General features: G+C 72.8%; 81 protein-coding genes and 3 pseudogenes (1 of these 84 cut by a window edge). 43 read left to right on the top strand and 41 right to left on the bottom strand.

Going from position 1 to position 86,492, the window contains the following annotated elements; all coding sequences use genetic code 11:
- Positions 1-318: 318 nt before the first annotated feature.
- Together ACFPZJ_RS35775 and ACFPZJ_RS35770 are read right to left on the bottom strand one after the other, a co-directional pair.
- Positions 319-657 (bottom strand): DoxX family protein, encoded by a 339-nt coding sequence (locus ACFPZJ_RS35775; RefSeq protein ID WP_381030663.1) that lies wholly within the window; start codon positions 655-657, stop codon positions 319-321.
- Between the two features lie 23 nt (positions 658-680).
- Positions 681-1,646 carry a pirin family protein gene (locus ACFPZJ_RS35770; RefSeq protein WP_381030633.1) on the bottom strand — a complete coding sequence of 322 codons (966 nt, stop codon included), beginning with the start codon at positions 1,644-1,646 and terminating at the stop codon, positions 681-683.
- Positions 1,647-1,810: 164 nt separating this feature from the next.
- On the opposite strand from ACFPZJ_RS35770, the gene ACFPZJ_RS35765 reads away from it, so the two are divergent.
- The 3 genes and pseudogenes from ACFPZJ_RS35765 (at position 1,811) to ACFPZJ_RS35755 (ending at position 3,224) form a co-directional block, all read left to right on the top strand.
- Entirely contained in the window at positions 1,811-2,296 is a 486-nt protein-coding gene (locus ACFPZJ_RS35765) for a MarR family winged helix-turn-helix transcriptional regulator (protein ID WP_381030630.1), read from the top strand.
- A pseudogene (locus tag ACFPZJ_RS35760) lies at positions 2,293-2,733 on the top strand (MarR family transcriptional regulator); the annotation flags it as partial. The gene ACFPZJ_RS35765 and the pseudogene ACFPZJ_RS35760, both read left to right, overlap by 4 nt.
- 137 nt (positions 2,734-2,870) lie before the next feature.
- Positions 2,871-3,224 carry a tetratricopeptide repeat protein gene (locus tag ACFPZJ_RS35755; protein WP_381030627.1) on the top strand — a complete coding sequence of 118 codons (354 nt, stop codon included), beginning with the start codon at positions 2,871-2,873 and terminating at the stop codon, positions 3,222-3,224.
- 129 nt (positions 3,225-3,353) lie between these two features.
- On the opposite strand, the gene ACFPZJ_RS35750 is transcribed toward ACFPZJ_RS35755, so the two are convergent.
- Positions 3,354-4,763, bottom strand: coding sequence for a PepSY-associated TM helix domain-containing protein (locus ACFPZJ_RS35750; RefSeq protein WP_381030624.1), 1,410 nt, complete (start codon positions 4,761-4,763; stop codon positions 3,354-3,356).
- Between the two features lie 133 nt (positions 4,764-4,896).
- Between ACFPZJ_RS35750 and ACFPZJ_RS35745 the strand changes: the two genes are divergently transcribed.
- Positions 4,897-5,544, top strand: coding sequence for a peptide deformylase (locus ACFPZJ_RS35745; RefSeq protein ID WP_381030621.1), 648 nt, complete (start codon positions 4,897-4,899; stop codon positions 5,542-5,544).
- 126 nt (positions 5,545-5,670) lie between these two features.
- The gene (locus ACFPZJ_RS35740; protein ID WP_381030619.1) at positions 5,671-7,257 is read left to right on the top strand and encodes an ABC-F family ATP-binding cassette domain-containing protein; all 1,587 of its coding nucleotides are present in this window, start codon (positions 5,671-5,673) and stop codon (positions 7,255-7,257) included.
- Between the two features lie 15 nt (positions 7,258-7,272).
- Here ACFPZJ_RS35740 and ACFPZJ_RS35735 read toward each other — a convergent pair whose 3' ends face one another.
- A complete protein-coding gene (locus tag ACFPZJ_RS35735) occupies positions 7,273-8,703 on the bottom strand; it encodes a dihydrolipoyl dehydrogenase family protein (RefSeq protein WP_381030617.1) in 1,431 nt (476 codons plus the stop codon).
- A 118-nt stretch (positions 8,704-8,821) separates the two neighbouring features.
- On the opposite strand from ACFPZJ_RS35735, the gene trxA reads away from it, so the two are divergent.
- Positions 8,822-9,199 (top strand): thioredoxin, encoded by a 378-nt coding sequence (trxA, locus tag ACFPZJ_RS35730; protein ID WP_381030614.1) that lies wholly within the window; start codon positions 8,822-8,824, stop codon positions 9,197-9,199.
- Between the two features lie 15 nt (positions 9,200-9,214).
- Here trxA and ACFPZJ_RS35725 read toward each other — a convergent pair whose 3' ends face one another.
- The 4 genes from ACFPZJ_RS35725 to ACFPZJ_RS35710 form a co-directional block, all read right to left on the bottom strand.
- Positions 9,215-10,651, bottom strand: a complete 1,437-nt coding sequence (locus ACFPZJ_RS35725) for a benzaldehyde dehydrogenase (protein ID WP_381030612.1) — start codon at positions 10,649-10,651, stop codon at positions 9,215-9,217.
- Positions 10,652-10,683: 32 nt separating this feature from the next.
- Entirely contained in the window at positions 10,684-11,862 is a 1,179-nt protein-coding gene (locus tag ACFPZJ_RS35720) for a 4-hydroxybenzoate 3-monooxygenase (protein WP_381030609.1), read from the bottom strand.
- 17 nt (positions 11,863-11,879) lie between these two features.
- A complete protein-coding gene (locus ACFPZJ_RS35715; protein WP_381030606.1) occupies positions 11,880-12,917 on the bottom strand; it encodes a LacI family DNA-binding transcriptional regulator in 1,038 nt (345 codons plus the stop codon).
- Between the two features lie 81 nt (positions 12,918-12,998).
- Entirely contained in the window at positions 12,999-13,661 is a 663-nt protein-coding gene (locus tag ACFPZJ_RS35710) for a TetR/AcrR family transcriptional regulator (protein WP_381030605.1), read from the bottom strand.
- Between the two features lie 121 nt (positions 13,662-13,782).
- Between ACFPZJ_RS35710 and ACFPZJ_RS35705 the strand changes: the two genes are divergently transcribed.
- On the top strand, positions 13,783-14,346 hold the full coding sequence (locus tag ACFPZJ_RS35705) for an NAD(P)H-dependent oxidoreductase (RefSeq protein ID WP_381030603.1): 564 nt from the start codon (positions 13,783-13,785) through the stop codon (positions 14,344-14,346).
- 159 nt (positions 14,347-14,505) lie between these two features.
- On the opposite strand, the gene ACFPZJ_RS35700 is transcribed toward ACFPZJ_RS35705, so the two are convergent.
- Positions 14,506-15,411 (bottom strand): LysR family transcriptional regulator, encoded by a 906-nt coding sequence (locus tag ACFPZJ_RS35700; RefSeq protein ID WP_381030600.1) that lies wholly within the window; start codon positions 15,409-15,411, stop codon positions 14,506-14,508.
- 126 nt (positions 15,412-15,537) lie between these two features.
- Here ACFPZJ_RS35700 and ACFPZJ_RS35695 point away from each other — a divergent pair, with 126 nt between their 5' ends.
- The gene (locus ACFPZJ_RS35695; protein WP_381030598.1) at positions 15,538-15,732 is read left to right on the top strand and encodes a hypothetical protein; all 195 of its coding nucleotides are present in this window, start codon (positions 15,538-15,540) and stop codon (positions 15,730-15,732) included.
- Between the two features lie 390 nt (positions 15,733-16,122).
- Here ACFPZJ_RS35695 and ACFPZJ_RS35690 read toward each other — a convergent pair whose 3' ends face one another.
- Positions 16,123-16,815, bottom strand: a complete 693-nt coding sequence (locus ACFPZJ_RS35690; RefSeq protein WP_381030595.1) for a catalase family protein — start codon at positions 16,813-16,815, stop codon at positions 16,123-16,125.
- A gap of 117 nt (positions 16,816-16,932) precedes the next feature.
- Between ACFPZJ_RS35690 and ACFPZJ_RS35685 the strand changes: the two genes are divergently transcribed.
- Positions 16,933-17,388: a DUF4383 domain-containing protein gene (locus ACFPZJ_RS35685; RefSeq protein ID WP_381030592.1), complete on the top strand. Its 456-nt coding sequence runs from the start codon at positions 16,933-16,935 to the stop codon at positions 17,386-17,388.
- A 30-nt stretch (positions 17,389-17,418) separates the two neighbouring features.
- A complete protein-coding gene (locus tag ACFPZJ_RS35680; RefSeq protein WP_381030589.1) occupies positions 17,419-18,276 on the top strand; it encodes an MBL fold metallo-hydrolase in 858 nt (285 codons plus the stop codon).
- Between the two features lie 231 nt (positions 18,277-18,507).
- On the opposite strand, the gene ACFPZJ_RS35675 is transcribed toward ACFPZJ_RS35680, so the two are convergent.
- The 4 genes from ACFPZJ_RS35675 to ACFPZJ_RS35660 all read right to left on the bottom strand — a co-directional run bounded on the left by ACFPZJ_RS35675 (position 18,508) and on the right by ACFPZJ_RS35660 (position 23,142).
- Positions 18,508-19,221 (bottom strand): GAF and ANTAR domain-containing protein, encoded by a 714-nt coding sequence (locus ACFPZJ_RS35675; RefSeq protein ID WP_381030586.1) that lies wholly within the window; start codon positions 19,219-19,221, stop codon positions 18,508-18,510.
- A 275-nt stretch (positions 19,222-19,496) separates the two neighbouring features.
- Positions 19,497-20,810: a cation:proton antiporter gene (locus ACFPZJ_RS35670; protein WP_381030583.1), complete on the bottom strand. Its 1,314-nt coding sequence runs from the start codon at positions 20,808-20,810 to the stop codon at positions 19,497-19,499.
- Positions 20,811-21,405: 595 nt separating this feature from the next.
- Positions 21,406-22,377, bottom strand: a complete 972-nt coding sequence (locus tag ACFPZJ_RS35665) for a TerC family protein (RefSeq protein ID WP_381030581.1) — start codon at positions 22,375-22,377, stop codon at positions 21,406-21,408.
- Between the two features lie 105 nt (positions 22,378-22,482).
- Positions 22,483-23,142 (bottom strand): phosphoribosyltransferase, encoded by a 660-nt coding sequence (locus tag ACFPZJ_RS35660; protein ID WP_381030579.1) that lies wholly within the window; start codon positions 23,140-23,142, stop codon positions 22,483-22,485.
- Positions 23,143-23,381: 239 nt separating this feature from the next.
- Between ACFPZJ_RS35660 and ACFPZJ_RS35655 the strand changes: the two genes are divergently transcribed.
- Entirely contained in the window at positions 23,382-24,593 is a 1,212-nt protein-coding gene (locus ACFPZJ_RS35655; protein WP_381030575.1) for a polysaccharide pyruvyl transferase family protein, read from the top strand.
- A 54-nt stretch (positions 24,594-24,647) separates the two neighbouring features.
- On the top strand, positions 24,648-26,093 hold the full coding sequence (locus ACFPZJ_RS35650) for an FAD-dependent oxidoreductase (RefSeq protein ID WP_381030572.1): 1,446 nt from the start codon (positions 24,648-24,650) through the stop codon (positions 26,091-26,093).
- 36 nt (positions 26,094-26,129) lie between these two features.
- On the opposite strand, the gene ACFPZJ_RS35645 is transcribed toward ACFPZJ_RS35650, so the two are convergent.
- Positions 26,130-26,789, bottom strand: coding sequence for a dienelactone hydrolase family protein (locus ACFPZJ_RS35645; RefSeq protein WP_381030569.1), 660 nt, complete (start codon positions 26,787-26,789; stop codon positions 26,130-26,132).
- Positions 26,790-26,880: 91 nt separating this feature from the next.
- Positions 26,881-28,119 carry a tRNA uracil 4-sulfurtransferase ThiI gene (gene thiI, locus ACFPZJ_RS35640; RefSeq protein WP_381030567.1) on the bottom strand — a complete coding sequence of 413 codons (1,239 nt, stop codon included), beginning with the start codon at positions 28,117-28,119 and terminating at the stop codon, positions 26,881-26,883.
- A gap of 245 nt (positions 28,120-28,364) precedes the next feature.
- On the opposite strand from thiI, the gene ACFPZJ_RS35635 reads away from it, so the two are divergent.
- Positions 28,365-28,820, top strand: coding sequence for an archease (locus tag ACFPZJ_RS35635; RefSeq protein ID WP_381030564.1), 456 nt, complete (start codon positions 28,365-28,367; stop codon positions 28,818-28,820).
- A gap of 93 nt (positions 28,821-28,913) precedes the next feature.
- Here the strand turns inward: ACFPZJ_RS35635 and ACFPZJ_RS35630 are convergent, their stop codons facing one another.
- Positions 28,914-30,338, bottom strand: a complete 1,425-nt coding sequence (locus ACFPZJ_RS35630; RefSeq protein WP_381030561.1) for an RtcB family protein — start codon at positions 30,336-30,338, stop codon at positions 28,914-28,916.
- A 77-nt stretch (positions 30,339-30,415) separates the two neighbouring features.
- Here ACFPZJ_RS35630 and ACFPZJ_RS35625 point away from each other — a divergent pair, with 77 nt between their 5' ends.
- Positions 30,416-31,528 carry a CapA family protein gene (locus ACFPZJ_RS35625; RefSeq protein ID WP_381030558.1) on the top strand — a complete coding sequence of 371 codons (1,113 nt, stop codon included), beginning with the start codon at positions 30,416-30,418 and terminating at the stop codon, positions 31,526-31,528.
- 303 nt (positions 31,529-31,831) lie between these two features.
- The gene (locus ACFPZJ_RS35620; RefSeq protein ID WP_381030556.1) at positions 31,832-32,266 is read left to right on the top strand and encodes an MBL fold metallo-hydrolase; all 435 of its coding nucleotides are present in this window, start codon (positions 31,832-31,834) and stop codon (positions 32,264-32,266) included.
- On the opposite strand, the gene ACFPZJ_RS35615 is transcribed toward ACFPZJ_RS35620, so the two are convergent.
- Positions 32,172-33,206 carry a sigma-70 family RNA polymerase sigma factor gene (locus ACFPZJ_RS35615; RefSeq protein WP_381030553.1) on the bottom strand — a complete coding sequence of 345 codons (1,035 nt, stop codon included), beginning with the start codon at positions 33,204-33,206 and terminating at the stop codon, positions 32,172-32,174. The two genes, ACFPZJ_RS35620 and ACFPZJ_RS35615, sit on opposite strands and share 95 nt — an antisense overlap.
- A 116-nt stretch (positions 33,207-33,322) precedes the next feature.
- Here ACFPZJ_RS35615 and ACFPZJ_RS35610 point away from each other — a divergent pair, with 116 nt between their 5' ends.
- Positions 33,323-33,775 (top strand): YbhB/YbcL family Raf kinase inhibitor-like protein, encoded by a 453-nt coding sequence (locus ACFPZJ_RS35610; RefSeq protein WP_381030550.1) that lies wholly within the window; start codon positions 33,323-33,325, stop codon positions 33,773-33,775.
- Between the two features lie 80 nt (positions 33,776-33,855).
- On the opposite strand, the gene ACFPZJ_RS35605 is transcribed toward ACFPZJ_RS35610, so the two are convergent.
- Positions 33,856-34,281, bottom strand: coding sequence for a CBS domain-containing protein (locus tag ACFPZJ_RS35605; protein ID WP_381030548.1), 426 nt, complete (start codon positions 34,279-34,281; stop codon positions 33,856-33,858).
- A 252-nt stretch (positions 34,282-34,533) separates the two neighbouring features.
- Between ACFPZJ_RS35605 and ACFPZJ_RS35600 the strand changes: the two genes are divergently transcribed.
- Positions 34,534-35,796, top strand: coding sequence for an MFS transporter (locus ACFPZJ_RS35600; RefSeq protein WP_381030661.1), 1,263 nt, complete (start codon positions 34,534-34,536; stop codon positions 35,794-35,796).
- A gap of 66 nt (positions 35,797-35,862) precedes the next feature.
- Here ACFPZJ_RS35600 and ACFPZJ_RS35595 read toward each other — a convergent pair whose 3' ends face one another.
- The gene (locus tag ACFPZJ_RS35595; protein WP_381030546.1) at positions 35,863-36,291 is read right to left on the bottom strand and encodes a VOC family protein; all 429 of its coding nucleotides are present in this window, start codon (positions 36,289-36,291) and stop codon (positions 35,863-35,865) included.
- Positions 36,292-36,622: 331 nt separating this feature from the next.
- Between ACFPZJ_RS35595 and ACFPZJ_RS35590 the strand changes: the two genes are divergently transcribed.
- Positions 36,623-36,943 (top strand): STAS domain-containing protein, encoded by a 321-nt coding sequence (locus ACFPZJ_RS35590; RefSeq protein ID WP_381030543.1) that lies wholly within the window; start codon positions 36,623-36,625, stop codon positions 36,941-36,943.
- A 160-nt stretch (positions 36,944-37,103) separates the two neighbouring features.
- Positions 37,104-37,331, top strand: a pseudogene (locus tag ACFPZJ_RS35585) (thioredoxin domain-containing protein); the annotation flags it as partial.
- Positions 37,332-37,403: 72 nt separating this feature from the next.
- On the opposite strand, the gene ACFPZJ_RS35580 reads toward ACFPZJ_RS35585, so the two are convergent.
- Together ACFPZJ_RS35580 and ACFPZJ_RS35575 are read right to left on the bottom strand one after the other, a co-directional pair.
- Positions 37,404-37,979, bottom strand: coding sequence for a DM13 domain-containing protein (locus tag ACFPZJ_RS35580; RefSeq protein WP_381030541.1), 576 nt, complete (start codon positions 37,977-37,979; stop codon positions 37,404-37,406).
- A 354-nt stretch (positions 37,980-38,333) separates the two neighbouring features.
- Entirely contained in the window at positions 38,334-39,722 is a 1,389-nt protein-coding gene (locus tag ACFPZJ_RS35575) for a glycoside hydrolase family 43 protein (RefSeq protein WP_381030538.1), read from the bottom strand.
- A 292-nt stretch (positions 39,723-40,014) separates the two neighbouring features.
- Here ACFPZJ_RS35575 and ACFPZJ_RS35570 point away from each other — a divergent pair, with 292 nt between their 5' ends.
- Positions 40,015-41,439 (top strand): amidase, encoded by a 1,425-nt coding sequence (locus ACFPZJ_RS35570; protein ID WP_381030536.1) that lies wholly within the window; start codon positions 40,015-40,017, stop codon positions 41,437-41,439.
- Positions 41,440-41,469: 30 nt separating this feature from the next.
- Entirely contained in the window at positions 41,470-41,916 is a 447-nt protein-coding gene (locus ACFPZJ_RS35565) for a type II toxin-antitoxin system PemK/MazF family toxin (protein WP_381030534.1), read from the top strand.
- Between the two features lie 179 nt (positions 41,917-42,095).
- On the opposite strand, the gene ACFPZJ_RS35560 is transcribed toward ACFPZJ_RS35565, so the two are convergent.
- Positions 42,096-42,932 (bottom strand): TIGR02452 family protein, encoded by an 837-nt coding sequence (locus ACFPZJ_RS35560; RefSeq protein ID WP_381030532.1) that lies wholly within the window; start codon positions 42,930-42,932, stop codon positions 42,096-42,098.
- A gap of 313 nt (positions 42,933-43,245) precedes the next feature.
- On the opposite strand from ACFPZJ_RS35560, the gene egtA reads away from it, so the two are divergent.
- From egtA to ACFPZJ_RS35535, 5 genes are all read left to right on the top strand, one after another.
- Positions 43,246-44,568: an ergothioneine biosynthesis glutamate--cysteine ligase EgtA gene (gene egtA / locus ACFPZJ_RS35555; RefSeq protein WP_381030529.1), complete on the top strand. Its 1,323-nt coding sequence runs from the start codon at positions 43,246-43,248 to the stop codon at positions 44,566-44,568.
- Positions 44,565-45,938 (top strand): ergothioneine biosynthesis protein EgtB, encoded by a 1,374-nt coding sequence (egtB, locus tag ACFPZJ_RS35550; protein ID WP_381030527.1) that lies wholly within the window; start codon positions 44,565-44,567, stop codon positions 45,936-45,938. Before egtA ends, egtB begins: the two co-directional genes overlap by 4 nt.
- Positions 45,938-46,750 (top strand): ergothioneine biosynthesis protein EgtC, encoded by an 813-nt coding sequence (egtC, locus tag ACFPZJ_RS35545; RefSeq protein WP_381030525.1) that lies wholly within the window; start codon positions 45,938-45,940, stop codon positions 46,748-46,750. The genes egtB and egtC overlap by 1 nt, the downstream gene beginning before the upstream one ends.
- Positions 46,747-47,709 carry an L-histidine N(alpha)-methyltransferase gene (gene egtD, locus ACFPZJ_RS35540; RefSeq protein WP_381030522.1) on the top strand — a complete coding sequence of 321 codons (963 nt, stop codon included), beginning with the start codon at positions 46,747-46,749 and terminating at the stop codon, positions 47,707-47,709. Before egtC ends, egtD begins: the two co-directional genes overlap by 4 nt.
- 195 nt (positions 47,710-47,904) lie before the next feature.
- On the top strand, positions 47,905-48,120 hold the full coding sequence (locus tag ACFPZJ_RS35535; RefSeq protein WP_381030520.1) for a dodecin: 216 nt from the start codon (positions 47,905-47,907) through the stop codon (positions 48,118-48,120).
- A gap of 200 nt (positions 48,121-48,320) precedes the next feature.
- Here the strand turns inward: ACFPZJ_RS35535 and ACFPZJ_RS35530 are convergent, their stop codons facing one another.
- Positions 48,321-48,812, bottom strand: a complete 492-nt coding sequence (locus tag ACFPZJ_RS35530) for a phosphatase domain-containing protein (RefSeq protein ID WP_381030517.1) — start codon at positions 48,810-48,812, stop codon at positions 48,321-48,323.
- A 438-nt stretch (positions 48,813-49,250) separates the two neighbouring features.
- Here ACFPZJ_RS35530 and ACFPZJ_RS35525 point away from each other — a divergent pair, with 438 nt between their 5' ends.
- From ACFPZJ_RS35525 to ACFPZJ_RS35500, 6 genes are all read left to right on the top strand, one after another.
- Positions 49,251-49,703: a DUF485 domain-containing protein gene (locus tag ACFPZJ_RS35525; RefSeq protein WP_381030514.1), complete on the top strand. Its 453-nt coding sequence runs from the start codon at positions 49,251-49,253 to the stop codon at positions 49,701-49,703.
- Positions 49,697-51,301, top strand: a complete 1,605-nt coding sequence (locus ACFPZJ_RS35520; protein WP_381030511.1) for a sodium/solute symporter — start codon at positions 49,697-49,699, stop codon at positions 51,299-51,301. The genes ACFPZJ_RS35525 and ACFPZJ_RS35520 overlap by 7 nt, the downstream gene beginning before the upstream one ends.
- A gap of 59 nt (positions 51,302-51,360) precedes the next feature.
- Positions 51,361-51,768: a (2Fe-2S) ferredoxin domain-containing protein gene (locus ACFPZJ_RS35515; protein WP_381030509.1), complete on the top strand. Its 408-nt coding sequence runs from the start codon at positions 51,361-51,363 to the stop codon at positions 51,766-51,768.
- Between the two features lie 62 nt (positions 51,769-51,830).
- On the top strand, positions 51,831-52,001 hold the full coding sequence (gene rpmF, locus ACFPZJ_RS35510) for a 50S ribosomal protein L32 (RefSeq protein WP_095750490.1): 171 nt from the start codon (positions 51,831-51,833) through the stop codon (positions 51,999-52,001).
- Positions 52,002-52,007: 6 nt separating this feature from the next.
- Positions 52,008-53,186: a GTP-binding protein gene (locus ACFPZJ_RS35505; RefSeq protein WP_381030506.1), complete on the top strand. Its 1,179-nt coding sequence runs from the start codon at positions 52,008-52,010 to the stop codon at positions 53,184-53,186.
- A gap of 43 nt (positions 53,187-53,229) precedes the next feature.
- The gene (locus tag ACFPZJ_RS35500; protein ID WP_381030503.1) at positions 53,230-54,228 is read left to right on the top strand and encodes an LLM class flavin-dependent oxidoreductase; all 999 of its coding nucleotides are present in this window, start codon (positions 53,230-53,232) and stop codon (positions 54,226-54,228) included.
- A 428-nt stretch (positions 54,229-54,656) separates the two neighbouring features.
- On the opposite strand, the gene ACFPZJ_RS35495 is transcribed toward ACFPZJ_RS35500, so the two are convergent.
- From ACFPZJ_RS35495 to ACFPZJ_RS35475, 5 genes are all read right to left on the bottom strand, one after another.
- Positions 54,657-55,649 (bottom strand): lysophospholipid acyltransferase family protein, encoded by a 993-nt coding sequence (locus ACFPZJ_RS35495; RefSeq protein ID WP_381030501.1) that lies wholly within the window; start codon positions 55,647-55,649, stop codon positions 54,657-54,659.
- Positions 55,649-56,440, bottom strand: coding sequence for a GNAT family N-acetyltransferase (locus ACFPZJ_RS35490; RefSeq protein WP_381030498.1), 792 nt, complete (start codon positions 56,438-56,440; stop codon positions 55,649-55,651). Before ACFPZJ_RS35490 ends, ACFPZJ_RS35495 begins: the two co-directional genes overlap by 1 nt.
- 301 nt (positions 56,441-56,741) lie before the next feature.
- Positions 56,742-57,491 carry a succinate dehydrogenase/fumarate reductase iron-sulfur subunit gene (locus tag ACFPZJ_RS35485; RefSeq protein ID WP_381030495.1) on the bottom strand — a complete coding sequence of 250 codons (750 nt, stop codon included), beginning with the start codon at positions 57,489-57,491 and terminating at the stop codon, positions 56,742-56,744.
- Entirely contained in the window at positions 57,488-59,440 is a 1,953-nt protein-coding gene (locus tag ACFPZJ_RS35480) for a fumarate reductase/succinate dehydrogenase flavoprotein subunit (RefSeq protein ID WP_381030493.1), read from the bottom strand. The genes ACFPZJ_RS35485 and ACFPZJ_RS35480 overlap by 4 nt, the downstream gene beginning before the upstream one ends.
- Positions 59,441-59,442: 2 nt before the next feature.
- The gene (locus tag ACFPZJ_RS35475; protein ID WP_381030490.1) at positions 59,443-60,111 is read right to left on the bottom strand and encodes a succinate dehydrogenase; all 669 of its coding nucleotides are present in this window, start codon (positions 60,109-60,111) and stop codon (positions 59,443-59,445) included.
- Positions 60,112-60,231: 120 nt separating this feature from the next.
- Here ACFPZJ_RS35475 and ACFPZJ_RS35470 point away from each other — a divergent pair, with 120 nt between their 5' ends.
- A complete protein-coding gene (locus ACFPZJ_RS35470; protein ID WP_381030488.1) occupies positions 60,232-61,116 on the top strand; it encodes a LysR family transcriptional regulator in 885 nt (294 codons plus the stop codon).
- A gap of 450 nt (positions 61,117-61,566) precedes the next feature.
- Here ACFPZJ_RS35470 and ACFPZJ_RS35465 read toward each other — a convergent pair whose 3' ends face one another.
- The 3 genes from ACFPZJ_RS35465 to ACFPZJ_RS35455 form a co-directional block, all read right to left on the bottom strand.
- On the bottom strand, positions 61,567-63,711 hold the full coding sequence (locus tag ACFPZJ_RS35465; RefSeq protein WP_381030486.1) for a putative bifunctional diguanylate cyclase/phosphodiesterase: 2,145 nt from the start codon (positions 63,709-63,711) through the stop codon (positions 61,567-61,569).
- A complete protein-coding gene (locus tag ACFPZJ_RS35460) occupies positions 63,708-64,520 on the bottom strand; it encodes an SAM-dependent methyltransferase (RefSeq protein ID WP_381030484.1) in 813 nt (270 codons plus the stop codon). Before ACFPZJ_RS35460 ends, ACFPZJ_RS35465 begins: the two co-directional genes overlap by 4 nt.
- Before the next feature lie 370 nt (positions 64,521-64,890).
- On the bottom strand, positions 64,891-65,877 hold the full coding sequence (locus ACFPZJ_RS35455; RefSeq protein ID WP_381030659.1) for an SCO0930 family lipoprotein: 987 nt from the start codon (positions 65,875-65,877) through the stop codon (positions 64,891-64,893).
- Between the two features lie 776 nt (positions 65,878-66,653).
- Here ACFPZJ_RS35455 and ACFPZJ_RS35450 point away from each other — a divergent pair.
- Positions 66,654-66,782: a hypothetical protein gene (locus ACFPZJ_RS35450; protein ID WP_381030481.1), complete on the top strand. Its 129-nt coding sequence runs from the start codon at positions 66,654-66,656 to the stop codon at positions 66,780-66,782.
- A gap of 35 nt (positions 66,783-66,817) precedes the next feature.
- Positions 66,818-67,582: a bestrophin-like domain gene (locus ACFPZJ_RS35445; RefSeq protein ID WP_381030479.1), complete on the top strand. Its 765-nt coding sequence runs from the start codon at positions 66,818-66,820 to the stop codon at positions 67,580-67,582.
- A gap of 88 nt (positions 67,583-67,670) precedes the next feature.
- Here the strand turns inward: ACFPZJ_RS35445 and ACFPZJ_RS35440 are convergent.
- Positions 67,671-68,134, bottom strand: a pseudogene (locus ACFPZJ_RS35440) (hypothetical protein).
- A gap of 815 nt (positions 68,135-68,949) precedes the next feature.
- Between ACFPZJ_RS35440 and ACFPZJ_RS35435 the strand changes: the two are divergent.
- Complete coding sequence (locus ACFPZJ_RS35435; RefSeq protein ID WP_381030476.1) at positions 68,950-69,618, top strand: class F sortase; 669 nt, start codon at positions 68,950-68,952, stop codon at positions 69,616-69,618.
- A 30-nt stretch (positions 69,619-69,648) separates the two neighbouring features.
- Here ACFPZJ_RS35435 and ACFPZJ_RS35430 read toward each other — a convergent pair whose 3' ends face one another.
- Both ACFPZJ_RS35430 and lysX read right to left on the bottom strand, forming a co-directional pair.
- On the bottom strand, positions 69,649-70,488 hold the full coding sequence (locus ACFPZJ_RS35430) for a polysaccharide deacetylase family protein (RefSeq protein WP_381030473.1): 840 nt from the start codon (positions 70,486-70,488) through the stop codon (positions 69,649-69,651).
- Positions 70,489-70,577: 89 nt separating this feature from the next.
- A complete protein-coding gene (gene lysX, locus ACFPZJ_RS35425) occupies positions 70,578-73,856 on the bottom strand; it encodes a bifunctional lysylphosphatidylglycerol synthetase/lysine--tRNA ligase LysX (RefSeq protein WP_381030470.1) in 3,279 nt (1,092 codons plus the stop codon).
- A gap of 131 nt (positions 73,857-73,987) precedes the next feature.
- Between lysX and ACFPZJ_RS35420 the strand changes: the two genes are divergently transcribed.
- Positions 73,988-74,449, top strand: a complete 462-nt coding sequence (locus ACFPZJ_RS35420) for a universal stress protein (RefSeq protein WP_381030467.1) — start codon at positions 73,988-73,990, stop codon at positions 74,447-74,449.
- 175 nt (positions 74,450-74,624) lie between these two features.
- Positions 74,625-76,055: an amino acid permease gene (locus tag ACFPZJ_RS35415; protein WP_381030464.1), complete on the top strand. Its 1,431-nt coding sequence runs from the start codon at positions 74,625-74,627 to the stop codon at positions 76,053-76,055.
- Here the strand turns inward: ACFPZJ_RS35415 and ACFPZJ_RS35410 are convergent.
- A complete protein-coding gene (locus ACFPZJ_RS35410) occupies positions 76,052-76,867 on the bottom strand; it encodes an alpha/beta fold hydrolase (RefSeq protein ID WP_381030462.1) in 816 nt (271 codons plus the stop codon). The genes ACFPZJ_RS35415 and ACFPZJ_RS35410 overlap by 4 nt on opposite strands.
- Before the next feature lie 57 nt (positions 76,868-76,924).
- On the opposite strand from ACFPZJ_RS35410, the gene ACFPZJ_RS35405 reads away from it, so the two are divergent.
- Positions 76,925-77,398 (top strand): MarR family winged helix-turn-helix transcriptional regulator, encoded by a 474-nt coding sequence (locus ACFPZJ_RS35405; protein ID WP_381030459.1) that lies wholly within the window; start codon positions 76,925-76,927, stop codon positions 77,396-77,398.
- A 9-nt stretch (positions 77,399-77,407) separates the two neighbouring features.
- Here the strand turns inward: ACFPZJ_RS35405 and ACFPZJ_RS35400 are convergent, their stop codons facing one another.
- Positions 77,408-78,562, bottom strand: coding sequence for a CapA family protein (locus tag ACFPZJ_RS35400; protein ID WP_381030456.1), 1,155 nt, complete (start codon positions 78,560-78,562; stop codon positions 77,408-77,410).
- Positions 78,563-78,774: 212 nt separating this feature from the next.
- On the opposite strand from ACFPZJ_RS35400, the gene ACFPZJ_RS35395 reads away from it, so the two are divergent.
- The 3 genes from ACFPZJ_RS35395 to ACFPZJ_RS35385 all read left to right on the top strand — a co-directional run bounded on the left by ACFPZJ_RS35395 (position 78,775) and on the right by ACFPZJ_RS35385 (position 80,810).
- Positions 78,775-79,320, top strand: coding sequence for a sigma-70 family RNA polymerase sigma factor (locus ACFPZJ_RS35395; protein WP_381030453.1), 546 nt, complete (start codon positions 78,775-78,777; stop codon positions 79,318-79,320).
- Positions 79,321-79,467: 147 nt separating this feature from the next.
- A complete protein-coding gene (locus ACFPZJ_RS35390) occupies positions 79,468-79,983 on the top strand; it encodes a hypothetical protein (protein WP_381030451.1) in 516 nt (171 codons plus the stop codon).
- 167 nt (positions 79,984-80,150) lie between these two features.
- A complete protein-coding gene (locus ACFPZJ_RS35385) occupies positions 80,151-80,810 on the top strand; it encodes an anti-sigma factor family protein (RefSeq protein ID WP_381030448.1) in 660 nt (219 codons plus the stop codon).
- 105 nt (positions 80,811-80,915) lie between these two features.
- Here ACFPZJ_RS35385 and ACFPZJ_RS35380 read toward each other — a convergent pair whose 3' ends face one another.
- Together ACFPZJ_RS35380 and ACFPZJ_RS35375 are read right to left on the bottom strand one after the other, a co-directional pair.
- Entirely contained in the window at positions 80,916-81,779 is an 864-nt protein-coding gene (locus ACFPZJ_RS35380) for an Fpg/Nei family DNA glycosylase (protein ID WP_381030445.1), read from the bottom strand.
- Positions 81,780-81,827: 48 nt separating this feature from the next.
- Positions 81,828-83,918 carry a SpoIIE family protein phosphatase gene (locus ACFPZJ_RS35375; RefSeq protein WP_381030442.1) on the bottom strand — a complete coding sequence of 697 codons (2,091 nt, stop codon included), beginning with the start codon at positions 83,916-83,918 and terminating at the stop codon, positions 81,828-81,830.
- A 286-nt stretch (positions 83,919-84,204) separates the two neighbouring features.
- Between ACFPZJ_RS35375 and ACFPZJ_RS35370 the strand changes: the two genes are divergently transcribed.
- Positions 84,205-85,626, top strand: coding sequence for a lipase maturation factor family protein (locus tag ACFPZJ_RS35370; RefSeq protein ID WP_381030439.1), 1,422 nt, complete (start codon positions 84,205-84,207; stop codon positions 85,624-85,626).
- On the opposite strand, the gene ACFPZJ_RS35365 is transcribed toward ACFPZJ_RS35370, so the two are convergent.
- Positions 85,614-86,447 (bottom strand): amidohydrolase family protein, encoded by an 834-nt coding sequence (locus ACFPZJ_RS35365; RefSeq protein ID WP_381030657.1) that lies wholly within the window; start codon positions 86,445-86,447, stop codon positions 85,614-85,616. The genes ACFPZJ_RS35370 and ACFPZJ_RS35365 overlap by 13 nt on opposite strands.
- Before the next feature lie 34 nt (positions 86,448-86,481).
- Positions 86,482-86,492, bottom strand: the final stretch of a protein-coding gene (locus ACFPZJ_RS35360; protein WP_381030437.1) for an aldo/keto reductase. It continues 976 nt past the right edge of the window; the window shows 11 of its 987 coding nt (coding positions 977-987); its start codon lies off the right edge, out of view — the gene reads right to left on this strand; the stop codon is at positions 86,482-86,484.

Here is an 86,492-nt window from a genome sequence, read left to right as displayed (position 1 = left end):
GCAAGGCGCATTCGTCACGGCGTATTCGCGTCGAGCACGGCATCGCCCACCTGAAAAACTGGCGGGCTCTCGCCCGCCACCTTGGCCGCCGCGAGCACATCAGCGACATCGTTCAAGCCGTCGCCGGCCTGCTGTCCCATCAGCAGACAGCAGACCTGATTCCGACACGGCAGATGTGAGCACTGCGCCCCGCCGTCATCCTCGACGTCTCAACGCCTACCATGCACGAGCTCGTTAGTCGACTTCCGAGTCGGGAGCGAGAGCTATACGAGTAGTTCCGATGCGGCTTAACGCGGATCGCTCGGAGGCTGCGCCCGCTCAGACGACCTCGGCGGCGCTTTTAGGGCGGAACAGAACGGCCGTGCGATCACGGCGGCCCCACGCGACAACGGCAGCGAGCAGCAGCAGGGCGACCGCCTCAAGCATGGAGTTGTCGATGAAAACATTTGCGATCACCGCGCCGAGCATCACCCCGACCAGCCCCAGCGCGGCGAGACCGGCCAAGCGCGGCACGAGCAGACCAAGCGCACCGATGACCTCCACGACTCCGGTGACGTACCTGAACCACTGCCCAACCCCGATGTCTTCGAAGAGCTCGATCATCTGGTCAGCGCCCCCGAGCTTTGCAGCGCCGGCCATCACGAACACGATCGCCAGCAGTCCTTGGGCATTCCTGCAGGTCAGCGGACCCTGCCTCGCGGCTTCAGAGGCGTCGGCGGCAGTTCCGGTGCGGGCAGTGGAGCCCCGTCGTACCCCTTCACTTCTCCGAACCGGGAGCCTTCCATCCAGTCCCGGCGCGCTTGCTCGATCTCCTCCTGGGTCCGGCCGATCCAGTTCCAGAACATGATCAGCTCCTCCTCGAACGGCTCACCGCCCAGGAGCATCAGACCCGCGTCCGACTCCGCGCGCAGCGGGAGTTCGGTGCGGCCGCACCCGAGGTAGAGCATCGAGCCCGGCTGCACCGGCACGCCGTCCACGTGGGCCTCACCCGACATGGACAACACCGCGTACTCGAAGTCCGGCTCCAGCGGGAGGCGTACGTCCGTGCCGCGCGCGAGGGCCAGGTCGGCGCCGACGATCGGCGTGTACGTCGTGCCCGGCGAGGTCGCCCCGTCGAGGCCGCCGAGGATCAGCGTGGCCCTCAGGCCCGGGGCCGTGACCACCGGGAGGTCCGCGTGGTGCTCGAAGTGCGGGTCGGTGTGGCGGTGGGGGTCCGGGAGGGCGACCCACAGCTGCGCGCCGTGCAGGAGGCGGGCGTGCGGCCTGGGGCTCTCCTCGGAGTGGCTGACCGCCCGGCCGGAGGTCATCAGGCCCAGCTCACGGGGGCGGATCATCTGGAGGCTGCCGGTCGAGTCGCGGTGCAGCACCTCGCCCTCGTGCAGCCAGCTCACCGTCTGCAGCCCCATGTGCGGATGCGGCGGCACCTGCATCCCGGGCTCGTCGGCGATGTCGTCGGGGCCGTAATGGTCGACGAAGCACCAGGCGCCGACCATGCGGCGGCCCAGGTTGGGCAGCAGCCGTCGGACCTCGGTGGACTCGCCGAGTCGGACACGGCGCGGGCTGAGGAGTTCCCGCACGGGCTCCGCGACCACGAAGCCCCGGCCGCCGCATACGGTGGGCACCGCCTCGCGCTCAAGATTGCTCATGCCGCCAACCTAGCCCCGCCGCCGCACCCACGTCAGCCCGTGGCAGGCCATGACAGCCCCCAGCAGTCCATGACCTCTGCGGGCTGCCGCACGAACAGCGGTGCCCGGAAGACGACGACCCAGATATAGTAGCCATGTACATAGTAGCCATGTACTGTATTTGCATGAGTTCGAGTTCGTTCGAGGGCGCGACACCCGGGTTCCTGGTCTGGCGTCTGTCGATGAAGTGGCGTGTGGCGGTCGACCGGGCGGTCGCTCCGCTGGGACTGACCCACGCGCAGTACGCGCTGGTGGCCTCGCTGTACGCGATGCGGCGCTCCGGTGAGCGTCCGAGCCAGCGCCGCCTCGCCGACCACACCGGGCTCGAACCCCTCTACGTGTCGAAGCTGGCCCGGACCCTGGAGTCCGCCGGACTCCTGGAGCGCACCCGGGACCCGCGCGACCCGCGCGCCGTGCAACTGGCGCTCACGGACGAGGGCCGCGAGGTCACCCGGCGGGCGATCGGGGTCGTCCAGGGACTGCTCCAGCAACTGCTGGAGCCGCTCGGCGGCCTCGACAGCCCACGGGCACGGGAGTTCACCCGTGACCTGACGGTCCTGCTCGACACCTCTCTTGATCCGTTCAACGACCCCGAGACGGAGCAGCCATGACCACTACGCCCCTCGTCGACCCCCGCGTCATAGGCCTGGCCCACTACGCGAGCCGCGCGGTCCTCGAAACCGTGCTGGCTCGCCACGGCGCCACCTTCCAGCAGTCCGTCGCCCTCCGGCTCGCCGCCGTCGCGGACGGGGCGGCCGAGCGGGACCGTCTCGTCGACGGCATGGTCGGCACTTTGAAGATCGATGCGGCGGACGCGCACACTGTGATCGACGAGCTGATCGCCGGGCAACTGCTGGCACCGGAGGAAGCGCCGTCCCAGGTGCGGATCACGGACGCCGGACGGCGGCTGTACGAGCGGGTCTCGACCGAGACCCGCCCCATCACCGCGAGGATCTACGCCGGCCTCCCGGCCGAGGACCTGGCCGTCGCCGGCCGGGTACTCACCCACATCACCGAGCGCGCCAACGCGGAACTGACCGCCCTGACTGCCACCGCGACTGCCCACCACCACGACCGCGACGACCGCCACGACAGCCATGACCGCCTTGACGGACAGCGGAAGCAGGTAGTGGAATATTGAACTATCTCCGTCCGTTGTCGGCCTCGAAGGAGGTCACAGTGGACATGAGGTACGACTCGGCGTACTACGCCCACGGAACGCCCGCCGAGCGCTGGGAGCGCGCGCGGATGTTCTTCGACGCCAGGGACTACGCCGGTGCGGCGCGTGTCCTGGTCGGGCTGGTCGAGGAGGTTCCGGAGCAGACCGGACCGCGCCTGCTGCTGGCCCGGTCCTACTACCACTCGGCCCAACTGCGCCGTGCTGAGGCCGAGTTGCGTGTCATCGTCGAGCGCGACCCGGTGGAGCACTACGCCCGGCTGATGCTCGGCCGCACGCTGCAGCGGCAGGGACGGCACGAGGAGGCGGAGTCGCATCTGCGCATCGCCTCGGCCCTCGCGGGCGACTTCGAGCAGGCCTGAGCCCCCGGGGACCCGACCCGTAACCACGCCGGTGCCCGGCTCCGTCACGGAGCCGGGCACCGGCGTCGTACGCAGGCCGGATTCGGCGACGCACGCAGGCAGGAACCGGCTGCACACGAGGGCAGAGCCCTACTTCGCCGCCGCCTCTCCCCCGTACGACCGCCGCCCCTGCCGGTAGGCGATCTCGCCGAGGGCGATGTCGACGGCGAGGAAAGCGGCCAGCGGGATGCCCAGCAGCGGGACGAGGTAGCCGACGGCGGCGACCACCGCCAGCAGGGGCACGAGGACCTGCGGCGGCACTTGCTGCCAGGCGCCGCGCGGGATCGGACGGCCGAAGGCGGAGTCCCGGCCGCGCTGCCACCACATGCGGTAGCCCCACACGATGAGCAGGATCAGGCAGAACGCGAGCAGCATCAGGGCAATCTGGTTGGCGAGGCCGAACAGGACGCCGGTGTGCAGGTCGATGCCCCAGCGGGTGAGCTTGGCGAGGACCGGGAAGTCGGCGAACCGCAGCACGTCGGTGACCTCGCCGTCGGCCGGGTCGACGGCGACCGCGTCCTGCTTGGTGGGCCAGCCGCGCTGGACCTGCTTGACCACGTACGCGGAGTCGGCGTCGGCGGGCGGGACGATCTCCACGGGGTCGCCCAGGCCCTCGACGCGCGCCGCGGCCAGAACCTCGTCGAGGCCGACACCGTGCTCGCCTCCCCCGCCGGAACCGGCCGCGGAGCCGTGGCCGGCGTGCTCGCCGCCCGCCGCCGCCGAGATCGACGGGGTGGCCTGGCCGAGCGAGGTGCGCAGTTCGTCGATGTTCGCTCCGGCGTACGCCGACCAGGTCAGACCGGTCGCCGAGAGGAAGAAGAACCCGGCCGCGGCCCAGACGCCGAGGGTCCCGTGCAGACCGAGGGTGCGGCGGCGCCCGCCGGTGCCGCGCACCGTGCGCAGAGCACGGCGCCGGGAGAACCACAGCACCAGACCGCCGGCCGCGATCACCCAGAGCCAGCTGGCCGCCAACTCGCTGTACAGGCGGCCGGTTTCGCCGAGGTGCAGATCGCGGTGGAGTTCGTCGATCCAGGCACGCAGCGGCAGCGCGCCGGTCGAGCCGTACTGTTCGAGGGCGCCGCGCACCTTCCCCGTGTACGGGTCGACGAACACCGCGAGGGTGCGGTCGGCGTCGACGCCCGGGACGCCGGACAGCAGCACCCTCGTGGTCGCGTCGGGCTCGGGCGCGGGGCGCACGGCCGTCACCGTGCCCTGCGGGTGGGCCTCGCGGGCGGCGGCGACCTGCTGGGAGACCGGCAGGGCACGGTCACCGACGGGGACGGTCAGCTCATGGTCGTAGACGATCTTCTCCGCCTGGAACGAGGCGGCGTACAGCAGCCCGGTGACGGCGGCGACGAGCAGGAACGGTGCCACCAGCACGCCGGCGTAGAAGTGCAGGCGCAGGATCAGGGGGCGCAGTGGGGCCCAGCCGCTCTTCGGCGGTGCCGCGGCGGGGGGTTGGGGGGCCTCGTCCTTGGCGGTCGAGGGAGCGGTGGTCATCGGCGGGGTTCTCCCGGGGACGTCGTCGTGGCCGTGGTGATGCAGGAGTCGGGCCGAAGGCGTGCCGAGTTCCCGGGATGCGTATGTGGTGTGTGCCACACGGGGGTGCGGAGTGCCGTGGCATCCTGACGCGATGGGGAGTGCGAGTGGGCGGGTGCCGGTGGCCGAGCGGGTCGAGGAACTCCTCGCCGCCGACGGTGCGTTGCCGATCGTCGCGGCCGGTGACCCGGTGCTGCGGCGGGGCACCGAGCCGTACGACGGTCAGCTGGGCCCCGCGCTGCTGGCCCGGTTCGTCGAGGCGCTGCGCATCACCATGCGCGCCGCGCCGGGTGTCGGGCTGGCCGCGCCGCAGGTCGGTGTGGACCTGCGGATCGCGGTGATCGAGGACCCGGCGCCGGTGCCCGAGGAGGTGCGTGTGGCGCGCGGCCGGGTGCCGCAGCCGTTCCGGGTGCTGGTCAATCCGTCGTACGAGCCGGTGGGTGCCGCGCGGGCCGCGTTCTTCGAGGGCTGTCTGAGTGTGCCGGGCTGGCAGGCGGTGGTGGCGCGGCACGCGCAGGTGCGGTTGACCGGGCAGGACGAGCAGGGGCGTGCGGTGGACGAGGTGTTCACCGGGTGGCCCGCGCGGATCGTCCAGCACGAGACGGACCACCTCGACGGCACGCTGTACCTGGACCGGGCCGAACTGCGCTCGCTCTCGTCTCACCAGGCGGTCGCGGAGCGCTGGGCGCAGCCGACGCCGGAGGAGGCCGCGGCGGCCCTGGGTTTCCAGCTGCCGCGCTGAAAAACCGGAGGCGTCCAGCAGGGCGTCTCCGTTACGGTGCCCGTATGTCGACGCCCCGAATTTCCTAGCCGAGGACCCGCTTCCACGCCACCCGTGTGTCCTCTTGCCTGTTCGGAGCGTCTTCTCATGATCACCGTTCGTGATGTCGACGTGCGCGTCGGCGCGCGTCTGCTGCTGTCCGGCATCTCCTTCCACGTCTCCCCCGGCGACCGCATCGGCCTGGTGGGCCGCAACGGCGCCGGAAAGACGACCCTGTTGAACACACTGGCGGGCACGGTGCGGCCCGCCGCCGGCACCGTCGTCCGCACCGGCGATGTCGGCCACCTCCCCCAGGACTCCCGCGCCGCCGACCAGTCGGTGACCGTCGCCGACCGGGTCCTGTCCGCGCGCGGCCTGGACCGTGCGGTCCGCGCGCTGCGCCGCGCCGAGGCGGCGATGGCCGACGGGACGGAGCGGTCGATGAACGCGTACGTGCGGGCCGAGGCCGAGTTCCAGGCCCGCGGCGGCTACGCGGCGGAGGCGGAGGCCGCCCGGGTCGCCGCCGGCCTCGGCCTGCCGACGCAGGTCATGGACCGGCCGCTCGCCGCCCTGTCCGGCGGTCAGCGCCGGCGTGCGGAGCTGGCCCGGATCCTGTTCGCCGGCCATGACACGCTGCTGCTGGACGAGCCGACGAACCACCTGGACGCCGACTCGACCGCCTGGCTGCGGGGTTTCCTGACGGGCCATCAGGGCGGTCTGGTGATGATCAGCCACGACACCGCCCTGCTCGCCGCCACCGTGAACCGCGTCTTCCACCTGGACCCGGCACGCGCCGCCCTCGACCTTCACAACACCGGCTGGGACACCTACCTGGCCCGCCGGGAGGCGGACGAGCGGCGCCGGGAGCGGGAACGGGCGAACGCCGAGCGCAAGGCGGCGGCCCTGCACGCGCAGGCCGACAAGATGCGCGCCCGGGTGGCGACCGCGACCGCCGCGCGGAACATGGCCCGCCGCGCCGACCGCATGCTCGCCGGGCTCGAACCGGTCCGGCGCACCGAGAAGGTGGCCCGCATCCGGCTGCCCGAGCCGGCGCCCTGCGGCCGTGTCCCGCTCGGCGCGGTCAGCCTGACCCGGTCGTACGGCGGTCGGCGCGTCCTGCGCGGCGTCGACCTGGCCGTGGACCGGGGCAGCCGTCTGGTGGTGCTCGGGCCCAACGGTGCGGGAAAGACAACCCTGTTGCGCATCCTGGCGGGCCATGACACGCCCGACAGCGGCCGGGTGGTCCACGGCCACGGGCTGCGCCTCGGGTACTTCGCCCAGGAACACGACACCCTGGACCGTTGCCTGACCGTACGTCAGCAATTGACGCGAGTCGCTCCGCACCTCTCCGACGGTGAAGTGCGGCACGTCCTGGGGGCGTTCCTGTTCTCCGGCGACGACGCCGACAAGAGCGTCGGCGTCCTGTCGGGCGGCGAGAAGACCCGGCTCGCGCTGGCGGGCCTGGTCCACTCGGGGGCGAACGTCCTGCTCCTCGACGAGCCCACCAACAACCTGGACCCGGCCTCCCGGGCCGAGGTGCTGGCCGCGGTGGGCACCTACCCGGGCGCGATCGTCATGGTCACCCACGACCAGGGCGCCGTCGAGGCGCTGCGCCCGGACCGGGTGCTGTTGCTGCCGGAGGCGCACGAGGACCTCTGGAGCGAGGAGTACCGGCAGCTGGTGTCGTACGCGTGACCGGCGGGCGCCGGGTCAGTTGTCCCGGTACGCCTCCAGCAGCCGCAGCCACACCTCGCTGATCGTCGGGTAGGAGGGCACGGCGTGCCAGAGACGGCTGATCGGGACCTGCCCGGCGACCGCGACGGTCGCCGAGTGGATGAGTTCGCCGACGCCGGGGCCGACGAGGGTCACGCCGCGCAGGATCTCGTCCTCCAGGTCGACGACCATGCGGGCGCGGCCCTTGTAACCGTCGGCGTACAGGCCCGCGCCCGCGACGGAGGACAGGTCGACGTCGACGGCCCGCACCCGGTGCCCGGCCTGTTCCGCCTCGGCCAGCGACAGACCCACGGCAGCCGCCTCCGGGTCGGTGAACACCACCTGGGGGACGGCGGCGTGGTCGGCGGTCGCGGCGTGCGCGCCCCACGCCTCGGCGAGCAGGGTCTCGCCGGTGGCGCGGGCGGCGATGGCGGCGCCCGCGATGCGGGCCTGGTACTTGCCCTGGTGAGTGAGCAGGGCGCGCTGGTTGACGTCACCGACCGCGTACAGCCAGTCGTGGCCGGTGACGCGGAGGCTGTCGTCGACGTCGAGCCAGGAGCCGGGCTCCAGGCCGACCGTCTCCAGGCCGATGTCGTCGGTGCGCGGGGCGCGGCCGGTGGCGAAGAGGATCTCGTCGGCCTCGATGCGGTCGCCGGCGTCGGTGACGACCACCACGGTGCCGTTCTCCCGGGTCACCGACTCGACCGAGGTGCCGGTGCGGACGTCCGCGCCCGCCTCGCTGAGTGCCTCGGCGACCAGTTCACCGGCGAAGGGCTCCATGCGGGCCAGCAGGCCCTTGCCGCGGACCAGCATGGTGACCTTCGAGCCCAGCGCCTGCCAGACGGTGGCCATCTCGGTGGCGACCACGCCGCCGCCGACCACGACCAGCCGTCCGGGTACCGCCGGTGCGCTGGTGGCCTCGCGGCTGGTCCACGGCCTGACCTCGTCGATCCCCGGCAGCCCGGGCAGGGCGGCGCGGCTGCCGGTGCAGACGGCGACCGCGTGCCGCGCGGTCAGGACCCGTCGCGTTCCGTCCGGGCCGGTCACGGTCACCGTGCGCGGGCCGGTCAGACGCCCGTGTCCGCGGTGCAGGTCGGCGCCGATGCCGTCCAGCCACCGGGCCTGGCCGTCGTCCTTCCAGTGGGAGGTGTAGTAGTCGCGGTGGGCGAGGACCGCGGGCGCGTCGAGCGGGCCGTGCACCGACTGGCGCAGGCCCGGCACGCGGCGGGCGTCCGCCCGGGCGATGACCGGACGCAGCAGGGCCTTGCTGGGCATGCACGCCCAGTAGGAGCACTCGCCGCCGACCAGTTCGCTCTCCACGACCGCGGTGGAGAGGCCGGCCGCGCGGGTGCGGTCGGCGACGTTCTCCCCCACGGGTCCGGCCCCGAGGACCACGACGTCGTACGCGATCGAATCCGTTTCCGTCATGGGGTCAGTCTGGTGGGTGGTGTGCGCCGTGGCCACATGGGTAGGGGCGCGGAATACCTGACCGGTCGGCCGTGTTGTGCCGACGGCTGACCCGATACCAGGAAGAGGGATACACGCCATGAGCAGCACCGTGGAGCTCACCAAGGAGAACTTCGACCAGACGGTCATCGACAACGAGTTCGTCCTGATCGACTTCTGGGCGTCCTGGTGCGGGCCGTGCCGTCAGTTCGCGCCGGTGTACGAGAAGGCGGCGGAGGAGAACCCGGACCTGGTGTTCGGCAAGGTGGACACCGAGGCGCAGCCGGAGCTGGCCGCGGCCTTCGGCATCCAGTCGATCCCGACGCTGATGATCGTGCGTGACCAGGTCGCCGTGTTCGCGCAGCCGGGCGCGCTGCCCGAGGCCGCCCTGACGGACGTCATCGGGCAGGCCCGGAAGCTGGACATGGACGAGGTCCGCAGGCAGATCGCCGAGCAGCAGGCCCAGCCGGGCGAGTGACCCTCCCGGGGATTTCTAGAACGGGTACGTCGCCACGTCCCCGCGCACCGTCGTCCAGCGCAGCTCGGTGAAGGCCTCCAGGTTGGCCTCGCCGCCGAAGCGGGCGCCGGTGCCGGAGGCGGCGATGCCGCCGAAGGGGGCCACGGCCTCGTCGTTCACGGTCTGGTCGTTGATGTGGACGATGCCGGTCGGGATCCGCTCAGCGAGGTCCAGGCCGCGGGTGGGGTCGCGGGTGACGATGCCCAGGGAGAGGCCGTACGGGCTCTCGGCGGCCAGCGCGGCCGCCTCCTCGACGGTGCGGAAGGGCCGTACGGGCGCGACGGGGCCGAAGACCTCCTCCGTGTAGGCGGGGGTGCGGTCGTCGGCGTCGGCGAGGACCGTCGGCCGGTAGAAGAGCTTTTCGTGGGTGCCGCCGGCGGCCAGCTTGGCGCCGCTCGCGGCGCTGGACTCGACCAGGCCGTGGATCTTGGCGAGCTGTCCCTCGTCAATGACGGGACCGAGGTGGACCTGCTCGCGGTGCGGGTCGCCCACGGCGAGCGAGTCCGCCTTGGCGGCCAGCCGCTCCACGTACTCGTCGTAGACGGACGCGTGCACCAGATGGCGGCCGGTCGTCATGCAGATCTGGCCCTGGTGGAAGAACGAGCCCCAGGCCGCGGTGGAGATCACCGCGTCCAGGTCGGCGTCCTCCAGCACGATCAGGGCCGAGTTGCCGCCCAGCTCCAGGTGCGCCCGCTTCAGATGGCGGCCGGCGGCCTCGCCCACGGCCCGCCCGGCGGCGGTGGAGCCGGTGAAGGAGATGACGGGCACCCGCGGGTCGGCGACCAGGGCCTGTCCGGCGTCGGGGCCGCCCGGCAGGACGTGCAGCAGCCCCTCGGGCAGACCGGCCTCGGCGAAGACCGCCGCGAGGGACAGTCCGCCGCAGACGGCCGTGCGCGGGTCGGGCTTCAGGACGACCGCGTTGCCGAGCGCCAGGGCCGGGGCGACGGAGCGGATCGAGAGGATCAGCGGGGCGTTGAACGGGGAGATCACGCCCGCGACTCCGACGGGGACGCGCCGTGTGTAGGACAGGCGGGGCGCCTCGCTGGGCAGGACCTGGCCGGCCGAGCGGGAGGCCAGCGCCGCGGCCTCGTAGCACTCCTGGGCGGCGACGTGCAGTTCGAAGTCGGCCTTGCCGGGGATGGAGCCGGACTCGCGCACCAGCCATGCGCGCAGTTCGTCGGCGTGCGCGGCGAACAGGTCGCCGGCCTTGCGGAGCACTCCGGCGCGCACGAAGTGGGGGACGCGCGCCCACTCCGACTGGGCGGCGAGGGCGGCCTCGGCGGCCTTCTCCACGTCCTCGGCGGTGGCGAGGGTGACGGTGCCGAGGGTCTCGCCGGTGGCGGGCTCGGTCACGCCGTACTCACCTCCCGCCAGGGTGCGGGGCTGCCAGGTCCGGGGGTCGAGCAGGGGCATACGGCTCTCCGATCGGTCAGTCGGTCACCGGCTCACAGGGTGAGCGGAAGTCCCGTGTAGTGCGCGGCCAGTTCGGCGGCCGCATGGCGGGACGCGGCGATCCGGCGCAGACGGGAGAGCTGCAGCCGGTGCTCGAACGCATCCCCATTTGGTTGAGCATGCAACAGCTTAGTCATCTCGTGGGAGAAACGGGTGGCCTGCCACACCCGTGCGAGGCATATCTCCGAGTACCGGTCGAGGAGTTGGGTGTCACCGTTGCGGTGCCACGCGGCAAGGGCCCGCCCCAGGACACGGACGTCGGACACGGCGAGGTTGAGGCCCTTGGCGCCGGTCGGCGGCACGATGTGGGCGGCGTCCCCGGCGAGCAGGAGCCGGCCGTGCCGCATCGGCTCGTGCACGTGACTGCGCATGGGTGTCACGGACTTGGCGGTGATCGGGCCGCGCCGCAGGGTCCAGTCGGCGTCGATCGCGAACCGGGCGGCGAGTTCGTCCCAGACGCGCTCGTCGGGCCAGTCGGCGGGGTCGGTGCCGTTCGGCACCTGGAGGTACAGGCGGGACACGCGCCGCGAGCGCATGCTGTGCAGGGCGAAACCGTGCTCGCCGCGTGCGTAGATCAACTCGTCGCAGGACGGGGCCACGTCGGCGAGGACCCCCAGCCAGGAGTACGGGTAGTCGTGCGCGTACGTGCGGCACGCCCCGGCCGGGAAGGCGCCCCGGGAGATCCCGTGGGAGCCGTCGCAGCCCACCACCCACTCGCACGTCAGCGTCCGCTCTCCGCCCTCGTGCAGGAACCGTACGACGGGCGCGTCGCCCTCCGGTCCCTCCACCGTCACCGCCTCCGCCTCGAACAGCAGCGGCGGGCCTTCGGCGAGCTGCAGCGCGACGAGGTCCTCCACGATCTCGGTCTGGGCGTAGATGGTCACGGTGCGGCCGCCGGTGAGGGACGGGAAGTCGATACGGTGCCGTGCGCGGTCGAAGCGCAGCTCGATGCCCTGGTGCACCAGGCCCTCGGCCGTCAGCCGGTCGGCGGCGCCCGCCTCGCGCAGCGCGTCGACCGTGCCCTGCTCCAGCATCCCGGCACGCTGGCGCTGTTCGACGTAGGCCCGTGTCCTGCTCTCCAGGACGACACAGTCGACGCCCGCCCGGTGCAGCAGGCGGGCGAGGAGCAGTCCGGCGGGGCCGCCGCCGATGATGCCGACCTTCGTGCGCATGGCACGCCTCCCGTGCGTCAGCTGGAGTCGCGGTGGACCACCGTGGCCCTCAGCACCTTGTGCGTCTCGGGCGGGGCGCCGGGGGCGCGCACCGCGCGGTCGACCAGTTCGGCCAGTTCCCGGCCGGAGGGCAGCTCCAGGTGGACCGTGCTCAGCCGCGGGCGCAGCAGCCGGCCGAGCATCAGGTCGTCGGCACCGACCACGGCCGTCTCCTCCGGAATCCGCACACCCTCGTCTTGGAGGGCACGCATCAGCAGCATCGCGTACTCGTCGTTGTACGCGAACACCGCGTCGAGGTCGAGCTCCCGCCACCGTGCGGCGAGCCGCGCCGCGGACGCCTCGTCGTAGCCGAGCGGCAGCTCGGTCACCGTGGCGTCCGTGCCCCGCACGGCCTGCCGTACCCCGGCGAGGCGGGGCGCGGAGAACACCTCCAGGCCGGACTGCCGGGGGACGACGACGCCGATCCGGCGCCGGCCGCGGTCGTAGAGGTGGGCGCCGGCGCTGTGGCCGACGGCCTCGTGCTCCACGAGCAGGGCGTACGCCCCTTCCACCGTCTCCGGGCCGAGGGTGACCACCGCCCGTGCGCCGGAGCGCTTGAGCACCGCCACGCCCCGGGGCCCGAGTCCGGCGCCGGGCACCAGCACGGCCACGGGCCGCAGCTCGGCCCAGGCGCGGGCGGCCTCGTCGCCGTGCGGCTGGGCCGTGCCGTACTGCACGACCGTGTAGTCGAGGCGGCTGAGCGCGCTCTGGAGGTCGGTGATGAACCGGCTGTACAGCGGTCCGACGGGGAAGGCCGGCGCCGGCATCAGGACCATCCGGCTGTGCCCGGCGCGCAGGCTGCGGGCCGCCGCGTGCGGGACGTAGCCGAGTTCCCTGGCGGCCTCGTGGACTCGGCGGCGGGTGGGCTCGCTGATCCGTACGGCGCTGGTGTTGTTCAGGACGTAGGAGACGGTCGCGCGGGAGACTCCGGCCAGGCGGGCCACATCGGCGCTCGTGGGCACGGAGCGCGGGGGTGCGGGCGAGGCGGGCGCGGGCGTGTTGGGTATCTGCACCATGACGTACGGCATCTTTGCAGAAGCCCCAACACGCGCTTTCGGCGGGGGAGTTGTGAGGAAACCGTGCACTCCCGCCGGAGGTCAGCAGGGCCGGCCGGCGCCCGTCACCCGGTCGACCAGGTCGACCCACGCGGTCTCCAGCCGCTCCAGCGGCATGCCGCACTGCCGGGTGAGGTGGTGGATCAGTGCGGGGTCGAGCTGGCTCATCAGGGTGTGGGCGAGCAGCTCGCAGTCCGCCTCCGGCACCGCCTGCCGCAGCAGCATGGCCACATGGCCGCGCAGGAAGCGGCGCGGTGCGCTGGTGAAACGGCGCTGAGCGTTCGGTTCGGCCGCCAGCATCAACTCCAGCTCGTCCGGCGACCGGCGCAGCAGCGCACACCCGAACGCCCGCAGCCGCTCCACGGGGGGTGCGCCGGGCCCCAGCGGCGGCGGACCGCCGAGCAGGGCGGCCTGGAACTTCTTCTCGGTGTGGTCGAGCAGGGCCGTCAGCAGGCCGGTGCGGTCACCGAAACGGCGGAAGACCGTCCCCTTGCCGACCGCGGCAGCCACGGCCACCGCCTCCATGGTGAGACCGGCCGCGCCGTGCTCCGCCACCAGGCGCGCGGCGGCCTCCAGGAGCCGGGCCCGGTTGCGGGCGGCGTCGGCCCGCAGGCACGGTTCGTCGGCGTCGGAACCGAGCTGGAGCAGCTCGTGCCCGTCGACGGGCTCCTCAGGCGTCGGGGAGGGCGGCAGGGCAGCGGACATATAGCCAGGGTAAAGCACGGGAAGAAAACTGGACCACGGTCCGCTTAGGTGCTACAACATTAAACGGACCTCGGTCCGGATTGTTACGGCAGCATTTCAGCACACCACCTTGGAGTTCCGCATGTCTGTTCGCATCCTCGCGCTCGTCGGCAGCCTTCGCGCCGGTTCGCACAACCGCCAGCTCGCCGAGGCGGCCGTGAAGCTCGCCCCCGAGGGCGCGGAGGTCCAGCTCTTCGAGGGCCTGGCCGAGATCCCCTTCTACAACGAGGACATCGACGTGGAGGGCAGCGTGCCGGCCGCCGCCGCCAGGCTGCGTGAGGCCGCCTCCGCCGCCGACGCGCTGATCCTGTTCACGCCCGAGTACAACGGCACCATCCCCGCCGTGCTGAAGAACGCCATCGACTGGCTGTCCCGCCCGTACGGCGCCGGCGCGATCAGCGGCAAGCCGGTCGCCGTGGTCGGCACCGCCTTCGGCCAGTACGGCGGTGTCTGGGCGCATGACGAGACCCGCAAGTCCGTGGGTGTGGCCGGCGGCAAGGTGCTGGAGGACGTCAAGCTGTCCATCCCCGGCTCGGTGACGCGCTTCGCCGAGACCCACCCGGTCGACGACGCGGAGGTCGCCGCGCAGCTGACCGAGGTCATCGCCCGCCTGCACGGCACGGCCACGGAGCCGGCGGCGGCCTGACCGGCCGCGCCGGGAGCGACCCCAGGGGGCCGGAGCCTTGATGGCTCCGGCCCCCTTTTTCTGTGGCTGGGCGTGGCGGGGGTGGCGGGGGTCGTTCGCGGTCGGTGGCCTGACCTGCACGGGGACCGCGCCGCGCCCCGGCGCACTCACCCGGGCAGGTCAGGCCACCGCCGTCGGGGCCAGTTCGTGGAGTTCCCGTAGGGCCGCCGCGACGGCGGGGCGGGTGTGGCCGCCGCCTCGGGTGCAGGTGAGCAGTTTGCGGTGCGGGTTGCCCGTGCAGCGCAGCCGCGTGATCGGCAGGTGCGGGGTCAGCTGGGCCAGGCGCGGGATCAGGGCGACGCCGAGCCGGTGGGCGACGAGGTGGGCGGTGACGTTCCAGTCGAGGGCGTGGTGGACGATGTCGGGGCTGAAGCCGGCGGCGCCGCACGCCGACATCACGTGCGGGCGACAGGGGCTCTCCGGCACCGGAGCGATCCAGGACTCGTGGGCCGCGTCGGCGAGGTCGATCCGGCCCCGGCCCGCCAGCGGGTGATCCTCGGGGACGACCAGGTCGAACGGGTCGTCCAGCAGCGGCTGCTGGTCGAACCGCGTGTCGCCGAGGGGCGGGTTGTGCGGCGTGGCATCCACGATCGCCAGATCGCTCTCCCCCTCGAAGAGCCGGTCGAAGCTCTCCGGCACCCCCGCCTCCGTGATCCGCACGGACAACCGCGGATACCGCTGTCCCAGCCGCACCGCCATCGGGGCCAGCAGCACCGAGACCGCCACCGGGAAACCGGTCACGCGCAACGGCCCTGTCGGCGTGCCGTGTTCGGCGCGCAGGTCGAGTTCGGCCTGCTCCCAGCGCGCCTGGATGGCGTCCGCGTGGGCGAGCAGGCTCTCGGCGGCCGGGGTGAGCCGTACGCCGCGCCCCTGCGGCTCCAGCAGGTCGACGCCCAGGTCACGGGCGAGCTGCCGGATCTGCTGGGAGGCGGCGGACGGGGTGACGTGCACGGCGCGGGCGGCGGCGGTGACCGTGCCGTAGTGGGCGACCGCCCGCAGGACGTGCAGTCGGCGCAGGTCAATCATGAAGACCACGCTTCACGGTGACGTTTGGAAAGTCAACCTGGACGTGTACGGATAGGCGGCGCACCCTTGGCTGTGTCGCGACGGACGAATCAGCCACCACGGACCCACGAGGACCAAGGAGTTGCCATGACCAGCACGACCGGCGCAGTCTGCCCGCACTGCGGCTGGCCCGACGCCGAGCCGTTCCAGGTGGTGTCGCGGCACACCACGGCGGCGGGCCGCACGGTGTGGGCCCGCTGCGGATGCGGCTCGCTCCAGGTCCGCGTCGTCGACGGCTGCGGCACGCGTGTCGTCTCCCGCAGCAGGCCCGCTTCCCTGTGAACCGCGAACGGTGCACCGGCCGGACCCCGCCTACCGCAGGGCGTCGAACCACCGCACCACGGCGGCGGTCCGGCCTGCTGCAAGCCCAGGCGCCGGGAGCCGCCGTAGTCGGGGGGCCGAGGCCGACCGGCGGGGCGTGGACGCCGCGGGCGCGCAGGGCGGCGTGGCAGTGGGCGCAGTTCTCGGTGCCGGCCTGCTCGTCCCGGTCGGCGTAGGAGCCTGATCGGGGCGCGCGGCGTCCAGTCGGCGCCCACGCCGTCGGTGACGCGCAGGGCCGCCGCCAGCTCTCCGGTCGGGTGGGCCGGCATCGCCCGGCTCCGGGGGGTGAGGAGCGCGTCGAGGGAGAGAGCCGGCCGGCGGTGTCCGGAACGCCCCGGGTGGCGCGCCGGGTCACGGGCCCGTCGGGGTTCGCCCGTCGCGGGAACCGGCGTAGGCGGCCTGGCGCAGGCGGCGCAGCCAGCCGGTGGGCCGCAGTCCCGGCAGGCTGTGGGCGTACGGGTCGTAGGACAGCGTGCTGCGCTCGGGGACGGCGTGGGCGGCTCCGAGGGTCAGGGTCGCGAAGGAACGCCACGGCTCGCCGGCTCCGGCCGCACACAGGTCGAAGCGGACGGGCGCCCGGGAGAGCGCCTGCCTCAGGGCGGGCAGGGCGACGTCCACCGCGGGGTGGGTGCCGCGTACCGGGAAGGCCGCCAGCACGCGTTCGCGGGCGCCGGTCCGGTACGACGTGAGAGTGGAGTACGGGCCTGCCAGCGCCTCGCGCCGCAGCAGCGGCAGATGGCGGCCCAGGCGGCCGGCGCCGCTGGACGTCAGCAGCAGGTCCAGCGCAGTGCCGGGGCCGTCGGCGTCCGCGACCCGCAGCGCCAGGCCCAGCCCGTCGGGCAGCGCCCCGGGCAGGCCGAGCGCGCGTGACCACCGCACGGTCACCTCGTAGGAGCCCGGCCGGTCCAGCCAGTCCGCGCCCCACTGGCCGTCGGCGGTGCCGGGCACGTCCAGCGTGCCCGAGCACATCACCCCGCCGGGATGCAGGGCCGGCGCCGAGCGCAGTCCGGCCACCCGGCGGGCGACCGCGTAGGCCACCTTCATGTGAGCCTCCTTCTTTGCGCCCGGCCCCGCTGACGAGGCATGTGAGGGGTACCCGGCGTGACGAGTACCCGGAGCAGGCGCGCCCATCGGGCCGCATCCCCGAGAAAGGCTCCGCTCATGACCGGCACACACCGTCGGGCACCCGACGTCCGGACTCCCGTGCAGCAGGCGGCGCTCCTGGTGGGGGTGGTCTTCCTGCTGGTGGGCCTCCTGGGTTTCGTCCCCGGGATCACCACCGACTACGACGCGCTCGAGTTCGCCGAGCGTGACTCGCGGGCCAAGCTGCTCGGCGTCTTCCAGGTGTCCGTCCTGCACAACCTCGTCCACCTGCTGTTCGGCCTCGCCGGTGTCACCCTGGCCCGCGCCGCCTCCACCGCCCGCGCGTTCCTCATCGGCGGCGGCGTCGTGTACCTCGCGCTGTGGGTCTACGGCCTGGTCGTCGACCACGACAGCGCGGCCAACTTCGTACCGGTCAACACGGCCGACGACTGGCTCCACTTCGCCCTGGGCGTCGGCATGATCGCGTTGGGCGGGCTGCTCGGCCGCCGTGCCCGGGCCGGCACGGCTCGGTAGGCGACCCGGTACCGGAACGGAGGTCCGACCATGCCTCGTCCCACGGACGACCCCGCCGACGACGCGCTCGATCTGCACTTCATCGGCAACGCGACCGTTCTGCTGCGGTACGGGCGGCTCACGCTGCTCACCGACCCCAACTTCCTGCACCGGGGGCAGTACGCCTACCTGGGGTACGGTCTGCTGAGCCGCCGCCTGACCGAGCCGGCCGTGGACGTCGGGGAGTTGCCCCTCCTGGACGGCGTGGTGCTGTCGCATCTGCACGGTGACCACTGGGACCGCCGGGCCCGCCGGAACCTGGACCACACCGTACCGGTCCTGACCACACCGCACGCCGCACGCCGCCTGAGGGTGATCCACGGCTTCCGCCGCACCGCTGGGATGCGCACCTGGCAGGGGCTCACCCTTCAGCACGGCGACACGCAGGTCAAGGTCACGGCCCTGCCGGGCCGGCACGCCGGTCACCGGGTGCTGCGCGGTCTGCTGCCGCCGGTGATGGGCAGCATGCTGGAGTTCGGCCCCGTCGCGGGCCCCACCCGGCTGCGTCTGTACGTCTCCGGCGACACGCTGGTGTACGACGGCCTCGACGAGATCGCCAGGCTCTTCCCGGCCGCCGATCTGGCCGTCCTCCACCTGGGCGGCACCCTGCTGCCCGGCGGGTTCCTGGTCACGATGGACGGCGCGCAGGGAGCGGAACTCGCCCGGCGTCTCGATCCCCGGCTGCTGCTGCCGGTGCACTACGGCGACTACACGGTGATGCGCTCAGCGCTGTCCGAGTTCCTCGTCGAGGCGGACCGGATCGGTTTCGGCGAGCGGATCGTCCACTGCGGACACGGACAGCACGCCCGCCTCGCCGCCGAACCCGGGGCGGTCCCGACGGTCCTGTGACCGGGGCTCCCGACGGTCCTGTGACCGGCGGTGTCGCCGGCCCCGGTCAGGCGCGGCTCCTGTCTGATCCGACCGTGCGCAACTCCTGCCTGATCCGACCGAGCGCGGCTCCTGCCTAAATCCGACCAGGCGCGGTGCCTGGCTCGCCGTGGATGGTGCCCGGCTCGGCCGGCGAGACTCGCGCCGATCCGGTACCTCATGCCGTGTACCTCATTCCGCGCCGGCCGCGCTCTACGACGTGGGAGGCGGTTCCCGCAGGATGTCCGTGGCGATGTCCGCCAGTGACCTGCCGGTGCGGAACGCCTCGGCGCGCATCAGGGCCAGGGCGTTCTCGGGGCTCAGGCCCCGCCGGGCCACCAGCGCTCCGATGGCGCGTGCCGTGTCGAACCAGTGGGCGCGCACGACCTGTTCCGGTTCCCAGGCCGGCGCCTCGGCCCCGGTGAGCAGCATCTGCCGGGTCGGCAGGAGGGCCGCCGCGACCGCGTCGGCCACCTGGGACGTCTGCTCCAGAGCCTCCTTGGTGAGCGCGTGGGGCCGACACGCCAGCAGGTCCACCGAGCCGAGGACGTAGTCGCCGAAGAAGACGGGGAGCGCGTACACCGACTCCACCTGCGGCAGCCGCTCGCGCACGGTCGCCCCGAACAGCGGCCAGGGCGTCAGCTCATGACGCAGATCGTCCACCGCCACCGGCTCGCCGCTGTGCGCGGCGCTGATGCAGGGCCCCTCCAGCACGGTGAACTGGATCTCCTCCAGCAGCAGCGCGGCCTCGTTCGAGGCGGCGAGCAGCTGGCGGGAGGGGGTGTCGGTGAGCAGGGACAGGGTGGTGCCGTCCATGCCGAGCCCTTCGCACACCGCCGCGCAGACCCGCCGGGGCACCTCTTCGAGTGCCGCTCCGGCCGCGGCTTCCGCGACCAGCCGTGCCGTCTTCGTCGCCCCGGCCGTCATCCGGCGCTCCTCCCCCGTGCCCGCCGACTCGGGACAGGGCGCTGGGGACGGCCGGTCGCGCGCGGGTGACCGGCCGCGCGCTGCGGGCGCCGCGGGCGGGACGCCGCGACCGTGTGCTGAGCGGAAACCATGCGGGCGGAGTACCCGGAGTCGTCACGGCGACTCCGGGTACTCCGCCCGGCCGCCGTCCACAGGCGCTCGCAGGCGCTCACAGACCACTCACGGACGGGCTCGCCGGGGGTTCGCCCCCGCCGCGTCGCCCCCAGGATCCCGGCTCACAGGCGTTCGCCCGCCACCTCCTCCTCGCGGGGCTCCCGGTGCATCCGGCGGCGGAGCCGTACGCGGAGCGCTCGGAGCCGGTCGAGGCGGGAGATGACGGGCGAGGCGGTCACGCCGTGCAGGACGACCGAGACGAGCAGGGTGAAGCTCACCACCGCCCACAGCTCACCGGCCGGGACGTGGAAGCCCTCGATGCCGAGGGCGTGAGCGAGGTAGAACAGCGAGCCGATGCCGCGGATGCCGAAGAAGGCGATCACGATGCGCTCCCGGGGGCCGGCGGCGGTGCCGTACTGGGCGAGCCAGCCGGTCAGCGGCCGGATCACCAGCAGCAGGAGCAGACCGACGGCCGCGCCCGCCGGGGAGAGCGGGGCGAGGCCGCCCTGGGCGACGAACACGCCGAGCAGGAAGAGCAGTGCCGCGGTCAGCAGCCGCTCCACCTGCTCCACGAAGTCGTGCAGCACGGTGTGGTAGCCGTGGGCGCGTTCCGCGGCGCGGATCCGGCAGGCGGTGACGAACACGGCCAGGAATCCGTAGCCGTGCGCGAGTTCGGTGACGCCGTAGGCGAGGAACGTGGCGCCCACCGCGACGAAGCCCTCCCGGTGTTCGGACAGCCGCATCGCGCGCCGGCCGGCCCGGAAGAACAGCCAGCCGAGCAGCTTGCCGACAGCGAGGCCCGCGGCCACTCCGACCAGGCACTTGTAGCCGAGGTCGACCAGCACCCAGTGCCCGGTCCAGCCGCCGGACAGGCCCGCGCCGGCGGTGGCGGCCAGGGCGATCGCCGCCGCGACGACGGGGAAGGCCAGGCCGTCGTTGAGCCCGGCCTCGCTGGTCAGGGCGAAGCGCACCTCGTCCTCGTCGTGCTCGGAGTCGGTGGGTGCCCCGACGCGCACCTCGGAGGCGAGCACCGGGTCGGTGGGCGCGAGCACGGCCGCCAGCAGCAGGGCGGCGGCCGGCGGCCAGCCCAGCAAGGTCCAGGCGAGGACGCACACCGCAGCGACGGTCAGCGGCATGGTCAGGCCGAGCAGCCGCCAGGTGGCGCGCCAGTGGTTGCGGCCGAACGGACGGTTCAGCGCGAGTCCGGCGCCCATGAGGGAGATGATCACGCACACCTCGGTGAGGTGTTCCGTCCACGCCCGGTCGGCCACGGGATCGATGTCGGGCAGCGGAGCCCCCAGCAACTGGACCAGGACTCCGCAGACGAGGAAGACGAGCGGCAGGGACAGGGGTCTGCCGGCCACGAGCCGGGGCAGCACGGCCGCGCCGAGCGCACCGGCCCCGATCAGGGTGAAGAGAAAATCAACCGAGGTCACCGGTGACGTGTGCCCACGAGGGGCCGTCAGACGCCGGCGGGCTTCCCGACCAGGTGAGCTGCTCGCCGAGCGGGCCAACCAGGTCCGGATCCACGCCCTGCGCGCCGAGGCCCGCAGCCGCTTGACCACCGCGTACATGACGTGCGCGTACCTCGGGTGCCACGGGCTCGTGGCTGGGCACCCACGCCCAGACCCACGGCGGCTGGCCGGCCGTGTGCGGCCTGCTCGCCTGCCTCACCGCGACGGCCCTCACCGCCCCTGCACGGAGCCGGTGCGGGGGCGGCCGACGGGCCGCCGCCATGAGCGGCCAGGACACGGAGCCCTCGCCGAAGGCGCCGGACTCGCCGCACCCGTCGCACGAGCAGGACTCGCCGGACTCGCCGGACTCGCCGGACTCGCCGAAGGGGACATTCCCGCTCGGGTCGCCGCCGACCACGCGGGCGGCGACAGCGGCCCCGCACCGGCCTTCCTCGTACCCGCGTGCCGTTTCGGTACGTCCGCGTGCCTGTTTCGCCACGTCCGAGCGGGCAGTCCACCGACGGTGTCGATGGGCGCGGCGGTACGCACCCGCGCGGGACCGCGGGACCGATTCGCCCTACACTCCCTGCCGCTCCACGCCCTCCCGCTCCTGCCTCTTCGCGACGCGCAGGCTCGTGATCGTGGTGACGGTCAGGACGAGGACGATGAAGCCGAGGGAGAACGGGATGCTGATCTCGGGGACGTGGACGCCGGACTCGTGCAGCGCGTGCAGCACCAGCTTCACGCCGATGAAGCCCAGGATGATCGACAGGCCGTAGGAGAGGTGGACCAGCTTCTTCAGCAGGCCGCCGATGAGGAAGTACAGCTGCCGCAGGCCCATCAGTGCGAAGGCGTTGGCGGTGAAGACGATGTACGGGTCCTGGGTCAGGCCGTAGATCGCGGGGATCGAGTCGAGTGCGAAGAGGACGTCGGTGGAGCCGATCGCGAGCATCACCACCAGCATGGGCGTCATGACCCGCTTGCCGTTCTCCGTGATGAACAGCTTGGTGCCGTGGTAGCGGTCGGCCACGCCGAAACGCTTCTCCGCGGCCTTCAGCAGCTTGTTCTCCTGGTACTCCTCCTCGTGCTCCTCCTTGCGGGCGTCCTGGACCAGCTTCCACGCGGTCCAGATCAGGAAGGCGCCGAAGAGGTAGAACACCCACGAGAAGGCGGAGATGATCGCCGCGCCCGCCGCGATGAACACGGCCCGCAGCACCAGGGCCATGATGACGCCGATCATCAGCACCCGCTGCTGGTACTGCGACGGCACCGCGAACTTGGCCATGATCAGGACGAAGACGAAGAGGTTGTCGACGCTCAGCGACTTCTCGGTGATGTACCCGGCGAAGAACTCCCCGGTGGGCCCGCTCCCACCGAAGTACAGCAGACCCACGCCGAACAGGCAGGCCAGGACGATCCACACCAGCGTCCAGATGCCCGCTTCCCTGACGGACACCTCGTGAGGTTTGCGGCCGATGAAGAAGTCGACGGCGACGAGCAGGCACAGGGCTGCGACGGTCAGCAGCCAGACGGTGGATGAGACGTTCACTGTTACTCCTGGTGCAGGGGTGAAGATGCGACAGCGTCGCCGTTGTCAGCGCTTACTGCCACCGCACACAGGTGAACAACAGGTAATGGGAGGGTAAGAGCCGTTCTACTGGCTCACCGACCGGTGGTGGCCCCGCAGTGCCTGCAGGACGTCCTCGTCCGTCAGCTGGTCGAAGTCGTCGTACCACAGGCCGACGGCCAGGAACGCGGCCGGCTGGTAGAGGCAGATCACCTCGTCCGCCTCGCCGCGCAGCAGGTCGGCCGCCTCCGGGGAGCACACCGGCGCGGCCAGGACGAGCCGCGCGGGCTCCTGGCGCCGCAGGACGCGCAGCGCCGCGCGGGCCGTGGAGCCGGTCGCCAGGCCGTCGTCGACGACGATCACGGTCCGTCCCCGCAGCCCGGGCGCGGGACGGCCCTGCCGGTAGAGCCGCTCGCGGCGGCGCAGTTCCGCCCGTTCCCGCTCGACGATGGGGGCGAGTCTCTCCTTGCTCAGGCCCAGCCGGCCCAGGGTCTCCTCGTCGAAGAGCGGCTCCTCGTCGCCGGCCAGCGCGCCGACGCCGAGCTCCTCCTGGAACGGTGCGCCGATCTTCCGCACGACGAGCACGTCGAGCGGCGCGTCGAGCGCCGCGGCGACCTCCCGGGCGACGGCGACGCCGCCGCGGGGCAGGGCGAGGACGACGGGATCCGGCAGGTTTCCCTCGTTCTGCCGAACGCGCAGCTCTTCGGCCAGGTGCCGGCCGGCCTCCCGGCGATCACGGAACCGCATGGCGGATACGCCTCCTTCTCCCCTAGTGCCAGTTCCGGAGACGGTCCCCCTGGGCCCGGCACCCGCGTACCCCCTCCCCGCTGGACGATGCGCGCCGCCCGGACCTCGGCCACACTCGGAACGCGGGGTGTTTCCGGCCGGGCCGCGCAGGCAACCCGAGGGACCGTACGCACGACGCGGTACCCGCGCGCCACCGGCGCACCAGCCCCCGCTGACTCCGACGGAACGGGAGCACCCGGATGATCACTGACCCTCCGCATCCGCAGCTCGCCTGGTCGGCCCCGCGCATCGGCGTGCTGGGTTCGTACGGCGGCTTCAACATCGGCGACGAGTCGATCCTCACCTGCGTGCTGGGCTGTCTGCGCGCCCAGCGGCCGCAGGCCCGGCTGGTCGTCTTCAGCCGGAACGCCGAGCACACCCGCGCCCACCATCCGGCCGCCGACGAGGTGGTGGACTGGGAGGGCGTCAGCCGCCACCGGGTCATGGACGCGCTCACCTCGCTGGACCTGCTGGTGCTGGGCGGCGGCGGGCTGCTGTTCGACGGTGAGGCGCGCCGCTATCTGCGGCTGGTCCGCGCCGCACAGGAGCGGGGCGTCCGCACGTTCGCGTACGCGCTCGGCGCCGGCCCGCTGCGGGAGGCCGACGACCGGGAGTCCGTGCGCACGGTCCTGGCGGACTTCGACGACGTGGTGGTCCGCGACGAGGAGTCCCGGCTGGTGCTGGAGGAGGTCGGGGTCGAGCGCGAGATCACCGTCACCGCCGACCCGGCGCTGCTGCTGGAGCCCGAGCCGTTCACCGACGAGATGATGCGCCACGAGGGCGTGCCCATCGGCTCCCGTCTGGTCGGGATGTCGGTACGGGAGCCGGGACGGGCGGCCGAGAAGCTGGACGAGGGCGACTACCACGCGCTCCTCGCCGACGTGGCGGACTTCCTCGTGCGGCGCCTGGACGCGCACGTGGTGTTCCTGCCGATGGAACGGCACGACGTGCGGCACGCGCACGCCGTGCTGTCCCACATGACCGCGCCGGACAAGGGCCGGATCCTGCACGGCTCCTACAGCCCGGGGCAGGTGCTCGGCTTCATGCGCCATCTGGACCTGGCCGTCGGCATGCGGCTGCACTTCGTGATCTTCGCGGCGCTGACCGGACTGCCGGTGCTGCCACTGCCCTACTCGGGCAAGGTCTTCGACTTCGCGAGCCGTATCGGCGCGCCGGCCCTGGTCGGCGTGGCCCGGGAGCAGGCGGGTCTGCTGCTGGCGGAGGTGGACCGGCTGTGGGACGAGTACCCGCAGCGCCGCGCGGACCTGCAGTCCCGTGTCCGGGAGCTGTCCGTGCTGGCCCGGGAGACCTGCGCGCGCTGCGGGGTGCTGCTCGACGAGATCGGCGGCGGGCCGGACGCGACGGCGGACCAGCGGGCCCCGGCGGCCGAGCCACGCCCGCTGATCGTGTGACGCGGCCGAGCGCGAGTGACACAGCCGCCGTGCCCGCCTCGCGGAAGGACACCGATGCCGATCCTGCAAGAGCCCCGAGAGCCCCGTACGGTCACCCTGCCCGCGCGCCCCGCTCAGCACGGGGGCCGCACCGACGTCCTGGTGGTCGGCGGCGGTCCGGCCGGGTTCGCCGCCGCGGTCGGCGCGGCCGACGCCGGGGCGGACGTCGTGCTGGTGGAGCGGTACGGGTTCCTCGGCGGCAACGCGACCGCGGCGCTGGTGATGCCGCTGATGTCGTTCCACAACGAGCACAAGCAGGCCACCTTCACGGAGTCCGGGGAGGACTCCCGGCTGCTGCCCACCGACCACGGGGAGGGCGAGCCGGTGGTCGCGGGCGTGCTGTGGAACCTGCTGGACCGGCTCATGGGCCGGGGCGGCTGCCTGCGGCCCTCCCCCAGGACGGGCTACACGGTCCCGTTCGACCCGGAGCTGTTCAAGCTGGTGCTGCTCGACATGCTGGACGAGGCGGGCGTGCGGATGCTGTTCCACGCCTTCGCCTCCACCGCCCTGCCGCTCGACGACGGCCCGGGCTGGCGGGTGGTGTTCGAGACCAAGTCGGGTCCGGTGGTGATCGACGCCGGGGTGGTCGTGGACGGCACGGGCGACGGGGACGTGGCCGCCGCGTGCGGTGCGCCGTACGAGATCGGCCGCAAGGAGGACGGGCTGGTGCAGCCCATGACGCTGATGTTCCGGGTGGCGGACTTCGCGCGGCCGGACTTCGCCGACTACGTGCGGGCGCATCCCGACCAGTGGCGCGGCGTGCACGGTCTGTGGGACCTGGTGGAGGAGGCCCGGGCGGACGGCGATCTTCGGCTGCCGCGCGAGGACATCCTGTTCTTCGCGACCCCGCATCCGCGTGAGGTCAGCGTCAACAGCACCCGGGTGAACAGGGTGCTCGGCACCAGCGTGTGGGACCTGACCCGGGCCGAGTACGCCGCCCGCCGCCAGCTCGCGCAGATCGACCGCTTCCTGCGCACCCGCGTGCCCGGTTTCGAGGAGTCGTACGTGGTGCAGAGCGGTGTCCACATCGGCGTGCGGGAGACCCGGCGGGTCCTCGGCGACTACCAGCTGACCGGTCACGACATCCTGGCCGCCCGCGCCTTCCCGGACGTCGTCGCGCACGGCGCCTACCCGATCGACATCCACAACCCGCGCGGCTCCGGCACCGTCCTGAGGCGGGTGCCCATGGGCAGCTTCTACGACATCCCCCTGCGCTGTCTCATCCCGCGCGGGACGGAGCGGCTGCTGGTGGCCGGGCGCTGCATCTCGGGAACGCACGTGGCGCACTCGTCGTACCGGGTGATGCCGATCGCGATGGCGACCGGGCAGGCGGCCGGGGTGTGCGCGGCGCTGACCGTGCGCCACGGGCACGGCCCGCGGGGAGTGCCCTACCGGCTGGTGCAGCGGGAGCTGCTGCGGCAGGGGGCGCGGCTGCGCACGACCGTGCCCGCGGCGGACTGACGCCTATGCCGGCGGCGGTCGGTGGGCGGCGGGCGCTCAGCGTGCCGTGGCCGTCAGCTGCTCCTCGCACCACTCACGGGCCGCTTCGGCGACCCGGTCCAGGGCGCCGGGCTCCTCGAACAGGTGGGTGGCGCCGGGCACCACGTGCAGGTGGTGCCGGGCGTGCAGCCGCCGGGCCGCCTCCTCGTTGAGCCGCTGCACCTGCCGGTCGCGGCCGCCGACGATCAGCAGCACCGGGACCCGGACGGCGTCCAGCGCGTCGCCCGCCAGGTCGGGCCGTCCGCCGCGCGAGACGACGGTCAGCACCCGGTCGGGCCGCGCGGCGGCGGCGACCAGGGCGGCGGCCGCGCCGGTGCTGGCGCCGAACAGGACGACGGGCAGGTCGCGGGTGGCGGGCTCGGCGCCCAGCCAGTCGATCGCGGCCATGAGGCGGCGCCCCAGCAGGGGGATGTCGAAGCGGAGTTCGGCGGTGAGCATGTCCTGCCGCTCCTCCGCTTCGCTGAGCAGGTCGATCAGCAGGGTGCCGAGTCCGGCCGTGCGCAGATCGGCGGCGACCTTGCGGTTGCGCGGGCTGTGCCGGGAGCTGCCGCTGCCGTGCGCGAACAGCACGACCGCCCGTGCTGCGGGTGGGGGCAGTTCGAGGTCGCCGGGCAGGGTCTCGCCGTCGGCGGGCACCATGACCGTCCGGGAGATCATCGGGGGCCTCCTCTCCCCGAGGCCGTTCAGGGTGTGCACCGGCCGCGTACCCACCAGGGCACGCGGCTTGCACGGTGACGCCGGGCGGCCGTCAGGACGCGGCGACCGCGGACGGCTCCCGGGCCGGGGCCCGCGATGCCTCCTCCGGGCCCGAGGGCACGTGCATCAGGCGCGCCCTGGCGAGCAGGTTCTCCACCGTCGCCTCGACGGCCAGGCGCCGTTCGAGCCGTTCCAGACCGCTCGGTGTGGTGCGGGTGGCCACCGACCGGGGGGCGAGCAGGCTGCAGCAGTCCTCGTCGGGCAGGCGGGAGATCTGCCCGGTGCCCAGCCGGTCGGCCTCCGCCATGATCTCTTCCTTGTCCCAGGTCAGCAGCGGCCTGAGCAGCGGCAGCGTGGCGGCCTGCTCCACGGTGGCCAGGTTGGACAGGGTCTGGCTGGAGACCTGGCCCAGGCTGTCGCCGGTGACCAGGGCGTGGGCGCCGTGGAGCCGGGCGAGGCAGTCGGCGGTGCGCACCATCAGACGGCGCTGGGCGATCACGTGCAGGGAGCCGGCCCCGGCCAGGGACAGCTCCTTCTGGGCGCGCCCCAGCGGGACGATCCACAGCCGTGCCCCGCCCTGGAACCGGGCGAGGCGGCGGACCAGGGCGTACGCCTTGTAGGCGGAGGACGGTCCCGTCAGCGGGGCTCCGGTGAAGTGCACGAAGTCGCAGGCCAGGCCGCGGCGCATGGCGCGGTGCGCGGCGACCGGGGAGTCGAAGCCGCCGGAGAGCAGCACCAGGGCCCGGCCGCTGCACCCGACGGGCAGCCCGCCCCGGCCGGCGTAGCGCGCGGCGGAGACGAAGATCTCCCGCCGGTCGACCTCGACGGCGACCTCCACGTCCGGGTCGCCGAGGTCGACGGGCCAGCCGAGTTCCGCGCCGATCGCGGCGCCGATCAGGACGTTGAGCTCGGTGGAGGTGAGCGGGAAGTCCTTGTCGCGGCGCCGGGCCCGGACCGCGAAGCGGGGGCGGGCGCCGTCGGGGCGGGCCGCGCGGGCCAGCTCCAGGGCCGCGACGACCGCCGCCTCGGAGGTGCGGTCCACCCGCAGGGCCGGCTGGACCACGCTCACGCCGATCACCTCGCGTGCCCGGCCGAGCAGCTCGGGCTGGAGGTCCGGACGGCCGGGGGCGGACAGCACGATCACGCCGCGCCGGCGGCGCACCCGCACGTCCGGGCCGAGGTCGTGCAGGGCGCGGCGCGCGTTGTCCATCAGCTGTTGCTCGAACCGTCCGCGGTTGCGTCCCTTGAGCGCCAGTTCTCCGTGCTTCAGCAGTACACACGCTTGCCGCATACCTGGGTCCCTTTTTCCTCCCTGGGCGGGCACCGGTTCCGTCGTCACCGGACGAAGAGGTGCCCGGGAGGGCACCCCCCCGTATCAGCGATCATCCGAAAGGGCACGTGCGTCGCCGCCCGTGCGCGCCCCCTCTCCTACCCCGTGCCCCGCCCGCGATGCGGCACGGCCGGGAGGGCGTGTCCCGTTCCATGTCGTGCGGTCCCGGCCCGCATGCGTGGGCGGTGATCGGGCAGTCGGTTGACATGGGCGGTGCGACGGACGACGACAGGCGGGTACGGCGGCCGGGTGAGAGCGGGCACCGGGCGGTGCCGCACACCGCGGACATCCGGATCGAGGCGTGGGCGACGAGCCGGGAACACTGTCTGGCGGAGGCGGTGCTGGGGATGGTGGAGTGCTTCGCCGACGTCTCCGGGGTGCGGCCCAGAGCGGTGGACCGGGTCCGGCTGGCCGAGGCCAGTGACGACGACCTGCTGGCCACACTGCTGGACGAGGTCATCTACCGGCTTGAGGTGTACGGCCAGGTACCGGTGGACGTGGAGGCGGACGAGGCCGACGGCGGCCTGGACGTGCGGCTGGCGGTCGCGGGACTGTCGGACGTGGAGATCACCGGGGCCGTGCCGAAGGCCGTGGCGTGGAACGACCTGCGCATCGGGCCGGACCCGTACGGCTGGTCCTGCACGGTGACCGTCGACGCGTGACGGGCGCCCGGGCGGGCTCAGGCCGCGCTCAGCCCTTGACCACTGCGAGCTCACCTCCTGCCCACTCCGAGTCAGCCCCTGCCCGCGCCGGGCTCAGCCCTTGACCACTCCGAGCGGTACGAGCCGGGCCACCGTGCGGCACAGGCCGGCGCCCTCGCTCGCGGCCACCACCGCGCTGACGTCCTTGTAGGCCTCCGGCGTCTCCTCGGCCAGACCGCGCCAGGACTTCGGGCGGACCGCGATGCCGGACGCCTCCAGCCTGGCGCGCAGTTCCCGGCCGGTGACAGTGCGGGCGGCGCGGTGGCGGCTGAGGACACGGCCCGCGCCGTGGCAGGTGGAGAAGAAGGCGTCACCGCCGGGCACCCCGGTCAGCACGTACGAGGCCGTGCCCATGGTGCCGGGGATCAGCACCGGCTGGCCGAACTCCCGGACGTCGGCGGGCAGTTCGGGGTGGCCGGGCGGGAAGGCGCGGGTGGCGCCCTTGCGGTGCACGCACAGCCGGCGGCGCCGGCCGCCGACCTCGTGGGTCTCGATCTTGGCGAGGTTGTGGGAGACGTCGTACACCAGGGACAGGCGGGTGCCGGCGGCGCGCCGGAACACCCCGCGGGCCGCGTGGGAGAGCAACTGACGGTTGGCGCGCCCGTAGTTGGCGGCCGCGGCCATCGCGCCCAGGTAGTCCCGGCCCTGCGGTGAGTCGACGGGCGTGCACGCCAGCTGCCGGTCGGGGACGGTGATGCCGTAGCGGGCCATGGCGCGGTCCATCGCGCGGACGTGGTCGGTGCAGATCTGGTGCCCGAGTCCGCGTGAGCCGCAGTGGATCATCACGCACACCTGGCCGAGAAAGAGGCCGAACGCCGCGGCGACCGTCTCGTCGTACACCTCGGCGACCTGCTGGACCTCCAGGAAGTGGTTGGCGGAGCCCAGGCTGCCGACCTGCGCCAGACCACGCTCGCGTGCCCGGGCGCTCACCTGTGCCGCGTCGGCGTCGCCGACCGCGCCGCCGTCCTCGCAGCGGATCAGGTCGCGTTCCTCGCCGTGCCCCTCCTCGACGGCGTACCGGGAGCCGCCGTACAGGATGCGCTCCAGCTGCCCGGGGCCGGTCAGCCGCCACACCCCGCCGGGGCCCGCGCCGCGCGGGACGGCCCGGTCCAGGCCGTCCATCACGGCGGGCAGCGCGGGCTGGAACTGCCGTCCGTCGGCGTCGGCGGCCAGCAGCCGCACTCCGCAGGAGATGTCGAAGCCGACGCCGCCCGGCGAGACCACCCCGCCCTGTGCGACGTCGGTCGCCGCGACGCCGCCGATGGGGAAGCCGTAGCCCCAGTGCACGTCCGGCATGGCGTACGAGGCGCCGACGATGCCCGGCAGCGTGGCGACGTTGGCGACCTGCTCCAGTGACTGCTCGGCGTCGGCGAGCAGGTCGCGGGAGGCGAACACCACGCCGGGGACGCGCATCGGCGCCCGGGGCGGGATGCGGAAGCGGTAGGGGCTGTCCTCGACCAGGTCCACGGCCAGTGCCATCGCGACCTCCTGCGATGCGCCGCGAGTACCGCGTTTGGGCCGGGCCGACACCTGCGCGACCGTCCTACCGTGGAGGCATGGGCGGCAGAGCGGTGACGCTGTTCCTGTGCGGGGACGTGATGCTCGGGCGCGGCGTCGACCAGATCCTGGCGCATCCCGGTGATCCGGCACTGCGGGAGGCGTACGTGGCCGACGCGCGCTCCTACGTCCGGCTGGCGGAGTCCGCCAACGGGCCGATCCCCGCCCCGGTCGCCCCCTCCTGGCCGTGGGGCGAGACGCTGCGGATCCTCGACGAGGCCGCCGTGGACGCCCGGATCGTCAACCTGGAGACGTCGGTCACGAGCGGGGGCACCTTCGCGCCGGGCAAGGAGATCCACTACCGGATGCACCCGGACAACGTGCCCGCGCTGGCCGCCGTCCGGCCCGACGTGTGCGTGCTGGCCAACAATCACGTCCTGGACTTCGGCCGTCCCGGCCTGCTGGAGACCCTGGACACCCTGGCGCGCGCGGGCCTGCGGACGGCGGGCGCGGGCCGGAGCGCCGCCGAGGCCCACGCGCCCGCCGCGGTGCCCCTGCCGCGGGGCGGGCGGGTGCTGGTGTTCGCCCTCGGGACGGCCTCCAGCGGTGTCCCGGCCGACTGGGCCGCCACGGCGGACCGGCCCGGTGTGGCGTACGTCCCCGAACTGTCGCTGTGGGAGGCCGACGCGGTCGTGGAGCGGATACGGCGCGTCAGGCGGGCCGGTGACCTCGTGGTCGTGTCCGTGCACTGGGGGTCCAACTGGGGATACGCCGTCCCCCGCGAGCAGGTCCGCTTCGCACACGCCCTGGTGGACGGCGGTGCCGACGTCGTCCACGGGCACTCCTCGCACCACCCCCGCCCGCTGGAGGTGTACCGCGACCGCCTGATCCTGTACGGCTGCGGCGACTTCGTCGACGACTACGAGGGCATCTCCGGCTACGAGCAGTACCGCGACGATCTCCGCCTGGCCTTCCTGGTGTCGCTCGCGGCGGACAGCGGGCACCTGGCCGGGCTGCGCATGGTGCCGCTGCGGGTCCGGCGGATGCGGCTGGAGGCCGCGCCCCGGGAGGACCGCGCGTGGCTGCGCGCGACGCTGGACCGGATCGGCCGCGGCGGCGCGCGTGTCGTCCTGGAGCCCGACGGCGCCCTGGCCCTGGTGTCCGGACCATGACCCGGTGGCTGCGGCTGACCCTGCTCGGCGTGGGGGCGATGCACTCGCCGCGGTTCGCGCCCGCCGGTCTGCTGCTGCGCTGCGCCGGGTACCGCGTGGCCTTCGACGGCGGGCCCGGGGCCGAGCCGCCGCCCGGCCGTCTCGACGGCTGGCTGGTCACCGACGAACGGGCGGAACTGCGGTCGGCGCTGCGCCGGAGCGCCGCCGAACGGGGGGTCCGCGCACGGGCCGGGGACCTGGACTTCGCGGGCCTGGAGACGGGGGGGTGCGGGGTTCGGGATCCTGCGGGTGCGGTGCCGTCCGGTGGTGCACACCTCGCACCCCGCGTACGGCTATCGCATCGAGGCGGGCGGGTGCGTGGTGGTGTGGGCACCGGAGTTCTGGGAGTTCCCCGCGTGGGTGGCGGGGGCGGACCTGATGTTCGCCGAGGCCGCCGCGTGGGGCCGGCCGATCCGGTTCCCAGGCGGCGTCGGCGGCCACGCGACCGTGCAGGACGTCGCCGCGCAGGCCCTGCGGCACGGGGTGCGGCGGCTGGTGTACGCCCACATCGGCCGGCCCGTGCTGCGCGCGATCGACGCGGGGGCGCGGCCACCGGCCGGGGAGTGGGGCGTGGAGGGGCGCACCTACTCGGTGCCGCTGCCCGTCAGCCGGTCCACGCCAGCAGCCGGTCCCGGGTCTCGGGGGCGCGCAGTCGCGCGAGCGAGGCCTTCTCCAGCTGACGGACGCGCTCCCGGGTGAGGCCCACGTGCCGGGCGACCTGCTCCAGGGTGCGGGGCTTTCCGTCGTGCAGGCCGTAGCGGAGGCTGAGGATCATCGCGTCGCGGGGCTCCAGGGTGCCGATGGCCTCCCGGAGTTCCTCGGCGAGCGCCTGGTACTCGGCGACTTCCGGCGCCTGCAGCACCTCCGTGTCGGGGATGAGGTCGCCGACCACGGTCTCGCCGGTCTCGTCCACAGGGGTGTCCAGGCTGACCGCGTGCCGTCCGACGCGGCGCAGCCAGTCCACCTTGTCCTCGGCGATGCCGCTCTCGCGGGCCACCTCCCCGGCGGTCGGCTCGCGGTCCAGCGCCAGCTGGAGCTTCCGCTCCACCTTGGCGAGCTTCTGCAGCTGCTCCACGACGTGCATCGGCAGCCGTACCGTCCGGGCGTGCGCCGCCAGGCCCCGCTCGATGGCCTGGCGGATCCACCAGGTGGCGTACGTGGAGAACTTGAAGCCCTTGGTGTGGTCGAACTTCTCCACGGCCCGGATCAGACCCAGGTTGCCCTCCTGGATGACGTCCAGCAGGGGCAGGCCGCGGTGGGCGTGGCGTTTGGCCATCGACACCACGAGCCGCAGGTTGGCCCGCACCATGTGGTCCTTGGCCGCCTGCCCGTCCCGCACGGTCTCCTTCAGTTGCCGGTGCCGCGCCGGTTCGAGGCCCGGCTCGCCGACGTCGGCCTGGTCCAGTTCCTCCAGCGCCCGGACGCCGGCCTCGATGCGCCGGGCCAGCCGAACCTCGTCCTCGGCGGTGAGCAGGGGCGTCGCCGCGATCTGGTTCAGGTACTGGCCGAGCAGGTCGGGCTCCTCGTCGGGCTCGGGGATGCGGCTGCGCAGCCGTGCGGTGCGGGCGGGGGCGCGACGGTCCTCGTGGGTGCCGGCCGCGGACGTTTCCGCCAGGGGATTCTTCGCCCGGGGAGACATCTCGTTCCTCCGTCTCCTCCTCGTTCCGGCCTCGTCTTCGCAAGAGATCCATCGGGTACCCGAGGCGGCCGGGCCCGAACCGCATGCCGTGCGGTGGCAGGGGTACACCGGGCCACATGTCCGGCATCGAACTCAGCAGCACGGCATTCAACGACCACTCCTTCATCGCGCGCCGGTACGCGTACGAGGGAGAGAACGTCTCCCCTCCGCTGACCTGGAGCGGCGTACCCGACGACGCGGCGGAACTGGTGCTGCTCTGCGAGGATCCCGACGCGCCGTCGGGCACCTTCGTGCACTGGATCGTGGTCGGCATCGACTCCCGCAGCGGCGGCATGGACGCGGGCCAGTCGCCGCCCGGAGGCACCGAACTCGTCAACGGTTACGGCGAACAGGGCTGGGGCGGTCCGCATCCCCCGCCGGGGGACGAGGCACACCGCTACTTCTTCCGGCTGTACGCCCTGTCCGAGGCCTGTGTCCTGCCCGACGCGCCCAGCGCCGAGCAGGTGCACGAGGCGGTCGAGAAACGGCAGCTCGCGAGCGGCACGCTGGTGGGGCTGTACCAGCGCTGACCCACCGCTGACCGGTCGCGCGCTGCACCTCGTCGGCGGGTCGCGCGCGTCGGCTCGGACGGCCGGCCGCGCCCGCCGGCTCAGTGGCCGGGCTCGGCCCTGCTGATGTCCGCCAGCACCGAGTGCGGGTCCTCGGCCGTGGCGAGGTCGCCGAGACTGACGATGCCCACCGGGCAGCCGCCCCGTTCCACGACCGGCAGCCTGCGCACGGCGTGGCGCCGCATGAGGGCGATCGCGTCGTCGGTGGTGTCGTCCGGCGCGAGGGTCACCACCGGCGGGCGCGTGCACAGCGAACCGACGGGGGTGGCCTCGGGGTCGCGTCCCTCGGCGACGGCCCGCACCACGATGTCGCGGTCGGTGAGCACTCCGAACAGGTCGCAGTCGTACGCCACCAGCACGTCGCCGATGTCCCGCTCCCGCATCAGGCGGGCCGCCCGCGCCACCGTGGTCATCGGCTCGACGGACGCCGCGTCCGGCGACATCACGTCCCTTATCCGCCGGGTCATGGGCACCTCCAGGGCTGTGTCGCCGCCAAGGCGTTCGTATTCCGTGTCGCCGCGTAGCCCGCACCGGCGCCCGTAAACCAGCCGCGGATCGCGGCGGCGGGGGCCAAGCCGCTCGGCGGCGGACCGGCGGGCCCCACCGGTGATCGGGGCCCGGCCGGTCGATCGGTCGTTTGCGGGCCGCCCCGCCCGCTCGCTTTGATGTCCCCCGGTCGGCGTGCGGCCGTCCGGGTGGAGAGCGAGGGCGAGCCGGGCATGGTGGGGAGGCGGTCGCTGGGGCGGCGGTTCGGGTGGCTGTGGGCGGCGTACGCGGTCAGCGCGTTCGGCACCTGGCTGGCGCTCGACGCGTTCGCCCTGCTCGCGGTCCTGGTGCTGGACGCGGGGACGACCGAGGTGTCGCTGCTGGCGGCCGCCGGGCCGGCGGTGGGCGCGGTGGTCGCGGTGCCGCTCGGTCCGTGGGTGGAGTTCCGCCGCAAGCGGCCGGTGATGATCGCGGCGGACCTGGTCCGGTGCGCGGCGCTGCTGAGCATCCCGGTTGTGTACGCGCTCGGCGGGCTGGGCGTCGGCCAGTTGCTGCTGGTGTCGGTCGTCGTCGCCGCGGCCGACATCACCTTCAACGCGGCGGCCGGGGCGTGTCTGAAACAGCTCCTGCCGCGGGAGGACCTGCTCGTCGCGAACGGGCGGTTCGAGGCCACGACCTGGACCGCCACCATGGTCGGGCCTCCGCTCGGCGGGGCCGCGATCGGCATGTTCGGTCCGGTGACGACGGTCCTCGCCGACGCCGTGAGCTACCTGCTGTCAGCCTGCGGGATCCGCGCCGTCGGCGGTACGGAGCAGCCTCCAGCGCGCCCGGACCCACCGCAACGGCTGCGGGCCGGCGACCTGCTCGACGGCTGGCGGTACATCCTGGCCAGCCCGGCGCTGCGCCCGCTGTTCCTCAACGCGGTCCTGGTGAACGGGCTCATCATGGCGACCGCGCCGGTGCTGGCCGTCCTGATGCTCGGTGATCTCGGATTCGCGCCCTGGCAGTACGGCCTGGCCTTCGCGGTGCCGTGCGCGGGCGGTCTGCTGGGCTCCCGGCTGTCCCCGCGGCTCGTCGCACGGTTCGGCCGGCACCAGGTCCTGCGCGTCGCCGGGACGCTGCGGGCCTGCTGGCCGCTCGGGCTGGCCTTCGTCCGGCCGGGCGGGGCGGGCCTCGCCCTCGTCATGGTGGTGGAGTTCGCGCTGATCACCTGCGCGGGCGTGTTCAACCCGGTGCTCGCCACGCACCGGCTCGAACGGACTCCTACGGACCGCGTCGCCCGTACCCTGTCCGCCTGGTCGGCGACCGGCAAGGCCACCATCGCGGCCCTGACCGCCCTGTGGGGGCTGCTGGCCGAACTGACGGGTCCCCGGACCGCGATCGCCCTCGCCGGCCTGTTGCTGTGGGCCACCCCGCTCCTGCTCCCCCGCCTCGGCCACTCCCCCGGCCCCGACCGGGAGCCGTCTCCCCTGCCGATCGAGGCGGACGGCCGCTGAACGGCGACCGGCGGGCCCAAGGCCGGGGCGGGACTCCGGCCACTCCGGCCCCGCCCCGGCCTGTGCTCAGCAGGCTCCGGTGACTTCCTCCGTCACCCCGTTCAGCGGTGACGACGGGTCACTGCCGTACGGGCGGGTGATGATCTCCAGGCCGTGACCGTCCGGATCCAGGAAGTACACGCCGCGCCCGCCGTCGTTGCGGTTGATCCGGCGCGGGTGCCTGCCGTGCGGATCGGCCTGGACGGGGACACGGCGCTCGACCAGGCGGGCGAGCGCCTCGTCGAACTCGGCCTCGGAGACGAGGAACGCGTAGTGCTGCGGGGGAATGTCGGCGTCCACGGTGAGGAAGTCCAGCGTGACGCCGTTGGCCGTCGTCACGGGCAGGAACACCCCGGCCGGTTCCCCGACCTCCAGCCCCAGGATCTCCGCGAGAAAGTGGGCGCACTTCTCCCGGTCGCGGGAGAGAACGATGGTGTGATTGAACTCGACTGACACTGCTCAATGCCTCCACGGGCATCTCCGCGGCGCCTCCATGCCTCACCCGGCCGGTGACCGACACGCGATGCCGCGTCCCGGATCGTAGGCACCCCGGGCGGCGGCCGTCGAACGGTTTTCGGTCGATGCCGACGGGCCGGGAGGCCGTGCGGACGACCGGCCCCGCCCCTCTTCGGACACGGTCGCGTGGCAGTCCCGGACGCGGGGTTGCACCGCCTCCTCGCGGCATTGCATCGTGGGCCCTGCGACCAGACCGGGCATGGCCCTGCTGCCACCACCTCCGAGGGGAACAGTGACTCAAGCCGAAGGACCAGCTGTCCCAGAACCGCTGGTGATCACGCAGGCCGCCACAGCCGACGGTGTCACGGTCGTCACGCTCCAGGGGGAGGTCGACTACAACGCCGGCTCCCGGCTCGCCGACACCGTGGTGGCATGTATGGAGGCCGGGAAGAACACCGTGGTCGATCTCAGCGCGGTGACCTTCATCGACTCCACCGGCATCAACACCCTCCTCGCCGCCCACCAGGCCGCGCGGGGCAACTGGCTGCGTCTGGTCGTACCGCCCGGGCCGGTGCTGCGCGTGGTCCAGCTCGTCGGTCTCGACACCGTGATGGGATGCCACGCCACGCTCGAGGAGGCGCTGCGCGGCTGAGGCGGCCGAGGGGTGCGGGGGTGGGGGGATGCGCGGGCCGCTCGGCGACGTCCCGTCAGGACGGCTCGGCCTTCGGGCGGCGTCGACCGCGTCACCGCCGCCATCCGTGCCGGCCTGACCGCGCGGGCATGCGGGGAAGCCTTCCGCCAGGGCGCCACCGGAGCAGTACGGCCTCGCCTTCGACCTGCCGGACGATTTCGCCGCGCTCTACGACCGGTTCGGCTTCGACCTCCAGCGCGTCAACGGCGGTCACGCACGCACCCTGCCGCTGCCCGCCACGTACGTCATCGACCGTGCGGGCGTCATCCGCTGGGCCTTCGTCGACACCGACTACACCCGGCGCGCGGAACCGGCCGACATGCTCACCGCGCTGGACGCCCTGGCCTGAGCGCGCCGGGACGGGCCGGTGGCCGCCCGCCCGGGGGCGTCGGCGACTCCCCCGTCCGGCCGCCGTGTTGCGTCAGGCGCGGGCCAGTTCCGCCGCGCCGAAGGACACGTCGAAGCGGTCGCACCAGATGCTGACGCTGCTGTAGCGAGTGGGATCGACGTCGTCGGGCAGCGGGTAGTTCTGGCTGCCCTTGTTGCCCTTGAGTCTTCCGAGACTGACGTACTCGCCGTCGTCGAACACGTGCCAGCCGGCCCGCCCTTCCTTCACCGGCGCGTCGGTCAGCCAGACCCGCAGGTCGGGCCCGTTGCTGGTGTCGAGTCCCTCCAGCCTGACAACGTGGGAGCCGTCGGCGAGCCGTACCAGCCTCACGGTGCCCGACGTCGTGTGCTCATGGCTGATCAGCCGGCCGCTCGCCAGTGTCACGGGTCCGGGCGGAGCGGCCGGCGAGGACGACGCCCCGGACGGTGCCGTAGCAGGCGCCCCTGACGTGGTCCCTTGCACAGGCCCGGGCAGGGCCTCCCGCACCGTCTCGTCCTGCCACAGCTTCCACGGCTGGAACCAGTACAGCCCCGCGCCGGCCCCGACGACGACCGCCACCAGCGCCCCGATGACCAAAAGCCTGCCCCGCACACGCCGCGCGCACCCCATCGCGCCCCTCCTCACGAGAGATCAACCTCTGCCACCACCCATTCCACCGGACGGAGCGACGTCGGTGTCTCCGAGGCGGATGACGAAACCCTTACGTCACCGCGCGGCCCGCGATGGCGGACATGGCCCTCGATCTCTTCGCCGGCAACCCGGTCAGCAACTACGCGGCTGCACTGACGAAGCGCGCGACCCACCCCAGCGGCGTCCGCAAGGCCAGGCACCAGCGCCGGACGGAAACGGGACGGCTTCGGCGGCGTCCCCTGCGACCCGGGAGCGACCTCGCAGATCACCCGGCGGGCGTGGTGGCGTGGCCGGACCCGTCGCGGACCCGGCCACGCCACGCCGCGGCCCTGCCTAGGCCCAGGCCGTCACCGGCACGAAGGAGCTGTCCTGCCGGAACAGGTCCGTGCCGTCCGACGGGTCCACCCGCAACTGGTAGCTGTAGTGGCGCAGATAGCGGCCCGGATAGTTGTACGACTCGAAGCGGACGGAGCCCGACGCGGTGCCGGCGCGCAGGACGAACGTGGCGTCCTTGGCGAACGTCGACGTTCCGTCGTTGGCGTCGAAGCGGGCGCGGAAGTCCCAGTGGCGCAGGTACTTGCCGGCCGCGTCGCGGAAGGAGTAGCCGTTGCCGTCGGCCAGGCCCGCCACGACGGTGAAGGTGGAGGCCTGTTTCTCGGCCGTGGTGCTGGAGGCGCTCACCACGGGGAGGTTGAGCAGCGAGGACTGTTCCTGCCAGTAGCGGGTGGTGTAGTTGGCCGACCGGAAGGAACGGGTGACGTTCTTCGCCAGGACCGGGCCGCCCGACACCGTCTCCTTCACGACCGTGAAGTGACGGTCCGTGCCGGAGACGGCGGGCAGTTCGGCCGGCGCGGACCACGTGGCGAAGGTGTCGTAGCTGTCGCTGTAGTAGTAACTGCCGTCGCCGTAGCCGTCGAAGAAGATCCGCCAGCCGCCGTTGTCGAGCTGGACCAGCGCCGGGCCCTCGCGGTAGCTGCCCCAGCCCGCCCAGTCGCCGGTCCGGCGGATCGTGTACGGGCCGGTCAGGCTGGCGGCGGTGGCGTACTCGATGTACTTCGTCGTCTCGTTCTTCGTGAAGGCGTGGTACGTCGAGCCCAGCTTCACCAGGAACGTGTCGATGTGGTTGGCGCCGATGCCGGACAGGGCGACCGGTGAACTCCATGCGGTGAGCGAGGAGTTGGTGGCACGCAGCAGGTACGGCGTGAAGATCCACTGGTCGTTCGTCGTCGAGCAGGACACGATGATGTGCACGCTGCCGTCGCTGTCGACGAACCACTCGGGCGCCCAGGCCCGGGAGAGATTGGCGATGGGCACCGTGTAGTCGTAGAGGAACGTCCAGTTGACGCGGTCGGAGCTGCGGGCGAAGCCGATGGTGGTGCTGGTGTCCTGCCAGGTGTGTGTCGTGTAGGTGATGTAGTAGAAGCCGTCCGTGTGCTTGAGGATGCTCGCGTCGCGGATGCGGTTCCTCGGCGGCGTGTACGCGGACGCCTTGACCAGCCGGAAGTCGGTGGCGTCGTCCGACTGGTAGACGTTCACCGTGCCGTCGTCGCTGTTGAGGAACGGCACGATCGTGTAGCGGGTGGCGGAGCCGCTCGGCGGTGCGGCGGCCAGGGCGCTGCCGAGCAGTCCGGGCGCTTCGCCCAGCAGCACCGCCGAGGCGGGCAGCGCGGCCATCGCACGCAGCAGGGTACGGCGGGCCGGGGTGGCGGGGGGTGGGGTCACGGGCGGCTCTCCCTCGAGCACAAGGGTCGAAATACCGAACGGAGTTCGGAAAGTCGATCAGAAGGTAGGGGTGGGGCCGTGACCCGTCAATGGTTCGCGCAGGACTCGATGCGCACCTGTGGGGCGGCAGTGAGCCGCCGTGCGCGAGAGCCGCGTCCCGTGTGCCCAGCCGAGTCCCACCGCGTGCGGCGACAGCGCCTGCGCCACGTGCCCCGGTCCGCCGCGAAACGCTCCGCTCCCGGCCCTCCGGACGTTACCGTTCGGTAGACCAGTCGCCCCCGGAGGTGCCCGCATGACGTTCGACCGTGCCGCAGGTCTGACGGAGACCGCCCGTGCGCTGGCCGCGGGGGAGGTGACGTCCCGGGCGCTCGTCGAGCGGACGCTGGCGCGGATCGAGGCGACGCAGACGACGCTCAACGCCTTCCGGATCGTGCGGACGGAGGCGGCGCTCGCCGAGGCGGAGGCCGCGGACCGGGAACTGTCGGCGGGCGTACGCAAGCCGCTGCTCGGGGTGCCCGTCGCCGTGAAGGACGACATGGACGTGGCGGGCGAGCCGACCGCCTTCGGCTGCTGCGGCTCATTCCCGCCGGTCGCCGAGGACGGGGAGGCGGTACGGCGGCTGCGGGCGGCCGGGGCCGTGATCGTCGGCAAGACCAACACCTGCGAGTTCGGGCAGTGGCCGTTCACCGAGGGGCCCGCGTTCGGCGCGACCCGCAATCCGTGGAGTACGGAGCACACCCCGGGCGGCTCGTCCGGCGGTTCGGCCGCCGCGGTCGCCGCCGGGCTCGTGCCCGCCGCCCTCGGCTCGGACGGCGCCGGGTCGGTACGCATCCCCGCCGCCTGGACCCACCTGATCGGCATCAAACCGCAGCGCGGCCGCATCTCGACGTGGCCGCGCGGCGAGTCCTTCCAGGGCATCACGGTCAACGGCACCCTGGCCCGTACGGTCGCCGACGCGGCCCTGCTGCTGGACGCGGCGAGCGGGAACCACCCCGACGACCCTCACCAGCCCCCGGCCGTCAACGCCTCGGAAGCCGTCGGCCGCGACCCCGGCCGGCTGCGCGTCGCCCTCTCCCTGAAGCCGCCGTTCACCGCGGCCCCTGCCCGGCTCCAGCCGGAGGTGCGGGCCCGGGTCGTCGAACTGGCCGAGACGATGGCTGCCTTGGGGCACACCGTCGAGGAGGCCGACCCGCCGTACGGGCAGATCGGGCTGACCTTCGTGCCGCGCGCGACGGCCGGGATCGCCGAGCGGGTGAGCGAGGCGCCCTTCCCCGCGCTCCTGGACCGGCGCACCCTGGGCGCGGCCCGGCTGGGCCGGCTGCTCGGCGGGGCACCGCTGCGGGCGGCCCGGCGGGCCGAGGCGGTGCTGCACCGCCGGATCGGCGCGTTCTTCACGTCGTACGACGTGATCCTCGCGCCGACGACCGCCGCTCCCCCGCCCCGGATCGGCGCCCTGCTCCACCTGAACGGCTTCGCCACCGACCGGGCGATGATCGCGGCGTGCCCGTACGCCTGGCCGTGGAACGTGCTGGGCTGGCCCGGCGTCAACGTGCCCGCCGGGTTCGTCACCGGCGGGCTGCCCGTCGGCGCGCAGCTACTGGGCCCCGCCGGCAGCGAACCGCTGCTCGTGCGGCTGGCCTCGCAACTGGAGGCGGAGCTGCGCTGGCACGAGGCGTGGCCGCCACGCCCGGTGACCGCGGACTCGCCCGCCGCGTAAGCGCATTGGCCCAGGCCGTAAGGTTCCCCCGTGACCGTGTTTACCGATGAGAACACCCCCGGACGCCACGGCTCCTCCGCCACCACCGAGGCCGACCCCCGGCAGGTGGGCCGGGTGCGCACCGAGTACTCGCCCGCGCACGACGGCGACCCCGACCCGGGGGAGATCGTGTGGACGTGGGTGCCCTTCGAGGAGAACGACGGCCGGGGCAAGGACCGCCCCGTGCTCGTCGTGGCCCGCGAGGCGGCCGGCACGTTCCTCGCCGTGCAGCTGTCCAGCAAGCGGCACGACGGCGACCGGGAGTGGGTGCCGATCGGCAGCGGGCCCTGGGACCGGTCCGGCCGGGAGTCGTGGGTCGACGTGGACCGGGTGCTGCGGCTGCACGAGGCCGGCATGCGCCGGGAGGCCTGCGCCCTGGACCGCATGCGCTTCAACCTGGTCCGGCACCGGCTGCGGGAGCGGTACGGCTGGAGCTGAGCACCCCCGGGCTCCGGAGCGCTGGTGCGACTGGACTGGAGGAGCTGAGCCGCCTCCGGGCACAGGCGTGCCCCTGCGGCCGGAGCTGAGCCGGCCCCCTGGTCAGGCTGCCCGTGCGGCTGGAGCCGAGCCGCCCCGGGCAGGCGCCCCCTGCGACTGGAACTGAGCCACCCCTGGGCTCAGGCGTGCCCCTGCGGCTGGAGCCCACTGTTCGCGAACGCGCGTGCGAACGCCGTGCGCACCTCGCTTCCCGGTGTGCGGTCCAGGATCCCGAACACCACGTGCTCGAAGGCGGACGCGAACCGCCCGCCGGGCCCCAGCAGCGCCCGGAACGCGCCCGCCACGTGGGCCGGGTCGTTGCGGAAGACCCCGCAGCCCCAGGCGCCGAGCACCAGCCTCCGGTAGCCGCAGGCCGCGGCCGTCTCCAGGACGCGTCCGGCACGTGCGGCCAGGACCCGCGGCAGGTCCGCCGCCCGGTCCGGAGCCGTCCGCAGCACGACGCCGGCGTTCGGGGCCGCGGCGGTCAGGAAACCGACCGGGTACGGCTCGTCCAGCAGACGGCCCCGGTCGTCGCGGAAGACGGGCACGGCCGGTGCGTGGATGACACGGTCCGTGTAGAACGGATCACGGTGCGCGCGGTGGTGGTCGTAGAACTCAGGTACCGCCAGCAGGCACGTGTACAGCGCGGAGGCCCGGCACAGGGCCTCCTCCTGGGCCTGGGCGCCGTTGAGGTAGCCGCCGCCCGGGTTGCGGGCGGAGGCGAAGTCGAGCACCGCCACGGTGCCGCCGAGCCGGCGAGCGGCCTCCAGGCTGCTCTCCCCCGTGACCTCGACGAGCGTGTCCAGCGCGGGCAGCGGCGGCACGTCGACCGCCCCCGGCCCGTACATCCGCGTGCCCTCCCGCGCGGCCTCGACCGCCGCCGCGATCGGCACGTCGCGCCCGTCCGGCGCGCGGTAGCGCCCCGCCGCCACGATCTGCTCGGTCTCCCGCGCGATGCCGCGCAGCCGCGCGCTCACGGCGCGACCCCCGTACGCGCCACGACCGCGCGGCGTGCGGCCTCCCCCGTCGTGCTCATGCACGCATCCTGAGTGATCCTGGTCCTGCGCGGCAACCGGGTTTTCCGGGCCCCGAGCCACGAGGTCGCGGGGCCCGGGAGCGACCGGGAAAGCCGCCACGAACGGCCGTCGAGGGGAGATGACAGACCCGGAACGTCCCCCTGCGCCCCCTTGTGCCGAGCGACACGAGCGTCTTGGGTGGGACGGGTGATGCCGGCCCGGGCCATCGGTCCCCGAGCCGGCGGCATGGTTGGAACCTCAGGAGGATCCTGACATGTCCGAATCGTCAACCGCCCCGGTGGGTGGCTGTACGGAGCCACGCACCGGCATATCGGAGGCCGAGGTCGAGGCCCTCGTCCGGGGCATCTGCTTCAAGACCGGGCCGCCCCGCCGCCTCGGAGTCGAGGTGGAATGGCTCGTCCACGAGCTGCGCACCCCGCAGCTCCCCGTCACGTCCGAGCGACTCGAAGCGGCCTACGCCGCGCTGCGGACCGTGCCCCTGAGGTCGGCGCTCACCGTCGAGCCCGGCGGCCAGCTGGAGCTGAGCTCGCCGCCCGCCGCCTCCCTGATGGAGTGCATCGGTACCGTCTCCGCCGATCTCGACGCCGTCCGCGCGGTGCTGCGCGAGGACGATCTGACGCTCGTCGGCATCGGCCACGATCCCTGGCACACGCCCCGCCGGTTCCTGCGCGAACCGCGCTACGACGCCATGGAGACCTGCCTCGACCGCACCGGCCCGGCCGGCCGCGCCATGATGTGCGCCTCCGCCTCCGTGCAGGTGTGCCTGGACGCCGGGTGCGAGGAGCCCGGCCCGCTGGGCCACGTCCGGCGCTGGTGGCTGGCCCACCAACTGGGCGCGGTCCTGGTGGCCGCCTTCGCCAACTCCCCTCTGGCCGGTCACCGGCCGACCGGCTGGCTGTCCACCCGCCAGCTGAGGTGGGCGCAGATCGGCGCGGGCCGGGCGGGCGCACCGGTACTGGACGCCGACCCGCGCGGCGCCTGGGCCCGGCACGTCCTGGACTCGCCGGTGATGTGCGTCCGGCAAAACGGCGGGCCCTGGGACGTCCCGCAGGGGCTGTCCTTCCGGGAGTGGACCCGGTCGGGGTCGCCCAGACCGCCCGGCCGTGAGGACCTGGACTACCACCTCACGACGCTGTTCCCGCCGGTCAGGCCGCGCGGCCACCTGGAGCTGCGCATGATCGACGCGCAGCCCGGCGACGACGGCTGGATCGTGCCGCTGGCCGTGACGACGGCGCTGTTCGACGACCCGGAGGCCGCCGAGACCGCCTACCGGGCCGTGAAACCGCTGGCCGAGCGGGCCCTGGGACGGCCCGCGCCGCACAATCCGCTGTGGCGGGACGCGGCCCGGCACGGTCTGGCCGACCCCGAGCTGCACGAGATCGCCGTCCTTTGTTTCGCGGCCGCGCTGCGGGCCCTGCCACGGCTCGGCGCCACCACCGCGGTCACGGACGCCGTCACGGCGTACCGGGACCGCTACGTAGCCCGGGGCCGCTGCCCCGCCGACGACCTGCTGGACCGGCTGCGCGGCTCGGACCGCCCCGGGACGCGCCCGCACGGGAAGGACATCCGCCCATGACCGATCCCGCCCTCGACGCCGGCACCGACTCCCGCTCCGTCCCTGGCTCCGGCGCCGGCACCGCCGTCGACGCCGACGTCCTCCGCGAGCGCGCCCTCGCCTCGCTGACCACCGCCCGCGACCGCACCACCCTGCTGACGACCTGTGTCGACGGCCCCGAACTGACCGCCCAGCACTCACCGCTGATGTCCCCGCTGGTGTGGGACCTGGCCCACATCGGCAACCAGGAGGAGCAGTGGCTGCTGCGGGCGGTCGCCGGGCAGGAGGCGATACGCCCGGAGATCGACAGCCTGTACGACGCCTTCGAGCACCCGCGCGCCGAGCGCCCCAGGCTGCCGCTGCTGCCGCCCGACGAGGCCCGCCGGTACGCGGCCGAGGTGCGCGGCCGGGCGCTGGACGTGCTGGAGGGCACCGCGTTCCACGGGACGCGGCTGACCGAGGCCGGCTTCGCCTTCGGGATGATCGCCCAGCACGAGCAGCAGCACGACGAGACCATGCTGATCACCCATCAGCTCCGCAGGGGCCCGCAGGCGCTCACCGCCCCGGACCCGGACCCGGTGCCCCTGTTCACCGGCCCGTCCGAGGTCCTGGTCCCCGGCGGACCGTTCACGATGGGCACCTGCGACGAGCCGTGGGCACTGGACAACGAACGCCCCGCGCACCGGCGCGAGGTGCCCCCTTTCCACATCGACACCACGCCCGTCACGAACGGCGCCTACCAGGCGTTCATCGAGGACGGCGGCTACGACGAGTCACGCTGGTGGACGCCGGAGGGCTGGGCGCACATCCGGAAGCACTCCATCACGGCCCCGCTGTTCTGGCGCCGCGACGGCGGGCAGTGGCTGCGGCGCCGCTTCGGCGTCACCGAGGTCGTGCCGCCCGACGAGCCGGTGCTGCACGTGTGCTGGTACGAGGCCGACGCCTACGCCCGCTGGGCCGGACGCCGGCTGCCCACGGAGGCGGAGTGGGAGAAGGCCGCCCGCCACGACCCGACGGGCGACCGCTCGATGCGCTACCCGTGGGGCGACGCCGATCCGGCGCCGGACCACGCCAACCTGGGGCAACGGCACCTGCGCCCCGCCCCGGCGGGGAGTTATCCGGCCGGTGAGTCGCCGCTGGGCGTGCGGCAGTTGATCGGTGACGTGTGGGAGTGGACGGCGAGCGACTTCCTGCCGTACCCGGGGTTCCGGGCGTTCCCGTACAAGGAGTACTCGGAGGTGTTCTTCGGATCCGAGTACAAGGTGCTGCGCGGCGGTTCGTTCGCCGTGGACCCGGTGGCCTGCCGGGGCACGTTCCGCAACTGGGACTACCCGATCCGGCGGCAGATCTTCTCCGGGTTCCGCACGGCGCGCTCGGCGGAGGCGGTCTGATGTGCCGTCACCTCGCCTATGTGGGACCCGAGGAGCCGCTGGGCCGGCTCGTCGTGGAGCCGCCGCACGGCCTGTACCGCCAGTCGTGGGCGCCCCGGCGGCAGCGGTACGGAACGGTCAACGCGGACGGTTTCGGGGTGGGCTGGTACGCCGAGGGGGACCCGATGCCGGCCCGGTACCGGAGGGCCGGGCCGATCTGGGCTGACCTGTCCTTCGCCGACCTGGCCCGGGTCGTACGGACCAGCGCGCTGCTCGCGGCCGTGCGGGACGCGACGCTGTCGGGCGCCGATGCGGAGGCCGCGGCGGCGCCGTTCGCCGCGGGCCGCCGGCTGTTCAGCCACAACGGCGCCGTGCCGGGCTGGCCGGACACACTGGCCCCGGTGGCGAAAACCCTTCCGCCGGAGGACCTGCTGTCGCTGGAGGCCCGCAACGACTCCGCGTTCGTGTGGGCCCTGGTGCTCGCCCGGCTGCGCGCCGGCCAGGAGGACGGACAGGCCTTGGCCGACACGGTCCTGGAGGTCGCCGCGGCGGCCCCCGGAGCCCGCCTCAACCTGCTCCTCACCGACGGCGAGACCGTCACTGCGACCGCCTGGGGCGACACCCTGTGGTACCTGGCGCGGCCCGGCGGCGGCACCGTCGTGGCCTCCGAGCCCTACGACGACGATCCGCACTGGCAGGAGGTGCCCGACCGCACCCTGCTGGCGGCGAGCCGCACCGACGTCCTGCTCACCCCGATCGAGGTACCGCGCGATCCCGCCGAGGAGCCGAGCGACGACACGGCACCCGCACGACGCAAGGAGCCCTGTACGTGAGTCCGTTCCATCTCACCCGCACCCTGCCCGAGGACGCCACGGACGCCGCGCTGCGCGCCGACGTCCACCGGGGCCTGACGTCCCGCCCCAAGACGCTGCCGCCCAAGTGGTTCTACGACGCGCACGGCAGTGCACTGTTCGAGCGGATCACCCAACTGCCCGAGTACTACCCCACACGCGCCGAGCGGGAGATCCTCGTCACCCGCTCCGGCGAGATCGCCGCGGCCACCGGCGCCCGCACCCTGGTGGAGCTGGGCTCCGGCTCCTCCGAGAAGACGCGGCACCTGCTCGACGCGCTCACCGAGCTGCGCACCTACGTCCCCGTCGACGTCAGCGAGAGCGCCCTCACCCAGGCCGGGCGGGCGCTCGCCGCCGAGCGGCCGGGGCTCGGCGTGCACGCGCTGATCGCCGACTTCACCGCGGAACTGACACTGCCGGACACGCCGGGCCCCCGGCTGGTGGCGTTCCTCGGCGGCACGATCGGCAACCTGCTGCCGGCGGAGCGCGCCGCGTTCCTGGCCTCCGTCCGCGCCCTGCTCGCCCCGGGCGACGCCCTGCTGCTGGGCACGGACCTGGTGAAGGACGAACGGGTCCTGGTCCGGGCGTACGACGACGCGGCCGGGGTGACGGCCGCGTTCAACAAGAACGTCCTGGCGGTGATCAACCGGGAGCTGGGCGCCGACTTCGAGCCCGCGGCCTTCGATCACGTGGCGCTGTGGGACGCCGAGCACGAGTGGATCGAGATGCGGCTGCGTTCCCGCGCGGCGCAGACGGTGAAGGTGCCCGCGCTCGGCCTCGCCGTCGACTTCGCGGCGGGCGAGGAGTTGCGCACCGAGGTGTCGGCGAAGTTCCGGAAGGAGGGTGCGCGGGACGAACTGTTCGCCGCCGGCCTGGACTTGGCGCACTGGTGGACGGACCTAGAGGGCCGTTTCGCGCTGTCGCTGAGCATGGCGCGCTGAGCGTCCGGGGCCCGTCGGCATGGCGCCCCCCACGGGTGCCGGGCGGGTCGCCCGGCCCTGCGCGGCTCCGGGCCGCCGAGGCGGGGCGACCCCCGGCCGGGCGGGACGTCTCGCGCTCGGCCCCGGCTTGGGGCACGGTGGAGTGACGCGTGACACACCCGTCACAGGCATCGTCACAGGGAGTGGAGCACCCGCATGTCGAACCACATCTACCGGGTCACGGAGATCGTCGGCACCTCGCCCGAGGGCGTCGACCAGGCCATCCGCAACGGGATCGAGCGCGCCTCGCAGACGCTGCGGAATCTGGACTGGTTCGAGGTCACCCAGGTACGGGGCCAGCTCGACAACGGCCGGATCGCGCACTGGCAGGTGGGCCTGAAGGTCGGGTTCCGGCTCGAAGCGACGGAATGACAGGTCCCGCGGCCCCGACGACCCCACGGTCCCGACAACCCCCAGATCCCGACGCCCCCCCGTGGCCCCGGTGAGCGCTACGGCCCTGGTGACGGCCGCGGACCCGGACCGCCGCGGCCCCGACGACCCCACAGGTCCCGACGCCCCCGCGTGGCCCCGGTGACCGCCGCGGCCCTCAAGGCCCGCTGACGCGGTCACCCTCAGGTCCGCCCCTCCCGCTCCTGCGCCACCTTCAGGTCGGCGGAGGGCGTCGCCCAGCGGGCCCGCAGGACGGTGAAGCCCGCCCGTTCGGCGTCCGCGCACACGAGCTCGTCGTCGTCCACCAGGACGCGGATCTCGCGGGTCCTGGCGAGGCGGCGCAGGATTTCCAGTTTGGTGAACCGGGCGGGCCTGCGGTCGGCGTCCCGCCGCATGTACACGCGGCCCTCTGGCAGCCCCTGGGCGGCGAGCCAGTCCAGCGTGTCGCGTCGGCAGCGCTCGGGCCGCCCGGTCAGATAGACGACCTCGCACTCCCGCGCGCTCTCCCGCGCCAGCGCGACGCCCTCCGGGATCGGCGGATCCTGCGGGGCCGCCGCGAAGAACCGGTCCCAGTCCCTCGGCCGGCGCTCCAGGAACCGCTGCCGGTGCGCGGTGTCGGCGAGGGTGTTGTCCAGGTCGAAGACGGCGAGGGGCGCCTTGCTGGTGTCGGTCACACCACTCACCCTAGAGGCTCGCACCGGACCGCATGCGATCGAAAGTTTTCGGACAGTCCGGCCGAAGGAACGGTCCGGACCGTGCACCGGCGGCCCATTTCCCGCAGGCCGCGCGACAGCGAGAACGCACGGCCGGGGGTCCGAACGAGCCAACGGCGCCCGTGCATTCGGGGGTCCGGTTGATAGTTCAAAGATACCGCTGCCATACTCCGGCTTCCGGCCTTCTCCGTCACCCGCGGACGAAGGTGCGGGGCTCACCACACAGAACCCCGAGGCCGCTCCATGCGAATGCGAAAAGAGAGGGTTTCGCATTCACGAGTCCCCCACACAGCCCGCATCCACCGTGTGTCCGGCACGCCCGCACCCGCCCGGGAGCTGGACGAGCGTCGGCTCGAAAGAGCCGAGTGCGCGGCATGACGCAGCAAAGAAGGTGCGCTCTTGCCCGAATTCTCACCGTGGTCCGACAACTCATTCACCCAGCACGCCCGAAATGCCGAACCGGCACCCCCGCCCCGTATAACGGACACCCCCGAATTCCGGTCGCTGCGTCACTCCCAACTCCGGTTCGGAACCCGCGCGACGGCCCTGTCCGTCGGCGGCTTCCTGCTGTACGTCCTGCTGTCGAGTTTCGCCCCGGGCGTCATGAACCAGCCACTGCTCGGCCGACTCACCCTCGGACTGACCCTCGGTCTGGGGCAGTTCGTGGTGATGGCCGTGACCGCCTGGTGCTACGTCCGGCACATGCGTACCCGGGTCGACCCGCTCGCCCGCGGTCTGCGGTCCCGCCTCCACCACCATGAGCAGCCCGAGACCCACGCGCACGCGGCGCACCCGGGCCGCGCGGCCGACCAGACCGCCCAGCACGCCCCGAGGGGGTTCCGCACGTGGTGACCGTGTCCGCCGGTGTCGTCGACCGGTTCAGTCTCCAGCTGACCTTCGTCCTGTTCCTGTCGGTGGTCGTCGTCACCCTGTTCATGGCGCTGCTGACGGCTCCGCAGCGCGACGAGATCAGCGAGTTCTACCTCGGCAACCGCACCATGTCGCCGCTGCGCAACGGCCTGGCGATGTGCGGGGACTACCTGTCCGCCGCGACCCTGCTGGGCAGTACGGGCCTGGTCGCGCTGACCGGGTACGACGGGCTGATGTACCTGGGCGGCACCACCGTCGCCTGGATGATGGTGCTGCTGCTGATCGCCGAACCGCTGCGCCGGGCGGGGAAGTTCACCCTCGGCGACACGGTGGCCCTGCGCCTGCCCCGGCGGCAACGGCCGGTGCGGATCGCGCTGGCGGTGTGCATCCTGGCCATCGCGACCCTCTACCTGGTGGCCCAGCTCGTGGGCAGCGTGGCCCTGCTGACCCAGTTCACCGGCGAACCCAGCGCCACCACACGCACCTTGTGCGTCGTGGTGATCGGCACCATCGTCATCGTGTACGCCTCCATCGGCGGCATGCCCGGCGCCACGGTCATCCAGATCATCAAGGCCGTGATGCTGGTGCTGGGCGTGACGGTCACGGCGGCGCTGGTGCTGCACCGCTTCGACTGGAGCCCGGACGCCCTGCTCGGCGCGGCGGCCGACCGCAGCGGCCTCGGCACACGGTTCCTGGAACCCGGACTGCGCTACGGCGGCACCACCGCCAGCAAGCTGGACTTCTTCAGTCTGGAGCTGGCCATCGTCCTCGGCCTCGCGGCCCTCCCCCACGTGCTGATGCGGCTGCTCGCCCCGCGCAGCGGCGGTGTTCTGCGCTCCTCGGTCGTGTGGGCCATCGGCCTGGTCGGCCTGGTCTGCTTCGCCGGCGGCATCCTCGGCCTCGGCGCCACCGCCGTCGTCGGCCGGGACACCATCGCCGGCACGGACCGCAAGGGTGACGCGGCCGTCCTGCTGCTCGCGCACGAACTGGGCGGCGGCCTCCTCACAGCCCTGCTGTCCTGCCTGGCCTTCGTCACCCTGCTCGCCGTCGCGGCCGGCCTCACCCTCGCGGCGGCCTCGTCCCTCGCCCACGACCTGTACGCGGAGGTGATCCGCAAGGGCCGGGCGAGCGAGACGGAGGAGCTGACCGTGGCCCGCCTGGCGGCCGTGGTCATCGGCGTCCTCGGCATGCTGCTCGCGCTGGTGTCGTGGGGCGCCAACACCGCGACGCTGGCCTTCCTCGCCTTCGCCATCGCGGCCTCCGCGATCCTCCCGACCATCGTGTACACGCTGTTCTGGCGGCGGTTCGCGGCACAGGGCGCGCTGCTGAGCCTGTACGGCGGCCTGCTCATCTCCGTGCTGCTCGTGGTGTTCTCCCCCGTGGTCTCCTCCACGCCGGGCTCGTTCTACCCGGACGCCGACTTCGCCTGGTTCCCCCTGCAGAACCCGGGCATCGTCTCCATCCCCGCGGGCTTCCTCCTCGGCTGGCTGGGCACGGTGATGACGAAGCATCAGGAGGACGACAGTGCGGAGCAGCACGCGCGGTTCGAGGTCAAGATGCTGGTGGGCGCCGAGGACTGAGACCCCGCGCACCGCACCCCCGTGGCCGGCCGTGCACCCGTACCCCGCATGCTTCTGTCATGTCTCCTCGTAGGATCACGGTCGGCGCCGCCCGAGAACTGCCCTGCACGCTCGTCGTCTGCCGGGGCTGCTGCTGCGGCAACCGCCGCAAGCACCCCGGCACCGACCACGCCGGCCAGGTGGACCGGCTGCGCGCGGCGGCGGCCGAGCACGGCTTCCGCGTCCGTACGACTGACTGCCTCGGCCCGTGCGACCAGGCGAACGTCATCGTCGTGACGCCCTCGGCCGCGGGGCGCCGGGCCGGCGGGCGGGCCACCTGGATCGGCTTCGCGATGGACGAGGACTGCACGCAGGACCTGGTGCGCTGGGCGGCGGCGGGCGGCCCGGGCGTCGCGGAGCCGCCCGTCACGCTGGCACTGCAGTTCGTCCGTGCGCCGCGCGGAACACGCACCCGCTCGCGGCGCTGAATTGCTCATGGGAACCATTTTCATATAGCGTCCTCGGTACCGTCCGACCGAGGAGGATCACCATGGCCGTTCCCAAGCGGAAGATGTCCCGCAGCAACACCCGTCACCGCCGCGCCCAGTGGAAGGCCGCCACGCCCACGCTGGTGCCGGTCACGATCGACGGCGTGCGGCACCTCGTCCCGCAGAACCTGGTCAAGGCGTACGAGCGCGGGCTGCTGCGCCCCGAGGGCTGAGCGCGGATGCCGTACGAGCGACTGCCCGTCACCGTGCTCTCCGGGTTCCTCGGGGCGGGCAAGACCACGCTGCTCAACCATGTGCTGTCCCACCGCGAGGGGCTGCGGGTCGCGGTCATCGTGAACGACATGAGCGAGGTCAACATCGACGCCGCCCTGGTGCGCGGCGGCGAGGCCGCCCTGTCGCGGACCGAGGAACGCCTGGTCGAGATGACCAACGGGTGCATCTGCTGCACCCTGCGCGACGACCTGCTCCAGGAAGTGGACCGGCTGGCCCGCGAGGGCCGGTTCGACCACCTGCTCATCGAGAGCTCGGGCATCTCCGAGCCGATGCCCGTCGCGGCCACGTTCGCCGTCGCCCGCGACGACGGCGCCACCCTGGGGGAGGTCGCTCTCCTGGACACCATGGTCACGGTCGTGGACGCAGCCGACTTCCTCACCGAGCTGGACAGGGGCGACGACCTCGCCGAGCGCGGCCTCGCCCCGTACGAGGACGACGAGCGCACCGTCAGCGACCTGCTCGTCGACCAGGTCGAGTTCGCCGACGTGCTCGTGCTGAACAAGCTCGACCTGGTCGACGGGGAGTCCGCGGCCCGGCTGCGGGCGGCGCTGACCCGCCTCAACCCCGCCGCCCGGATCGTGCCGGCCGTGCACGGCCGGGTGGACCCGCACCAGGTGCTCGGCACCCGCCTGTTCGACCTGGACCGCGCCCAGCAGGCCCCGGGCTGGGTCAAGGAGCTCAACGGCGACCACGTACCGGAGACCGAGGAGTACGGCATCTCCTCCACCGTCTTCCGCTCCCCACTGCCCTTCCACCCCGGCCGGCTGTGGAGCTTCGTGACCGAAGGGCTGGACGGCGGGGCGTACGGGCGGGTCCTGAGGTCCAAGGGTTTCTTCACGCTGGCGAGCCGACCGCGGGTGACGGGGCTGTGGTCGCAGGCCGGGTCCGTCGCCCGGTTCGAGCCGTCCGCCGCCCGTGACCATGAGGCGCCCGACGCGCAGGAGCTGGTGTTCATCGGGACCGGGCTCGACGAGGACGGCCTGCGCACCGCGCTGGGCGGCTGCCTGATGCGGCCCGGCGAGAGCGTCCCCGCGGACGACCCGTTCCCCGCGTGGGACACGTACGGCGTCGAGGACGCCTGCGAGCACGAGCACACCGCACAGGCTGCGCTGCCCGCTCACTGACCGGGGTGAGGAATGCCGTGGGCCCGCCGGTGTTGAACCCTGCATGAGCTCTGTGATCGCCGCGACCCGGTTCTCCGTCCTGGACCGCTCCCGCACCCGCGAGGGCCACACGAACGCCGAGGCGCTGCGCGACACCGTACGGATGGCCCAGGAGCTCGAGGGTCTCGGCTACCACCGGTTCTGGGTCTCGGAGCATCACGGCGTGCCCGGGGTCGCGGGGTCGGCGCCGACCGTGCTGGCCGCCGCCGTGGCCGCCGCGACCCGCACCATCCGCGTCGGCACCGGCGGGGTGATGCTGCCCAACCACCAGCCGCTGGTGGTGGCCGAGCAGTTCGGGGTGCTGGAGTCGCTTTTCCCGGGCCGGATCGACATGGGGCTGGGCCGGTCGGTCGGCTTCACCGACGGGGTGCGCAGGGCGCTCGGCCGGGACAAGGGCGACGCCGAGGACTTCGCGGCACGGCTTCAGGAGCTGCTCGGCTGGTTCCGGGGCACCTCGCCCACAGGCGTGCACGCGCGGCCCGCCGAGGGACTGGCCGTGCCGCCGTTCGTGCTGGCCATGGGCGAGGGCGCGGTCATCGCGGCACGGGCGGGCCTGCCGATGGTCATCGGCGACCTGCGCGACCGGGAGAAGATGCTGCGCGGTATCGACCGCTACCGGGCGGAGTTCAGGCCCTCCGCCTGGGCGAGCGAGCCGCACGTCGTGATCTCCGGGACCGTCGCGGTGGCCGCCACGCCCGAACAGGCCCGGCGGCTGCTGGTCCCGGAGGCCTGGTCGATGGCGTACTCCCGCACACACGGCACCTTCCCGCCGCTGCGACCGGCCGAGCGGGTGGAGCCCCGGACCATGACGGCCAAGGAGCGCGGCTTCTACGAGTCCGGGCTCGCCGGGCACGTCGCCGGCACCGAGGAACACGTGGCGCACGAGCTGGAGACGGTGCTGAAGGAGACGGGCGCGCAGGAGGTCCTGGTCACCACCAGCACGTACGACCGCGCGGCCCTGCTGGACTCCTACCGGCGGCTGGCGCGGATCTTCACACCTTAGGGGCCCGCATGCAATCGCCGGGCTTGTCCCCACACCGGCACCGGCACCGGCACCGGCACCGGCACCGGCACCGGCACCGGCACCGGCGGAGTCTCCCGCGCTGCGCCGCCCCCACGATCAAGGGAGTGGACGTCGACGTCCCCGGGACGTGATGACCGTGTTGACCGGCGTGCCGCGCCCACGACGGCATGGCCACCGAGCACGGGAGACCGGCGCCCTCCCGGCCGAGATGGCCCGGCCCGGCGCCGACGAGGCGCGGCGGTCCGCCGCCGGGTGGCTCGACGCGTACGCCAACTCCTCCACCGGTCGGTGCGCAACGACCGCGACGGTGCACCGCCGCCGCCCCGCTCGACGCCGCCGACAGCGTGAGCCACCTGCTGGAGCCGCTCCTCGGACCGAACCGGCGGCCGGGCCCGTACATCCAGTACCTACGGTGGGAACTGGCCCGCCACCCGCTGCCCGGCTGGGACACCGGCGCCCTCCTGCGGGCCGTGGACCGCGTCTCGGCCACCGGCGACGTGTCCGTGCAGCGCCGGCTCTTCGCCCGTGTGGAGAGGGTGGCGCGTCAGGCCGGGCACGGTGCGGTGCTGGACGACGGGGGCGGTGACCTGGAGCTGATGCGGCCGCGGTAGGACGGCCCGCTCGGCGGCCAGGGCCAGCAGGCGCCGGTCCGGGTGGCCGCCCGGTGGGATCGGGCCGTGCACCCGCACCTCGGCCACCAGGCCGTGGGCCGAGACCACCCGCCACAGCGAGGCCGGCAGGGTGTCGTCGCCGACGAAGGCGGCGGCCGTGCCGGGGGCGCCGTCGGCGCGGCGGTAGTGGATGCGGACGGGCTGAACGGGCACCCCCGCGTCCAGGGCGGCCTGGAACACGGCCCGGCGGAACGGTCCCTGCGCCCGGCCGCACCAGGTGCTGCCCTCCGGGAACACCCCCACCGCCTGCCCGTCGCGCAGCGCCCGGGCGATGCGGGCGACGGTCTCCGGCAGGGCGCGCAGCCGGTCGCGGTCGATGAACAGGGCGCCGCCCCGGGCGGCCAGCCGACCGGCCACCGGCCACCGGCGGACCTCGGTCTTGGCGAGCATCCGCGCCGGGCGGACGGCGGCCAGCAGCGGGATGTCCAGCCAGGAGACGTGGTTGGCGACCAGCAGCAATCCCCCGGCGGGGGCGGCGGCGCCGGTGACGCGGACCCGGACCCCGGCGGCCCGTACGATCCACCGGCACCAGCGCCGAACCAGCCAGGAGGGGATCCTCCCCCGCGAGCCGGGGGGCCGCCTGGCGAGCGGCGACAGCGCGATCCCGGCGGCGAGGAGGACGAGGACCGCCGTGAGACGCAGTACGGTCCGCGGTACGGTCCGTGTGCTCCCCGCCGGCTCCACGCACGCCTGCGGGGTGCAGGGCGCGGTGGGCAGCCAGACGCTCATCAGGCCGGTACGAGGGAGAGGAAGTGCCGCAGGTAGCGGGGGTCGACCCGGCGCATCGGCAACAGCACGTACAGGTCGGCGACCCCGAAGTCCGGGTCGTGCGCGGGCTCCCCGCACACCCAGGCGCCCAGGCGCAGGTAGCCGCGCAGCAGCGCCGGGAGCTCGGGGCGGACGGCGGGCGGAGCCTCGCCCGGGCCGCTGCCGGGCGCTTCCGGCGTCCAGGGCAGCAGGGGCCGTACCCGGTACTCCTCGGGCGCCAGGTGCTTGGCGCGCACCCGGTCCCACGTCGCTGACGCGAGCGCGCCGCCGTCGCCGAGCGGGAGGGAGCAGCAGCCGGCGAGCCACTCGTGGCCGCGGTCGGTCATGTAGCGGGCGATGCCGGCCCAGATGAGGCTGATGACCGCGCCGTCGCGGTGGGCGGGGTGCACGCAGGAACGGCCGACCTCGACGAGCCCCGGCCGGACGGCGTCGAGGGCACCGAGGTCGAACTCGCCCTCCGAGTACAGGCGTCCGGCGACGGCGGCGCGGTCCGGCGGGAGCAGCCGGTAGGTGCCGACGACCTGGCCGGTCACCTCCTCGCGCACCAGCAGGTGGTCGCAGTACGCGTCGAAGGCGTCGATGTCGTGGCCCGGCTGCGAGGCGGGCAGCAGGGCGCCCATCTCCCCGGCGAAGACGTCGTACCGCAGCCGCTGGGCGGCGCGGACGTCCTCCTCGTCGCGGGCGAGGCCGACGGTGTAGCGGGTGGGTGCGGCGGGGTGCGGGGGACGGTCGGCGGTCAGGACGCCGGTCATGGCACTCTCCTCAGTCACGGGCGAGGCGGCGGCAGACGGGAGCGGTGCGGTCTGCCGCACCTGTTCTTCCGACGCGGGCTGACCGGCGCGTGACCAGTGCCAGGAGCGGGGATGTGGGGTTGTTGAATGCCAGGGGCGTGCCCGGGAAAGCGAGACGGGACCGGGATGAGCACCACTCCCGGTCCCGCCCGTCCGCACCTTTCGGCGAACGTCTCCTGCGACCCGCGGGGGCGCGGGCTGTGTCGCTCCGCGGCTCCGCCGTGCGGGCGCGGGCCCGCCGTGACGGGCCCGCGGCCGTCGGCTACCGCTTCGCCACCTTCCGCGTGGCCCGCAGCCACTCCTTGTTCATGCCGGTGATGGAGGTCAGCGGAATGCCCTTCGGGCAGGCGGTCGCGCACTCGCCCGTCAGCGTGCAGCCGCCGAAGCCCTCCTCGTCCATCTGCGCCACCATGTCCAGCACCCGCGTCTCCCGCTCGGGCGCCCCCTGCGGCAGCACGTTGAGGTGGTTGACCTTCGCGGACGTGAACAGCATCGCGGCCCCGTTCGGGCAGGCCGCCACGCACGCCCCGCACCCGATGCACTCGGCGTGCTCGAAGGCGAAGTCGGCGTCGGGCTTGGGCACGGGCGTCGCGTGTGCCTCCGGCGCGGAGCCCGTCGGCGCCGTGATGTAGCCACCGGCCTGGATGATCCGGTCGAACGCCGACCGGTCCACCACCAGGTCCTTGATCACCGGGAATGCCGACGCGCGCCACGGCTCGACGTCGATCGTGTCGCCGTCCTGGAAGGACCGCATGTGCAGCTGGCAGGTGGTGGTGCGCTCCGGCCCGTGAGCCTCCCCGTTGATGACGAGGGAGCACGCGCCGCAGATGCCCTCGCGGCAGTCGTGGTCGAAGGCGACCGGTTCCTCGCCCTCCAGGATGAGCCGCTCGTTGAGGGTGTCGAGCATCTCCAGGAACGACATGTCGGGCGAGATGCCGTCCACCTCGTACGTGGACATGGTGCCGTCGGCGTCGGCGTTCTTCTGCCGCCAGACGCGCAGGGTGAGCTTCATGCGTAGCTCCGCTGGGTGGGGTGGACGTACTCGAAGACCAGGTCTTCCTTGTGCAGAACGGGCGCCTCGCCGGTGCCGGTGAACTCCCAGGCGGCGGCGTAGGCGAACTCGTCGTCCTTGCGGGCCGCCTCACCGTCGGGCGTCTGGGACTCCTCGCGGAAGTGGCCGCCGCAGGACTCGGTGCGGTGCAGCGCGTCGAGGCACATGAGCTCGGCGAGTTCCAGGTAGTCGACGATGCGGTTGGCCTTCTCCAGCGACTGGTTGAACTCCTCGCCGGTGCCGGGCACCTTGATGCGCCGCCAGAACTCCTCGCGGATCTGCGGGATCCGCTCCAGGGCCTTGCGCAGGCCGGAGTCGGTGCGGGCCATGCCGCAGAACTCCCACATCAGCTCGCCGAGTTCACGGTGGAAGGAGTCGGGGGTGCGGTCGCCGTCGACCGACAGCAGCATGTTGATCCGGTCCTCGGTCTCGGCCAGCACCTCCTGGACCACCGGGTGGCCGGCGTCGACCTCGTCCTTGTGCGGGTTGCGGGCGAGGTAGTCGTTGATGGTGGCCGGGAGGACGAAGTAGCCGTCGGCCAGGCCCTGCATCAGCGCGGAGGCGCCGAGCCGGTTGGCGCCGTGGTCGGAGAAGTTGGCCTCGCCGATCGCGAACAGGCCGGGGACCGTGGTCTGCAGGTCGTAGTCGACCCACAGGCCGCCCATCGTGTAGTGCACGGCCGGGTAGATCCGCATCGGCACCCGGTACGGATCCTCGTCGGTGATCCGCTGGTACATGTCGAAGAGGTTGCCGTACTTGGCCTCGACGGCCTTGCGGCCCATCCGCCTGATGGCGTCGGCGAAGTCGAGGTACACGCCCTGCCCTCCCGGGCCCACCCCCCTGCCCTCGTCGCAGACGTTCTTCGCGGCGCGGGAGGCGATGTCACGCGGTACCAGGTTGCCGAAGGAGGGGTAGATGCGCTCCAGGTAGTAGTCGCGCTCGTCCTCGGGGATCTCGTTCGGCGGCCGGTCGTCGCCCTTCGCCTTAGGCACCCAGATCCGGCCGTCGTTGCGCAGCGACTCGCTCATCAGCGTCAGCTTCGACTGGTGGTCGCCGGTGCGCGGGATGCAGGTGGGGTGGATCTGCGTGAAGCAGGGGTTGGCGAAGTACGCGCCGCGCCGGTGCGCCCGCCAGATCGCGGTCGCGTTGGAGTTCATGGCGTTCGTCGACAGGTAGAAGACGTTGCCGTAGCCGCCGGAGGCGAGGACGACGGCGTCCGCGAAGTAGGTGGAGATCCTGCCGGTGACGAGGTCACGGGCCACGATGCCGCGGGCCCGCCCGTCGACGACGATCAGGTCGAGCATCTCGGTACGCGGATGCATCTCCACGTTCCCGGCCGCGATCTGCCGGGACAGCGCCTGGTAGGCGCCGAGGAGGAGTTGCTGGCCCGTCTGGCCGCGGGCGTAGAACGTACGGGACACCTGCACACCGCCGAAGGAGCGGGTGTCGAGCAGACCGCCGTACTCACGGGCGAACGGCACGCCCTGGGCGACGCACTGGTCGATGATCTCGATGGAGATCTGTGCGAGCCGGTGCACGTTCGACTCGCGCGCCCTGAAGTCGCCGCCCTTGACGGTGTCGTAGAACAGCCGGTGGACGGAGTCGCCGTCGTTGCGGTAGTTCTTTGCGGCGTTGATGCCGCCCTGCGCGGCGATGGAGTGGGCGCGGCGCGGAGAGTCCTGGTAGCAGAACTGGACGACCTTGTAGCCCTGCTCCGCCAGCGTGGCACCCGCGGAGCCGCCCGCGAGGCCGGTGCCGACGACGATGACCGTGTGCTTGCGCCGGTTGGCGGGGTTGACCAGCTTGGCCTCGAAGCGGCGCTTGTCCCAGCGCTCGTGGATCGGCCCGGCCGGGGCCTGGGTGTCGGCGACGGGCTCGCCCACCGTGTAGTTCGTGTACTCAGAGGTCATGTTCAGCTCACCACTCCGGTCATGACGCCCACGGGGACGGCGATGAAACCGGCCGTGAGCAGCAGCGCGAGGACGTTGGCAGCGGCCTTCAGAGCGCGGTCGCGGGTGCGGCTGCCGACGCCGAGGGTCTGGGCCGCGCTCCAGAAGCCGTGCCGGATGTGCAGGCCGAGCGCGACCATCGCGACGATGTAAATGACGTTGCCGTACCAGGTGGAGAAGGTCTCCACGACGTTCTGGTACGGGTGACCGGGCTGGAATCCGGGGTGCACGGTCCCGGTGGTCAGGTCCAGCAGGTGCCAGACGATGAACAGGCCGAGGATGATCCCGCCCCAGCGCATGGTGCGCGTCGCGTAACTGGCGCGCGGCTTCTTGTGCACGTACTTGCTGGGCCGCGCCCGGATGTCGCGGCGGCTGAGCTGGTACGCGGACACGCCGTGGGCGACGACGGCGACGACGAGTACGACCCGGATGAGCCAGAGCGTCCACTCGTAGTGCATGAACGGCTCGCCGACGGTGCGCAGCCAGTGCGCGTAGCGGTTGAACTCGCCCGCGCCGAAGAAGATCTTCAGGTTCCCGATCATGTGGGCGACCAGGTACAGCAGCATGATCAGGCCGCTGACCGCCATCACTGCCTTCTTGCCGACGGTCGAGTCCCACACGGTGCGTGCCATGGACGGCCGTCGGTCCGTCCGCGTTGCCAGAGCCATGTCACAGCACGCTACGGCCGGAGGTGCTCATCGGTCCAAGACATGCTCCGGCTTGATTCCATAGGCAGGGACTATTGTGGAGGGGTGCAGTTCCAGCAGCTCCAGTACTTCGTGGCGGTCGCCGAGACCCGGCACTTCACCCGGGCCGCGGAGCTGGTCCATGTCGCCCAGCCGTCGCTGTCGCAGCAGATCCGGGCGCTGGAGCGGGAGCTCGGCGCCGACCTGTTCCTCCGGGCGCGCGGCAACATCACCCTCACCGACGCCGGAGAGGCCCTGCTCCCCCTGGCCCGGCGCATCCTGGCCGACGCGGACACGGCCCGGCACGAGGTGCAGGAACTGGTGCAACTGCGCAGGGGCCGGGTGCGCCTCGGTGCCACACCCAGCCTGTGCACGGGCCTGCTGCCGGACGTACTGCGCGCCTTCCACGACCGTTACCCCGGCATCCAGCTGCTGATCGAGGAGGGCGGCTCCCACGACCTGGTACGGCATCTGGCCCGCGGCGCCCTGGACCTGGCCCTGGTCGTCCTGCCCCTGCCCACACCGTCCCCCGCGCTGACCACGGTGGAACTCCTGCGCGAGGACCTGGTCGTGGTGTCCTCCCCCGACGCCCCGCGCCCCGGCCGGGGCCGGCGCACGGTCGACATCGCCGACCTGGAGGGCGAACGCCTGGTGATGTTCCGCCACGGCTACGACCTGCGCGAACTGACCGTGGCCGCGTGTCGCGCCGAGGGGTTCGAACCGGACTTCGCGGTGGAGGGCGGGGAGATGGACGCGGTGCTCGGTTTCGTACGCGCGGGACTGGGCGTCGCCGTCGTCCCCCGCATGGTCGCAGCCCGCTCCGGCCGCGGCCTACGGGTCACTCCCCTGACCCGCCCCGGGCTCCACCGCGCCATCGCCCTGGCCCACCGCAGCGATGTGGCTCCGCCTCGGGCCGCCCGGGAGCTGCAGCGGATGCTGCTGGAGCGGTGAGGCGCCGGCGCGCGGGCGGGACGACAATTCCGGTGCGTCCCGGGGGACCCGTCTACCTACTCTCTCTCCCTGTGAACGCTGGAACCCTGACGAACGGTGTTTGCGCTGGTTACGACCGGGGTTGGGCCGTGCGCGTAGCGGGCGGACCCTACAGGGGGCGAGATGGGGGCTCGCCCGTTCTTCGGCGGAGTGCCGAGGGGTGCGGCGCGGAGTCCTGGTGACACGCGGGGCTGCAGACCCCGGCGGACTTCCGGGGCGGAGCGCCGCCGGGTTCTGCGCGGAGCCCTGCCGGGGTTTGACCCGCCGGGGGTCTGGGGCGCGGGCCCGGCCGGGTCTGAAACACAGCGCAGCCGGGGCGCACAAGTGCGGCCGCGCTGGGGGTCTGGGGCGGAGCCCCAGGGCGTTCCTTTCAGGGCACCGCCTCGGCTGGGTGGGCAGCACGCCCCGGCGTCACCCCGTCGCGTCCACCAGGGCCAGCTCGTGCAGCCGCTCCGGTGGACCGGGGCGGGCGTAGTACCAGCCCTGGGCCGTGTCGCAGCCCAGTGTCCGGAGTTGTTCCGCCTGCGCGCCCGTCTCGACGCCCTCGACCGTGACCGCGAGGTCCAGGCTGTGGGCCAGCGACACGATCCCCTCGACGATCTTGAGGTCGACGGGGTCGGCGGGGAACTGCTGCATGCTCTGCGTGAAGGAGCGGTCCAGTTTGAGGATGCTGACCGGCAGCCGGCGGAGATTGGCCAGGTTGGAGTAGCCCGTACCGAAGTCGTCCAGGGCGATGTCGACGCCCATCTCCGCGAGGCGCCGCAACGGCTTGAGCAGGTCGTCGTCCGCGCCGATCAGCGCCGACTCCGTCACCTCCAGGCACAGCGCGTGGGGTTCCACGCCGGCGCGCTCCAGGATGTCGACGGTGTCCTGCACCAGACCGGGGTGGGTGAGCTGGCAGGGCGAGAGGTTGACGTTGATCCGCAGCGGGCCCAACGCCTCCGCGCCGCCGTGCAGTTCCCGCCACTCCCGGGCCTGCCGCACCGACTCCTCCAGCACCCAGCGCCCCAGCGGAACGATCAGCCCGGTGTGCTCGGCGAGCGGGATGAACCGGTCCGGCCCGAGCACGCCGTGCTGCGGGTGCAGCCAGCGCACCAGCGCCTCCGCACCCCGCACACTCCCGTCGCCGAGGTGCACCAGCGGCTGGTACTCGATGAAGAACTCGCCCCGCTCCAGCGCCGTCGGCAGCGCCGTGGTCAGCCCGTGCCGGGTGATGGCACGGGCGTCGGCCTCCGGATCGGCGAGCTCGAAGCGGTTGCCGCCCGCCGACTTGGCCCGGTACATGGTGATGTCGGCGCTGCGCAGCACCTCCGCGGGGCTGCGCTCCCCCGCCGGGCCCTCCACGATGCCGATGCTGCCGCGCACGGTCAGCTCCCGCCCGTCGACGCTGATCGGGGCGAGCAGCGCGTTCATGATGCGGGCCGCCAGCTCGTCGACCTTGCGCTGGGTGTCCGGGCCGGTCGTCAGCGCCACGAACTCGTCGCCGCCGAGCCGGGCGACCATCTCGCCGGGCGCGGTGGCACACGCCTGGAGCCGGTCGGCGACCTCGACGAGCAACCGGTCGCCGGCGGAGTGGCCGAGGCTGTCGTTGACGGTCTTGAAACCGTCCAAATCCAGGTAGCACAGGCCGAACCGCTGCCCTTCCCCGGCGCCCAGTGCCTTCTCCAGGCGCTCGAAGAAGAAGGTGCGGTTGGGCAGGCCGGTGAGCGCGTCGTGCGTGGCCTCGTAGCGCAGCCGCAGGTTGAGCAGCCGCCGCTCGGTGGTGTCCTCCATCAGGGCCAGCTGGTACTGCGGGTTGCCGTCGGGGTCACGCAGCAGGGAGACCGTCAGGTTGGTCCACAGCACCGTTCCGTCGGGGCGGTAGAACGCCTTCTCCACATGGTAGTGCTCGCGCTCGCCGCTGACGAGTTCGTCGTAGAGCCGCCAGGTCTGGGGCGCGTCGTCGGGGTGGGTCCACTCCCGGACGTTGCGGCTGCGCAGCGCCTGCTCGGTCAGGCCGAACATGCGCAGCATCGCGCCGTTGACCTGCAGGATGTTGCCCTCCAGGTCGGCCATGCCGATGCCTATGGCCGCGCCCTCGAAGACGGCGCGGAAACGGGCCTCGGTCGCGTGCAGCGCCTGCGCCACCACGCCCTGCGCCTGAAGGGCGGCCTGGGCGATGGACTCCTGCTCGGCCAGTGTCCGCTGGCGCAGCGCCCCGGCGAACCCGGCGGCCATGGCGTGCTGGAGCCGTGCGCAGCGCGCCCGCAGGTCCTCCTGGTCGCCGTCGCCGCCGCAGTAGAGCACCAGGTACGCGTCGACGCAGTCCAGGGTGCGGCTGAGCGCCTCCGGGTCGGTGCAGTGCGCGGCCACCAGCCCGGCGCCCACCGCCCTGCCCTCCTCCGCGTCGAAGGACCTGGCCGCAAGCGCCCGGCTCAACCGCCGGGCCAGCGGCAGCAGCTGGTCCTCGAACTGGGGCCGGGTCGACGACGTCGAGGTGACCGGGTACACCGCCCGGCTCCAGATCGTGGCGAACCGGCGCAGTCTGTCCTCCGGCCCGTCCGGCTCCGCGATCACGCCGTACGCCCCACGCCCGCGAAACCGGAGAACGCGTACGGATCCTCGTCCTCCGGTGTGGTGTCGGGCCGCCAGTGCGGCATCGGCACCAGTCCGGGTTCCACCATGTCGTACCCCTCGAAGAACCGCGCGATCTCCTCGCGCGAGCGCATGATCAGCGGATTGCGGACGTCCTTGTACACGTCCACCGCGCCCTCCGCCCGCTCCTGCGGCAGCGGGATCCCCTCGTACGAGGCATGCGTGAGCACGAGCAGGCTGCCGGGCGCGAGCGCGTCGCGCAGCTCGGCCACCGCGCCGTACGGGTCGTCCGCGTCTTCCACGAAGTGCAGTATGGCAACGAGAAGCAGCGCCACTGGCCGATTCAGGTCGATCAGCCGCCTCACCTGGGGGCTGTTGAGGATTTCCTGGGGCTTGCGCAGGTCCGCGGCGACGATGTCCGCGTCGTCGTTGCCCTCCAGCACCGCCTGGCTGTGCGCGACGGCCACCGGGTCGTGGTCGACGTACATCACGCGCGCGCCGGGGCTGGCCGCCTGGGCCACCTCGTGGACGTTGCCGAAGGTCGGGATGCCCGAGCCGATGTCCAGGAACTGGGTGATGCCCTCGTCGGCCGCGAAGCGCACCGCGCGGCGCATGAACGCCCGGTTCGCCTGCATGATCTTGGGGAGTCCCGGCATGAACTGCATGGCCTTGCGGGCCGCTTCCCGGTCGACCTCGAAGTTGTGCGAACCGCCCAGGTAGTAGTCGTACATCCGGGAAACGCTCGGCACCGTGATGTCGATGCTCCGTGGGGCCCAGGCGGGACGCTCCATCTATCTCTCCAAGGCGTAGGCGATCCGGTGTTCGAGCTGAGGCTACTGATCGCCCGCCAAGGGAGCGACCCGAAACGGAAATTGACCATCCGTTCCCGGTCACTGCCTGCGGCACGTGCCGGATTGATACCCCCCTGCACAGCTCTCGAACGCCCTGTGAAGAGTGTGCGCCACGGTGGGGAGGGTTCCGGCGGGTTCCGGAGAACTCCGGAGAACTCCGGAGAACTCCGGAGGGTTCGGGAGGTTCCGGAGAGTCCCGGGTGTTTCCGGTGATCACGGCAAAGCGGTCCGCCCCTCCGCGGGGGAGCGGAGGGGCGGACCGTGGTCGCCGACGTCGGGTGACGAGATGATCAACCCTGGGGAGGTTTCTCTACTTCTCCGACGCGCCGACCGGCTTTCCGTCGGGCCGGATGGCGAACCAGGTCCCGCCCACGCCCTGGCCGTTGGTGTCGCCGGGCTTCTTGTCACCGGCGAACGTGTAGATCGGGATGCAGTCGATGGACTGCTGCTTGATGCCGTCGGGGCGGTCGAAGACGACGTAGCCGCGGTTGGGGGTGGAGCCCTGCAGATCGATGCCCTCGGTGTCCTTCGCGTCGACCGGGGCGACGACGGGCCACTTGTCCAGGCACGCGCCGGTGCACTCGGTCTTCATCGGCCACTGCGAGTCCTTCATGAACCGGTAGACGGTGTGGCCGTTCTTGTCGATGACGATCTCGCCGAGCTTGGGGTCGTTGCGGGTGGACAGGCCGGGCAGTTCGCCGGCCGCCTCCGCTCCGCCCTGGGCCTTCTTGCCGTCGGGGGCCAGCGCGTACCACTTGCCGCCCACGCCCTGGCCCTTGATGTCCCCGGCGTTGACGTCCTTGGCGTAGCGGTACGCCGGCCAGCCGTCGATGGTCAGCTGCTTGGTGCCGTCGGCGCGGGTGATAGAGCCGAGCAGCGCCTTGTCGATGCCCTCGCCGGCCGTGGCGTCGTCCGCGGGCACCGGGGGCCAGGTCTTGGCGCAGTCGCCGTCGCAGTTCGACTTCGGCGGTTCGGCCGTGTCCTGGTCGAAGCGGTACAGGGTGAGGCCGAGGCTGTCGGTCACCACCTTGCCCACTTCGGCGTTGGTGGAGACGGCCAGCTTGCCCGCGGGAGCGGCAGCCGGAGCGGACGGGCTGGCGGAACTCTGCTGGCCTCCCGTACTGCCGGCCGCGCCGTCGGCTCCCGTGCCGATGTTGCCGTAGTCCCCCGGTGCGGCCGTGGCGCCCACGTTCTGGCTGCTCGCCGGTGGGGTGGTTTCCTGACCGCACGCCGTCGTCAGCGCCAGCACCACCGCAGCGCTCGCCACGAGTGAGGCGCTCCGCCAGGAGGTCTTCATCGTCAACTCCCGATAATCGCAAGGGTGTTGCAGCGCCCTGCTGCGCCGCCGCACGACACTGGGTACGCATGGCGACCACGGTTGTGTTCAACCACGTCGCACATTTCTTTGCGGAACCCGCGCCGCGGGCCCCGACTTGTCGCACGCGCGTGCGCACCGGCGGGTGCGCGGGTGAGACCGGAAGAAACCGCCGGATCGCGACTTTCACCCCTTCGGGGCAATCCCCCGGCACTCCGGCGCGCCGACGCGGGACAGGGCACATGATCTTCGTTGTGCAGGGACCCCCACCGACCCAATGCGGCCGTGTCGTCAGGGCGTTGGCCGTGATGACACTGGCGTGGGCACTCGTCGGCGCACCCGCCGACGCCGCGACGGCCGACGCCTGCGCGTACGCCTCGACCGGGCCGGACGGCACACAGGCGGTTGCGGTCGTCGGCGGCCGCCTCACCTGGCCACCGCCCCCGTCATGCCAGAAGCCCACGCCGACCCCCACACCGACACCGACTCCCACACCGACGCCGCCCCCACCGCCGCCGGAGCCGACGCCCACACCGCCCCCACCACCGCCACCGGACCCGGAACCCACGGCGCGGCCCGAACCGCCGCCTCAGCCGCTCCCTCCACCCCCACCTCCGTCACCGGCTCCCCGGCCGGCGGTGCCTCCTGCCCGCCCGGTGCCCGCGCCGACACCGCCACCGGCCCCACCGCCGAAACCGCCGGAGAAACCGCGCGAGACGCCGGACAAACGGGAGAAGCCGCGTCCGTCGGTGGCCCCCGTGCACTACCCGCCCTACCGCGCCGCACCGCGCCGGCAGACCTCGAACGGCGCTCCGTCACCGCTCGTCTTCGTCCTTCTCATCACGACGCCCGCGGTGGTGGCCGCCGCCGCGCTGCGCCCGCGCTGACAGCGCGCCGATCCCCGAAGTCCTGGAGGCACCTCTTGCCGGAATGGCTCGTTCTCACCCTCGCGATGCTGGCCGCCTGTGCCGTGGTGGTCGTCATCACCCTCGTACGGCACCGCACGGCGGCCGACGACGAGGACCCCAGCGAGACCCCGGACGTCATCGAGTACATCACGATGTGGATCGGCGTGCTGTACGCCATCGTGCTGGGCCTGGCCATCGCCGGTGTGTGGGAGGCGCGCGGCGCGGCCCAGGAGCACGTGCGGGCGGAGGCGGCCGCGCTGCACGAGATCTCGGAACGCGTGCGGGTCTATCCGGCCGAGGTCCGCGACCGTATCCGCGCTGATGTCGATGCCTATGTCGGACACGTCGTCACCACCGAGTGGCAGGCCATGGCCGACACCGGCGAGGTCACCGAGCGCGGCACCGAACTGCTCGACCAGGTACGCCGGGACGTCACGGACCACCGGCCGGCCACCGACTTCGAGGCCCAGGCCTACCAGCCGCTCGTCGACCAGGTGACCGCCGCGGACCAGGCGCGGACCGCCCGGGCGGAGTCGGCCGCGCCGACCATGCCGGGCGTGGTGTGGTTCGGGCTGATCACCGGAGCCGTCGTCACCGTCGGCATGCTGTTCGCGCTGCAGATCCGGCGCACGGCGCGCGAACTGATCCTCGCCGGGCTGTTCTCCGCGTTGATCGCGTTCCTGCTCTTCTTGATCTGGGACTTCGACGCGCCGTACAGCCGCGGCATCACCGCGACGACCGACCCGTTCCTGCGTCTCTTCCCGCACGTCGAGGACTGACGGCCCCTCGGCCGACGGACGGGCCCTGCGCCGACGGACGGGCCCCGGTCCCGGCGCCGCACGGCGTCCGGGGCCGGGGCCCGTCGGTTCAGATCCGCTTCTCGGCGCGGCGCCGCATCCAGAACACACCGCCGCCGATCGCCGCCGCGGCCACGAGACCGCCGCCGATGGCGATGTCGGTCGGCGTCGCACCGCTGGAGCTGCTGCCGCCGATGCCGCCGCGGACACCGCCGATGACGGTGAAGGCGGCCGGGCGGGTCAGGGTCCTGCCGTCACAGTGGACCGTGATGTCGTACGTGCCCGGGCGGGCGTCGGCGTTGATGGTGGCGGTGCCCCTCGCCGTGTCGTTGGCGCCGCGGATCGGCGTCAGATTGGTCCTGGGGAACGCGTTGGAGGTCGCGGTGCCGCCGCGCCGGCAGCCGTCGACCGTGATGGTCAGCTGGCCGCCGCGGGCGATGACGCCGGGCAGGGCGACGATGTTGCTCGGGCTGACGGCGCTGCTCCCGTTGCCACCGCCGTTGCCGCCGTTGCCACCGCCGTCGCCCCTGCCATTGCCGCCACCGTTGCCACCGCCGTTGCCGCCGTTGCCGCCGTTGCCGCCGTTGCCACCGCCGTCGCCCCTGCCATTGCCGCCCCCGTCGCCGCCGTTGTTGTCGCCGCCACCACCGTTTCCGCCATTGCCGCCATTGCCGCCTTGGAAGCCGTTGTCATCCCTGCCGCCTCCGAAGCCGTGGTCGCCCCCGTTCCCACCTCCGAAGCCGTTGTCGCCCCCGTTCCCACCTCCGAAGCCGTTGTCACCCCTGCCGCCCCCGAAGCCGTTGTCACCCCCGTTTCCGCCGCCGTTTCCGCCGCCGTTTCCGTTGCCGTTTCCGCCGAAGTTGCCGCCGTTGCCGTTGCCGTTCTGGCCGCCGCCGGGCCCGCCGTCGTTGCTGGTGTGGGTACCGGGGACGCCGTCCCACGCGACGGCCGTGGGGGCGGCGAGCCCGAGGACGGCGATCGCGGCGCCGGCGGCCGCCAGGGCACGAGAGTTGCGCATGAGATCCTCCGCGGAAGACGCCCCGGGACCTGTCCCCGGTCGATCGGCGAGAAAGCGCCTCCCAGAAAGACCCTCAGTTGCCCTGCGCGGGCGCGCATTTCGGGAATGGTCCGTCCTGGTGAGCGAACACGCGGAACGACCACCGCACAATCGGATATCGCCGCAGGTCACGAACGGTCGGAAAATTCCTGTCGGCGGCAACTCGGATGGCGCACCAAAAAGGCACCGGCCACCCGTTCGCCGCTGCCCCGTCGCCGGTTTCGCGCGCCGCGCTTAGCGTTCTGGTATGCGCGAATGACGCGGCGACGGCCGCGTCGAGAGGGGATGGCGAATGCTTGCGTCCGAGCTGACCGAGGCCGAAGAGGAGGCGCGGCCGAAGAAGCGTGCCCCGTGGGGCGTGATAGCGCTTGTTCTGCTGACCGGCCTCGCTCTCATTCGGAATGGTTCGGGGGAGTTCGACGTGGGTCCGCCGCAGCCGGCCACGGCCGCCGCGGCGGACAGCCGGGTGCCCGCCGGCACCTTCGCACAGGCCGTGCAGCCGCTGCCGTACGCCGTGCCGGACCGGGTCAGGATCCCCGCGATCCAGGTCGACGCGCCGGTGATCCCCGTGGGTCTGGACGCGGACGGCTGGGTCGGCGCGCCGCCCGCGGAGGACCCGAACCTGGCCGGCTGGTTCACCGGCGCCGTCTCCCCCGGCGAAAAAGGCACCGCGGTCGTGGTCGGCCATGTCGACAACCAGCAGGGTCCCGCCGTTTTCTACGGACTCGGCGCCCTGAAGAAGGGAAACCACGTCGAGGTCGCCCGCAAGGACGGAAAGACAGCCGTGTTCGAGATCTACGGCATCGAGGTCTTCCAGAAGGACGACTTCCCCGGCGACCGGGTCTACGGTTCCAAGGGCGCTCCGGAACTGCGGGTCATCACCTGTGGAGGCGGTTTCTCGGAGCAGGGCGGTTACGCCGGCAATGTCGTCGCCTTCGCCCGCCTGGTCGAGGTCCGCTGAGCGTTCCCCGACCGGGCCGACGGGCGAGGCTCACACGGAATGCCGCCGAGGGACGGTGATGTAGTAGCCGGAGTCCAGCAGGCGCGGCAGATAGCGGCGCAGAGCCCGGACACTCTGGGAGCGGTCGCCCCCGGCGTCGTGCGAGAGCACCACGACGCCGGGGGCGGCGCCGTTCTCCACCCGGTGGACGATGGTGCGGGTGCCCGGGGTGGTCCAGTCGAGGGTGTCCACCGTCCAGGCCAGCGGCTCCATGCCGAGTTCGGCGCCCAGTTGGAAGGCGGCGCGGTTCCAGGCCCCGTAGGGCGCGCGGAACCACTCGGGGCGTTCGCCGCACACCTCCTCGACCAGGTCGCTGGTGCGTGCCATCTCGGCGCGGATCCGGTCACGCCTGAGGCGGGTGAGCAGCGGGTGGGACCACGTGTGGTTGCCGACGACGTGCCCCTCGTCCGCCATCCGGACCAGCAGGTCCCGGTTCTCGTCGGCCATCTGCCCGCACACGAAGAACATGGCGCGGACGTCGTACCGCGCCAGTGTGTCCAGGACGGCCGGGGTGTAACGGGGATCGGGGCCGTCGTCGAAGGTCAGCACCATGGTCCGGCCGCGTCCGGACACGCGCAGCAGGGGCGCGCTCCGTACCGGGGTCCGGACGGGTGCGGCGCGCGGCGGGCCGAAACCGGTCATGGGCTGGAGGCGGTACGCGGAGGGCCTGAGCGGGCGGCGCGCAGGGGGGCCGGCCACGGGCGAGGGCGGCCGGGCCGGTTCGTTTCCCGCGCCCGCCGCGAGGACACCGGCCGTGCCGGCCGCCCCGGCGGCGACGGCGCCCGCGAGGAGAGCGCGGCGACGTGTGAACAACAACTGATCCTTCTGCATGACTCATCAGTCGCCCGGTGGCAGACCGACGCACCTGTGCAACACCGGAGCGGCGGCACGAAATCACCCGTTCGGCCGAGTGACCGGGGTCAGTGGCGGCGTACCAGCGGGAACGGGAGGGTCTCGCGGATGGTCAGGCCGGTGAGGAACATGACCATCCGGTCGACGCCGATGCCGAGTCCTCCGGTGGGCGGCATGGCGTACTCCAGGGCGTCGAGGAAGTCCTCGTCGAGTTCCATGGCCTCGGGGTCTCCCCCGGCGGCGAGCAGTGACTGGGCGGTCAGGCGGCGGCGCTGTTCCACGGGGTCGGTCAGCTCGGAGTAGGCGGTGCCGAGTTCGGTGCCGAACGCGACGAGGTCCCAGCGTTCGGCGAGCCGCGGGTCGGTGCGGTGCTGCCGGGTGAGCGGGGAGACGTCGGTCGGGAAGTCCTTGTAGAAGGTGGGCAGCCGGGTCTTCGCCTCGACCAGCCGCTCGTACATCTCCAGGACCACGTCGCCGGGGCCGTCGTCCGCGGTGTACGGGACGCCCGCACGGTCGCACAGCCGGTGCAGTGCGGCAAGGTCCGTGCCCGGGCCGATCTCCTCCCCCAGCACCTCGGAGATCGCGCCGTGGACGGTCTTGACCGGCCAGGTGCCCGAGATGTCGTACTCCCGGCCGTCCCTGCGGGCGACCGGCCGGCCGAGGGCGGCGGTGGCCGCGCCCTGGATCAGCTCGCGCGCCAGATCGAGCATCACGTCGTAGTCGGCGTACGCCTGGTAGGCCTCCAGCATCGTGAACTCGGGGTTGTGCTTGTAGGAGACGCCCTCGTTGCGGAAGGTGCGGCCCATTTCGAAGACCTTCTCCAGGCCGCCGACGCACAGCCGCTTCAGGTACAGCTCAGGCGCGATCCGCAGGTACAGGTCGAGGTCGTAGGCGTTGATGTGGGTGGTGAAGGGGCGGGCGTTGGCGCCGCCGTGGATCTGCTGCAGCATCGGCGTCTCGACCTCCAGGAAGCCGCGGTCCAGCAGGCCCTGGCGCAGTGCCTGGACGGCGGTGGAGCGGGCCCGGACGACGTCGCGGGCGCCGGGACTGGCGACCAGGTCGAGGTAGCGGAGGCGGACCTTGGCCTCGGGGTCGGCCAGGCCCCTGCGTTTGTCGGGCAGCGGGCGCAGGCACTTGCCGGTCAGTTGCCAGGAGGTGACGAAGACGGTCGGCTCGCCCTTGTCGCTGACGCCCGCGCGGCCCGTGGCGATGATGTGGTCGCCGATGTCGGTGTCGGTGGTGAAGCGGTCGAGCGCGGGTCCGCAGCGGTCGCGGGTGAGGGCGAGTTGGTGGTCGCCTGACCAGTCGCGCAGGAGGACGAAGACGATGCCGCCGAAGTCGCGGACGAGCATGACGCGGCCGGCGACGGTGACCTGTTCGCCCTGCCGGACCTCGGCGAGGGCGTGGGTGCGGGCCGGGACGCCCACCGGGTAGGGGTCGGTGCCTTCGGCGCGCAGCCGGTCGAGTGTGCGGTGCCGGATACGGACCTGTTCGGGCAGGCCGGCGAGGGGCCCGGCGGCCTCGGCCCCGTCCCCTCCGGCGAGGCCGAGCGCCGCCAGTGAGGGCAGGCCCGCGGTGGTGGCGGGGCGCTGCCCGCCGGTCGAGTGCCCTTTTCCCCAGAGCTTGTGCATCGACGGTACGGAGACGAAGCCCTCGGCGATGGCGGAGGCCAGGCCGACGCGGGCCAGGGAGGCGGCGTCGGCGTAGCAGAGGAAGCGCGGGTACCACTCGGGGCGGTACTTGGCGTTGGAGCGGTAGAGGGCTTCCAGCTGCCACCACTTGGAGAGGAACAGCAGCAGGCGCCGCCACAGTCTGAGGACGGGGCCGGCCCCGATGCGGGCGCCCTCCTCGAACACCGAGCGGAACACGGCGAAGTTCAGGGAGATCCTGCGGATGCCCAGTTTGGGCGCGGCGGCACACAGTTCGGCGACCATGAACTCCGTGACGCCGTTGGGCGCGGTCCGGTCACGGCGCATCAGGTCCAGGGAGACGCCGTCCCCGCCCCAGGGGACGAAGGACAGCAGGGCGAGGAGCCGGCCGTCCCGGTCGCGTGCCTCCACCAGGAGACAGTCACCGTCGGCCGGGTCGCCCAGGCGGTCCAGGGCCATGGAGAAGCCGCGCTCGGTCTCGGTGTCGCGCCAGGTGTCGGCCCGGTCGACGATCTGCCTCATCTCCTCCTCGGTGAGGGTGGCGTGGCGGCGGATGCGGCAGGTCGCTCCGGTGCGGCGGACGCGATGGACGGCCTGGCGGGTGACGCGCATATCGCGGCCGTCGAGGTCGAAGTCGGGCACGTGCACGATCGCCTCGTCACCGAGTTGGAGGGCACCGAGCCCGGCGCGGACGTAGGCCCGCGCGCCCTCCTCGGAGGCGCCCATCACGGCCGGTACCCAGGCGTGGCGGCGGGCCCTGTCCAGCCAGGCGGCGATGGCGTGCGGCCAGGCCTCCCGGTCGCCCACCGGGTCGCCGCTGCCCAGGCACACGCCGGCCTCGACGCGGTAGGTGACGGCGGCCTTGCCGCTGGGTGAGAAGACGACGGCCTTGTCGCGGCGGGTGGCGAAGTAGCCGAGGGAGTCCTGGTCGCCGTACGCCCGCAGGAGGGCGCGGATGCGGGCCTCCTCGTCGCCGTGCAGGGCCGCTTCCATGCGCTGGGAGCGGAACAGGGTGGCGGCGGCGTTGAGGAGGGCGAGCGCGCCGAACAGGCCGAGCAGGAAGGGCAGTGGGCGGGGCGGGCGGCCGTCGAAGGAGTCGCCGGGGACCAGGGCGCCGCAGACCCGGTCGGCGGCCCAGGCCAGGCGCTGTCCGCGCGGCAGTGTGCCGGGGAACAGTTCGACCAGGCCCCAGCCGAGCAGGATGCCGAGGACGAGCCCACCGAGCAGGACGCCGAGGGCCCGGCGGACGGCGCCGCGGCGGGAGGCGGCGTAGAACTCCCTGCGGGCGACGACCAGCAGCACCAGCGCGAGGGCGCCCACGGCGAGGGACGGGACGGACCAGGTGTACTCCCCGAACGCGGCGGCCACGGCGTCGGTCAGGACGAGCAGGCCGAGGTAGACGGCGACCAGCCACCAGGCGACCTTCTTGCGGGCCGCCGTCGCGGCGGCGAGCAGGAACAGGAAGACGGCGTAGGCGAGGTTGGCGCTGACGGGGACGATCAGCAGGTTCAGGACGCGGACCGCCGGGCGCAGCAGGGCGCGCAGCGGGGCGATCAGGGCGAGCAGCGCGCACAGCACGCCGACGGCGCCGAGGAAGGCCGCGAAGCCCTCCGGGACCTTGCTGAGGAAGCCGTCGCCGGGCCGTCGTATCGGGCCCGCGGGTTGTTCGGCCTCGGCGGCCTCCGCGGTGGCGCTCATGGTTCCGACTGTAGGAACAGCCGGGCGGCCCCGCCCGTCGAGCGCTGCCGCGCGGGTGGGCGGCGTCGGCTCCGAGGGCGGCCGGGCCGTCACCGGCGGGTGCCACAGAGCCTTCCGATAGCCTCACGAGGGTGACGGAACAGCACTCCCACCGGTTCGAACGGGGCACGGACGGGCCGAAGGTCATCGTGGTCGGGGTGGACGGCTCCGACTCCTCGCTCCGGGCGGCGGCCTACGCCGGTGGTCTGGCCCGGCGCCAGCGTGCGCTGCTGGCCGTCGTGTACGTGCAGCCGGTGCCGGCGGCGGGCGCGGCCTTCGGGGCTCCGGTCGCCGACACCACCGAGGAGATCGCCGAGGACATCGTCCAGCAGATCAGGGAGGCGGCCGAGCGGGTCAAGGGGATATTCGACGTGCGCTGGGAGTTTCACACGTTCCGCGGCGACCCCTACAGCGGCCTGGTCAGGGCGGCCGACGAACTCAAGGCGGACGCGGTGGTGGTGGGCGCTTCCGAGCAGGCGGGCCACCGCATCGTCGGCTCCGTCGCGATCCGCCTGGTGAAGTCGGGGCGGTGGCCGGTGACGGTGGTCCCTTAGCGGCCCGCGGCCTCTCCCGGGGCGCGGCGAAGCGGCGCTCGCCCGGCCTCGGCCCCGCCCGCGACGAAGACCGCCCGGCCCTGCCGCGGCTCTGCGTGGTGTCTTCCGCCATGCCCGTGCCCGAGGCATCATGATCCGCCATCAGCCATTTGCCGATCGTGAAGAGGTGAGGTGCATGGCCAGGCTCCGTATGGGTGAGGGCGTTCTCCGCCGCAAACCCATTGAGCACATCGAGGAGACGGAAGTCGGTGAGGGCACCCGGCTGGAGCGGTCGCTCGGCCTGTGGCAGCTCACCGCGATCGGCGTGGGCGGCATCATCGGCGCGGGGATCTTCACCCTCGCGGGCACGGTGGCCAACGGTACGGCGGGGCCGGCCGTGCTCGTGTCGTTCCTCATCGCGGGCGTCGCGAGTGCCGCGGCGGCGTTGTCGTACGCCGAGTTCGCGGGGCTGATCCCGAAGGCCGGCTCCGCCTACACGTACGGCTACGCGGTACTCGGCGAGCTCGCGGGCTGGTTCATCGGCTGGGACCTGCTGCTGGAGTACACGGCGATCGTGGCGGTGGTGGCGATCGGCATCTCCGGCTACTTCAGTTTCCTGGTCGGCGAGATGGGCGCCGACCTGCCGAACTGGATGCTGGGCGCGCCCGGTACCGGCGACGGGCACCGGATCGATTTGTTCGCGGCGCTGCTGTGCCTGCTCATCGCGTACCTGCTCAACCTGGGCATCAAGAACGCGGCCCGGTTCGAGACGGCCGTGGTGGTCCTGAAGGTGCTCGTCGTGCTGCTGGTCATCGCGGTCGGCGTGTTCCACATCGACACCGCCCACTACAACCCGTTCTTTCCTTACGGGGTGAGCGGGGCGTTCACCGGTGCGGCGACCGTGTTCTTCGCGGTCTTCGGGTACGACGCCATGTCGACGGCGGCGGAGGAGTCGAAGGACGCGCAGCGGCACATGCCGAAGGCGATCATCTACTCGCTGGCGATCTCGATGGTCCTGTACGTGGCCGCCTGCCTGGTGCTGACGGGCATGCAGGACTACAAGGACATCGACAAGGAGAGCGGGTTCTCCACGGCGTTCCAGTCGGTGGGGCTGAGCGGGCTCGCCAACGTGATCGCGGTGGGCGCGATCATCGGCATCCTGACCGTGATGTTCACGTTCATGCTGGGCGTCACGCGGGTGTGGTTCAGCATGTCCCGGGACGGGCTGTTGCCGCGCTGGTTCGCCAAGACGCACCCGACGCGGCACGTCCCGACGCGCGTCACGTGGATCGTGGGGTTCGCGTCGGCCGCCATCGCCGGGTTCCTGCCGATCGGTGAGGCGGCCGAACTGACCAACATCGGCATCCTGCTGGCGTTCGTGGTGGTCTGCACGGCGGTGATCGTGCTGCGCTACCGGCAGCCGGACCTGCCGCGTACGTTCCGCACGCCGTGGATGCCGGTCGTGCCGGCGGTCGGTGTCGTCTTCTCGCTCTGGCTGATCACGTTCCTGCAGTGGCAGACCTGGGCGCGGTTCGCGGTCTGGCTCATGCTGGGGCTGGTGATCTACTTCGGGTACTCGTACCGGCGCTCGGAGCTGGCCCGGCGCCAGGCCCCGGACAGGCTCTAGAGGCCGCGCAGGAAGTCGAGCAGGATCTCGTTGAAGACCTGCGGCTTCTCCAGGGCCGTGTAGTGCCCGGTTCCCTCGATGGACGTGGAGCGGCCGTCACGGACGGTCCGGGCGAGCCGCTCCGCCTCGCCGAGCAGGTCGGCGGGTTCGAGCGTGCCGTTGACGGTGAGCAGGGGTACGTCGATCTTCGGGACGCGGGCCCAGGTGTCGGTCAGGGGGACGTGCCAGTTCTCTTCGCCCGGCGCGTGCTTGGACATCGTGTGCAGGGCCATCTCGCGCAGCAGGCGCGGGACGGCCTGGTCGATCTCGTCCGCACCGCGGTGCGGACCGTGGACGACGCTCAGGAAGGCCGTGAGCCAGGCTTCGAGGTCACCGGCGCCCAGGGTGCGGGCGTACTCGGCCTGGACGTCGACGTACCAGGGGTCGGTGTACTGGAACTCGCTGGTCGCGGCCCCGCAGGCGACCACGGCGCGGACGAGTTCCGGGTACTCCAGGACCGTGTCCGTGGCGATCGCCCCGCCCATCGACAGGCCGACGAGTACGGCCGGTCCGGCGTCCAGGTGGCGCAGCAGATCGGCGAGGTCGTCGGCCCATCGGAACGGTCTGGTGGCATTGGCGGAGAAGCCGTGACCGCGCACGTCCGGGGCGATCACCCGGTAGCGGTCGGCGAGGGCCGGTATCTGGGCGTGCCACAGCCGGTGGTCGACGAAGCCGGAGTGGAGCAGGACCACCAGATCGCCGGAGCCGGTGTCGAGGTAGGCGAGGTCGCCGTCAGCAGAGGAGAAGAAGCGCGGGTTCGCAGCAGCAGTCATGACAACCAAGGTGTCATCTCCTCGGCGATTTGACAACCGAGATGTCATGATGGCCGGGTGAACGACAGCGACAAGCCGCTTCCGCCCGACGAACTCGGCCGCAGGCTCACCGACGTCTTCGACCTGATGGGCCCGCTCTACCGGCGCGTGCAGCGCAGCGTCGAGCAGGGCGAGGCCGTCGAGGGACTGTCCATCGGTGTGCGCGCCGTGCTGGCCCTGCTGCACCGGCACGGGCCGATGACCGTCCCGCAGATGGGCCGCGCGCAGGCCATCAGCCGGCAGTTCGTGCAGCGGATGGTCAACGACGCGGCGGCCCGCGGCCTGGTGGAGAGCATCCCCAACCCGGCCCATCAGCGGTCGTCCCTGATCCGGCTGACGGACGACGGCCGCGAGGCGATCAGCGCCGTCCTGGCCCGCGAGCACACGGTGCTGCGCGAGGTCGGCGGCGATCTGACGGACGCCGACGTGACGGCCTGCCTGCGCGTGCTCGGCGAGATGCTGAAGCTCTTCGACCACGTGGACGTCAACTGACCCCGCGGCCTACTTCCCCATCAGCAACCCGCCCTGGGCCGCGCCCCGGCTGAGCACCACGTCCCGGATGCGGTCGCGCACGGCGGCCACGTCGGCACCCCGGGCGAGCGCCTCGTTGAGGTTCACCACCCGGCCGGCGTCCACGTCGAACCACTGCGGGACGAACTCGGCCTTCGTCACCTCCCAGCGGCCGCCCGGCCGGCTCGGCGGGGCGAAGGTGAAGCGGCCGAGCGTGGACTGGTTGCCGCGCGGGTCCCGGACGCCCTGGTGGTTGTGCATCTCTCCGGCGATCTGGTCGCCCATGCCGTAGATCACCCAGGTGCCGTTGACCTTCTCGTACGCCTGCGGGACGTGGGCGTGGGTGCCGAGGATCAGGTCGATGTCGGGGCGGTCACCGGTACGGGCCGCGGTGAGCCGTCGCGCCAGGGTCAGCTGCTGCCGGTCGGGCTCGTCCTGCCATTCCGTGCCCCAGTGCAGGGAGACGACGACCACGTCGGCGCCCGCACGGCGCGCGATCCGGGCGTCCGTGAGGATGCGGGCCTCGTCGATGAGGTTGACGGCCCAGGGGCGGTCGGCCGGCAGGGCGTAGCCGTTGGTGCCGTAGGTGTAGGCGAGGTGGGCGACCTTGGCGGGGCCCGCGGGCAGCAGGGTGACGCTGTACGCCTCCTGTTCGGTGCGCGCCGAGCCGGTGTGCCGTACGCCCGCGCGGTCGAGGGCGTCCAGGGTGCGGTGGATGCCGGCGGTGCCGTCGTCCAGGGAGTGGTTGGAGGCGGTGGAGCAGCCGTCGTAGCCGGTGGCGGCCAGTGCCCCGGCCACCTCGGGCGGGGACTTGAAGGCGGGGTAGCCGCTGTAGTCGCCGTTCTCGCCGTACACCGTCTCCATGTGGCACAGGGCCAGGTCGGCGCGGGACACGACGGGGCGGACACCGGCGAGCATCGGCCGGAAGTCGTAGCCGACGCCGCCCGCGTCGAAGTGCGCCCGCTCGATGATCGAGCTGTGCGGGAGGACGTCGCCGGAGGCGACCAGGGTGAAGCCGCCGGCGGTTCCCGCGGAGGGGGCCGGGCGCCCGGCCCCGGCCGGTGCGTCGTCGTGAGCCTGGCAGGCGGCGCCCGCGGCGAGAAGGGCGGTCAGGGCCAGGGCCACCTGCCGACTGCGTGTGATCATGCATTCACCCCGTTGTGGTCGTATTTACACACAAACAGGAAAGAAGTCACACGCGGTCACATCCGGCTCCGACACGCTCATTAGCCCGTCCGGTAAGCCGGGCCGGTCCGCGCCGACCGTTCGTCGAACCGTTCGCCGACGCGATCGACCGTCCGTCGCAGACCCGTGTGCGTGGCCTGTGCCTGAGCGGCGCCCTGCGGTGCCATACGGCCATGACGGCCGGAACCACTCTCACGAACGGGACGACCGCCGAGCACGAGCTCGCCGCGCTGCAGCGCGAGCACGGCCGGCCCCTCTTCGCGCTCCTGCTCCGGCTCTGCGACGGCGACCGGCAGCGCGCGGAGGATCTGCTCCAGGAAACGCTGGTGCGCGCCTGGCAGCATCCCGAGGCCCTGCGCGCCGACGACTTCGACTCCGTACGACCCTGGCTCATGACCGTGGGACGGCGGCTCGCCATCGACGCGCGGCGGGCCCGGCAGGCCCGGCCCGCGGAGGTCGGCGACGCCGTGCTGGAGAACGCGCGGGTGATCTCCGACCACGCCGAGCGGGCCGCGGCGATGCTGGATGTCCGCGAGGCTGTGAAGACACTCACTCCTGAGCACCGTGAAGTCCTGGTGCTCGTGTACTTCCAGGGGGCGAGTGTGGCGGAAGCGGCGGCAGCCCTGGGCATCCCGCCCGGTACCGTGAAATCCCGCGCGTACTATGCCCTGCGCGCCCTGCGCCGGGTCCTGCCGGGATACGCCGCCGACCTGCGGTGAAACCAACGGCTGGGTCAAGCCTCCGTAAAGCGCCTTGCCGCGGACCCCGATTGAGTAATCGGCTGTCCTCATCCGTGTTCCGGATGGGGCCCTGCCGCAGGGCCCGGGGTCGGGCGACGCGCACGTACCGGAGGAAGGCAGGAAGGGATGCTGCACAGAGGTCACGAGGGCACGGACGGCACCGGTGACGGTGAACTGACCGTCCCCATGGCATGGTTGTACGCCGAGTACATCGCCGACGAGCTGCTGCGGAGCGGCGATCTGATGCCGCCGACGTCCTTCGAGTTCCGCGCGGGGCGCGATGCCCTGGCGCTGACCATCTTCCTCTCCGACACCGACGGTGAGCTCTCCGGCATCCGGGTCGTCACCCAGCTGGAGACCTGGCTGTCGCTGACGGCGTACGACCAGCCGTGGCAGGAGTGGGTGCGCGAACGACTGGCCGATCTCGCCGCCGACGCCGCGGCGGCCGGCCGGCCCGCACCGGACCTGGCGCTGGCCGAGGCGGCCTGGCGCTGGCTGCAGGAGACCGAACTGCTCGCCCCCGATCTGAACGCGGTGCCGGGCGGCGCCCCGGTGACCGGCGAGGACGAGGGGCCGAAGGTGTGGACACCGGCCTGGCAGCTGGGGCTGCCGCTCGGCCATCTCGCCATCCATCTCTTCTAGACCCCGCCCCGGTTCAGATTTTCCGGATCCCGACCAATCCGCGGGTCGAGCCGCTCCGAATCCCTTGGTTGCGATTCTGTGCGCGGCTTGAGTCATTCGGCCGACTGGTACGTACCGGTGGGAGCAAGGAGTAACCCCACCCGCACCCAACGGCACGAGGATTCGGCATGAGGTCCCTGGAAAGGCATCACGACGTCGGCGCCTACGCGCTCGGCGTGCTGGACGAGGTGGAGGCCTTCCGCTTCGAGGACCACCTCATGGAGTGCCCGCGCTGCGCGGCACAGGTGACCGAACTCGGGCCGACGACACGGCAGTTGATGCTGTACCGGCGGTCCACGCCGCGTTTCGTGCACCCCATGGCGAAGCCCGGCCCGAGGATGCTGGACCGGCTGCTCGGCGAGGTGGCGGCCCGGCAGCGGACCGGACGCCGGCGGCTGGTCTTCGCCGTGGCCGCGTCGGTGGTGTTCGCGGTGGCGGCGCCCGGGGCGGCGCTCATGGCGAGCGGCGGCGAGGAGTCCGTGCGGATCACCGCCACCGACGAGCGGTCCGGGGTGTGGGCGCAGGTCACGACGGAGGACGAGGCCTGGGGCAGCCAGGTCGAGCTGACGATCAAGGACGGCGCCGGGCCCCGCGCCTGCCACCTGGTCGTCATCGGCCACGACGGCTCCGAGGAGACGGTGAGCAGCTGGAGCGCGCCGCGCCACGACGCCCGGCCCAACACGATGATGGGCGGCTCGGCGAAGCACACCGACGAGATCGCCCGCTACGAGGTACGGACGGCCGGCGGGGAGCACCTGGTGACACTCGAACCGCCCTCGGACCGGTGAGAGGGCCGCCCTGGGAGCACGCCGGCTCCCGGGGTGAACCGGGACTGCCGGAGGATCACCGACGGGGTCACGGCCCCGGCCCGGCCCGCCGACGGGTCTCCCGTCTCATTTCAGCAGCCGGGACAGTCTGCGGTCCGCGAGGGGTCTGCCGCCTGTCTGGCAGGTCGGGCAGTACTGGAGGGAGGAGTCGCTGAAGGAGACCTCGCGGATGGTGTCACCGCACACCGGGCAGGGCTCGCCGGTGCGGCCGTGCACGCGCAGGCCCGACTTCTTCTCGGACTTCAGGCGCCCGGCCGCCACGCCCCGGGAGCGCTCCACCGCCTCCATGAGGGTGCCGCGCAGCGCCGCGTACAGACGGGCGGTCTCCTGCGGGGTCAGGGACGCGGCCCGTTTGAACGGGGACATCTTCGCCGCGTGCAGGATCTCGTCGCTGTAGGCGTTGCCCACGCCCGCGATCAGGCTCTGGTCGCGCAGCGCGCCCTTGAGCTGCCGCCGCTCGTCCGCCAGGAGCCCGGCGAGGCGCCGCTCGTCGAAGTCGTCGGCCAGCGGGTCCGGGCCCAGCCGAGCGACGCCGGGGACCTCTCGCGGTTCCCGTACCACGTACACCGCGAGCCGCTTCTGCGTGCCCGCCTCGGTCAGGTCGAAGCCGGCGCCGGTCTCCAGGGCCACGCGCAGGGCGAGGGGTCCTTTGCCGGGGCGGGGCGGTCCGTCGGGGAGGCGGTCCTTCCAGTGCAGCCAGCCCGCGCGGGCCAGGTGGATCACCAAGTGCGGGCCGCCCGCGGTCTCCAGGTCCAGGAACTTGCCGTGCCGGTGCACGGCGACGACCTCTTGGCCCTCGACGGCCGCGAGCGGAGGGTCGTAGGTCTTCAGGACGCTGATCGCCACGGGCAGCACCCGGACGATCTCGTGGCCGACGAGGTGCTCGGTGAGGAAGTCCTTGAGCGCCTCGACCTCGGGGAGTTCCGGCATACGTCCAGGGTGCCACCCGCCGCCGGTGACACGCGGTGCGCGCCCGGTTCAGCCGCTCTCCTTCGGCATCACGAACTCGCACCACACGCACTTGCCGCCGCCGCGCGCCTCCACGCCCCACACGTCCGTGAGCAGCTCGACCAGGAGCAGGCCCCGCCCGGACACGCCCGACTCGCCCGCCTCACGGCGCCGCGGCAGGGCGCTGGAGGAGTCCTCGACCTCCACACGCAGCCGGCGTTGGGAGCCGGTGAGGACCCTGAGGGTGACGACCGCGGAGCCCTCGGTGTGCATCAGCGCGTTGGTGATCAGCTCGTCGGCGACCAGCTCGATCTCGTCGGCGCGGTCCTGGGCGCCCCAGGCGCCGACCGCGGCGCGGACCATGTGCCGGGCCTCGACCAGGGCCTCGGCGTCGCCGGGCGCCACATGCTGCTGGAGCCGCCCGCCGGGCTGCGCGGCCTCCGGCGTCCGGCGGCGCAGCAGGAGCAGGGCCACGTCGTCGTCGCCGCCGCGCTCGGCGGCCACGTCGATGAGCAGGTCGGCGAGGTCCCGTACGTCGTCGGGGCCCGCGGCGATGAGCGCGGTGAGGGTCTTCATACCGTCGTCGAGGTCGGCGCCGGGCTGTTCGACCAGGCCGTCGGTGCACAGCAGCAGCGTGGTGCCCGGGTCGAGCTCGATGGTGCCGACCGGGTAGTCCAGCCGTCCGAACTCGGCGGACAGTCCGAGCGGCAGCCCACCCGGGACCGGGAGGCGGCGGCAGGAGCCGTCGGGCTGCCGCACCAGCGGGTCGATGTGGCCGGCCCGGACCACCTGGACCACTCCCGTGGCCAGGTCGGCCTCCGCGTACAGGCAGGTCGCGAAGCGTTCGGTGTCGAGTTCGTGGAGGAAGACGGAGGCGCGGGCCATCACGGTGGCCGGGGGATGGCCCTCCGCGGCGTAGGCCCGCAGCACGATGCGCAGCTGGCCCATGACCGAGGCGGCGTGCGTGTCGTGGCCCTGGACGTCGCCGATGACGGCGCCGACCCGGCCGCCGGGCAGCGGGATGAGGTCGTACCAGTCGCCGCCGATGTCCCGGCCGAGGGAGCCGCCGATGGTGGCGGAGCGGTAGCGGACGGCCACGTCGGCGCCGGGCACGCTGGGGATGGTGCGCGGCAGCATCGCCTGCTGCAGGCTCTGCGCGAGGTCGCTCTCCTGCTCGTACAGCATGGCCCGCTGCAGGCTCTGCGCGATGCTGCTGCCGAGGGCGAGGATCACGTTGCGGTCCTCGGGCGAGAAGCCGTGCCGGTCGCTGTAGAGCAGGCCCATCGCGCCGATCGGGCGGGCCTGGGCGATCAGCGGCAGGTAGGCGGCCGCGGTGATGTTCAGGTGGGTGATGTGCGGCCAGAGGATGGGGTAGCTCTGCGCGAACTCCTCGGGCGACTCGATGAAGCGCGGGGTGAGGGTCCGTACGACCTCGCTCATCGGGTACGGCTCGTCGATGCGGGTGATGCGCGTGCCGGGGACGAAGCTGTTGTCCGGGCCGTCCGCGACCAGCCGGATGCGGCCCGCCTCCACCAGGCCCATGACGAGGCTGGTGGCGCCCAGCCGGGTGAGGCCGTGGGTGTCCTTGAGGACCTCGATGACGTCGTCCACGGTGCGGGCGTGGGCGAGGGCGGCCGTGGTGAGCTGCACGACGTTGGTCTGCCGGCGGCGGGCCTCGTCCTGGGCGGCCTGCTCCTGGCGGGCCTCGTTCTCGGCGAGCTCCTGTGTGGCGTCCCGGACGATGCCGATGATGCGGCGGGGCCGGCCGGTCTCGTCGCGCCGGATGTAGCCCTGGGTGTGCGTCCAGCGCAGGCTGCCGTCGCGTCGGCGCAGGCGGAAGTAGGCGCCGTAGTTCTCGCTGCCGTCCTTCAGCGCCTGCGAGACGACGGCGTCCAGGCGCCTGGCCTCGCCCGGCGGGACCCGCATCGCCAGGGATTCGGGGTGGCCGTCGTACTCGTCGGCGCGTACGTCGAAGACCTCGTGCGCCTGGGCGTCCATCTGCATGAGACCGGTGTCCAGGTCCCAGTCGAAACTGCCCATGCGGTTGAGCGCCAGGATCGGATCCGGGTGGGCGGGCCAGTCGTCCGGGAGTGACAGGGCGCTCGCTCCCCGATCAGCCATGGGCCCACCTTGCCAGGATTCATCCGATTCTTCGACCGGTGTGCGGGTGCGCAGTCGGTCCTCCGTGGTGAAAGACGCCTGTGAGGGCGCCGAAGATGCAGCCGTCGGCCGAATTGTTGATAACCGAATCGTTGAGAACCGATGGGTTGGCGTCGGCGGCTACGGCGGGCGGGTGTGGCGTTCGGGGCACGGGGGACGGGGTAGCCGGTCCCGTGGGGGTGGCCGAACCTCCCGCCTGACATCGACATCGGGGCCCGGCACGACGGCGGAGGGAAGAGTGCTCGGCGTGGACTGGTTCACCGCGTCCGACTACTGGATGACCCGGCTGGTGTTCCAGCGGGGCCTGGCCGCCCTGTACCTGGTCGCTTTCCTCACGGCCGCGCTCCAGTTCCGCGCGTTGATCGGGGAGCGGGGCATGCTGCCGGTGCCCCGGTTCGTCGAGCGGGTGCCGTTCCGGCAGGCGCCGAGCCTGTTCCAGCTGCACTACTCGGACCGGTTCTTCGCGGGCTGCGCATGGTCGGGCTGCGCGGTGTCGGCGGCGCTCGTCGCGGGGCTGGACTCCCTGCTGCCCCTGTGGGGCGCCATGCTGCTGTGGCTGGTGCCGTGGGTGCTGTACCTGTCGATCGTCAACGTCGGGCAGACCTGGTACTCGTTCGGCTGGGAGTCGCTGCTGCTGGAGGTCGGCTTCCTCGCCGTCTTCCTCGGCAACGACGAGGTGGCGCCGCCGTTCGTGGTGCTGTTCCTGCTGCGGTGGATCCTGTTCCGCGTCGAGTTCGGCGCGGGGCTGATCAAGATGCGGGGCGACGCGTGCTGGCGGAAGCTGACCTGCCTCGACCACCACCACGAGACCCAGCCGATGCCGGGCCCGCTGAGCTGGTTCTTCCACCATCTGCCCAAGCCGCTGCACCGGGCCGAGGTGGCCGCGAACCACGTCACCCAGCTGGTGGTGCCCTTCCTGCTCTTCGCGCCGCAGCCGGTCGCCACGGCCGCCGCCGCGCTGATGATCGTCACCCAGCTGTGGCTGGTGCTGTCCGGCAACTTCTCCTGGCTGAACTGGATCACCATCGTGCTGGCCGTGTCGGCGGTGCGGTTCCCGGCCGATCCGCCGGGCCTGCCCGACGCCCCGCTGTGGTACGTGGTCGTCGTCCTCGCGGTCGGCGCGCTGCTGGTGGGCCTCAGCTACCACCCGGTCCGCAACATGCTCTCCCGCCGCCAGGTGATGAACCGCTCCTTCGACCCGCTCCACCTGGTCAACACCTACGGCGCGTTCGGCAGCGTCAGCCGGGTCCGGTACGAGGTGGTCGTCGAGGGCACGGCGGACGACGTACCGCGCGACGACGCCGACTGGCGGGAGTACGAGTTCAAGGGCAAGCCGGGCGATCCGCGCCGCTGGCCGCGCCAGTACGCGCCCTACCACCTGCGGCTGGACTGGCTGATGTGGTTCGCCGCCCTCTCCCCCGCCTACGCCGGGCCCTGGTTCGGCGCGCTGGTGGAGCGGCTGCTGGAGAACGACCGCGACACGCTGAAGTTGCTGCGCCGCTCCCCGTTCCCGCCGGACGAGCCCCCGCGTTACGTCCGTGCCCGCCTGTTCCGCTACCGCTACACGACCTGGCGGGAGCTGCGCGAGACGGGCGCGTGCTGGGAGCGGACGTACGTCAGGGAGTACCTGCCGCCGACCCGGCTGGCCGGGGTGGTTCACAGGTCGTAGACGCGGGTGGCGGTGGTCGCGAAGATCCGCTCACGTTCGTACGGTGAGACCAGCCGTACGGCGACGTCGAGGACTTCGCCGTACGACGCGGCGAGCGTGCACACCGGCCAGTCCGAGCCGAACATCAGCCGGCCGGGCCCGAAGGCCTCCAGGACGACGTCGGCGTACGGGCGCAGGTCGTCGACGCTCCAGGAGGCGGGATCCGCCTCGGTGATGAGGCCCGAGAGCTTGCAGACGGTGTTGGGCAAGGCGGCCAGGGCACAGACGGCGGACGCCCAGGGCTCCAGCGCTGCGGAGGCGATCGGCGGTTTGCCCAGGTGGTCGAGGACGAAGGTGAGACCGGGCAGGGCGGCCGCGGCCTCGACGCAGGCGGGCAGCTGCCGCGGGAGCACCACCAGGTCGTAGACCAGTCCGGCCTCGGCGACGGCGGCCAGGCCCCGGCGTACGTCCGGCCGCAGCAGCCACCTCGGGTCCGGCTCGACCTGGACCTGGTGGCGGATGCCTTTGAGGTACCGCCCGCCGGGCAGGGCGCGGAGGCGGGCCAGCTCGTCCGCGACGTCGGGACGGGTGAGGTCGGTCCAGCCGACCACGCCCGCGATCAGCTCGTGCGCCTCGGCCAGCGCCAGGAACTCCGGGGTCTCCTCGGGCACGGTGACCGTCTGCACGAGGACGGTACGGCCGACGCCGGCGGCCCTGGCCTCGGGTTCGAGGTCCTCCATGCCGAAGTCGCGGCGCAGGGGCCGCAGCGCGTCCCCGGTGATCCAGTCCTGGTCCCGTACCGCCAGGTCCCACACGTGGTGGTGTGCGTCCACGACGGTCACCACGACGGCTCCTCCGGCTGACTCCCGCGGGCTGTCACGACGGCT

Origin of the sequence: Streptomyces bullii (genome assembly GCF_042657145.1) — a bacterium.
Lineage (GTDB): Bacteria > Actinomycetota > Actinomycetes > Streptomycetales > Streptomycetaceae > Streptomyces > Streptomyces bullii.
This window is presented reverse-complemented; position numbering and strand designations above follow the sequence as displayed.

Coding starts and splice junctions, on each gene's coding strand:
- ACFPZJ_RS35615 (WP_381030553.1), bottom strand. CDS start 33,206: ATGTCTCCCCGGGCGAAGAATCCCCTGGCGGAAACGTCCGCGGCCGGC.
- lysX (WP_381030470.1), bottom strand. CDS start 73,856: ATGAGCGCCACCGCGGAGGCCGCCGAGGCCGAACAACCCGCGGGCCCG.
- ACFPZJ_RS35725 (WP_381030612.1), bottom strand. CDS start 10,651: ATGCCCCTGCTCGACCCCCGGACCTGGCAGCCCCGCACCCTGGCGGGA.
- ACFPZJ_RS35650 (WP_381030572.1), top strand. CDS start 24,648: ATGCCGATCCTGCAAGAGCCCCGAGAGCCCCGTACGGTCACCCTGCCC.
- rpmF (WP_095750490.1), top strand. CDS start 51,831: ATGGCCGTTCCCAAGCGGAAGATGTCCCGCAGCAACACCCGTCACCGC.
- ACFPZJ_RS35655 (WP_381030575.1), top strand. CDS start 23,382: ATGATCACTGACCCTCCGCATCCGCAGCTCGCCTGGTCGGCCCCGCGC.
- ACFPZJ_RS35415 (WP_381030464.1), top strand. CDS start 74,625: ATGGCCAGGCTCCGTATGGGTGAGGGCGTTCTCCGCCGCAAACCCATT.
- ACFPZJ_RS35400 (WP_381030456.1), bottom strand. CDS start 78,562: ATGATCACACGCAGTCGGCAGGTGGCCCTGGCCCTGACCGCCCTTCTC.
- ACFPZJ_RS35600 (WP_381030661.1), top strand. CDS start 34,534: ATGGTGGGGAGGCGGTCGCTGGGGCGGCGGTTCGGGTGGCTGTGGGCG.
- ACFPZJ_RS35430 (WP_381030473.1), bottom strand. CDS start 70,488: ATGCAGAAGGATCAGTTGTTGTTCACACGTCGCCGCGCTCTCCTCGCG.
- ACFPZJ_RS35390 (WP_381030451.1), top strand. CDS start 79,468: ATGCTGCACAGAGGTCACGAGGGCACGGACGGCACCGGTGACGGTGAA.
- ACFPZJ_RS35645 (WP_381030569.1), bottom strand. CDS start 26,789: ATGATCTCCCGGACGGTCATGGTGCCCGCCGACGGCGAGACCCTGCCC.
- ACFPZJ_RS35735 (WP_381030617.1), bottom strand. CDS start 8,703: ATGACGGAAACGGATTCGATCGCGTACGACGTCGTGGTCCTCGGGGCC.
- egtB (WP_381030527.1), top strand. CDS start 44,565: ATGACCGATCCCGCCCTCGACGCCGGCACCGACTCCCGCTCCGTCCCT.
- ACFPZJ_RS35515 (WP_381030509.1), top strand. CDS start 51,361: ATGTCTCCTCGTAGGATCACGGTCGGCGCCGCCCGAGAACTGCCCTGC.
- ACFPZJ_RS35690 (WP_381030595.1), bottom strand. CDS start 16,815: ATGAAGGTGGCCTACGCGGTCGCCCGCCGGGTGGCCGGACTGCGCTCG.
- ACFPZJ_RS35680 (WP_381030589.1), top strand. CDS start 17,419: ATGCCTCGTCCCACGGACGACCCCGCCGACGACGCGCTCGATCTGCAC.
- ACFPZJ_RS35700 (WP_381030600.1), bottom strand. CDS start 15,411: ATGATTGACCTGCGCCGACTGCACGTCCTGCGGGCGGTCGCCCACTAC.
- ACFPZJ_RS35625 (WP_381030558.1), top strand. CDS start 30,416: ATGGGCGGCAGAGCGGTGACGCTGTTCCTGTGCGGGGACGTGATGCTC.
- ACFPZJ_RS35720 (WP_381030609.1), bottom strand. CDS start 11,862: ATGCGCACGAAGGTCGGCATCATCGGCGGCGGCCCCGCCGGACTGCTC.
- ACFPZJ_RS35570 (WP_381030536.1), top strand. CDS start 40,015: ATGACGTTCGACCGTGCCGCAGGTCTGACGGAGACCGCCCGTGCGCTG.
- ACFPZJ_RS35485 (WP_381030495.1), bottom strand. CDS start 57,491: ATGAAGCTCACCCTGCGCGTCTGGCGGCAGAAGAACGCCGACGCCGAC.
- ACFPZJ_RS35750 (WP_381030624.1), bottom strand. CDS start 4,763: ATGACCACCGCTCCCTCGACCGCCAAGGACGAGGCCCCCCAACCCCCC.
- ACFPZJ_RS35705 (WP_381030603.1), top strand. CDS start 13,783: ATGTCTGTTCGCATCCTCGCGCTCGTCGGCAGCCTTCGCGCCGGTTCG.
- ACFPZJ_RS35475 (WP_381030490.1), bottom strand. CDS start 60,111: ATGGCACGCACCGTGTGGGACTCGACCGTCGGCAAGAAGGCAGTGATG.
- ACFPZJ_RS35765 (WP_381030630.1), top strand. CDS start 1,811: ATGAGTTCGAGTTCGTTCGAGGGCGCGACACCCGGGTTCCTGGTCTGG.
- ACFPZJ_RS35395 (WP_381030453.1), top strand. CDS start 78,775: ATGACGGCCGGAACCACTCTCACGAACGGGACGACCGCCGAGCACGAG.
- ACFPZJ_RS35675 (WP_381030586.1), bottom strand. CDS start 19,221: ATGACGGCCGGGGCGACGAAGACGGCACGGCTGGTCGCGGAAGCCGCG.
- ACFPZJ_RS35710 (WP_381030605.1), bottom strand. CDS start 13,661: ATGTCCGCTGCCCTGCCGCCCTCCCCGACGCCTGAGGAGCCCGTCGAC.
- egtA (WP_381030529.1), top strand. CDS start 43,246: ATGTCCGAATCGTCAACCGCCCCGGTGGGTGGCTGTACGGAGCCACGC.
- ACFPZJ_RS35605 (WP_381030548.1), bottom strand. CDS start 34,281: ATGACCCGGCGGATAAGGGACGTGATGTCGCCGGACGCGGCGTCCGTC.
- ACFPZJ_RS35745 (WP_381030621.1), top strand. CDS start 4,897: ATGGGGAGTGCGAGTGGGCGGGTGCCGGTGGCCGAGCGGGTCGAGGAA.
- ACFPZJ_RS35480 (WP_381030493.1), bottom strand. CDS start 59,440: ATGACCTCTGAGTACACGAACTACACGGTGGGCGAGCCCGTCGCCGAC.
- thiI (WP_381030567.1), bottom strand. CDS start 28,119: ATGCGGCAAGCGTGTGTACTGCTGAAGCACGGAGAACTGGCGCTCAAG.
- ACFPZJ_RS35685 (WP_381030592.1), top strand. CDS start 16,933: ATGACCGGCACACACCGTCGGGCACCCGACGTCCGGACTCCCGTGCAG.
- trxA (WP_381030614.1), top strand. CDS start 8,822: ATGAGCAGCACCGTGGAGCTCACCAAGGAGAACTTCGACCAGACGGTC.
- ACFPZJ_RS35755 (WP_381030627.1), top strand. CDS start 2,871: ATGAGGTACGACTCGGCGTACTACGCCCACGGAACGCCCGCCGAGCGC.
- ACFPZJ_RS35740 (WP_381030619.1), top strand. CDS start 5,671: ATGATCACCGTTCGTGATGTCGACGTGCGCGTCGGCGCGCGTCTGCTG.
- ACFPZJ_RS35460 (WP_381030484.1), bottom strand. CDS start 64,520: ATGGAGCGTCCCGCCTGGGCCCCACGGAGCATCGACATCACGGTGCCG.
- ACFPZJ_RS35630 (WP_381030561.1), bottom strand. CDS start 30,338: ATGGCACTGGCCGTGGACCTGGTCGAGGACAGCCCCTACCGCTTCCGC.
- ACFPZJ_RS35660 (WP_381030579.1), bottom strand. CDS start 23,142: ATGCGGTTCCGTGATCGCCGGGAGGCCGGCCGGCACCTGGCCGAAGAG.
- ACFPZJ_RS35455 (WP_381030659.1), bottom strand. CDS start 65,877: ATGAAGACCTCCTGGCGGAGCGCCTCACTCGTGGCGAGCGCTGCGGTG.
- egtC (WP_381030525.1), top strand. CDS start 45,938: ATGTGCCGTCACCTCGCCTATGTGGGACCCGAGGAGCCGCTGGGCCGG.
- ACFPZJ_RS35505 (WP_381030506.1), top strand. CDS start 52,008: ATGCCGTACGAGCGACTGCCCGTCACCGTGCTCTCCGGGTTCCTCGGG.
- ACFPZJ_RS35435 (WP_381030476.1), top strand. CDS start 68,950: ATGCTTGCGTCCGAGCTGACCGAGGCCGAAGAGGAGGCGCGGCCGAAG.
- ACFPZJ_RS35495 (WP_381030501.1), bottom strand. CDS start 55,649: ATGAGCGTCTGGCTGCCCACCGCGCCCTGCACCCCGCAGGCGTGCGTG.
- ACFPZJ_RS35375 (WP_381030442.1), bottom strand. CDS start 83,918: ATGGCTGATCGGGGAGCGAGCGCCCTGTCACTCCCGGACGACTGGCCC.
- ACFPZJ_RS35500 (WP_381030503.1), top strand. CDS start 53,230: ATGAGCTCTGTGATCGCCGCGACCCGGTTCTCCGTCCTGGACCGCTCC.
- ACFPZJ_RS35535 (WP_381030520.1), top strand. CDS start 47,905: ATGTCGAACCACATCTACCGGGTCACGGAGATCGTCGGCACCTCGCCC.
- ACFPZJ_RS35610 (WP_381030550.1), top strand. CDS start 33,323: ATGTCCGGCATCGAACTCAGCAGCACGGCATTCAACGACCACTCCTTC.
- ACFPZJ_RS35490 (WP_381030498.1), bottom strand. CDS start 56,440: ATGACCGGCGTCCTGACCGCCGACCGTCCCCCGCACCCCGCCGCACCC.
- ACFPZJ_RS35695 (WP_381030598.1), top strand. CDS start 15,538: ATGACCAGCACGACCGGCGCAGTCTGCCCGCACTGCGGCTGGCCCGAC.
- ACFPZJ_RS35770 (WP_381030633.1), bottom strand. CDS start 1,646: ATGAGCAATCTTGAGCGCGAGGCGGTGCCCACCGTATGCGGCGGCCGG.
- ACFPZJ_RS35380 (WP_381030445.1), bottom strand. CDS start 81,779: ATGCCGGAACTCCCCGAGGTCGAGGCGCTCAAGGACTTCCTCACCGAG.
- ACFPZJ_RS35715 (WP_381030606.1), bottom strand. CDS start 12,917: ATGGTGCAGATACCCAACACGCCCGCGCCCGCCTCGCCCGCACCCCCG.
- ACFPZJ_RS35385 (WP_381030448.1), top strand. CDS start 80,151: ATGAGGTCCCTGGAAAGGCATCACGACGTCGGCGCCTACGCGCTCGGC.
- ACFPZJ_RS35410 (WP_381030462.1), bottom strand. CDS start 76,867: ATGACTGCTGCTGCGAACCCGCGCTTCTTCTCCTCTGCTGACGGCGAC.
- ACFPZJ_RS35635 (WP_381030564.1), top strand. CDS start 28,365: ATGGGCGGTGCGACGGACGACGACAGGCGGGTACGGCGGCCGGGTGAG.
- ACFPZJ_RS35580 (WP_381030541.1), bottom strand. CDS start 37,979: ATGGGGTGCGCGCGGCGTGTGCGGGGCAGGCTTTTGGTCATCGGGGCG.